Source organism: Acinetobacter sp. ABJ_C4_1, from assembly GCF_044538495.1.
Taxonomy (GTDB): domain Bacteria; phylum Pseudomonadota; class Gammaproteobacteria; order Pseudomonadales; family Moraxellaceae; genus Acinetobacter; species Acinetobacter nosocomialis_A.
Map to the genome: position 1 here is coordinate 57,672 of NZ_JBIUCQ010000007.1, position 115,343 is coordinate 173,014.

108 protein-coding genes, 2 tRNA genes, 4 pseudogenes and 1 riboswitch (2 of these 115 cut by a window edge) are annotated in these 115,343 nt (G+C 38.5%); of the genes and pseudogenes, 69 read left to right on the forward strand and 45 right to left on the reverse strand.

The annotated features are described in order from the left end of the window. Positions 1-44: the 3' end of an AraC family transcriptional regulator gene (locus tag ACIF8R_RS10525; protein ID WP_396480641.1), read on the forward strand. It extends 970 nt beyond the left edge of the window; 44 of the gene's 1,014 nt are visible here — the last part of the coding sequence; the start codon falls outside the window, past its left edge; the stop codon is at positions 42-44. A gap of 46 nt (positions 45-90) precedes the next feature. Here ACIF8R_RS10525 and ttdB read toward each other — a convergent pair whose 3' ends face one another. From ttdB to ACIF8R_RS10540, 3 genes are read right to left on the reverse strand one after another with little or no spacing between them, the layout of a single operon-like run. Continuing rightward, entirely contained in the window at positions 91-699 is a 609-nt protein-coding gene (ttdB, locus tag ACIF8R_RS10530) for a L(+)-tartrate dehydratase subunit beta (RefSeq protein ID WP_000722967.1), read from the reverse strand. Continuing rightward, positions 696-1,595: a L(+)-tartrate dehydratase subunit alpha gene (gene ttdA, locus ACIF8R_RS10535; protein ID WP_304397155.1), complete on the reverse strand. Its 900-nt coding sequence runs from the start codon at positions 1,593-1,595 to the stop codon at positions 696-698. The genes ttdB and ttdA overlap by 4 nt, the downstream gene beginning before the upstream one ends. A 49-nt stretch (positions 1,596-1,644) precedes the next feature. Then, positions 1,645-2,943, reverse strand: a complete 1,299-nt coding sequence (locus ACIF8R_RS10540) for an MFS transporter (RefSeq protein ID WP_101663793.1) — start codon at positions 2,941-2,943, stop codon at positions 1,645-1,647. A 238-nt stretch (positions 2,944-3,181) separates the two neighbouring features. On the opposite strand from ACIF8R_RS10540, the gene ACIF8R_RS10545 reads away from it, so the two are divergent. Next, positions 3,182-4,102, forward strand: a complete 921-nt coding sequence (locus ACIF8R_RS10545; protein ID WP_000990662.1) for a LysR family transcriptional regulator — start codon at positions 3,182-3,184, stop codon at positions 4,100-4,102. A gap of 57 nt (positions 4,103-4,159) precedes the next feature. Here the strand turns inward: ACIF8R_RS10545 and ACIF8R_RS10550 are convergent, their stop codons facing one another. The 4 genes from ACIF8R_RS10550 to ACIF8R_RS10565 all read right to left on the reverse strand — a co-directional run bounded on the left by ACIF8R_RS10550 (position 4,160) and on the right by ACIF8R_RS10565 (position 8,554). Continuing rightward, positions 4,160-5,038 carry a class I SAM-dependent methyltransferase gene (locus ACIF8R_RS10550; protein ID WP_396480644.1) on the reverse strand — a complete coding sequence of 293 codons (879 nt, stop codon included), beginning with the start codon at positions 5,036-5,038 and terminating at the stop codon, positions 4,160-4,162. Between the two features lie 113 nt (positions 5,039-5,151). Further along, positions 5,152-6,675 carry a flavin-containing monooxygenase gene (locus tag ACIF8R_RS10555; protein ID WP_396480646.1) on the reverse strand — a complete coding sequence of 508 codons (1,524 nt, stop codon included), beginning with the start codon at positions 6,673-6,675 and terminating at the stop codon, positions 5,152-5,154. Between the two features lie 23 nt (positions 6,676-6,698). Beyond that, a complete protein-coding gene (locus ACIF8R_RS10560; protein ID WP_396480648.1) occupies positions 6,699-7,532 on the reverse strand; it encodes an SDR family NAD(P)-dependent oxidoreductase in 834 nt (277 codons plus the stop codon). 62 nt (positions 7,533-7,594) lie between these two features. Beyond that, positions 7,595-8,554, reverse strand: coding sequence for a metal-dependent hydrolase (locus ACIF8R_RS10565; protein WP_396480650.1), 960 nt, complete (start codon positions 8,552-8,554; stop codon positions 7,595-7,597). Between the two features lie 525 nt (positions 8,555-9,079). Between ACIF8R_RS10565 and ACIF8R_RS10570 the strand changes: the two genes are divergently transcribed. Continuing rightward, entirely contained in the window at positions 9,080-9,703 is a 624-nt protein-coding gene (locus ACIF8R_RS10570; RefSeq protein WP_110982452.1) for a TetR/AcrR family transcriptional regulator, read from the forward strand. Between the two features lie 64 nt (positions 9,704-9,767). Here ACIF8R_RS10570 and ACIF8R_RS10575 read toward each other — a convergent pair whose 3' ends face one another. Continuing rightward, the gene (locus tag ACIF8R_RS10575; protein ID WP_396480652.1) at positions 9,768-10,490 is read right to left on the reverse strand and encodes a pirin family protein; all 723 of its coding nucleotides are present in this window, start codon (positions 10,488-10,490) and stop codon (positions 9,768-9,770) included. 510 nt (positions 10,491-11,000) lie between these two features. Here ACIF8R_RS10575 and ACIF8R_RS10580 point away from each other — a divergent pair. The 6 genes from ACIF8R_RS10580 (at position 11,001) to ACIF8R_RS10605 (ending at position 17,781) form a co-directional block, all read left to right on the forward strand. Beyond that, the gene (locus tag ACIF8R_RS10580; protein ID WP_002156843.1) at positions 11,001-11,963 is read left to right on the forward strand and encodes a metal-dependent hydrolase; all 963 of its coding nucleotides are present in this window, start codon (positions 11,001-11,003) and stop codon (positions 11,961-11,963) included. A gap of 65 nt (positions 11,964-12,028) precedes the next feature. Next, complete coding sequence (locus ACIF8R_RS10585) at positions 12,029-12,859, forward strand: SDR family NAD(P)-dependent oxidoreductase (protein ID WP_396480654.1); 831 nt, start codon at positions 12,029-12,031, stop codon at positions 12,857-12,859. Positions 12,860-12,882: 23 nt separating this feature from the next. Next, positions 12,883-14,433 carry a flavin-containing monooxygenase gene (locus ACIF8R_RS10590; protein ID WP_396480656.1) on the forward strand — a complete coding sequence of 517 codons (1,551 nt, stop codon included), beginning with the start codon at positions 12,883-12,885 and terminating at the stop codon, positions 14,431-14,433. 368 nt (positions 14,434-14,801) lie between these two features. Next, positions 14,802-15,029, forward strand: a complete 228-nt coding sequence (locus tag ACIF8R_RS10595; protein WP_000608974.1) for a hypothetical protein — start codon at positions 14,802-14,804, stop codon at positions 15,027-15,029. A 322-nt stretch (positions 15,030-15,351) separates the two neighbouring features. Continuing rightward, positions 15,352-16,671: an NCS2 family permease gene (locus ACIF8R_RS10600; protein ID WP_396480658.1), complete on the forward strand. Its 1,320-nt coding sequence runs from the start codon at positions 15,352-15,354 to the stop codon at positions 16,669-16,671. A gap of 111 nt (positions 16,672-16,782) precedes the next feature. Then, positions 16,783-17,781: an adenosine deaminase gene (locus tag ACIF8R_RS10605; protein ID WP_396480660.1), complete on the forward strand. Its 999-nt coding sequence runs from the start codon at positions 16,783-16,785 to the stop codon at positions 17,779-17,781. A gap of 43 nt (positions 17,782-17,824) precedes the next feature. Here ACIF8R_RS10605 and ACIF8R_RS10610 read toward each other — a convergent pair whose 3' ends face one another. Further along, positions 17,825-18,382, reverse strand: coding sequence for a cytochrome b (locus tag ACIF8R_RS10610; protein WP_396464058.1), 558 nt, complete (start codon positions 18,380-18,382; stop codon positions 17,825-17,827). 241 nt (positions 18,383-18,623) lie between these two features. Between ACIF8R_RS10610 and ACIF8R_RS10615 the strand changes: the two genes are divergently transcribed. After that, positions 18,624-19,001 carry a hypothetical protein gene (locus ACIF8R_RS10615; RefSeq protein WP_304390620.1) on the forward strand — a complete coding sequence of 126 codons (378 nt, stop codon included), beginning with the start codon at positions 18,624-18,626 and terminating at the stop codon, positions 18,999-19,001. A 67-nt stretch (positions 19,002-19,068) separates the two neighbouring features. After that, a complete protein-coding gene (gene rnhB, locus ACIF8R_RS10620; protein WP_087606204.1) occupies positions 19,069-19,635 on the forward strand; it encodes a ribonuclease HII in 567 nt (188 codons plus the stop codon). Positions 19,636-19,704: 69 nt separating this feature from the next. On the opposite strand, the gene csrA is transcribed toward rnhB, so the two are convergent. The 3 genes from csrA to alaS all read right to left on the reverse strand — a co-directional run bounded on the left by csrA (position 19,705) and on the right by alaS (position 24,188). Then, positions 19,705-19,959, reverse strand: a complete 255-nt coding sequence (gene csrA / locus ACIF8R_RS10625; RefSeq protein WP_000906487.1) for a carbon storage regulator CsrA — start codon at positions 19,957-19,959, stop codon at positions 19,705-19,707. A 246-nt stretch (positions 19,960-20,205) separates the two neighbouring features. Continuing rightward, a complete protein-coding gene (locus ACIF8R_RS10630) occupies positions 20,206-21,486 on the reverse strand; it encodes an aspartate kinase (protein WP_263613279.1) in 1,281 nt (426 codons plus the stop codon). A gap of 65 nt (positions 21,487-21,551) precedes the next feature. Next, complete coding sequence (alaS, locus tag ACIF8R_RS10635) at positions 21,552-24,188, reverse strand: alanine--tRNA ligase (protein ID WP_396480750.1); 2,637 nt, start codon at positions 24,186-24,188, stop codon at positions 21,552-21,554. Between the two features lie 269 nt (positions 24,189-24,457). On the opposite strand from alaS, the gene ACIF8R_RS10640 reads away from it, so the two are divergent. The 5 genes from ACIF8R_RS10640 (at position 24,458) to ACIF8R_RS10660 (ending at position 29,684) form a co-directional block, all read left to right on the forward strand. After that, entirely contained in the window at positions 24,458-25,477 is a 1,020-nt protein-coding gene (locus ACIF8R_RS10640) for a type I glyceraldehyde-3-phosphate dehydrogenase (RefSeq protein ID WP_396480662.1), read from the forward strand. Between the two features lie 311 nt (positions 25,478-25,788). Further along, on the forward strand, positions 25,789-26,955 hold the full coding sequence (locus ACIF8R_RS10645) for an ATP phosphoribosyltransferase regulatory subunit (protein ID WP_032011696.1): 1,167 nt from the start codon (positions 25,789-25,791) through the stop codon (positions 26,953-26,955). A gap of 64 nt (positions 26,956-27,019) precedes the next feature. Then, positions 27,020-28,339: an adenylosuccinate synthase gene (locus ACIF8R_RS10650; protein ID WP_100191889.1), complete on the forward strand. Its 1,320-nt coding sequence runs from the start codon at positions 27,020-27,022 to the stop codon at positions 28,337-28,339. A gap of 127 nt (positions 28,340-28,466) precedes the next feature. Beyond that, entirely contained in the window at positions 28,467-28,784 is a 318-nt protein-coding gene (locus ACIF8R_RS10655) for a hypothetical protein (protein WP_343570147.1), read from the forward strand. A gap of 117 nt (positions 28,785-28,901) precedes the next feature. After that, complete coding sequence (locus ACIF8R_RS10660) at positions 28,902-29,684, forward strand: M48 family metallopeptidase (RefSeq protein ID WP_263613282.1); 783 nt, start codon at positions 28,902-28,904, stop codon at positions 29,682-29,684. A 56-nt stretch (positions 29,685-29,740) separates the two neighbouring features. Here ACIF8R_RS10660 and ACIF8R_RS10665 read toward each other — a convergent pair whose 3' ends face one another. Both ACIF8R_RS10665 and crp read right to left on the reverse strand, forming a co-directional pair. Beyond that, positions 29,741-30,790, reverse strand: a complete 1,050-nt coding sequence (locus ACIF8R_RS10665) for an NADP(H)-dependent aldo-keto reductase (RefSeq protein WP_396480664.1) — start codon at positions 30,788-30,790, stop codon at positions 29,741-29,743. 160 nt (positions 30,791-30,950) lie between these two features. Further along, the gene (gene crp, locus ACIF8R_RS10670; RefSeq protein WP_000203217.1) at positions 30,951-31,658 is read right to left on the reverse strand and encodes a cAMP-activated global transcriptional regulator CRP; all 708 of its coding nucleotides are present in this window, start codon (positions 31,656-31,658) and stop codon (positions 30,951-30,953) included. Between the two features lie 264 nt (positions 31,659-31,922). Here crp and ACIF8R_RS10675 point away from each other — a divergent pair. The 3 genes and pseudogenes from ACIF8R_RS10675 to ACIF8R_RS10685 form a co-directional block, all read left to right on the forward strand. Next, positions 31,923-32,003 (forward strand): annotated as a pseudogene (locus ACIF8R_RS10675) (hypothetical protein); the annotation flags it as partial. A 94-nt stretch (positions 32,004-32,097) separates the two neighbouring features. After that, the gene (locus ACIF8R_RS10680) at positions 32,098-32,520 is read left to right on the forward strand and encodes an OsmC family protein (protein WP_396480666.1); all 423 of its coding nucleotides are present in this window, start codon (positions 32,098-32,100) and stop codon (positions 32,518-32,520) included. A 90-nt stretch (positions 32,521-32,610) separates the two neighbouring features. Next, positions 32,611-33,039 (forward strand): GNAT family N-acetyltransferase, encoded by a 429-nt coding sequence (locus ACIF8R_RS10685; RefSeq protein ID WP_396480668.1) that lies wholly within the window; start codon positions 32,611-32,613, stop codon positions 33,037-33,039. Here the strand turns inward: ACIF8R_RS10685 and ACIF8R_RS10690 are convergent. Next, the gene (locus ACIF8R_RS10690) at positions 33,033-33,839 is read right to left on the reverse strand and encodes a peptidoglycan DD-metalloendopeptidase family protein (RefSeq protein ID WP_396480670.1); all 807 of its coding nucleotides are present in this window, start codon (positions 33,837-33,839) and stop codon (positions 33,033-33,035) included. The two genes, ACIF8R_RS10685 and ACIF8R_RS10690, sit on opposite strands and share 7 nt — an antisense overlap. A gap of 300 nt (positions 33,840-34,139) precedes the next feature. Here ACIF8R_RS10690 and clpB point away from each other — a divergent pair, with 300 nt between their 5' ends. Continuing rightward, on the forward strand, positions 34,140-36,719 hold the full coding sequence (clpB, locus tag ACIF8R_RS10695; protein ID WP_396480672.1) for an ATP-dependent chaperone ClpB: 2,580 nt from the start codon (positions 34,140-34,142) through the stop codon (positions 36,717-36,719). A 56-nt stretch (positions 36,720-36,775) separates the two neighbouring features. On the opposite strand, the gene ACIF8R_RS10700 is transcribed toward clpB, so the two are convergent. After that, on the reverse strand, positions 36,776-37,264 hold the full coding sequence (locus ACIF8R_RS10700) for a CinA family protein (RefSeq protein WP_396480674.1): 489 nt from the start codon (positions 37,262-37,264) through the stop codon (positions 36,776-36,778). 269 nt (positions 37,265-37,533) lie between these two features. On the opposite strand from ACIF8R_RS10700, the gene ACIF8R_RS10705 reads away from it, so the two are divergent. After that, positions 37,534-37,950 (forward strand): hypothetical protein, encoded by a 417-nt coding sequence (locus tag ACIF8R_RS10705; protein ID WP_396480676.1) that lies wholly within the window; start codon positions 37,534-37,536, stop codon positions 37,948-37,950. Positions 37,951-37,974: 24 nt separating this feature from the next. On the opposite strand, the gene rlmKL is transcribed toward ACIF8R_RS10705, so the two are convergent. Next, a complete protein-coding gene (gene rlmKL, locus ACIF8R_RS10710; protein ID WP_263613290.1) occupies positions 37,975-40,179 on the reverse strand; it encodes a bifunctional 23S rRNA (guanine(2069)-N(7))-methyltransferase RlmK/23S rRNA (guanine(2445)-N(2))-methyltransferase RlmL in 2,205 nt (734 codons plus the stop codon). Between the two features lie 229 nt (positions 40,180-40,408). On the opposite strand from rlmKL, the gene ACIF8R_RS10715 reads away from it, so the two are divergent. The 5 genes from ACIF8R_RS10715 (at position 40,409) to ACIF8R_RS10735 (ending at position 45,655) form a co-directional block, all read left to right on the forward strand. Further along, entirely contained in the window at positions 40,409-40,753 is a 345-nt protein-coding gene (locus tag ACIF8R_RS10715) for a hypothetical protein (RefSeq protein ID WP_263613291.1), read from the forward strand. A 123-nt stretch (positions 40,754-40,876) separates the two neighbouring features. Further along, entirely contained in the window at positions 40,877-41,893 is a 1,017-nt protein-coding gene (locus ACIF8R_RS10720) for an aspartate carbamoyltransferase catalytic subunit (protein ID WP_000546639.1), read from the forward strand. A gap of 12 nt (positions 41,894-41,905) precedes the next feature. Beyond that, on the forward strand, positions 41,906-43,141 hold the full coding sequence (locus ACIF8R_RS10725; RefSeq protein ID WP_396480678.1) for a dihydroorotase: 1,236 nt from the start codon (positions 41,906-41,908) through the stop codon (positions 43,139-43,141). A 212-nt stretch (positions 43,142-43,353) separates the two neighbouring features. Next, positions 43,354-44,772, forward strand: coding sequence for an OmpA family protein (locus ACIF8R_RS10730; RefSeq protein ID WP_396480680.1), 1,419 nt, complete (start codon positions 43,354-43,356; stop codon positions 44,770-44,772). 103 nt (positions 44,773-44,875) lie between these two features. Beyond that, positions 44,876-45,655, forward strand: a complete 780-nt coding sequence (locus tag ACIF8R_RS10735; RefSeq protein WP_396480682.1) for a Rossmann-like and DUF2520 domain-containing protein — start codon at positions 44,876-44,878, stop codon at positions 45,653-45,655. A gap of 13 nt (positions 45,656-45,668) precedes the next feature. Here ACIF8R_RS10735 and ACIF8R_RS10740 read toward each other — a convergent pair whose 3' ends face one another. Beyond that, positions 45,669-46,295 (reverse strand): glutathione S-transferase, encoded by a 627-nt coding sequence (locus ACIF8R_RS10740; RefSeq protein WP_263613296.1) that lies wholly within the window; start codon positions 46,293-46,295, stop codon positions 45,669-45,671. Between the two features lie 170 nt (positions 46,296-46,465). Then, complete coding sequence (gene trmB / locus ACIF8R_RS10745) at positions 46,466-47,182, reverse strand: tRNA (guanosine(46)-N7)-methyltransferase TrmB (protein ID WP_396480684.1); 717 nt, start codon at positions 47,180-47,182, stop codon at positions 46,466-46,468. A 145-nt stretch (positions 47,183-47,327) separates the two neighbouring features. Here trmB and ACIF8R_RS10750 point away from each other — a divergent pair, with 145 nt between their 5' ends. Both ACIF8R_RS10750 and ACIF8R_RS10755 read left to right on the forward strand, forming a co-directional pair. Beyond that, positions 47,328-49,766 carry an ExeM/NucH family extracellular endonuclease gene (locus ACIF8R_RS10750; RefSeq protein WP_396480686.1) on the forward strand — a complete coding sequence of 813 codons (2,439 nt, stop codon included), beginning with the start codon at positions 47,328-47,330 and terminating at the stop codon, positions 49,764-49,766. A gap of 208 nt (positions 49,767-49,974) precedes the next feature. Beyond that, complete coding sequence (locus ACIF8R_RS10755) at positions 49,975-50,586, forward strand: glutathione binding-like protein (protein ID WP_000781338.1); 612 nt, start codon at positions 49,975-49,977, stop codon at positions 50,584-50,586. A 62-nt stretch (positions 50,587-50,648) separates the two neighbouring features. On the opposite strand, the gene ACIF8R_RS10760 is transcribed toward ACIF8R_RS10755, so the two are convergent. Both ACIF8R_RS10760 and ahpF read right to left on the reverse strand, forming a co-directional pair. Next, positions 50,649-50,993, reverse strand: coding sequence for a hypothetical protein (locus ACIF8R_RS10760; RefSeq protein WP_191108487.1), 345 nt, complete (start codon positions 50,991-50,993; stop codon positions 50,649-50,651). A 173-nt stretch (positions 50,994-51,166) separates the two neighbouring features. Continuing rightward, complete coding sequence (gene ahpF / locus ACIF8R_RS10765; RefSeq protein WP_396480687.1) at positions 51,167-52,732, reverse strand: alkyl hydroperoxide reductase subunit F; 1,566 nt, start codon at positions 52,730-52,732, stop codon at positions 51,167-51,169. Between the two features lie 254 nt (positions 52,733-52,986). Here ahpF and ACIF8R_RS10770 point away from each other — a divergent pair, with 254 nt between their 5' ends. Together ACIF8R_RS10770 and ACIF8R_RS10775 are read left to right on the forward strand one after the other, a co-directional pair. Continuing rightward, positions 52,987-53,205 carry a DUF1653 domain-containing protein gene (locus ACIF8R_RS10770; RefSeq protein WP_396480689.1) on the forward strand — a complete coding sequence of 73 codons (219 nt, stop codon included), beginning with the start codon at positions 52,987-52,989 and terminating at the stop codon, positions 53,203-53,205. 45 nt (positions 53,206-53,250) lie between these two features. Then, positions 53,251-53,838 (forward strand): O-methyltransferase, encoded by a 588-nt coding sequence (locus ACIF8R_RS10775; protein WP_263613302.1) that lies wholly within the window; start codon positions 53,251-53,253, stop codon positions 53,836-53,838. A 62-nt stretch (positions 53,839-53,900) separates the two neighbouring features. On the opposite strand, the gene ACIF8R_RS10780 is transcribed toward ACIF8R_RS10775, so the two are convergent. After that, entirely contained in the window at positions 53,901-54,116 is a 216-nt protein-coding gene (locus ACIF8R_RS10780) for a KTSC domain-containing protein (protein ID WP_396480692.1), read from the reverse strand. 192 nt (positions 54,117-54,308) lie between these two features. Continuing rightward, a complete protein-coding gene (ahpC, locus tag ACIF8R_RS10785) occupies positions 54,309-54,872 on the reverse strand; it encodes an alkyl hydroperoxide reductase subunit C (protein ID WP_003652649.1) in 564 nt (187 codons plus the stop codon). Between the two features lie 352 nt (positions 54,873-55,224). On the opposite strand from ahpC, the gene hrpA reads away from it, so the two are divergent. Next, positions 55,225-59,082 (forward strand): ATP-dependent RNA helicase HrpA, encoded by a 3,858-nt coding sequence (gene hrpA, locus ACIF8R_RS10790; RefSeq protein WP_396480694.1) that lies wholly within the window; start codon positions 55,225-55,227, stop codon positions 59,080-59,082. 95 nt (positions 59,083-59,177) lie between these two features. Beyond that, positions 59,178-60,284 (forward strand): beta-ketoacyl-ACP synthase III, encoded by a 1,107-nt coding sequence (locus ACIF8R_RS10795; protein WP_005802658.1) that lies wholly within the window; start codon positions 59,178-59,180, stop codon positions 60,282-60,284. 104 nt (positions 60,285-60,388) lie between these two features. Here the strand turns inward: ACIF8R_RS10795 and ACIF8R_RS10800 are convergent, their stop codons facing one another. The 7 genes and pseudogenes from ACIF8R_RS10800 to benA form a co-directional block, all read right to left on the reverse strand. Continuing rightward, the gene (locus ACIF8R_RS10800) at positions 60,389-61,651 is read right to left on the reverse strand and encodes an OprD family outer membrane porin (protein ID WP_396480697.1); all 1,263 of its coding nucleotides are present in this window, start codon (positions 61,649-61,651) and stop codon (positions 60,389-60,391) included. A 44-nt stretch (positions 61,652-61,695) separates the two neighbouring features. Beyond that, entirely contained in the window at positions 61,696-63,054 is a 1,359-nt protein-coding gene (locus ACIF8R_RS10805) for an aromatic acid/H+ symport family MFS transporter (protein WP_396480699.1), read from the reverse strand. 478 nt (positions 63,055-63,532) lie between these two features. After that, positions 63,533-64,726, reverse strand: a complete 1,194-nt coding sequence (gene benE / locus ACIF8R_RS10810; RefSeq protein WP_396480701.1) for a benzoate/H(+) symporter BenE — start codon at positions 64,724-64,726, stop codon at positions 63,533-63,535. Between the two features lie 57 nt (positions 64,727-64,783). Further along, a complete protein-coding gene (locus ACIF8R_RS10815; protein WP_396480703.1) occupies positions 64,784-65,569 on the reverse strand; it encodes a 1,6-dihydroxycyclohexa-2,4-diene-1-carboxylate dehydrogenase in 786 nt (261 codons plus the stop codon). 21 nt (positions 65,570-65,590) lie between these two features. Next, a complete protein-coding gene (gene benC / locus ACIF8R_RS10820; protein ID WP_396480705.1) occupies positions 65,591-66,607 on the reverse strand; it encodes a benzoate 1,2-dioxygenase electron transfer component BenC in 1,017 nt (338 codons plus the stop codon). Between the two features lie 52 nt (positions 66,608-66,659). Next, positions 66,660-67,179, reverse strand: a pseudogene (gene benB / locus ACIF8R_RS10825) (benzoate 1,2-dioxygenase small subunit). Then, positions 67,176-68,558: a benzoate 1,2-dioxygenase large subunit gene (benA, locus tag ACIF8R_RS10830; RefSeq protein ID WP_396480707.1), complete on the reverse strand. Its 1,383-nt coding sequence runs from the start codon at positions 68,556-68,558 to the stop codon at positions 67,176-67,178. Before benA ends, benB begins: the two are co-directional and overlap by 4 nt. Before the next feature lie 106 nt (positions 68,559-68,664). On the opposite strand from benA, the pseudogene ACIF8R_RS10835 reads away from it, so the two are divergent. Then, positions 68,665-68,794 (forward strand): annotated as a pseudogene (locus ACIF8R_RS10835) (hypothetical protein). A gap of 44 nt (positions 68,795-68,838) precedes the next feature. Continuing rightward, positions 68,839-69,798, forward strand: coding sequence for a LysR family transcriptional regulator (locus tag ACIF8R_RS10840; RefSeq protein ID WP_000423280.1), 960 nt, complete (start codon positions 68,839-68,841; stop codon positions 69,796-69,798). A 52-nt stretch (positions 69,799-69,850) separates the two neighbouring features. On the opposite strand, the gene ACIF8R_RS10845 is transcribed toward ACIF8R_RS10840, so the two are convergent. Further along, on the reverse strand, positions 69,851-70,051 hold the full coding sequence (locus ACIF8R_RS10845) for a heavy-metal-associated domain-containing protein (protein WP_077164555.1): 201 nt from the start codon (positions 70,049-70,051) through the stop codon (positions 69,851-69,853). A 166-nt stretch (positions 70,052-70,217) separates the two neighbouring features. Here ACIF8R_RS10845 and ACIF8R_RS10850 point away from each other — a divergent pair, with 166 nt between their 5' ends. From ACIF8R_RS10850 to ACIF8R_RS10860, 3 genes are all read left to right on the forward strand, one after another. Continuing rightward, on the forward strand, positions 70,218-72,689 hold the full coding sequence (locus tag ACIF8R_RS10850) for a heavy metal translocating P-type ATPase (protein ID WP_396480709.1): 2,472 nt from the start codon (positions 70,218-70,220) through the stop codon (positions 72,687-72,689). A gap of 75 nt (positions 72,690-72,764) precedes the next feature. Next, entirely contained in the window at positions 72,765-73,166 is a 402-nt protein-coding gene (gene cueR / locus ACIF8R_RS10855; RefSeq protein WP_004642046.1) for a Cu(I)-responsive transcriptional regulator, read from the forward strand. A 28-nt stretch (positions 73,167-73,194) separates the two neighbouring features. Further along, positions 73,195-73,602 carry a GFA family protein gene (locus ACIF8R_RS10860; protein WP_396480711.1) on the forward strand — a complete coding sequence of 136 codons (408 nt, stop codon included), beginning with the start codon at positions 73,195-73,197 and terminating at the stop codon, positions 73,600-73,602. A 601-nt stretch (positions 73,603-74,203) separates the two neighbouring features. On the opposite strand, the gene ACIF8R_RS10865 is transcribed toward ACIF8R_RS10860, so the two are convergent. Then, positions 74,204-74,560 carry a four-helix bundle copper-binding protein gene (locus ACIF8R_RS10865; RefSeq protein WP_263613310.1) on the reverse strand — a complete coding sequence of 119 codons (357 nt, stop codon included), beginning with the start codon at positions 74,558-74,560 and terminating at the stop codon, positions 74,204-74,206. Between the two features lie 478 nt (positions 74,561-75,038). Further along, a complete protein-coding gene (locus ACIF8R_RS10870; RefSeq protein WP_396480713.1) occupies positions 75,039-75,368 on the reverse strand; it encodes a hypothetical protein in 330 nt (109 codons plus the stop codon). 451 nt (positions 75,369-75,819) lie between these two features. Here ACIF8R_RS10870 and ACIF8R_RS10875 point away from each other — a divergent pair, with 451 nt between their 5' ends. Further along, positions 75,820-76,413 carry a LysE family translocator gene (locus ACIF8R_RS10875; RefSeq protein WP_016804773.1) on the forward strand — a complete coding sequence of 198 codons (594 nt, stop codon included), beginning with the start codon at positions 75,820-75,822 and terminating at the stop codon, positions 76,411-76,413. A gap of 48 nt (positions 76,414-76,461) precedes the next feature. Continuing rightward, positions 76,462-76,680 carry a hypothetical protein gene (locus tag ACIF8R_RS10880; protein WP_311071823.1) on the forward strand — a complete coding sequence of 73 codons (219 nt, stop codon included), beginning with the start codon at positions 76,462-76,464 and terminating at the stop codon, positions 76,678-76,680. Between the two features lie 240 nt (positions 76,681-76,920). Here ACIF8R_RS10880 and xseB read toward each other — a convergent pair whose 3' ends face one another. Both xseB and xseA read right to left on the reverse strand, forming a co-directional pair. Further along, a complete protein-coding gene (xseB, locus tag ACIF8R_RS10885) occupies positions 76,921-77,115 on the reverse strand; it encodes an exodeoxyribonuclease VII small subunit (RefSeq protein WP_263613313.1) in 195 nt (64 codons plus the stop codon). After that, the gene (gene xseA / locus ACIF8R_RS10890; RefSeq protein ID WP_396480715.1) at positions 77,108-78,370 is read right to left on the reverse strand and encodes an exodeoxyribonuclease VII large subunit; all 1,263 of its coding nucleotides are present in this window, start codon (positions 78,368-78,370) and stop codon (positions 77,108-77,110) included. The genes xseB and xseA overlap by 8 nt, the downstream gene beginning before the upstream one ends. 256 nt (positions 78,371-78,626) lie before the next feature. On the opposite strand from xseA, the gene ACIF8R_RS10895 reads away from it, so the two are divergent. Both ACIF8R_RS10895 and ACIF8R_RS10900 read left to right on the forward strand, forming a co-directional pair. After that, positions 78,627-78,703 (forward strand) — tRNA-Met (locus ACIF8R_RS10895). Positions 78,704-78,882: 179 nt separating this feature from the next. Continuing rightward, positions 78,883-79,113: a hypothetical protein gene (locus ACIF8R_RS10900; RefSeq protein WP_025465682.1), complete on the forward strand. Its 231-nt coding sequence runs from the start codon at positions 78,883-78,885 to the stop codon at positions 79,111-79,113. Positions 79,114-79,264: 151 nt separating this feature from the next. On the opposite strand, the gene ACIF8R_RS10905 is transcribed toward ACIF8R_RS10900, so the two are convergent. Continuing rightward, entirely contained in the window at positions 79,265-79,936 is a 672-nt protein-coding gene (locus ACIF8R_RS10905) for a LexA family transcriptional regulator (protein ID WP_002048763.1), read from the reverse strand. A 659-nt stretch (positions 79,937-80,595) separates the two neighbouring features. Here ACIF8R_RS10905 and ACIF8R_RS10910 point away from each other — a divergent pair. Together ACIF8R_RS10910 and ACIF8R_RS10915 are read left to right on the forward strand one after the other, a co-directional pair. Further along, positions 80,596-80,925 (forward strand): hypothetical protein, encoded by a 330-nt coding sequence (locus tag ACIF8R_RS10910; RefSeq protein ID WP_272480772.1) that lies wholly within the window; start codon positions 80,596-80,598, stop codon positions 80,923-80,925. A 35-nt stretch (positions 80,926-80,960) separates the two neighbouring features. Further along, a complete protein-coding gene (locus ACIF8R_RS10915) occupies positions 80,961-81,506 on the forward strand; it encodes a glycoside hydrolase family 108 protein (protein WP_396480717.1) in 546 nt (181 codons plus the stop codon). 93 nt (positions 81,507-81,599) lie between these two features. On the opposite strand, the gene ACIF8R_RS10920 is transcribed toward ACIF8R_RS10915, so the two are convergent. Then, on the reverse strand, positions 81,600-82,217 hold the full coding sequence (locus ACIF8R_RS10920) for a LysE family translocator (protein ID WP_263613319.1): 618 nt from the start codon (positions 82,215-82,217) through the stop codon (positions 81,600-81,602). Positions 82,218-82,737: 520 nt separating this feature from the next. Between ACIF8R_RS10920 and ACIF8R_RS10925 the strand changes: the two genes are divergently transcribed. The 3 genes from ACIF8R_RS10925 (at position 82,738) to ACIF8R_RS10935 (ending at position 84,485) form a co-directional block, all read left to right on the forward strand. After that, a complete protein-coding gene (locus ACIF8R_RS10925) occupies positions 82,738-82,953 on the forward strand; it encodes a cold-shock protein (protein ID WP_236753953.1) in 216 nt (71 codons plus the stop codon). A 202-nt stretch (positions 82,954-83,155) separates the two neighbouring features. Next, complete coding sequence (locus ACIF8R_RS10930; protein ID WP_343569276.1) at positions 83,156-83,389, forward strand: hypothetical protein; 234 nt, start codon at positions 83,156-83,158, stop codon at positions 83,387-83,389. A gap of 271 nt (positions 83,390-83,660) precedes the next feature. After that, the gene (locus ACIF8R_RS10935) at positions 83,661-84,485 is read left to right on the forward strand and encodes a pyrroline-5-carboxylate reductase dimerization domain-containing protein (protein ID WP_343569277.1); all 825 of its coding nucleotides are present in this window, start codon (positions 83,661-83,663) and stop codon (positions 84,483-84,485) included. Between the two features lie 149 nt (positions 84,486-84,634). Here the strand turns inward: ACIF8R_RS10935 and ACIF8R_RS10940 are convergent, their stop codons facing one another. After that, a complete protein-coding gene (locus ACIF8R_RS10940; RefSeq protein WP_263613322.1) occupies positions 84,635-84,754 on the reverse strand; it encodes a hypothetical protein in 120 nt (39 codons plus the stop codon). A gap of 485 nt (positions 84,755-85,239) precedes the next feature. On the opposite strand from ACIF8R_RS10940, the gene ACIF8R_RS10945 reads away from it, so the two are divergent. The 8 genes and pseudogenes from ACIF8R_RS10945 (at position 85,240) to ACIF8R_RS10980 (ending at position 91,723) form a co-directional block, all read left to right on the forward strand. Beyond that, a complete protein-coding gene (locus ACIF8R_RS10945; RefSeq protein WP_263613323.1) occupies positions 85,240-85,698 on the forward strand; it encodes a hypothetical protein in 459 nt (152 codons plus the stop codon). Positions 85,699-85,991: 293 nt separating this feature from the next. Further along, positions 85,992-86,336 carry a hypothetical protein gene (locus tag ACIF8R_RS10950; RefSeq protein ID WP_002048765.1) on the forward strand — a complete coding sequence of 115 codons (345 nt, stop codon included), beginning with the start codon at positions 85,992-85,994 and terminating at the stop codon, positions 86,334-86,336. Positions 86,337-86,432: 96 nt separating this feature from the next. Next, the gene (locus ACIF8R_RS10955) at positions 86,433-87,539 is read left to right on the forward strand and encodes a minor capsid protein (RefSeq protein WP_396480719.1); all 1,107 of its coding nucleotides are present in this window, start codon (positions 86,433-86,435) and stop codon (positions 87,537-87,539) included. Positions 87,540-87,624: 85 nt separating this feature from the next. Further along, on the forward strand, positions 87,625-87,948 hold the full coding sequence (locus ACIF8R_RS10960; RefSeq protein WP_396480721.1) for a hypothetical protein: 324 nt from the start codon (positions 87,625-87,627) through the stop codon (positions 87,946-87,948). A gap of 341 nt (positions 87,949-88,289) precedes the next feature. Further along, a complete protein-coding gene (locus ACIF8R_RS10965) occupies positions 88,290-89,054 on the forward strand; it encodes a hypothetical protein (protein ID WP_284087536.1) in 765 nt (254 codons plus the stop codon). 351 nt (positions 89,055-89,405) lie between these two features. Next, positions 89,406-89,555, forward strand: a pseudogene (locus ACIF8R_RS10970) (putative peptidoglycan-binding domain-containing protein); the annotation flags it as partial. A gap of 561 nt (positions 89,556-90,116) precedes the next feature. After that, on the forward strand, positions 90,117-90,710 hold the full coding sequence (locus ACIF8R_RS10975; RefSeq protein ID WP_396480723.1) for a DUF4142 domain-containing protein: 594 nt from the start codon (positions 90,117-90,119) through the stop codon (positions 90,708-90,710). Between the two features lie 383 nt (positions 90,711-91,093). Then, a complete protein-coding gene (locus ACIF8R_RS10980) occupies positions 91,094-91,723 on the forward strand; it encodes a hypothetical protein (protein WP_396480725.1) in 630 nt (209 codons plus the stop codon). A gap of 598 nt (positions 91,724-92,321) precedes the next feature. Here ACIF8R_RS10980 and ACIF8R_RS10985 read toward each other — a convergent pair. After that, positions 92,322-92,397: transfer RNA gene (locus tag ACIF8R_RS10985), tRNA-Gly, on the reverse strand. A gap of 63 nt (positions 92,398-92,460) precedes the next feature. Then, positions 92,461-93,882, reverse strand: coding sequence for a cysteine--tRNA ligase (cysS, locus tag ACIF8R_RS10990; RefSeq protein WP_396480727.1), 1,422 nt, complete (start codon positions 93,880-93,882; stop codon positions 92,461-92,463). A 214-nt stretch (positions 93,883-94,096) separates the two neighbouring features. On the opposite strand from cysS, the gene ACIF8R_RS10995 reads away from it, so the two are divergent. The 11 genes from ACIF8R_RS10995 to ACIF8R_RS11045 all read left to right on the forward strand — a co-directional run bounded on the left by ACIF8R_RS10995 (position 94,097) and on the right by ACIF8R_RS11045 (position 104,842). Then, positions 94,097-95,074: an SIS domain-containing protein gene (locus ACIF8R_RS10995; RefSeq protein ID WP_039248373.1), complete on the forward strand. Its 978-nt coding sequence runs from the start codon at positions 94,097-94,099 to the stop codon at positions 95,072-95,074. A 3-nt stretch (positions 95,075-95,077) separates the two neighbouring features. Next, positions 95,078-95,617, forward strand: a complete 540-nt coding sequence (locus tag ACIF8R_RS11000) for an HAD family hydrolase (protein ID WP_151763637.1) — start codon at positions 95,078-95,080, stop codon at positions 95,615-95,617. A 37-nt stretch (positions 95,618-95,654) separates the two neighbouring features. After that, on the forward strand, positions 95,655-96,203 hold the full coding sequence (gene lptC, locus ACIF8R_RS11005; RefSeq protein ID WP_263613331.1) for an LPS export ABC transporter periplasmic protein LptC: 549 nt from the start codon (positions 95,655-95,657) through the stop codon (positions 96,201-96,203). Next, the gene (gene lptA, locus ACIF8R_RS11010; RefSeq protein ID WP_343569285.1) at positions 96,187-96,735 is read left to right on the forward strand and encodes a lipopolysaccharide transport periplasmic protein LptA; all 549 of its coding nucleotides are present in this window, start codon (positions 96,187-96,189) and stop codon (positions 96,733-96,735) included. The genes lptC and lptA overlap by 17 nt, the downstream gene beginning before the upstream one ends. Beyond that, positions 96,735-97,481, forward strand: coding sequence for an LPS export ABC transporter ATP-binding protein (gene lptB, locus ACIF8R_RS11015; RefSeq protein ID WP_002051056.1), 747 nt, complete (start codon positions 96,735-96,737; stop codon positions 97,479-97,481). Before lptA ends, lptB begins: the two co-directional genes overlap by 1 nt. 273 nt (positions 97,482-97,754) lie before the next feature. Continuing rightward, complete coding sequence (locus ACIF8R_RS11020) at positions 97,755-99,221, forward strand: TolC family protein (RefSeq protein WP_396480752.1); 1,467 nt, start codon at positions 97,755-97,757, stop codon at positions 99,219-99,221. Then, positions 99,218-101,353, forward strand: coding sequence for a type I secretion system permease/ATPase (locus ACIF8R_RS11025; protein ID WP_263613334.1), 2,136 nt, complete (start codon positions 99,218-99,220; stop codon positions 101,351-101,353). Before ACIF8R_RS11020 ends, ACIF8R_RS11025 begins: the two co-directional genes overlap by 4 nt. Before the next feature lie 3 nt (positions 101,354-101,356). Next, entirely contained in the window at positions 101,357-102,547 is a 1,191-nt protein-coding gene (locus tag ACIF8R_RS11030) for an HlyD family efflux transporter periplasmic adaptor subunit (protein ID WP_263613335.1), read from the forward strand. 93 nt (positions 102,548-102,640) lie between these two features. Continuing rightward, a complete protein-coding gene (locus ACIF8R_RS11035; protein ID WP_396480730.1) occupies positions 102,641-103,240 on the forward strand; it encodes an IMPACT family protein in 600 nt (199 codons plus the stop codon). Next, positions 103,233-103,844: an acyltransferase gene (locus ACIF8R_RS11040; protein WP_311087953.1), complete on the forward strand. Its 612-nt coding sequence runs from the start codon at positions 103,233-103,235 to the stop codon at positions 103,842-103,844. Before ACIF8R_RS11035 ends, ACIF8R_RS11040 begins: the two co-directional genes overlap by 8 nt. Positions 103,845-103,999: 155 nt before the next feature. Further along, on the forward strand, positions 104,000-104,842 hold the full coding sequence (locus ACIF8R_RS11045; RefSeq protein ID WP_263613338.1) for a universal stress protein: 843 nt from the start codon (positions 104,000-104,002) through the stop codon (positions 104,840-104,842). 116 nt (positions 104,843-104,958) lie between these two features. Here the strand turns inward: ACIF8R_RS11045 and ACIF8R_RS11050 are convergent, their stop codons facing one another. From ACIF8R_RS11050 to mutS, 5 genes are all read right to left on the reverse strand, one after another. Continuing rightward, positions 104,959-105,627 carry an O-methyltransferase gene (locus tag ACIF8R_RS11050; RefSeq protein WP_002051063.1) on the reverse strand — a complete coding sequence of 223 codons (669 nt, stop codon included), beginning with the start codon at positions 105,625-105,627 and terminating at the stop codon, positions 104,959-104,961. A 198-nt stretch (positions 105,628-105,825) separates the two neighbouring features. Further along, entirely contained in the window at positions 105,826-106,548 is a 723-nt protein-coding gene (locus ACIF8R_RS11055; protein WP_263613339.1) for a D-Ala-D-Ala carboxypeptidase family metallohydrolase, read from the reverse strand. A 131-nt stretch (positions 106,549-106,679) separates the two neighbouring features. Continuing rightward, positions 106,680-107,003 carry a ferredoxin FdxA gene (gene fdxA, locus ACIF8R_RS11060; RefSeq protein WP_002051033.1) on the reverse strand — a complete coding sequence of 108 codons (324 nt, stop codon included), beginning with the start codon at positions 107,001-107,003 and terminating at the stop codon, positions 106,680-106,682. Positions 107,004-107,348: 345 nt separating this feature from the next. Next, positions 107,349-107,879 carry a GNAT family N-acetyltransferase gene (locus tag ACIF8R_RS11065; protein ID WP_396480754.1) on the reverse strand — a complete coding sequence of 177 codons (531 nt, stop codon included), beginning with the start codon at positions 107,877-107,879 and terminating at the stop codon, positions 107,349-107,351. Positions 107,880-107,943: 64 nt separating this feature from the next. Next, positions 107,944-110,589, reverse strand: a complete 2,646-nt coding sequence (gene mutS / locus ACIF8R_RS11070) for a DNA mismatch repair protein MutS (protein WP_396480732.1) — start codon at positions 110,587-110,589, stop codon at positions 107,944-107,946. Positions 110,590-111,016: 427 nt separating this feature from the next. Between mutS and ACIF8R_RS11075 the strand changes: the two genes are divergently transcribed. The 4 genes from ACIF8R_RS11075 to ACIF8R_RS11090 all read left to right on the forward strand — a co-directional run. After that, positions 111,017-111,619 carry a hypothetical protein gene (locus tag ACIF8R_RS11075; RefSeq protein WP_396480734.1) on the forward strand — a complete coding sequence of 201 codons (603 nt, stop codon included), beginning with the start codon at positions 111,017-111,019 and terminating at the stop codon, positions 111,617-111,619. A 199-nt stretch (positions 111,620-111,818) separates the two neighbouring features. After that, the gene (gene dmeF, locus ACIF8R_RS11080; protein ID WP_396480736.1) at positions 111,819-112,727 is read left to right on the forward strand and encodes a CDF family Co(II)/Ni(II) efflux transporter DmeF; all 909 of its coding nucleotides are present in this window, start codon (positions 111,819-111,821) and stop codon (positions 112,725-112,727) included. 38 nt (positions 112,728-112,765) lie between these two features. Next, positions 112,766-112,965: riboswitch (yybP-ykoY riboswitch) on the forward strand. Positions 112,966-112,975: 10 nt separating this feature from the next. Continuing rightward, positions 112,976-113,974: a sodium:calcium antiporter gene (locus ACIF8R_RS11085; RefSeq protein ID WP_396480738.1), complete on the forward strand. Its 999-nt coding sequence runs from the start codon at positions 112,976-112,978 to the stop codon at positions 113,972-113,974. A 363-nt stretch (positions 113,975-114,337) separates the two neighbouring features. Next, positions 114,338-115,343, forward strand: the 5' portion of a protein-coding gene (locus ACIF8R_RS11090) for a putative bifunctional diguanylate cyclase/phosphodiesterase (RefSeq protein ID WP_396480740.1). Its footprint extends 368 nt past the window's final position; 1,006 of the gene's 1,374 nt are visible here — the first part of the coding sequence; its start codon is at positions 114,338-114,340; the stop codon falls past the right edge of the window.

Consider the following 115,343-nt stretch of genomic DNA (forward strand, 5'->3'; position numbering starts at 1 on the left):
GGCATGGGAAAACACCTCATGCGATGCGTTTAATACAAAAATAAAAAAAAGATGAAGGGGCTTTTGCTTTCCCTTCATCTAAAGAGTGGTTTATTTAATAAAGCTCAGTTGCTTGCTGATTTTTTCTAAAATCGGGGCTTTCTTGGCTTGAAATTCAACTTTGTTTTGTTGAATCAGGTTATTGCCTTTAGTATCGATAGAAATAATGAGCGGGCCAAATTCTCTCACTCGATTTATCCAAAGGGTTTCTGGCATACCTAAATCCTGCCATTCAGCGCCTTCAATCTCTTCAACTAAGGTTGCTGCGAGCACCGCGCAACCACCTGGGAAAATCGCATGAACGGCAATATTTTCCTGACATCCAGCAGCTGTTTCTGGTCCCATGCCACCTTTACCTACAATAAGCTTAACGCCAGTTTGTTTGATAAATTCCCGTTCGAATTTCTCCATTCGCATACTGGTTGTTGGACCAATTGAAACCATTTCGAAGTCGTTTTCACCTTTTTTGCGCACAATAGGACCAGCATGAAAAATCGCTCCGCCTTCAAGGTTAACTGGTAGTTCTCGACCTTGTTCGATCAGTCGGCGATGGGCAACGTCACGACAAGTCACTAAACGGCCAGTCAAATAAACCACATCACCGACTTTAAGGTCTAAAAGATCTTCATCTTTGATTGGCGTTGTCAGAATTTTTTTCATAGGACAACTCCTTCATGAGACAAGATTTCATACGACATATCTGGGTTAATCTTAATTTTGCCACGGCGATGTGCCCAGCAACCTGTATTTACGGCAACCCCAATAGTTGATGGGTGGCGTGCAGAAGATTCAATATTGACTCCCATTACGCTGTTATTCCCTGTGAGCCCCTGAGGACCAATACCAATTTCATTAAGACCTTGTTCTAACAGTTGTTCCATTAAGGCAGCGCGTGGGTTCTCACTTGTTGAGTCAACCGGACGCATAATCGCGAGTTTAGAAAGACGAGCTGCGGTTTCAACCGAAGTTGATACGCCTACACCAACCAGTAACGGTGGGCAGGCATTTACACCGCGTTCGGTAATAACATCCATCACAAATTCAGCAACGCCTTCGTAGCCTTGACCTGGCATTAAAACTTTTGCCGCACCCGGTAGGGTACAACCGCCACCCGCCATATAGACATCAATGGTACAAGTGTCGAGTTCAGGCACAATACGCCAGTCTAACCATGGAATTTGAGTACCTGTATTTGTGCCCGTATTTTTTTCATCGAAGGTTTCCACAGCGTTGTGACGTAAAGGACCTATGCGAGTTGCCTTAGCAGTTGCTTCGCTCAAAATATCTTGAAGTTCACCAAGCAAAGGGAAGTTAGCACCTGCTTCAACAAAATATTGAATAACACCCGTGTCTTGGCAGCTTGGGCGGTTGAGTTTATCCGCAGCTTGCTGATTTTCTTCCATCGAGTCATAAACTGATTTAGCCAATGGATTGGTTTCTAAAGTACGCAGTTCAATTAACTTGCTTTTCACATCTTTAGGTAGGCGTTTTCCAATATAAGCCGTAAATTTGGCCATGGTGTCCGTAAGGGACTGGACTGCAATATCTTTGTCCATGTTGTGCTCCTTGAAGAAACTTGTTCAGATCTAATTGATGTAAATAGGGTTAGTGGGTTGCTTTGGCAGTGTTTACTTTCACTTTTTGGGAGAAGCTCAGCACTAGTGTCAGTAAGGTCGAGATAATGAGTAGTCCGGCAACAAAATAGAGTCCACCTGTGAAATCTCCAGTTTGATCTTTAACCCAGCCGATCATGGCAGGGCCTGCAAACCCACCTAAATTTCCGATTGAGTTAATCGTGGCAATGCCTGCTGCTGCGGCTGATCCTGACAAGAACATGGTTGGCATGCTCCATAGCGGTGGCTTGGCACAGCTAATACCGACATTCACAATGGTAAGTGCTGCAATTAATCCAATGACATTGTGTGTGCCTGCTGCAATTGCGAGACCAACCGCTGCGGTTAAACACGCGAGAGCAACATGCCATGTACGTTCATTGGTGCGGTCAGAGTGTCGAGACCATAAAACCATGGCAATGACAGAAATGATTGGAGGAATAGCATTTAAAAGCCCCACAGTCATAGACGTCACGCCAAGCTGTTTAATAATTTGTGGCGCCCAGATGCCGAGTGTATAAAGCCCAGCCGACGTTCCGAAATAAATCAATGCAAGAGCAAGTACTCGTGGGTTGGCAAGACCGCGAAGAATGCTGTGATGCTGAGGTGCATTTTTTCCTACATCTTCTTCCTTCATGGTTTTTACAAGCCATTCGCGTTCATCCTGTTTTAACCAAGTAGCTTGTTCAGGGCGGTCAGTCATATATTTAAAAACCACAACGCCTAAGATGAGTGCTGGTATAGCTTCAATAATGAACATCCACTGCCAGCCAGCGAGACCCCAAATTCCATGCATTTCAAGTAACGCGGCAGAGATTGGTGAACCAACTGCTGTGGCAATTGGGGCGGCTGCCATAAATAAAGCAATCACACCAGCGCGATGTCGTGCAGGAAACCAATAAGTTAAGTACAGAATAATGCCGGGAAAGAAGCCAGCCTCGGCAACACCGAGTAAAAATCGCATAACGTAAAAGCTAGTTGAGCTTTCTACAAACGCCATACCGGCTGCAATCAAACCCCATGTCACCATGACTCGAGCAATCCAGATACGGGCACCGACTTTATGCAAAATAATGTTGGATGGGACTTCAAATAAGAAATAGCCCAAAAAGAAAATTCCTGCACCAAAACCGAGAACCGAGGCGGTAAAGCCTAAGTCTTCTTTCATGGTGAGTGCGGCAAAACCAATATTGACGCGGTCGATATAGGCTATAAGGTATAACAACATAATAAACGGTACGATTCTCCAAGTAATTCGACGTAACGTTCGCTTTTCAATATCCATTTCCATGTCATGACTCCATATTCATGACTACCAATCCTGATTGGTAGTTTTCGCTTTCTTTACCGCTATTGATTCGGCTAGATGGCTTTTTCCCGTTGATCCACAGCATTCCTTCTGCGGACATTGTTATGCTCTTAAATAAGAGATGGCTTATGTCGGGAAACATTGAAATGGATGTTAAACCCTTTAAAAAACTGATGAATCGATATAAAGTTAAATCACTATTGCAAAAAACTTAACAATCATGAATGCAGATACGGAATTAGCTTTCTTTTGTTTATTGGTTAAACAAGGAAGTCTTGTCGCGACGGCACGAGAGTTAAACTTGACCCCACCTGCGGTTTCTAGACGTTTAACTCAGCTTGAAGAGCGTTTAGGTGTAAGGCTTTTAAATAGAACAACACGCCGAATTAGTTTAACCAGTGAAGGTGAGGTCTACTTTGAAAATGCGGTTCGTATTTTAAAAGAGATTGATGAAATGGAGCGTTTGGTTTCAAGTAGTCGGGCAGCACCCAAAGGGGTATTGCGTGTGAATGCTCCTTTAGGCTTTGGTCGTTCTTATATTGCGCCAGCGATTTCTACATTTGCCAAAATCTATCCTGATGTCGATGTCCAACTGCATTTAACAGACCGCCCGATTAATCTGCCAGATGAAGCCATTGATGTCTCAATCCGCTTTGGCGAAATACCTGATTCACGTCTAATTGCAAAAAAATTGGCAGCCAACCGCCGTTTATTATGTGCATCACCTAGCTATTTAAAAACGGCAGGGCAACCACTCACACCTCATGATTTAACACAGCATCAGTGTATTGTGATTCGGCAAAATGATTCTGCTTATGGTAATTGGCGGTTAAGTCATGGCAAACAAGTTGAAACCGTTAAAGTTCATGGGCAACTGAGTACGAATGATGGTGCAGTTGCATTAAATTGGGCCTTAGAAGGCTATGGTATTTTGATGCGGGCAGAGTGGGACGTAGCAAAATATTTAAGAAGTGGTAGATTAGTTCAAGTGCTAGCGGACTATGAAACACCACCAGCAGATGTCTATGCAGTGTATTTAGAGAGACTGAATCTGTCGCCTAAAGTCGCGCACTTTTTAGATCATTTACGCCAATTTTTAAATCAGCATGTCGATGGACCAGAGCCGCGTTCAAGCTGGTAATGATGGCATTAACCTCAATTAAAAAAGCCAACTTAAGGTCTAAGTTGGCTTTCAACATTATTTTCTATTTAAACGTAAATGCAATAATCGTGTTGCTGAGGTGTGGCGAATTTCATCGATTCGTGCATTAAAATATCGTTCAGTAATAGCTTTACCTGAAAGATCTTCGATCACTTCAAATCCCATCTGCTCCACGGCCTGATGTAAATCTCTTGGTTTAAATTGGCCCAATAAAGGCTCTTTCAGCAAATGGGTAAATTGTGCAACGCCCATACTTCCAAGTCGCTCAATACCGTTTAATTCCTGAAAATCGGTCGAATAGTCGAGTACTACTTCACTACCGTTTGCAGCAAAGTTGGCAATACTTTTTAAAGTTTCCAAGGTCGTTTGCGGGTTTAAATAGTGCGTTGTGCCTAACCATGAAAAAAATGCAGGAGCAGATGAATCATAGACACTTCTGGTCAGGGCTTCCGAAATAGACTCTTTTTCAAAGTTAATCGCGACAAACTCAACGGTAGCAGGAATATTTCCTAACTTTTTTAGCTTAGTCTGTTTAGCAGCTTGAGTATCAGGATGATCGACTTCAAAAATTTTCAAAGTAGGGTAATGGTGTGATTCACGTAGTACAAAAGAGTCTAGGCCAGCACCGACTAACACATATTGTTGAGTATTTTGTTGAACTGCCTGATCAAGTAAATCTTCGGCATAACGGGAGCGCCCGACTACTTGTCCAGTAAGTAAACCTAAAGTGCGGTTTAAAACCGAAGAATTCATGACTTTAACAATCAGTGGGTTAGAGAGCAGTTTTTTCCAGCCTTTACTGGTCAGCTCAAAAGCATAAGGGTCTGAAAATACAGGGTTCTTCGTGTTTTGAAAATGATTGGCCCGTAATGCAGCAGCAGCTTCGGCGGTACGACTTGATTGACCTTCTTTCATCTTTATCCTGTTCTTTTATTTCTTGAAGATATTCAACGAAGAAGGCAGTGTATTTCATGAAAATCAAAAATACACTGCCTCTTTCTTACACTTGATCTGATCGAAATTACAAATTAGTGAGTTTTTGTCGTTTGATACGTTACTTCATAATCTTTCAAATCTACTTTTTTCAAACGTTGTTTAAGTTTTTTCAATGACCAAGGCCATGCAGCAAAGTTACGCCCGTTGGCATCAAGGTAGTAACTCTTACAGCCACCACTATTGAATACAGTTGTTTGTAAGTGCTTTTGCACCAAGTCATTGTGCTTTTTAATCACATCAGCCTTAACATTTAACTTGCTAATTCCTTTGTTTTTAATTTTCAATAAGCCATCTACGATATAGTCGAGCTGTGCCTCTGCTAAACCAATGAAAGAATCATAAACCAGTACGTTAGGTCCTAAAATTAAAAATGCATTTGGTACATTTTCAATGTTGGTTCCTAAGTAAGCCTCTGGTGAACTATCTTTCCATATATCTTGTAAACATTGGCCTTTTTCATTGTGGACACGTTTACCAATGGGTGGGTGAGATACTTCAAAGCCTGTACCCCAAATAATCACATCAACTTCGTGGCGTTCACCATTCGCTGCAACCACCGTATTGCCTTCAACATTCACTAAACCATGAGGGATTAGGGTCGTGTTTGGTGCTTGTAGTGCAGGGTAGTAGTTGTTAGCGAATAAAATACGTTTACAACCAATGTCAAAGTTTGGCGTTACGTTTTTACGTAGCACAGGGTCATTAATTTGCAATTTAAGTAATTGCTTACCTAATACATTGACTGGTTTGAGCGCAAGTGGGTTACGTAAACCAAAATTAATCGCATTGAGGGTTAGCGCTACACTTTTACGCCAACTCGCCTGAATAGATGGATATTTCGCAATGACGGATTTACTCAACTCGCCCAAGTCGGTATCTGGTTTTGGCAACACCCAAGGAGCTGTACGTTGGAACACAAACAGCTCTTTTGCTTTAGGTTGAATTTGTGGCACAAATTGGATGGCAGATGCACCTGTACCAATTACAGCAATGCGTTTTCCAGTTAAGTCATAATTATGGTTCCATTTCGCTGAATGGAACATTTCACCTGTAAAGGTATCCAAACCTTCAAGACGTGGAATCTGGGCTTCGGTAATTGGGCCTGTTGCAAAAATAACAGTTCGAGATAGATATTGACCAGTAGTTGTATCAAGTACCCACAAATGGCGTGATTCATCCCAAGCAGCATTGAGTAGTTCGTTGTTAAACTCAATTTTAGACGTGATATTAAACTCGTTACTTACATCTTCTAAGTAACTTAAGATTTCCGGCTGACGTGCAAATAAGTGACTCCATTTTGCACTAGGTGCAAACGAATAAGAATACAAAGCTGACGGTACATCGCAGCCACAGCCCGGATAGGTGTTTTCACGCCAAGTGCCACCCACACGACCTGCTTTTTCAATAATTTTATAGTTGGTATAGCCAACTTGGTCGAGACGAATCGCTGCGGCGATACCGGAAATTCCGGCACCGACAATAAAGGTATCGTAAATATGGTGAGGTGAATTGACAGCTTTTTTTGCTGATGCATTTGTTTTCATTTGAGCAGTCATATGGGTACTACCTATAAAATTTCTTATTTAAATAATTTGTAAGAGGTACCAAGGAACTTGGTATACAAACTTGGAGATGCACGTTTCATCAGCCAGAACAACTTCGCATCGATTTGAGGGATGGTATAAAGTTCATCCTGATCAAGACGGTTAAGTGTGAGTTTGGCGACATCATCACTTGTGGTGAGTGCGTAGTTCATGAGCGCATGGTCTGCAAGTTTTGAATAACGACCCGGAATACGACCATTTTTAATGATATTGGTTGGCACCAAAGTCGGGCAGAGCACATTCACTTTAATGTTAAACTTACGCAGTTCAGCCGAAAGTGTTTCAGACAACGCACGAACACCCGCTTTCGTTACGTTATAAGCAGTCATTTCTGGTGCTGCGGTATAAGATGCCGCAGAAGCTACATTAATAATTGCGCCGTAACCTAGTTTTTTGAACTTTGGCACAAATGCATGACAACCATGAATAACACCCCAAAGGTTAATATTCATGACCCAGTTCCAGTCTTCTAGGGTGAGTTCATCGAACTTGCCACCCAAACCCACACCAGCGTTATTAATGATAAGAGTCACAGGATGCCCAAGTAAGATTTCAGCAGTTTCAGCCAGATGATTAACTTGTTCGGCATTACCCACATCACAACGCATAGCAAAAGCTTTTGCACCTTCTTGTTCAAGAAGTTTTACAGTTTCTTCAGCAGCTTCCAAATTAATATCTGCACAGACTACGCTGCCACCACGTTTTGCCAGTTCAATTGCAAAACTTCGACCAATCCCACTGCCTGCACCCGTCACGACGGCATAAGCTTTTTGGCTTGGTTTAACTTTCTTTTTGCCAAATAAAATCATGATTCATCCCGAAATAGATTTAAGGAACACCAGCCATTAAGTAATGACTGGTTGCAAGCCAGTTAAGACAAGCGTACAGGTGGGGTAAATTCCTTCACAAAGTAAGGTGCAATCGCGCCGCCTTCTTTCAGTAATTTGTCTTTGTAGTACTCTAGATATTCGGTCGTATCATGATCATTTGGATGAAAGTCAGGACGTAAGTAATCAAAAATCTGGCCAATGGTGCTACCGAATACACCATCTTTTGGACCAAAAATAAGTCCTACACCACGGCGAGCATCTTTCCAGAATTTTCTAGTCAACATTTCCTGTGGTTTTCTTAAAACAGGAATAAACAAGGTAGTCGCAGGGATTAGACCTAAAATAGTGAACAAAGCTAAGAAGAAACCAGAAGCTCGTAATGGATAGCTACCATTAAGTAGTTGATAAACATCATAGGCAATATCTTTATGCTCAGATTCTTCAAGCATATGCCACATCCATAACGCACGGCTTTTTGCATCATCTGAATAATAGAAATTCTTTTCGTGTTTCATCATGTATTCAGCAAGTACCGCTGTAAAATGCTCAATACCAGCCATCATCGATAATTTAAGCGGTTGTGGGAATTTTAAGAACACATATTTAAAGAAGTTCTCGCCCAAGAAACGGTATAAATCGACAGGATATTCAACATCTTTAAGCGCATCGTTATATTCATTGTGCAGTTTAGAGTGAATTGCTTCTTGTCCAATCAATGAAGTGACGCGTTGCTTTAGCACTGGGTCTTGAATAAATTCACGGTGATGACGAGCAGTTTCAATTACCAAATCTTCCCCATAGGTTAGAAATACTGAAAGCGTAGCAAAAAACATCGTGGCAAATTGATTGTTCATATAGAATTCGACATCAATCTCTTTACCTTCAAATCCGATATTTAAATGGCGGATTGGAATAGACTTTTTGCTGGCAAAATCCGGTAACTCGATTTCACGGTAAAATTTAATTTTGTTTAGGGATTTTTTAACTGTGGTCGAGATCATGGCGACACCTTCAGATCAATCAGTGATAGTGCGAGGTTGTCGAAAACCAAAAAGCTTTGACTTTCAACAGGGCACTGTAAATTCCATTTTCAAAAAGCAGTTTTCTCTGCTTACTGCGTACGGTGATGTTGCTCCGTTATTTGTTTGATTATTTGACTGAATAACGGAAAAAGAGGCGAACTTGGTAAAATGAATCAACCTCTTTTTAGATTTTTTCATGTTAATCTGAGTTTATGTTCGGATTCAATTCGGGTAACTTTGCAAGTTATTTAAGCTCAACGCCAATGTACGAATAAAATAAAAAACTAGTTTTATAATTTATTAATATATTGATTTTTATTTATATATTTTATTTGGTTTAAAAATAAGTGCCTACTAATAAAAGAACTCATAACTATGTTTAGCCATACCTCTAAAGAAATTGCGTCATGAAATTTGACAAGTATTCGGATTTTGTTTTTTTATTAGAGTAGGGCTAAATTACATGCTAATCTGAGCTTATGTTCGGATTATTTATAAGAAAATATGTCTACGCGAAAACCCCGTCAGGCACGAGCCAAAGTTACTGTCGATACCATTATTGAAGCAGGTTTTATTGCCGTAGCATTGCATGGACCAAGTGGTACCACTACACGTCATATTGCAGAAATTGCAGGGGTGAGTGTTGGGTCACTTTATGAGTATTTTAAAAACAAAGAAGAAATTTATGATGCGATGAATCACTACTTTGTGAGTGAAATTCTCGACATGATTAAAGAACTCACTCCCACAATTTTAGAGTTGGAGTTAGAGCCTGTCATTGAAATGATTTTTTATACGTTCAGTGATTTATTAAAGAAAAATAATGACCGTTACTTAACCGTTTTACGTTATGCAGGTGAGTTGCAATACGACAAATATATTCCAAAAATTGAACAGGCATTAATGGAAGTCATCATGAAATATATGATGCATAATCCTAAATATTTAAAAATTAATAATTTACCTGTTATTACCTATATTTGTATTAATAGCGGTATTTTTAACGTAGCAAGGCATCTGATTTTACCCAACCCATTTATTAGTTTTGATGAAATGGTGCAAGGGCTAACTACTATGATCATGAGCTATATCAATACTGAAATGGCAAAATCCGAAGACCAGTCGTAAGTTTTTGATGATTAATGTACATAAAAAAACACCTGTGTATATCTCTACGCAGGTGTTTTGTTGATTATGGCATGGTTGGAACTTCTTCCGGACGCATATCAAAAATCAGAATCTCAGCGTTGTCACCATTCGTAAATGATAACTTGCCTCCATCACGAATACGCGCAGCATCACCTGTGTTAAAGATTTTACCGTTTATATCAATACGGCCTTTTGCCACATGAAGGTAAACATAGCGTCCTTCTGGAATTGCAAACTCTGCTGTTTCTTCGCCGTCAAATAGACCTGAATAAATATTAATGTCTTGTTTGATTGATAAAGTTTTTTCGCTACCTTTTGGTGAAATCATCAAGTGCAATTTACCGCGTTTATCTTCCTCGGAAATATGCAATTGTTGATAACCTGGTGTGGTGTTCACTTCATTTGGAACTACCCAAATTTGCAAGAAGTGCACGTTTTCTTGTGCAGAGTGGTTAAATTCACTATGAGCAACACCACGACCTGCGCTCATTAATTGAATATCACCAGGCACAATCACCGAACCAGTACCCATTGAATCTTTATGTTCTAATGCACCTTCAAGCACATAAGAAATGATTTCCATGTTGCGGTGAGGGTGAGTACCAAAGCCTTTCGATGGTGCAACGGTATCGTCATTAATCACAAGCAAATCTGAAAAGCCTACTTGTTTCGGGTCCCAATAATTTGCAAATGAAAACGTGTGTTTTGACTGTAACCAGCCATGATGTGCTGCACCACGCTCATGAGATAAACGCATATCAAACATGATTTATTATCCTCATTCAATTTTTTTCTCTGAATGCAGTTTATCGTTTTCATTTGTGCAATAAAGCTCTGAAAATAGAAAGCTTGGTGTGATTTTTGGAACGCTGAAATATTGAAATAAGATTTCTATCGAAGTAGGCATAATGTTTCATTTGTTATCTTTTAAAGCCATATTTTTATCCTTTTAGGACAAATGTCTTTTATTTGAATAATTATGAATAATAGTGGGTTATATAAGTTATTTGAAATTATCAAAAATATTTAAGTTGGCAAAAAGTTTCAATGTGGGTTGGCTTTTTTTGTCCTTGTTCGAGAGTTATATCAAGCGCACTATTTAATCTGATTTGGTGAACTTAACAATGCTTAAGTTCATAAAACATGGCAAGGCAGATGTATTCGAGCAAATTCTTGTTCTAGAGCAGTTAAAGATTGCAAGAAATAATCTAAAGACAACTTTATCTGCTTGATTCGACGCTGCCTTGTATTTAACAAATTTTATAGGGTGTCGAAAATGGTCGCTCAAGCTATCCGAAATGTTATTTCTCCTAAATCAGTTATAGCGCAGTATCAAAAGATAGACTTTTCAAATAAAGGATCTATCCCAATACGTCATCTAAATATCGGGTTTGATGGCAAAGAAATTGATATCGAGTTTTACGTCAATAACCAGTTTGCAACTTTGTTCTTTGCCACGCTTTCGGTTTTCTTGACCTATGGTGAAGATCTGGTGATTGAAACAGCTCGTCACCACCGTGAATTTATTCAAGATCCGATTTTAAAACAGCGTGTTACTTCCCTCATCGGTCAAGAAGCCATTCATTCAAAATTGCATAATGAGTTCAATGATGCAATTAAAGAGCTGGAATATCCGGTCGATTTGTATCGTTTCTTGGGCGAAAACTTCTTTAAATATGTGTTTTTAAAATTCCCGCAGCCATTAAAGCTTTCACTCATGGCGGGTATTGAGCACTTTACGGCAGTACTTGCCGAATACATGATGAAGCATGAAAAGAATTTTTATTATACCGATGATGCGAAAAGCCGTGCGTTATGGATGTGGCATATGCTTGAAGAGTCTGAGCATAAAGACATTGCCTATGATGTCTATCAGATTTTGAACGGTAACTATCCATTGCGTGCAACCGGCTTTTTAATGGCTTTCATCACCATTTTAGGGCTTATTCCAACCGCAACTTTATTGGTACCCGTACTGCGTAAGCCAAAAGAACTGTTAACCAGAAAATTCTGGAAAGACGCACGTCGTGGCGTCAACTTAATTTTTAGTCCAAAAGATGGCGTATTTGGCAGCACCATTGGGCAGATTTTTGATTATTTACGTCCTAACTTCCATCCAAATGACCATGATACGACTCAATACCTTGAGTACTACAAAAACAAATTACTGAACGAGGGCGGTGCGATTGCACCTTACTTTGTGAAGGAATTTACTCCACCAGTTCGTGCAGTTTCATAAAGCTATTGGTCACGGCAGTAATACCCAAATTACTGCCGTCTCCCTAAAATTTTTTAGGATTTACTATGATTCTATTTGGTAAGAAAGGCCAGCCGAGTCGAAATGCATATGCTGTTGTGACTGGGGCAGGCAGTGGAATTGGTCGTAGCTTTGCACTTGAACTGGCAAAACGCGGTGGCAACGTGGTATGTGCGGATATTAATTTAGAAGCTGCTGAAGAAACTGTAAAGTTAATTGAACAGCTTGGACAAAAAGCATTTGCTGTCCAGTGCGATGTTGGACAAGCAGAACAAGTACAGGCTTTGGCTGATCAAGCAGAACAGTTATTAGAGCATCCGGTAACACTCATCATTAATAATGCGGGCGTAGGTTTAGGCGGTAAATTTGATGAAATGAGTTTGGAGGACTGGAAGTGGTGTATGCATGTAAACCTATGGGGTGTTATTCATGGTTGTCATGCATTTGTGCCAAAGCTTAAAAAACTAGGTTACGGTGCAATTATTAATGTCGCTTCTGCGGCGTCTTATACCGCAGCACCTGAAATGAGTGTCTATAACGTAACGAAAGCCGGTGTATTGGCATTATCAGAAACGCTTTCAGCTGAGCTTCGCAAATTCAATATTAAAGTGAATGTGCTGTGCCCAACTTTGGTACCTACCAATATCATTAAAAATGGTCGGATTCCGGGCCGTTATTCCAAGCTTGCAGACCATGCACTCATGAACTACGCCATGACCACCAGTGACGCAGTTGCGACTTTAACATTGAATCGATTAGATCGAGGGCAGCTCTATACCACGCCACAGATCGACGCCAAATTATTCTGGCTTATGAAAAGAACATCACCGACTTTATATGCAAAGTTCCTTGGGCTTTCGTATCAGTTATTTAAATAAAATTTTGTATAGGCAGAAAAATTATGGTCACTAAATCTAGGACAAATACACGTACACGTAAAGCCCAAGAAGTTGCACATATTTATGACACTTTTATTGTCGGTGCAGGTATTTCTGGCTTAGCTGCTGCAATCAAGCTCAATGAAGCAGGTTTAACCAATTTTAAAATTATTGAAAAAGCGAGCCGCGTCGGTGGTACTTGGCGTGAAAACACCTATCCGGGCTGTGGGTGTGATGTACCTTCAGCTCTGTATTCTTACTCCTTTGCCCCAAGTGCAAAATGGAGTCACTTATTTGCACGCCAACCGGAAATTTTAAGTTACTTAGAAGATGTAAGCCGTGAGTTTGATATTGAGTCCTTAATTGAGTTCAATACCGAATTATTAAAAGCAGAATGGGACAATCTCAAAAATGTATGGAAACTAGAGACGAGCTCTGGTTTATATATTGCTAAAACAGTTCTATTTGCTACTGGCCCAATTACTGAAGCGCAGATACCACGCCTTGAGGGCTTAGATACCTTTACAGGTGAAATGTTCCATTCAGCGAAGTGGAACCATGATTATGACTTAACTGGAAAACGTATTGCTGTGATTGGTACTGGTGCATCTGCCATCCAGTTTGTGCCCCAAATTCAACCTAAAGCCAAAGAACTGTTTGTATTCCAACGTACAGCCCCTTGGGTGCTGCCAAAACCAGATACCGACTTAGGTGAGTTGAGTAAATCAATCATTGCAAAATATCCAAAAATTCAAGCCACTTGGCGCCAGACTGTAGCAGGCACCTTAAATGTCATCAATTTTGGTTTACGCAACCCAAAAGCTTTAAAGCCTGTCAATTTTGCTGCGAAACAACTATTAAAGTTACAAATTAAAGATCCAGTTTTACGTAAAAACGTAACACCTAACTTTGATATTGGCTGTAAACGTATTTTATTTGCCAATAACTATTATCCAGCATTACAAGCACCGAATACCACGCTTATTCCACATGGTCTAGTTAAAGTGGAAGGCAACACCGTGGTTGCTGCTAACGGTGAACGCCACGAAGTAGATGTGATTATTTGGGGTACTGGATTTGAAGTATCTCACCCACCAATCGGTAAACGGGTACATAACGAAAAAGGGGAATGCCTAGCTGAGCTTTGGAAAGACTCATCACCAGAAGCCTACTTAGGAACCAACATTGAAAATGTACCGAATGCATTTCTTATGCTAGGGCCAAATGTTTTGGTTTATGACTCATTTATTGGCCTTGCTGAAGCACAACTGCAATATATTGTAGATGGTTTGCTACAAATGAAGGCAAAAGGTATTGCTAAGCTTTCAGTGAAATCAGCAGTAATTAAAAAGCATAATGAGCTTGTACAAAAACATCTGCAAACCACTGTATTCAATAGTGGGGGATGTAAAAGTTACTACCTTGATGCCAATGGACGTAACTTTGCTGCATGGCCGTGGTCTTTGAAAAAACTTAGAGAGCGGTTACATCATTTAAAGTTAGAAGAATATGATGTGATTTATGAAGCTGATTTGGTAAAAGCAAAACCAAAAGTGGAAGAAGTTGCGGGTTAATGATTTCGTAAAAGCCCATTTTGATTTATTGAAATGGGCTTTTTATTATCTAATGATTTAACAAATAAATTAATATTCAATGAATAATATAATGAAGTTAAAGTGAAAAGTAGATTTAAATATACTTTAAAATAAAAGTGGGGAAATAGCCTATATAACTTTCTGTTAAAAAAATATAGTTATTTTTAAAAATGAATTTTTAAGTGAAAAGTATTATTTTTAATCTTTTTTTAAATTGTAAATTGGAAAACATTTTTTATATCAATAGCTTGAGTAATTAATAATTATTGTAAATAAATGTGAAAATATTCACAAACTGGTTGTTTTTTGTTAAGATCATTAACATTAAAAACATAGAGATAATAATAATGATCAATAAAGTATTAATAGTGTTGTGTGTGAGTATCGTGTTTGTATTAGGGTATTGGGCATATTTAGATACCCAAAATAAAAGACATCAGGAGCTCATGAGGATTATTCAGGAAGCTGAAAAAAATTTGCAGACGATTGAGCGAAATCCAAATCGTGTGAGTCATAGCAATTTAGCTTCATACAATTTGCAAAAATATATTAGTGATAAAAAAGTTTTTTTCTAAGCAGAATGGTTATTGTAATTTGCTTTAAAAAGTGTGCCATTGGTCATATCTTTTCATAAATTTTGATCATGTTGCTGTTGAATCTGTTAAACTTATTGAACGTATAGTAAAAAAGCTGCATAGGGGTTATGCAGCTTTTTTGTGTTTCAAGAGGGGCTGTGGCTATTTTCTGTGTATGAAAACAGACATCAAATGAGTGGCATATTTGTTGCTTCGTCTATTTAAGATTTTTGTCTAGAGATCTGAACAGAAAAACAAGATTGCTCAGATACCTACATAGAAGTACATATTCCACAGCTCAGATTTTGCATAGAGGCTACTTATGGCGGCGCCCAATTCTTCGGCAGGCTGGTTAGAGCGTTTATTTAAGTTAAGCGACAATAAAACCACGTTTCGAACAGAAGTTCTTGCTGGTGTAACTACATTTTTAACGATGTGTTACATCATCATTGTCAATCCACTCATTTTATCTGAAACCGGCATGGATCATGGCGCCGTATTCGTTGCGACCTGTTTGGCAGCAGCAATCGGTTGTTTAGTGATGGGTATTATTGCCAATTACCCAATCGCCTTGGCACCGGGTATGGGGCTTAATGCTTATTTTACCTATTCGGTATGTATGGGTATGGGAGTGCCATGGCAGACAGCTTTAGCAGCTGTTTTTGTTTCAGGTGTTGTATTTCTTGCTATTAGCTTCTTTAAAGTTCGTGAAGCGATTGTCAATGCCATTCCAATGTCGCTTAAATTTGCGATAGGTGGTGGTATTGGTTTATTCCTTGCACTTATTGCGCTAAAAAATGCTGGAATCATTGTTGCAAACAAAGCGACATTAGTGGGTTTGGGCGATATTAAACAACCTACTGTACTACTGGCTTTATTTGGCTTTTTACTTATTGTTGTTTTACATCAGCTCAAAGTTCGTGGTGCCATCATTATTAGTATTTTAGTGGTGACAGCAATTGCGACTGCTTTAGACTTAAATGAATTTAAAGGCGTAGTGGGCCAGATTCCTTCTATTGCCCCAACATTCATGCAAATGGACTTTAAAGGCCTATTCACTGCAAGTATGGTGGGTGTCATCTTCGTATTCTTCATTGTTGACTTGTTTGACAGTACGGGTACTTTAGTTGGCGTTTCACACCGTGCAGGACTTTTACAAGATGGTAAATTACCACGTTTGAAAAAAGCACTATTTGCTGACTCTACTGCGATTGTTGCTGGTGCAGCATTAGGTACTTCATCAACTACACCATATATTGAATCAGCTTCAGGTGTAGCAGCAGGTGGACGTACAGGTTTAACCGCTGTCGTTGTCGCTTTCTTATTTATTTGCTGTTTATTTTTGGCACCTCTTGCTCAATCTGTACCAGGTTTTGCAACAGCCCCAGCTTTATTGTTTATTGGTGTGTTGATGATTCAAGGTATCACTCATATCGATTGGGATGATATTACAGAAGCTGTTCCAGCCTTTTTAACGATTGTATTTATGCCATTTGCCTACTCAATTGCAGATGGTATTGCAATGGGCTTTATCAGCTATGCATTAGTTAAATTATTTACAGGTAAGGCAAAAACTGTTCCATACATGGTATGGATTATTGCTGCTCTTTGGGTATTTAAATTTATCGCTTTTGGCGGTTAATACGATTTTTTATAATTTCCTTCTAGAACTATTTTAGTGATAGAGATATAAGAAGGAAATTATAGAAGGGTGTGTTTACCACACCCTTTTTTCTTTAGATGTGGAGTTAATATGAATCAAGTCGAGCTGATTCAGGCCTTACCAAAAGCTGAGTTGCATGTACATATTGAAGGTACTTTTGAACCTGAATTAATGTTTGCGATTGCACAGCGTAATCAGATTCAGATTCCTTACAAATCTGTTGAAGAAGTAAAGCAAGCTTATAACTTTCATAATCTTCAATCATTTTTAGATATTTACTATGCTGGTGCAAATGTTCTTGTTCATGAGCAAGATTTTTATGATTTAGCATGGGCATATTTTGAGAAATGTGCAGAAGATCGTGTCGTTCATACAGAAATGTTCTTTGACCCGCAAACTCATACCGACCGTGGTATTGCGTTTGCAACGGTGATCAATGGGCTTAAACGTGCCTGTGCTGACGCAAAAAACAAATTTGGTATTAGCTCTCAGCTTATTATGTGTTTCCTGCGTCATTTAAGCGAAGAAGCTGCATTTGAAACGCTTGAGCAAGCTTTACCGTTTAAACAAGACATCATTGCTGTTGGACTTGATTCAAGTGAAGTAGGACACCCACCAGCTAAGTTTGAACGTGTTTTTGCTAAGGCACGTGAAGAAGGTTTCTTAATCGTGGCTCACGCAGGCGAAGAAGGCCCACCTGAATATGTATGGGAAGCTTTAGACTTGCTCAAAGTAAACCGTATTGACCACGGCGTGCGTTCTGAAGAAGACGAACAATTAATGGCTCGTTTAATTAATGAAAAAATGCCATTAACGGTTTGTCCTTTAAGTAACTTAAAGCTATGTGTCGTTAAGGATATGAAAGAGCACAACATCCGCCGTCTTTTACAAAAAGGCGTACACGTGACTGTTAACTCGGACGATCCTTCATATTTCGGTGGATATATGAATGATAACTTCGTTGCTATTCAGCAAGCCTTAGATTTAAGTAATGATGAGTTGAAGCAACTCGCAATTAACTCTTTTGAAGCCTCTTTCATTTCAGATGAAGAGAAACAAAAGTGGATTTCTGAAATCCAAAAAATCTAAATAAAAAAAACCGCCTGATAGGCGGTTTTTTTTAACATTGAATTTATTTAGGCTGTTTGGTCATACTGTTTAAAACATTGTCTTTATCCACAAAGTGATGTTTTAAAGCTGCCAGAACATGTCCAACAATAAGCAAACCTGCAAACCACGAAATATAAATATGTAATGGTTTAACGATAGCTAAAAGCTCTGGATTGTCTTGTACTAAACGTGGAATTTCAAATAAATATAAAACAGGGGCAGGGTGACCAGCACTCCAGCTAAATAAACAGCCAGTCACAGGTAAAGCCACCAAAATCACATAAAGCAATAGATGACCAACATGTGCCAAAGTTTTCATCGTCGGTGACATCGTGTCAGGCAGTTGTGGGGCTGGGTGGGTGTAACGCCAGAATAGGCGAATAACCACTAAAAAGATAATGGTTGTGGCAATGTTTTTATGCAGTGTAATAACATCACCTTTAAAGCTGCCATCGGCATCGTAACTTAAAAAATTTCCACTATAGAAACCAATCACCCAAGCGGTAATGAAAATGATTGCCATGACCCAATGCAGAATCTGTGCAGTACGGGTGTAGTATTGAGAGGATGAGGCAGGCATAAAAGACCCTATTTTTTTGTCATTTTAGCGCTAGATTTTATGGGAAAGCACTGAATTTGAGAAATGTTGTTCTCGTAACGGAGCGTGCTATAAACAGAACGCTTTAATTGGGAAAAACACAGTCAATTTGAGCGAGAAAATAAGAGAGCTAGTTTGCATAAATGCATCAATTTATTTGTTTCTTCTAAGCACAAGTTTAGGCAAAATACGCGCTGCTTACGTTCGATCAAAGGAAAAAATGATGAAAAAATTGATGCTCGCTGTAGCACCAGTAGTTTTGGCTTTAACAGCATGTGCGACCACACCTGGTGCAGGTTCTGCAGAAACTGCAACTCAACAGTTAGGCATGACTGCATTAAAAGTTGCTGTAAATGCGAAATGTATTACAGAAATTAATAATGTCGCTGCATGGAAAACAGCAACAAAGCTTATGACTGCTGAACAACGTGATAGTATTCAAACTAATGTTTGTGGTTGCGTAAGTGAAAAGGCACCAAACAGTGTGACTGCAGTTGATTTGGCTACTGCTGCACTTGACCCAGCTGCACGTGCAACAGTTGTAAATCAAGTCGTTTCTAATACTGTAAATGCTTGCGTAGCAGAAGCTTTACAAAAGTAATTAATAATTTGAGTTTCAAAGAAGGCTGACTCATATTGATCGGCCTCTTTTTTTTATTGGAGTATACATGTTTGTTGCAGGCGTAGATGAGGCGGGGCGAGGCCCACTAGTGGGTTCAGTTGTTGCTGCAGCTGTTATTTTAGATCCGAACAATCCAATTTTAGGATTAAACGATTCTAAAAAATTAACTGAAAAGAAACGTGAAAAGTTGTTTATTGAAATTCAGGAAAAAGCTTTAGCATGGTCAATAGCGGAAGCGACACATGCGGAAATTGATGAGCTGAATATCTTGCAGGCAACATTTTTAGCAATGAAAAGAGCAGTGGAAGGCCTAAAAACACAGCCTCAAAAAGTCATTGTAGATGGCAACCAAATTCCGAAAGGAATCATTATTCCTTGTGAAGCGATTGTTGGTGGTGATGCTAGTCATGCCGAGATTAGTGCAGCGAGTATTTTGGCAAAAGTCACACGTGATCGCCAAATGGCAGAATTAGATCAGCAATATCCATTATTTGGTTTTGGAAAACATAAAGGTTATCCAACAAAAGCACATTTTGAAGCGATTGCAGCTCATGGCGTGATCGATCAGCATCGTCGTAGTTATGCACCAGTAAAACGTGCATTAGGTCTATAAATTTACATACTCCCAAAAAATTTAAAGCGACTATAAAGTCGCTTTAATTAGGGAGAGAATAACTTCATACTAACGATTGAAGTTTTTCTGTGCATAATTATCATCTTCATATGAAACTTGATAATCTTGATCAAGATGTTGAAGGTGTTCATGCATTGCACGTTCATGTTGAATACGTTGATAAATTTCTTCGCGATGAACAGAAACCTCTTTTGGCGCATTCACACCAATTCGAACCTGGTTTCCTTTGACGCCAAGCACAGTAACACTGACTTGATCCCCAATCATTAATGTTTCCCCGACACGGCGGGTCAGAATCAGCATGTTTATCTCCTTGCTAAACGCTTAAAACTGCAATATTGGTACCCAAATAAAAAGCTCAACCTCAGTTTTCAGTCAGATTCTAACAGAAATATGAGAACAAAGTCATATTTTGATAATCTCTGCCAAAAAACTTTCCGTTTAATATAACAGAGCCGCTATAAAAAAAACTATAGCGGCTCTGTGTTTTCTTTGATTATTGTCGGACAAGTAAACAGTTTTGAATGAATTCTTGACCGTTTGGTAAAATTAAGCGCGGGCGCTGCTTTCACCGTGTTCGCGATCTAAACCAAAAGCGGTATGTAGGCAACGAACTGCAAGTTCTAGATATTTCTCATCAATAATGACAGAAACCTTAATTTCAGAAGTTGAAATCATAAGGATGTTGATGCCTTCGTCTGCAAGGGCAGTGAACATCTTACTTGCTACACCAGCATGTGAGCGCATACCCACACCAACAATTGAAACTTTTACGATATCGTCACGTGTTGAAACTTCACGTGCACCAATGTTTTTGGCAGTTTCATTTAAGATTTTTTCAGCTTTCGCTAAATCAACACGGTTTACTGTGAAAGTAAAATCAGTTGTGCCATCTTCTTCAACATTTTGAACTATCATGTCCACTTCAATGTTGGCATCACTTACTGGTGATAAAATTTTAGAAGCAATACCTGGTTCATCAGGTACACCTAAAATCGTTAATTTTGCTTCGTCACGGTTAAAAGCAATACCTGCAATGATTGGCTGTTCCATATTGTCTTCTGCCTCAGTAGTAATGAGTGTACCTACATTTTCTTTAAATTCGTCGTCAAATGCGCCGTCTTCATCATTATCAAAGCTTGATAATACACGTAAAGGAACTTGATATTTTCCGGCAAATTCTACTGAGCGAATTTGTAAAACTTTTGAACCTAATGATGCCATTTCTAGCATTTCTTCAAAAGAAATACGATCAATTTTCTTCGCTTTAGGAGCAACACGAGGGTCTGTAGTGTAAACACCATCAACGTCAGTATAGATTTGGCATTCATCTGCTTTAAGTGCAGCTGCAATGGCAACACCAGAAGTATCTGAACCACCACGTCCTAGAGTTGTTGTGTTTCCATTGGCATCAAAGCCTTGGAAGCCTGCAACCACAATAACACGGCCTGCATCTAGGTCATTGGTCATGACATCTGTGTCAATCGACTCAATACGCGCCTTGGTAAATGCACTGTCAGTTTTAATACCGACTTGACGTCCGGTATAGGATTTAGCTTCCACACCAATCGAATTAAGTGCCATAGCTAACATGGAAATCGTCACCTGTTCACCGGTTGAAACCATTTGGTCTAACTCGCGTGGGTCAGGTGTTTCGGTAATGGCTTTAGCGAGGGCAAGTAAGCGGTTTGTTTCACCACTCATTGCAGATACGACCACAACAACCTTGTGACCGTGATCATGCCAACGCTTCACACGACGAGCAACATTTAAAATGCGCTCGGGGGTACCCATAGAAGTACCGCCATATTTTTGAACGATTAATGCCATAGTTGTTCCATATAAGCCATGACCCTGAGAGGCTTTTCAGGGTCAGTTACACAAAAAGTGAAGTCTTATTTTTGTTCAAGCCAAGCAGGCAATGCTGCAATAACTTGTCCAAACTTCTCGTTAAGTGGCGCGCCACCTTGTGCTAAGTCAGGTTTACCACCACCTTTACCACCTAACTCAGTTGCTAGATGTTTGATGATGTCACCTGCTTTTAGATTTGCAGTGTATTGCGACGCGACTGATGCAAGCAGGCTGACTTTGTCACCCTCTACACCTGCTAACACAATCACTGCGTTCTCTAATTTTGATTTCACACTGTCATGTAAGTTGCGAAGCGCTTTGGCATCAACACCTTGAACAGTGGTAATAAGCGTTTGACGACCAGCAATGGTTTGTACTTGGTCAATCAAGTCAGCCGCTTGGAAGTTTGCCAATTTTTGGTTGAGCTGTTCAATCTGCTTTTGTAGTGCAGAAACCAATTCTACATTGGCTTGTACACGCTCAACTGTTTGGTCTTTCTGTGCTTTTAGTAAGCTATTAATGTGCTGAATATCATTATCAGCTTTTTGTACCACTTCTAACGCTTTAGTACCAGTTACTGCTTCAATACGACGTACACCAGCAGCTACGCCACCTTCAGAAGTGATTTTGAATAAACCAATATCACCTGTGCGTTTTACGTGAATACCACCACAAAGTTCAATTGAGAAGTTTTTCTCATCAATGATTGAACCCATAGAGAGTACACGAACTTCATCGCCATATTTTTCACCGAACAACATCATTGCGCCTTTTGCTTTCGCAGCTTCAATGTCGAGAAGTTCAGTCGTCACTGGAGTATTGGCAATAACTTCAGCATTTACGAGACGTTCAACTTGTTGTAATTGTTCAAATGAAACAGGTTGGTCATTTGCAAAGTCAAAACGTAAGATGTCGCTTGCAACTAAAGAACCTTTTTGTTGTACATGTGAACCTAAGATTTGACGAAGGGCAGCATGTAACAAGTGAGTTGCTGAGTGGTTGCGCGCAGTAGCTTCACGAATGTCTGCTTTAACAATCGCTTCTACATTTTGATTTGCCTTGAGGTTACCAACGGTCACAATACCTTGATGAACAAAGGCACCGCCAGACTTTTTGGTGTCTTGAACTTCAAAAATACCAGTTTCGTTTTTGAAGATACCCGTATCACCAATCTGACCACCACTTTCAGCATAGAAAGGAGTTTGGTTTAGAACGATAAGCGCTTCGTCACCTTCAGAAACTTCATCAACTTGTACGCCATCTTTATAGATCGCTACAATTTCGCCTTGACCAGTTGTATTGATATAACCGTCGAACTGAGTTTCACCTTCGACTTTTACAATGTTGTTATAGTCAACTGCAAACTTACCAGCGTCACGCGCACGTTGACGTTGTGCAGCCATTTCAACTTCAAAGCCAGCTTCATCAATAATAAAGCCACGTTCACGTGCAATATCAGCAGTTAAGTCTGTTGGGAAGCCATAAGTGTCGTAAAGTTTAAATACAGTCGCACCAGGAATAGTTTTATCTTTTAACTGAGCAAGTTCACCTTCAAGTAGTTTTAAACCTTGCTCAAGTGTTTTAGCAAACTGTTCTTCTTCACGAATTAAAGTTGCTTCAATCACATCTTTGCGCGCTGCAAGTTCTGGGTATGCATCACCCATAACTTCGATTAAAGGTTGCAACATTTTGTAGAAGAATGTGCCTGTTGCACCAAGCTTATTACCATGACGCACAGCACGGCGGATAATACGGCGAAGTACATAGCCACGACCTTCATTGCTTGGGTTCACACCATCAGCAATTAAGAAACAGCAAGAACGCGCATGATCTGCAACAACACGTAAAGAAGGCTGACCTTCGTCTTCAATACCAATAATGTTTGCAGCAGCTTTTAATAAGTGTTGGAACAGGTCAATGTCATAGTTTGAATTAACATGTTGCAATACAGCAGAAATACGCTCTAAGCCCATACCTGTATCTACAGATGGAGCTGGAAGAGGGTGAAGTACGCCATCAGCAGTACGGTTAAACTGCATGAAAACGTTGTTCCAGATTTCAATGAAACGGTCGCCATCTTCTTCAGGAGAACCAGGTAAACCACCCCAAATGTGGTCGCCGTGGTCAAAGAAAATTTCAGAACATGGGCCACATGGACCTGTATCACCCATTGCCCAGAAGTTATCTGAAGCGTATTTTTCGCCTTTGTTATCACCAATACGGATAATACGTTCTGGTGCTAAACCAATTTCTTTATTCCAGATGTCATACGCTTCATCATCGGTATGATAAACCGTTACATATAAACGATCTTTCGGCAAAGCAAGCCATTGTTCGCTGGTTAAAAATTCCCAAGCAAACTTAAGCGCATCACGTTTGAAATAGTCACCAAATGAGAAGTTACCTAACATTTCAAAGAATGTATGGTGACGAGCTGTATAGCCGACGTTATCTAAATCGTTATGTTTACCGCCTGCACGTACACATTTTTGTGATGTTGTGGCACGTACATAGTCACGTTTCTCAAGACCTAAAAAACAGTCTTTAAACTGGTTCATCCCAGCATTTGTAAATAATAAAGTTGGGTCGTTGGCAGGAACAAGAGAACTCGACGCGACACGTGTATGCCCTTGCGTTTCAAAGTAGCGCAAAAATGCTTCACGAATTTCAGCAGATGTCATTAAACGAGTACTCACAACCAAGTCACTCCATATTTTCGAATTTGGCTAAAAGCATCACTACAAGTTTGTTTGTTCACAAATCTCGCATGTGACACGGGGCTTATTTTTAAAAAACGCTAAATTGTAACGGAAAAACCCCACCGAACCAACGATTTTAGAGGGAATATCTTACAAAACTGTGATTTGGCTAAAAATCTATATTCAATTAGCCTTGACGTGTTTTACTATATGCCTTCTTTCGTTTCTGGTTTTGTAGATAAGGATAGGTCATGCAACGTATCGCCATTAATGGGTTTGGCCGGATTGGACGTAATGTTTTACGCGCCTGGTTTGAGAGCCCGAAACAATTTCATTTTGAAATCGTGGCGATTAACGATATAGCAGATGTACAGACATTGGTGCATTTATTTAAATATGATTCAACCCATGGTCGTTTTAATGGCAAAGTTGACATAGCTATTGAAAATGAAAAGATTTATTTAAATATTCGATCTAACCAAAGAAATTTGAAAGTTGAAGTTCTTCAGCAAAAACAACCAGAACTTTTACCGTGGGCAAGCTTGCAAATTGATGTTGTACTAGAATGTACAGGCTTGTTCCGTTCTCATGCTGATGCAACACGCCATCTACAGGCAGGGGCGAAGCGAGTCATTATTGGGGCTGCACCTTTTGACCATGTCGATGCTGCAATTGTCTATGGTGTTAACCATGCCGATGTAAAAGCAACTGATCAAATCATATCTAGTGTGTCATGTACTACGCAGGCTTTGGTGCCATTGGTAAAAATTATTGATGATGCATTTGGTATTGAAACTGCGCTCATGACTGAAATTCATGCAGTAACAGCCGATCAGTCAGTGCTTGATCATGCGCATCGTGATTTACGTCGTGCTAGAGCTTCTGGGCAAAATATTATTCCGACTACGTCTAGTGCACTTGGCGCATTAAAACGTGTGATGCCGAAAATGGAAGACCGTATTGATGGCTACTCAATTCGAGTTCCTACCATTAATGTGGCTGCAATTGATTTAACGTTTATCACACAATCTCCAATTACTGTGCATCATATTAATGAATTGTTAATCAAAGCTTCTCAAACAGATTATGCGGAAATTATGGCAGTGACTGATGAACCACTAGTTTCAAGTGATTTTAATCATTCACCTTATTCACTTATTGTTGATTTAACCCAAACTATGGTTGTTGGTCATCAAGCTAAAGTATTTGCTTGGTACGATAACGAATGGGGCTATGCAAATCGATTATTAGATTTGTGTGATTCTTTCTAAATTTAAAATAACTTAAGAAAGCTATTCAACAGTTAAGGTTGGTTAGTTGGAAACAAGGCGATAGCTCAGATATTAGCCCTTTCTTTAGTCGAAGAACTTTAGTAAGTAACTAAATTGAATAAGAGTAAGGCATTGAATATTATTGTTTATTCTTATTATCTTCTTTTTGACTTTAGAGTTTATTAAGAAAGATTTATGCAAATTGTCAGGTGCATGGCACAAAGTATCATGCTACACTAAGAGAAATCGGGTGTGTTCCCGATTTTTTTATGTGGGGTCGTTCCACGTTGATCAGATTTTAGGCTTGAAATATGACCATTTCAGAGACATGGTTGCTGCCTGACGGGGTAGCAGATGTATTGCCGGAACAGGCGCAAGTCATTGAAAAACTTCGCCGTGAAGCTATAGATTTCCTCTCAGTAAGAGGTTATCAACTGGTATATACACCATTTATCGAATACATCGAATCGTTGTCTTCATTATCAGAATCAAATCAAGACCTGGATTTAGTAACTTTTAAGGTGATTGACCAGCTTTCAGGCCGTTTACTCGGTATCCGTGCTGATATGACACCTCAAGTTGCACGTATTGATGCACATGTAAGACCTGTTGAAGGGGTTGCACGTTACTGTTATGCAGGGACTGTATTACATACAAAACCACAAAATTTCAATGCGACTCGCGCACCTTTACAATTAGGTGCAGAGCTATATGGCCACGATAGTATTGAAGCTGATGTTGAAATGGTCGATGTAATGCTTGGGCTCATTGAAAATGCTTATACATTGCAAGGCGCACATTTAGACTTAGGACATGTAGGGCTATTTCGCAGCTTAGTCAAATATGCTGGCCTTTCTAAAAATGAAGAGCATGAGTTATCTGATCTTTATCAAAGAAAAGCATTACCTGAGTTGGCTGAATTTACTCAAAATTTAAATATGGGTTCAGACTTCTATGCACTTGGTCGCTATGCAAGTGATTTAGAAGCATTACAAACTCATTTAAGTACAGATATTTTAAAAGATGTTGAATTTGATGCTGCATTAAATGCACTCAAAACTACACTTGAACAAATTAAAAACCGTTGGCCAGCACTTAATGTTGGAATTGACGTTGTCGAGCTTCGCAGTTACCACTATCACACTGGTTTGATGTATGCAGTTTATGCGCCGAACCGTGCTGCACCTTTAGCGCAAGGTGGCCGTTATGATGGTATTGGTGAACACTTTGGTCGCGCACGTCCTGCTACTGGTTTCAGTTGTGATTTATATGCCTTAGGGGCAAATCAGTTTGCTGAAATTGAAACTGTGGTGGCACCAAAAGGTACTGATGCAGATTTGCTTAAAGCAATTGCAAATGCACGTTCACAAGGTTTACGTGTAGTTCAATTGTTAGGTAATGATAATTTAGGTTCTATTCCTTATGCGACACATCAGCTTGTATCGCAAAACGGTCAATGGAATATTGAAAAGATTTAAACGCCAGCGGTAAGTTTTTTACTGATGGTTTCCAATTTTAACAGCATGATGTAATGAGGCTATTATGGGCAAAAATGTTGTGGTACTTGGTACCCAATGGGGCGACGAAGGTAAAGGTAAAATCGTCGACCTGCTCACAGATCAAGCGGCTGCGGTAGTACGTTATCAAGGCGGACATAACGCAGGTCATACTCTTGTCGTAGGTGGTAAAAAGACTGTATTGCACCTCATTCCATCAGGCATTTTACGTGAAAACGTATTGTGCTTAATTGGTAATGGCGTGGTGCTTTCACCAGCAGCATTAATTGAAGAAATGGGAATTTTGGAAGCTGAAGGTGTTCCAGTTAAAGAACGTCTACGCATTTCTCCAAACTGTCCACTTATTTTGCCTAACCACATTGCTCTTGATCAGGCTCGTGAGAAGAAACGTGGTAACGCTAAGATCGGTACTACAGGTCGTGGTATTGGCCCTGCGTACGAAGACAAAGTAGCTCGCCGTGCAGTGCGTGTTGCTGACCTTGTTCGTGGTGGTGCAGCGTTAGAAGAAAAACTCCAAGAAATGCTTGAGTTACATAACTTCCAATTAACTCAGTTCTACGGCGTAGAAGCAGTTAAATTTGAAGATGTATTGGCTCTTTGCAACGAATGGCGCGAAGTGCTTGCTCCATTAGTGATTGACGTGACTAAAGTGTTACATGACTACCGCAAAGAAGGTAAGCCTGTAATGTTTGAAGGCGCTCAAGGCTCACTTTTAGACATCGACCACGGTACTTATCCGTATGTGACTAGCTCAAATACAACTGCTGGTGGCGTAAGCTCTGGTTCTGGTATGGGTCCTTTACATCTTGACTATGTATTAGGTATTACTAAAGCTTATACAACACGTGTAGGTGCTGGTCCGTTCCCAACTGAATTAGTTTACGATGCAGCAAGTGATTCTGGTGACCCAATTGGTAAACACTTAGGTACTGTAGGTCACGAATTTGGTGCTTCTACTGGTCGTCAACGTCGTTGTGGTTGGTTTGATGCCGAAATCTTACGTCGTTCTGTAGACGTTAACTCACTTTCAGGTATTTGCTTGACTAAACTTGACGTTCTAGACGGTTTAGAAGAAGTAAAAATCTGTGTAGGTTATGAAAATACTGATTCAGGTTGTGTAGGTTCTTCTGATGCGGTTTCTTTTGAATGCTTGAAACCAATTTATGAAACTATGCCAGGTTGGAGCGAGTCAACTGTTGGTTTGACTAGCATTGACCAATTACCTGCAAATGCGTTGGCTTATGTGAAACGTATTGAACAATTAATCGAATGTCCGATTGATATCGTTTCAACTGGTCCAGACCGTGCAGAAACAATTGTTTTACGTCATCCATTCTCTGCTTAATTTGCAAAGATAATAAAAGCCTCCTGAATAGGGGGCTTTTTTTATATCCGACTAAAGTGCAGTTTCGGTTTTGTCTAATTCAGATTAAAACAGAAATAAAAGTTATGTCATGGATGATGAACTAAAAATGAAATTACAACCAACAATTTCAAAAACCATTTTTTATTCTTTTTTATTTGCGATCGGTGGTTCGCCAACGTTGGCTATGTTAGTTATTTATGGTCAAAATTATAATCCTGACTTCTTTATGACAGCATTCATGAGCCTTTCTGTTCTGATAGCTTGTATCTTGATTCCGGTTGTTCTTATACAAAACAGTTATCTATTATGGAAAAGAACAAGCCCCTCTCTTGAAGCGAAAGTTAAGCCTTTAAGCCATGTCTATCTTGTCTTAAATATAATATGTTTACTGTTCTGGATTTATTTGATGACTTTATCTGCTTGATCGTTACATAAATACTATGATCGTGAAGAAATGAGAGATTCAAAGCTTGTGTGCTATTTCTTATAATAAGTGCAAAAGAATAAACAGTTTTTTTAACGATTTAGGTGAACCATGTTAATGAATAAAAAACTTTTTTTAAGCTTATGTGCTGCTGGTGTCGTAACAATTTCGGGTTGCGCAACAATGGCGGACATGGCAGGTGCAGATACAGCAACCTTAAATGCTCAATCTGCACAAGGTTTTACTAAAATGGTGCAGGAAGCACGTGCTAAAGGGACTTTAGATACAAGTTCAAGTACCTATAGCCGTATTAATTCTGTTTTCAACCGTTTAAAACCTTATGCTGACCAAGTAAATCAAACAGGGCAGCCATTTAGCTGGCAGTTAGCTGTACTGAAATCAGATACTGTTAATGCGTACGTTGCCCCAGGTGGTAAGGTCGTGTTCTACACAGGTATTGTGAATAAGCTAAACCTAACGGATGCTGAAATTGCAGCTGTTATGGGCCACGAGATGACACATGCTTTAGAAGAGCATGCGAAAAGTAAAATTGGTGCTCAGGCTTTAACTGATTTGGCATTAAATATTGGCTTAAGCTATGCAGGTGGCGGTAACGTTAACCAATTAGGAGCGGCTGCTGCACAACTAGGTTCGCAAGTAGGGGTGGGCTTACCATATTCGCGTAGTTTAGAGAGCCGTGCTGACCAAGGCGGCTTAATGTTAATGGCACGTGCGGGTTATAACCCAAATGCTGCTATTACCCTCTGGGAAAAAATGAACAAACTTGAAGGTGCTGGTGGTTCATCTTTCTTGTCTACTCACCCATCTAACGCTCAACGTATTAATGACATGCGTAAAAACTTACCTGCAGCATTAGCTATTTATAATGGCCGTAGATAAGTTTTAAAACTTTAACGTGAATGTAAAACGGATGCTCAAGCATCCGTTTTTTGTTTTTAAGGGGCAGGGTTTGGCTGTTGTATATGAATGGCTTCAATACCTTGTAAAATTTCTGGTGAAAGCTCGATTTCAAAAGCCTGAATATTTTCTTTGAGCTGCTCTAAATTGGTCGCACCAATAATTGTGCTTGTTACAAAGAACTGCTGCTTAATAAAAGCCAGAGCCAATTGAGTCAGACTTAAACCATGCTTTTCAGCGAGCTGTGCATATTGTTCAGTTGCCCATTCACTTTGTGGATTACTGTAGCGACTAAAGCGTGGAAATAGAGTAACGCGAGCATTTGCAGGTCGTGCTCCATTTCTGAACTTGCCAGTTAAATAACCAAAAGCAAGAGGAGAGTACGCAAGTAAACCTACTCCTTCATATTTGGCAATCTCAGACATGCCTATTTCATAGGTACGATTAAGCAGACTATATGGGTTTTGCACACTTACAAACTTACTCACACCTAAATTTTCAGCAAGTTGTAGAAACTTCATGGTGCCCCACGGGGTCTCGTTAGATAAACCGATATAACGAATACGACCTCGATTAATTTCTTTTTGAAGGGCAAGTAAAGTTTCTTCTAGAGGCGTAGTGTCATAATCATTGTATGCTTGCTGGTTGCCATAAGCGAGTGTTCCAAAGAAGTTGGTGTGACGTTCTGGCCAGTGTAATTGGTAGAGATCGATATAGTCTGTTTGGAGACGTTTAAGTGAACCATCAATCGCTTGTGAGATATGGTCACTATTGAACTTGGTATGGCCTTCTCGAATATGGGTTCCACCAAAGCCAGGACCTGCAATTTTTGAAGCAAGGAATACTTTGTCGCGCTGACCATGCTGTGCAAACCAATTGCCTAAAATGGTTTCAGTCGCGCCGTATGTTTCTGGTTTAGGAGGTACGGAATACATCTCTGCCGTATCCCAAAAATATAAACCGTGTTCTAAAGCGTAATTGAGCTGTTCGAATGCTTCTTGTTGAGTATTTTGCTCACCAAATGTCATGGTACCTAAGCAAATTTCTGGAAGGTTAATGCCTGTGTGACCAAGTGGTTTAAATTGCATACTGCGAAATCCTTGAGAAATTTTAAGTTAGCCTAACGGAAAATATGTATTCAACTTAAATCATAAAAACAGAATAGTTTGTAAGCTTTGTGTATTAACTCATTGTTGCATATAAAAAAAGCAAACCGAAGTTTGCTTTTTATTAAATAATTACGAGTAATTATTCTTCGTCATCATAGTCTTCGTCAGTGACTGGAGTTTCTTCTAGTGAAGTATCAAAAATAAGAATAGCCTTACCATCTGTTTGGATCATACCTTGATCTTCTAAGGTCTTTAATACACGGCCAACCATTTCTCGTGAACACCCGACAATACGTCCGATTTCTTGACGGGTAATACGAATTTGACGACCATTCGGCAAGATCATTGCTTCTGGTTGCGAAGATAAGTCGATTAAGCAACGTGCAATACGACCAGACACATCAATGAATGCAAGGTCAGTCATTTTACGAGTTGTATTTTTTAAACGACGAACAAGTTGCGCGAAAACGGCATAGCTGAGATCTGGATACTGTTTGCTTAGTTCATGGAAGTTGTCATATGAAATTTCTGCAATTTCACAGACATCACGGGTACGAACTTCAGCTGTACGTTGAGGGTTCGGTTCGAAAAGCCCCATTTCCCCAAAGAAGTCACCAGGATTCAAATATGCCACAACAATTTCACGCTCATCATCTTCACGTAAAATAATTGAAACTGAGCCTTTTAAAATTAAGTATAAAGATTTTGACTCTGTTCCGGCATCAACAATTGTGGTTCGTTTTGGATATCTGTTGATGTGAGCACGCTTTAACAATGCTTTAACGGATTCAGGTAGTTGCCCCGGAGATAAAGCATCTGTGCTGAGTTGTGAAAAATTTGAAGTCATGCTTGATATGTTCCGAATAGGGTAAACAATTCACACAAGCTCGAGATGAGCTATTACACAGAAGAGATGAAATTCCTTATCAACTCATTTTATGTTAGTGTACAAAACAAGGGCCTGTTGACATTTCACAGATGGTTGCGACATAAGACGATTTTTCTAGACGTTACGAAGCAAGAACTATGGAATTTAGTCATACTAAATAAATAGAGCTAAACAACGAAACGCACAAAAAATCTGGTCTTGCGCTGCACCTAAGATGCTTGAATCGCACCTCAGATTTTGGCTGAAATTTAACAAACTTTATTACAAAACTGGACAAAGGATTGCCCTTGTCTGTGTTTTGCGTTTTTATTTGGATTAATTTTTAGCTATTACGCAATCCATAGATGAAATGTCAACAGACCCTGCTTAAATTTATAATTTTTTTTGGGTAGTTGCAATGCAAACAAGTGTACATTGGCTAGAGAATGTTGCTTTTGAAGCGAAATCAGAGAGCGGTCATAGTGTAGTGATGGATGGCTCACCTGAGTATGGTGGTGAAAACCGTGGACCACGTCCTATGGAATTGATATTAATGGGACTTGGTGGGTGTGCTTCGTTTGATATTGTGACTATTTTAAAGAAATCTCGTCAAGATGTGACGAATGTCGTATGTCAGCTTAAAGCTGAGCGAGCAGATGCGATTCCAGCCGTTTTCACCAAAATTCATTTGCACTTTGTGGTAACAGGTACAGCTGTAAAAGAAAAACAGGTTGCAAAAGCAGTAGAGCTATCTGCTGAAAAATATTGTTCTGCAAGTAAAATGTTATCTGATGGTGGCGTAGAAATTACTCACGATTTTGAGATTATTGAAGCTGCATAATTTCATGTGAATACCTGAAAAAGAAAAGCTAACAGTCATGTTGGCTTTTTTTATGATAAGAATAATTCAAAAAATATAAGGAGAATTTGGGTGAATATCCGTTTAGCTCAATGGGAAGATACTGAGACTATATGCCACTTACTGAAACAAATGGGATATTCGCAGCCTTTAAAAGTAGTTCAGGAACAATTTCAAAGATTAAGTAAAGACTCGAATGCAATTACATTGGTAGCAACTGACAATCTAAATGTGTATGGTGTTTTATCGCTTTATTTTATTCCACAAATTGCTTTAAAAGGAGACTTTGCCAAAATCTGTTATCTGTGTGTGGATGAGAATATGCGCAGTAAAGGACTGGGGCATTTGCTTGTGCAAGAAGCAGAGCGGTTAGCAAGGCAACGTGGCTGTGACCGGATGGAACTGCATTCTGGAATGCAAAGGCCTTTGGCGCATCAGTTTTACCTAAGAGAAGGCTATGTAGAGGCACCAAAGTACTTTCGTAAACCGTTAAATTATTGAGCTCGGTTTAAAAAGAGCTGCGGATCTACCCGAGCATTGTTAAGGCTCATACCCCAATGTAAATGAGGGCCCGTCACACGGCCTGTTTTGCCCACTAAACCTAAAGTTTCTCCTTGGCGGATATGTTGTCCCTTTTCTACTTTTATCGCGCTTAAATGGCAAAACATGCTAATTAAGCCTTGGCCGTGATCAATTAATACAGTTTGTCCATTAAAGAAATAATTTCCTGTTTGAATGACTACACCATCTGCTGGAGCAATTACTTTTTGACCTACAGGTGCTGGGATATCGAGACCTGAGTGAGGCGCACGTTCTTCTCCATTAAAGAAACGTTTTCTTCCAAACGAGTTGGTAAATTTTCCTGTAGTTGGGCGTATAAATTTGGGTAAGCTTTGCCATGAACTTGATGTAAAAGAACTATAAATATCATTTTGTTCTTTCGCTTCTTGTGCATAACGGTCTAACTGACTTTGGTTGGGGTTTACGTAGTCTTGGTTAGTGACTTTAATTCGTTGCTCAGCATAAGGGTAAGACTTAACTTCTATTGGAATAGGAGCTTTATTGGTATTGAGCTGAACACTGCCAAGTGGGGTAGATAACGGAATACCAACTACAGCATAACGTTGATGGCCTTCCTGACTAATTAAAACCGGTTTCTGTTGAAAAGTGACCTGAGTAATATCGGCAGTTAATGGAATGACTGCAATTCCACCGGGTCTTCTTGAGTCTTGGGGTAACTCCGCCATTGCGAGAGTCGAGCTAAAAAGACAAGTTGTTAATATAATATGTTTTAAATGCATTTTAAATTTCAAAAACAGGATGGAATTAGCCGGATAAATTAATTCTTATTTTTAGAATTCTCAATGAAGACTTTGTGAAAAGAGTAGAGCAAACGAAACTAAATATAAATATTTAAGTGATTTAATAAAATGTAGCTGAAGTGTACTTGAAATATATACAAAACAAACCCATATTATAATGGAGTTTTACTTATTGTTATTTTTATAACATTATGAAAAATATATAAAAATTTATTTGAAATCCGAAAAAGTGTTCCCATCTATTAGACAAGTACAAATTTGTTGTGAGGAATAACAAGAATGCGTTTTGAAAAATTTACAAACCGCTTGCAGCAAGCCCTTTCAGATGCTCAATCTTTAGCGATGGGTAAAGACCATACCGCTATAGCAGGTATTCATATTTTGAGTACCTTATTAGAAGAGCCTTCAAATATTAGCTTGTTGCAACAAGCAGGTGCGCGATTACCTGAACTTAAACAAAAGCTTGAGCAAGCTATAAAAGATGCTCCGACCATTGCGAATCCGACAGGCGATGTCAATTTAAACCCAGAAGCAGTTAAAGCGCTTAACTTGGCAGATCGATATGCGCAAAAAGCAGGTGATGAATTTTTGTCAACTGACTGGGTTTTATTAGGCTTGGCAGAAACTGGCGAAACAAAAAATATTTTAAGTGCCGTAGGTGTAACTCCCGACAGCTTACGCAAAGTAATTGAACATATTCGAGGTAGTGACAAAGTCATGAGTAATAATCACGAAGACCAACGTGACTCACTTAATAAATATACGATTGATTTAACTGAGCGGGCTTTATCTGGAAAACTTGATCCGGTGATTGGGCGTGATGATGAGATTCGCCGTACCATTCAAGTCTTGTCACGTCGTACAAAAAACAACCCTGTACTCATTGGTGAGCCAGGTGTTGGTAAAACCGCTATTGTTGAAGGTTTAGCACAGCGTATTGTGAATGGCGAAGTGCCAGAGGGTTTAAAGAATAAACGTGTTTTATCCCTCGACTTAGGTTCATTACTTGCTGGTGCGAAGTATCGTGGTGAGTTTGAAGAACGCTTAAAAGCAGTTTTAAAAGATTTGGCAAAACACGAAGGCGAAATCATCCTGTTTATTGATGAGCTACATACGCTTGTAGGCGCAGGTAAAGGCGATGGCGCGATGGATGCAGGGAACATGTTGAAACCTGCATTGGCTCGTGGTGAATTGCGCTGTGTGGGTGCAACAACCCTAGATGAATACCGCCAATATATTGAAAAAGATGCAGCTTTAGAGCGTCGTTTCCAAAAAGTATTGGTTGATGAACCAAGTGTAGAAGATACCATTGCGATTTTACGTGGTCTAAAAGAGAAATATGCTACTCACCATGGTGTGCAAATTTTAGACTCAGCGATTATTGCTGCGGCGAAAATGTCTCATCGCTATATTACAGACCGTCAATTACCAGACAAGGCAATTGATTTGATCGATGAAGCAGCTTCTCGTATTAAAATGGAGATTGACTCTAAACCCGAAGCACTTGATAAGCTTGATCGCCGTTTAATCCAGCTAAAAATGCAATTGGAAGCGGTGAAAAAAGATGAAGATGCAGGCAGTAAAGCCGAAGTTACTCATCTTGAAAAACAGATCGCTGAAGTTCAGAAAGAATATAACGATCTGGAAGAAGTGTGGAAATCTGAAAAAACTTTGGTAGAAGGTACCAAACAGGCTCAGGTTGAACTTGATAAAGCGCGTATTGCTTTTGAAAAAGCTCAGCGTGAAGGTGATTTGGCTGAAGCGGCACGTTTACAGTATGGCGTAATTCCAGAGCTTCAAAAACAACTTGAGCAAGACGAAGTTGCTGAAGAGAACGAAGAACCAAAACTCATTCGTACTAAAGTGACTGAAAATGAAATTGCTGAAGTCGTTAGTGCTGCAACAGGTATTCCAGTTGCTAAAATGATGCAAGGCGAGCGTGAAAAACTCCTTCATATGGAAGAGTTTCTACATGATCGTGTTGTTGGACAAGATGAAGCAGTTGTAGCGGTATCGAATGCAGTTCGTCGTTCACGCGCTGGTTTGTCTGACCCGAATCGTCCTAGCGGATCATTCTTATTCTTAGGTCCAACGGGTGTAGGTAAAACTGAGTTAACTAAAGCTTTAGCGAACTTCTTGTTTGACAGCGATGATGCCATGATTCGTATCGACATGAGTGAATTCATGGAAAAACACTCTGTTAGCCGTTTAGTTGGTGCGCCTCCGGGTTATGTAGGTTATGAAGAAGGCGGTGTTTTAACTGAAGCTGTTCGTCGTAAACCATATAGTGTGGTGTTGTTTGATGAGGTCGAAAAAGCGCATCCAGATGTATTCAATATCTTGCTACAAGTGTTGGATGACGGACGCTTAACAGACTCACAAGGTCGAGTAGTGGACTTTAAAAACACGGTTATTGTGATGACATCGAACTTGGGTTCACAAGATGTACGTGAGCTTGGCGAAGGTGCAACTGATGATGAAGTGCGTACAGTCGTGATGAATGCGGTAAGTCAGCATTTCCGTCCGGAATTTATTAACCGGATTGATGAGCTTGTGATTTTCCATTCACTCAAAAAAGCACAGATTCGTGGTATTGCGGATATTCAGTTAGATCGTTTACGTTCACGTCTTGTTGATCGTGATATGAGCTTAACTGTAGATGACAGCGCATTTGACTTATTGATTGATGCTGGTTTCGATCCTGTATACGGAGCACGTCCATTAAAACGTGCAATTCAACAACAGGTTGAAAACACATTGGCTCAAAAAATCTTGTCAGGTGAGTTTGTTGCAGGCGATACCATTTTAGTTAAAGGCGATCATGGTCACTTGGTCTTTGATAAAATGAAACTCAGCTAAGTTTTTTCTGCTAAAACCGAAAAGAGAATATGGAAACATATTCTCTTTTTTTATATTTAAATTTTAGGCTGATTTGAAGATACAAGCGTAATAATTGAGTTGGCTACTTTTTGTGTGAGTGTTTTAAGTTTTTGTTCTGCATGACCTGATAAAAAATAAGGATAATGATAAATATGCCCTTGGTAAGAAATGCAGATAAAAAAGGTACCTACAGGTTTTTCAGTAGTTTCACTACCGCCATGTTTGAGTAAACCTGTACAACTTACAATAATATCGGCTTGTTGAAATAGGGTTTGATCCTGCTTACACATTTCTTCTGTAACCTGTGGCGATTCTGCCGTGTACATATCGATTAACTTTGGGTCCACTTTTAAAATACTAATTTTAATGCTGGGGTCATAACTGACCAAACCACCCAGTAAAATATCAGCACCACTATTTTTATGAATCGAAAACTGGCTGGTTAAGTAGCCCGAGCTAGCACTTTCAATAAATGCGACTTTAAGTTGGAGATCTTCTAGTAATTGGCAGCACTGCTGAAGCATTATTTCACCTCACATGGTGTGTATTTATAAATAAAATCAAATACAAATAAATTATAAAATCACAATAAGTGATTTAGGAGAATGGTTCAAGTCTGAGATAACAATCTATAAAAACAACTTGAATATTCACAAAAAGCCTGTGAAGAGTTTCAGGTTTTAAAATGATCAATGCTAATTATCGGGAAGTTTCTTTATAACATTGCGACAAGATTAAAAAGTTGCTAGTTTTATTCGATATAACAAACAATAACAATTTTAGGAAGTAGCTAATGAATAATAAGCAAGGGTGTGCGCTAGTAATTTTAAGCAGTATGTCTGTATTATTATCAAATACTTGGGCTGCTCAGCCCATGAGTGAAAGTGCGCTTTCGACTCAGACAGGAGCGATAACTGCATCTTTGCCCGTTATTATTGCTAAAGCTCAAGATGATTCCAAGAAACCTGAAACAGAACAGCATCAAGCTCGTAAAGAATTAGGAGATAACTATTTACAAGAAGTTCGCTGGAACTCATTAAGATCGAGTGTGTTATCACCTTATCAAGAACAAAAACAAAATCAGGTGATAGATATTAAAGAAAAGAAAAAATTAGAAATGGTTGCGCTACCAGATCGAGCGGACCGTTTTACACGTTATGAGTTTGAACCGAAAAATGTACATGGCGAAGTTATCATTACCGTAAAGTAATAATAACTTCCCGCCAAATTTATATTAGTTCAATCCTAAATGTTGAATTTTCCATGCACGATGGATTTTTTGATTACGTTTAAAATCAAGTCCGATCGTTTCAGACGTAATTTCTTCAACGTCGTATAGCGCTTCAATCTCTTCATCCATCTCAAAGCCACGGTAGTTATTTGAGAAGTAAAGCGTACCTTCACTTGTTAAACGGTTCATTGCACGTTTAATAAGAGAAACATGGTCACGTTGTACGTCAAAAGTACCGTAGAACTTTTTAGAGTTAGAGAAGGTAGGTGGGTCAATAAAGATAAGATCATATTGTTCGTGACCTTCTTTTAACCACTCAAAACAGTCACTTGCAAAGAACATGTGTTGTTCATCTGCATGATCTACAGTTAAACCATTTAAAACGAAGTTCTCTTTTGACCAGCTCAAGTACGTGTTCGATAAGTCAACACTTGTAGTACTTGCAGCACCACCTAAAGCCGCATGTAAGCTGGCTGTAGAGGTATAGCTATACAAGTTCAGGAAGTGTTTACCACGAGCTTCTTGAGCAATACGTAAACGCATTTGACGGTGGTCAAGGAATAAACCTGTATCAAGATAGTCAGTCAGGTTTACTAAAATTTTAGCTTTACCTTCTTGAACGATAAAACGTTTTGAAGCTGTACTTTGTTTCGTATATTGATTGGTACCTGTTTGACGAGCACGTGTCTTAATAAAGATTGCATCGCGGTTTAAACCGGTAACAGCACGAATTACAGCAAGTGCTAAATTAAAACGTTTTTTTGCTTTCTCAGGGTCGATTGTTTTTGGTGGTGCATATTCCTGAACATGTAAGCGATCGCCATATAAATCTACAGCGACGTTAAAGTCAGGTAAGTCGGCATCATATAAACGTAAGCAATAGATATTTTCTTTGGTAGCCCATTTTTTCAAGGCAGTCATATTTTTTTGCAAACGGTTCGCAAAGTCTTGAGCTTCTTCCATTTCAACTGGTTGAGCTTGCCAAGTTGCTAAGAATGGCTGTGTTACTTTTTCTGGTTTGATTGCACCGAAACGAATATAAATTGGTAACTTACCATTCATTAAACGTAAAGTTTCAGGCGCTTCAAAAGCTAAAACGTCTGCTTGTTCAATTTGAGCTGCAATAATGGCTGCATATTGATTTGGGAAATGTTTTTGTAAAAGTGCAGATAGACCTAAATATAGAGAGCGGTTTGATGCTTTATCACCTAAACGTTCACCATATGGAGGGTTAGTTACAATAAAAGCTGTTTTCTTTTCAGCTGCAAAATCTGGCCAGTCAGCTAAAGTACGTTCTTCAATTTGGATTTGACCTAGTAATTTTTCAAAGCCCGCCGCAATAATATTTTCGCGTGTTGCTTTTACCGCTTCCCAGTCTGCATCAAACGCATAAAACTTAGGTAGTGGCTGCTCAAGAGCTTTTTCATGACGCTCTGCTGCTTCAGCTTTGAGTGAAAGCCAAAGTTCACGGTCATGACCATGCCAACCATTAAAGCCAAAACGGCGAACAAGACCAGGTGCGCGGTCAGTTAAAATCATTAATGCTTCAATGATAAAAGTACCTGAACCACACATTGGGTCGAAGACAAGCTCTGGATTACGTTCTTTGAGCTTGGCTTTTTGTAAAATTGCTGCAGCAAGGTTTTCTTTAATCGGTGCATCCGTCATATAACGACGGTAGCCGCGTTTATGTAATGAGTCACCAGATAAATCTAGGCAGTAAGTATGTTCAGTTTTACCTGCAAGCACATATAACGTAATTTCTGGCTGTTTAGTATCAATACTTGGGCGACGGCCTACAGCTTCCATAAAGGAGTCAACCACACCATCTTTTGCTCTAAGCGTTGCAAATTGGGTATTAACTTTAATTTCACGCTCTGCATGTAAGCGAATAGCGAAGGTACTTTGTGGTGCAAAAATAAGTGACCAGTCAAAGCTCATTGCACCTTCGTAAAGCTCTTCTGCTACATCACGTGCATCATGAGTGTGTTCAAGTTCATAAGTATGAATTGGAAGTAAAACACGAGAAGCGAGACGTGACCACATACAAATGCGATAAGCATGCTCAAGCGTCCCTTCAATGATTAAACGTCCAGCTTTACGTTCTGTCACTTTGGTGCCAAGCTGTTCTATTTCTTCTTGTAAGAGGGTTTCTAAACCATCAGCACAAGTAATCCAATAGTGGTTTAAACGTAAAGAGGTATTCATAAACTCGATTGACCAAAACATATAAATATTAACGATGCAAAGTTTAACTTATTTTGATGTGTAAAGGTTTTTAAATTATTGCAACCTATCACTTGGCAACCAATAAACTGATATTTAAAGCTTAAAAAACAAAAATTGGTATGTATTTTGCTAAATCTCTATGAGTAAAACTTATTTAATAAATGGTTTTTAACCAATTTTATGATTTAAAAAGCATAGGGGAATATAAATGAAAGATATGATGGGGAATGGTTTTGTAACCAATGCAGAAGCTTTTTCAGTGTCCACACAAATATATGTACGTATGCGTAGGGTCACGGGGCGGGTCATAGATGCATTGTATGTGGTCCAAAATAAAGATTATGCAAAGTATGTAATGGCGCTAGCCTTGGAAACAGATGATGATGAACTAAAACGCTATGTTGAGCGATTAAATTCATTGACTGACTCAATACCAGAGCTTCCTCAAAAACAAATCACCGCCAATATTCAAGTGAGCGAAGAAACAGAAATCACGGCTGAAGACATTTATCGGGCACAAGTTCCACATCATTATATTGGTGCTTTAAGGTAATCTTGGCATGGCCCTAAATTTTCTGGTCAATTTAGGGTCTTATTCTGTAAAGTTCTTCTGCGAAAAAGCTGGAATTCAGCTACACTATGCACGTTTTCGCGATTCGACCCATAGGAATCCATTATGCATATTGCAGCGTTGCATCAACCGAGCCAGGTTCAGCTCAATCAAGACGGAAATTTAAAACATTTTTTAACGATTGAGGGCCTTTCAAAAGAAAACCTCACTAAGATTTTAGATACCGCGCAAAGCTTTTTAGACGATAATAATAATTTAATCAACCGCCCGCTTTTAGAAGGACGGACGGTGATGAATCTCTTCTTTGAAAATTCGACTCGTACCCGTACTACTTTTGAAGCAGCAGCAAAGCGTTTGTCTGCCAATGTATTGAACATTGATATTGCACGTTCAAGCACATCTAAAGGTGAAACTTTACGAGATACGCTTTGGAACCTTGAGGCAATGGCTGCAGATATATTTGTAGTCCGCCATTCATCTTCGGGTGCTGCACATTTCATTGCTAAAGATGTATGTCCAAAAGTCGCAATTATTAATGCCGGAGATGGGCGTCATGCTCATCCAACGCAAGCGATGCTTGATATGCTCACAATTCGCCGTGAAACCAAAAAACCATTTGAAGACTTAAGTGTTGCCATTATCGGTGATATTAAACACTCTCGTGTAGCACGTTCAGATGTGGCTGCACTTCAAACACTCGGATGTAAAGATATTCGTGTGATTGCTCCGAATACGTTATTGCCAGTTGGTTTTTCAGAATATGGTGACCATGTTCGTTTGTTCAATAACATGGACGAAGGCATTACTGGTTGTGATGTGATTATTGCTTTACGCATTCAAAATGAACGTATTGATTCACCAGCGTTATCTTCGCAATCTGAATTTTACAGAATGTATGGCTTAAACAAAGAGCGCCTTAGTTTAGCTAAACCGGACTGTATTGTTATGCATCCTGGTCCAATGAACCGTGGTGTAGAAATTGATTCGAGTATTGCCGATGGTGAACAGTCTGTGATTTTAAAACAGGTCACTAACGGTATTGCAGTTCGTATGGCTGTATTGGCGTTGTCTATGCAAGGGCAACTTCAAGAACAAGGTTTAATTGAAGCAATTGCGTTGTAAGGAATGGATCACATGAGTATTGTAAAAATTGAAAATGTACGTGTGTTAGACCCAATCCAAAAAACAGACAGCGTACAAACTGTATATATTCAAGACGGTAAGTTGATTGCTCCAGTTGAGCAGGTTGAACAAACCATTGATGGTCAAGGCAAATGGTTAATGCCAACCATGGTTGATTTGTGTGCACGTCTGCGTGAACCGGGTCAGCAACAGCATGGTACGCTTAAATCTGAAGGGAAGGCTGCACGTGCTAATGGTATCTTGCACGTCATTACCCCACCAGACTCAAAGCCGATTGTTCAAGACAATGGCGCCCTCATTCATGGCTTAGTTGAAAAAGCTTGGCTTGATGGCGGCATTCATATGCATATTATTGGTGCTCAAACTCAAGGCTTAAATGGTAAGCAACCAGCAAATATGGCAGGCCTTAAAAAGGGTGGTTGTACTGCTGTTTCAAATGCGAATGCTGCCTTTGAAAATGACGATGTTGTTGTTCGTACATTAGAGTATGCCGCTGGTCTTGGTTTAACAGTCGTGTTCTATGCTGAAGAACCGCAACTTGCTAAAGATGGCTGCGCTCATGAAGGTTTTATCGCATCGCGTCAAGGTTTACCAATGATTCCGGCAATTGCTGAAACTGTAGCGATTGCTAAATACCTGCTTATGATTGAAGCGACAGGTGTTAAAGCTCACTTTGGTTTGTTGTCTTGCGGTGCGTCGGTTGAATTAATTCGTGCAGCAAAAGCAAAAGGCTTGCCTGTGACTGCCGATGTAGCAATGCATCAGTTACATTTAACAGAACAATTAACTGATGGCTTTAACTCGCTAGCACATGTTCGTCCACCATTACGCTCTGAGCAAGATAAAGAACTTTTACGCCAAGGTTTAAAACAAGGTGTGATTGATGCAATTTGTACGCATCATGAACCTTTAAGCAGTTCAGCGAAAATGGCACCGTTTGCTGAAACTCAACCAGGTATTAGTGCATTTGATACTTATGTAGCTTTAGGTATTCAGCTGATTAATGAAGGTTTGTTTGAGCCGCTTGAATGGGTTACTAAAGTAACAAGTGCTCCTGCGCAGGTAGCAAACATGACTGCGCGTTGGCAAGCTGAAGCAGGGTGGGTGTTAGTCGATCCTGAAGTAAGCTGGACCTTAAGCAAAGACACTATTTTATCTCAAGGGAAAAATACACCATTACTAGGCCAAAACCTTACTGGTAAAGTATTACAGACTTTTGCTATATAGTTTCTAATAGCTAAAAGCTTATTCAAAATATAAACAGGCAGATCATAACGATCTGCCTGTTTTGTAAATACTCGATGGAAAATTGTATATAAATTATTTAAAAGACAACAAAAGATTTCAAGCGCATTAGAATAAAAAACTATCAGCAAATAGAAGTATTTGAATAATCAAAAGTTGCTGGTTACGACTTATAAGATTCGGGAGAATAACCAATGTCGATAAACCCTATAGAACTGCTTAAAGAAAAAGTATCATCAACAATATTAAACAACCAAGATGGATTCTTGGGCGACAAAACAAATGCTTTATCTAAATTTTATCCAATCTTACTTTCATTATTAGCGGCTAAACCTGATCTTATTGGACAATTGAAAAACAGTGTGACTCCATCATTATCAGATCTTTTTTCTCATAATGACCAAATTAAAAATACCGTACTGACTCATTTAAGTGGTACTGCGCCATCTGCTGAGATTGAAAGTACACTTAATAGTGCAATCAAACCTAGTCTTAATACGATTTCTGATATCGCTGGAAGTGATCAACAAAGCATTGTGAACTATTTACGTCAGCATGCTGAAACAATCCGTTCATACTTGCCGGGGTGGGCAGTTGGACTTTTGGCACCATTAGGTATTGGTGCGGGTTTATCATCAGTAACTTCATCAACAGCACCTCCGCTTGCAGCAGCAACGGAAACGACTGGTAAATCTCGTGGTTTCTTACCTATTATTGCGCTTATTATCCTTGGGCTATTAATTGCGTGGTTATGGCGCTCTTGCCACCATAAAGAGGCGACACCTGTACCTGAAACTGCTCCTGCAAGTGGTGTAGCGGCCGCTGCTGCTGCGCCTGCTACCTTAACTTTAAGTACAGATGATAAAGGTGCTGTGAGTCAATGTCAGGCAGGCATTGGTGATCAGGGCTTCTTGGCAACTTTGCAAACCCAAGTTAAAAAAGTTCTTTCAGCCACTAAAGACTGTAACGTCGATACTAGCCAAACTTATGCTGCTGCATTTACCGATAAAGATGCATTAGAGGGTGTACTCGGCGCATTAAAAGGTGTTCCAAATGCGTCTTTAGAGTGGGTAGGTGACAAAATCACATTGAAAGCAGGTGATGCCGCAGCTTTAGAAGCTTTAACAGCAAAAGTAAAAGCACTCGTTCCTCATACTGAGGTTGTTTCAGCTGCACCACAAACAGCTGAGCAATCTGTAAGTAATAGCTTAACTGCTTCACAAACTGCTTTAGGCTCAATTGACCCGAACAATGTAGATGTAAATGCTTTAGTTAAAGCGCTTAACTTACAAATTATTAACTTCGCGAGTGGTTCAAGTGAAATTCCTGCAGATAACAAAGCCATTCTTGACCAAGCTGCAACACTGTTAAATAAAGTGACTAGTGTGAAATTAAACGTAGGTGGCCACACTGACTCAACAGGTAATGCTGCTGCCAATAAAGCCCTTTCTCAACGCCGTGCACAAGCGGTCGTAGATTACTTGGTTTCTAAAGGAGTAGATGCATCTAAACTTGTTGCTGAAGGTCATGGTTCAGAAAACCCTGTTGCAGAAAACACAACTGAAGAAGGACGCTTTAAAAACCGTCGTATTGAGTTTTCAGTAGCGCAATAATCAATAGATTCATAAAAAAATCTGATTTTATTGAATTCTGATTTGAAAAAAGCTTCTCATTTTGAGAAGCTTTTTTTATAGAGATCAATATTGTTGGGTTGACATGAAAATCAGTTTGTTAGGAAGTGGCCGTGTTGCTTTTCATTTGGCAAAGGCACTTTTGGCTAAGGGACATAACATCGCACAAGTTTATGGGCGTGATTTTGAGAAAACCCAGAAGTTTGCAGAGCAAATTCAAGCGAAAGCATGTCAGTCTCTTCAAGAGTTTCAACCAAGTGATTTAATTATTTTAGCTGTTTCAGACAGTTCTATTGCTGACCTTGCAACGCAGGTACACGAGTTATTTCCCGAAACGCTTATGGTTCATACTTCGGGGAGTACAGACATTCAAGTTATCAGTCAGGTACATGAAAAAGCAGGGGTGTTTTATCCATTACAAACATTTAGCTTAGAAAGAGATGTTGATTGGCAAGCCACGCCATTATTTGTAGAGGCGACCAATAAAAATGATTTAGCAATACTCTCTGATTTAGCAAATAGCCTAAGTAATCGAGTATATCAATACACTTCAAAACAACGTTTAACTTTACATTTAGCGGCTGTGTTTGCCTGTAATTTTAGTAACTACTGTTTTGATATGGCTAAACAGATTGTGGATGCAGAACAAGTCGACTTTAGCTTGCTTTATCCATTAATTGTGGAAACAGCAAAAAAAGCCACTGAAAATGATCCGAAACAAATGCAAACTGGACCTGCGGTAAGGGGAGACCAGAATATCTTGGCAATGCATCAGGGGTTATTAGCCCAAGCAGAACGGGATGATTTAAAACAGGTCTATCAACTTTTAAGTGATGGCATCGTGAAGCGCCATCACTCAGTTTAAAGCTTATTTAAAATTAAGGTTCGCCGTTATTTCCCCATTTCAAGAAACCCGCACGTTGATTTAAACGTTCAAAATATTGGTCGACATGTTTAAGTGTTGGATGGTCAAAAGGAGTGGCCTTCCAGCGCTGTACAGATAGACCAATTGGAATATCCGCTAGAGTGAACTCAGTACCTGCAACATAGGCTTGAGTTTTTGCAAGTTGTTGATCGAGAATCTGCATATGACGATTCCAATTATCAATACCTTGTTGTAATAAGTTTGGATCTTGATGATCTGGAGAATGTCTAAGTAGAGACATAATCGTATAGGTCCAGCTGTTATTTAGCTCGATCGCTTGCCAATCAATCCACTGGTCAACAAAGAACCTTTCTTTTGCTTGAGTAGGGTAAAGCTTATGCTCTTTATCGTAAGCATTGGCGAGATAACGGATAATACTGTTGGACTGCCAAAGGACTAAATCGCCATCTAAAACAACAGGAATTTGACCATTTGGGTTTAATTGCAAATATTCTGGTGACTGTGCAGAACGAAAGCCTCGACCCCAGTCTTCTCTTTCATATTCAAGATTTAATTCTTCACATAGCCATAAGACTTTGCGAACGTTAATTGAGTTATCGCGCCCTAAAATTTTTAACATGTAGTGTCCTTAGTATTTTTAGTATGGCAAGTACCAGTCTCTATAAATAGCTAGATTCGTTTAGATTGGCAATCATTAATTAATAAGTGGAAATAGAATAGATAAGATATATGTTTATTTTTGATATTAAAAAGAAAAGGCCTAGTTTATTACTAAGCCTTTTTTATTATTTACTTAACCTTCTTAAAGATAAAGTCATTAATCTTATGACCTGACTCAATACCACGGCGCTCAAACTTAGTCACAGGACGCCATTCTGGTCGAGGGTAACTGTTGCCTTTACCAGCCAAATTTTCAAGATCTGGACGATTGTCGAGTACATCAAGCATCCATTCTGCATATGGTTCCCAATCTGTTGCTGCATGGAAAGTACCACCAAGCTCAAGTTTTTGTTCAACCAATTGCATACGCTCATGAATAACAAAACGGCGTTTGAAATGACGTTTCTTTTGCCAAGGGTCTGGGAAGTAAAGTTGTACACAGTTAATACTGTTGTCTGGCATTTCACGTAAAACTTGAATCGCATCTGCATCGAGTACACGTAAGTTTTTAAGTTCCGCTATACCTGCTTCATATAAACATTGAGCAATACCAGGTACGTGTACTTCAATACCTACATAGTTGCGTTCAGGGTTGGCTTTTGCCATAAGCACTAATGAACGACCCATACCAAAACCGATTTCAACAGTTAAAGGACGTTCTGGATGTTCGAAGTGCTGACGTAAGTCACCAACGGGGTATTCCAAAATTAAATCGCGATGTTGTTCTAATGCCGTGCGTTGAGACGTATTAAGTGGTGCTGAACGACGCATAAACGTCACAATTTCACGGTGTTCAGGCAAATTGTCTAAGTCTGCAATTTGCGTTTCTAACTGATCGATCGACATAACCTTGGCAATATTGAAATTCAAATGCGGTATTTTAAGTCTTCAGGTGGTCAAGTCAAATATTTCGGTGTTTTTCTTCATGTAGATGTCATGATCAATATTTAATCTAAGAAGCTAATTAAAACTCACATGAACATTTTTAATCATGAAAACTTTTCAATTAAGAACACTTTCAGTTTTTTTAAGTGCATTTGGTGCATTTTCATATAGCTCAGTTGCTCAAGCACAGCTTATGTTTAGCCAGTATGTTGATGGCAGCAGTAATAAAAAAGGGTTAGAGATTTATAACCCAGATGGAACTACTGTTAACTTAGCAGACTATGAAATTCAACAGTTTAATAATGGTGGTACTGCCAAAACGGTGACTTTCCGTTTACAGGGTACACTTGCGAGTAAGCAGAAGTTTTTAGTGGGTCGCTCAGAGCTGCAAACTGAACTTGGCAATAAAGTAAATCAAGTAGCTGCCTTGTCTTTTAATGGTGATGATGCAGTTGTACTCGTTTATAAAGGCACACCTGTCGATCGTTTTGGACGTATTGGTGAGCGACCTGAGGCAGGTTGGGGAACGGCTGTTTCAAGTTTGGGAAATAGTTTTAAACGTATTGGAACTGAAAATCCAGCTTTAAGTATTGACCCAACCGCAGCATTTGATTTGGACCACTCATGGACAGCATGGGCAAACCGAAATGATTTTTCAAATCTATCGGGTTCTACTACCCAGCCACCGGTGCAAACGGTGAGTTGTTCGAGCTCAGATACACCCATTGCCGATTTAGCAACGTCAACACAAAACCAGACTTATACAGTGCGTGGTGTGATTACTGCTGACTACCGTTATGCCAATGGTTTCTCAGGCTTTTATATTCAAACACCTGACACCAAAGCACGTGCAAATGTGAGCAATGCCATTTTTGTTTATATTCCAAATAGTAGCACGGTAAAAGGTGGCCAAGTTGGTGATGAGGTTATTTTAAGAGGCCGTTTAACAAGCTATCAAAACCAGCTACAAATTGATCAATTACAGCAGGATATTCAAAGCTGTAATAGCAATATGGCAAATCAGGTTCAGCCGATTAGCCTTGAACTCCCGTTTGCCAGCTTAACAGGCGGTTCAACCAATGCTCCGCAGCGCTATCAAGGTATGTTGGTTAAGTTACCTCAAGCTTTAACGGTAAGTGAAAACTATAACTATGGCCGTTATGGTGAACTCTCATTAAGCTTAGGTCGCTTATATATTCCAACCAATTTATATCCAGCCTTATCACCCGAAGCAAAAGCTTTAGCTCAGAAAAATTTATTATCAAAAATCATTTTTGATGATGGGTATAACAACCAAAACCGTACTCCGTGGTTACCGATAAATTTTAGTGCTGCCAATACATTACGTTCAGGTTATCAGCTTAAAAATGTTGAAGGGATTTTAGAGTATCGTTTTAATGGTTGGCGAGTACAGCCAGTGCTTGGACGTACGCAACCAGAAGTTGTTACTCAAACAAATCCACGTCAGGGTGTCATCACAAAAAATGCCAATCATATTCGTGTAGCTTCATTTAACGTTTTGAACTATGACAATGGTGCAACAGGCTTCCCAACAGAGCGTGGTGCAAATACACAAGCAGAGTTTGATAAACAGCACCGTAAAATTGTCAGTGCATTAAAAGCGATTGATGCTGATGTGTACGGTTTAATGGAAATAGCCAACAATGGTTATGGTTCAAATAGCGCAATCGCTCATTTAACCAGTGCATTAGGTCCAGACTGGAAATATGTAGTTCCTGAAAACTTGGACCGTTTAGGTGGCGATGTTATTGCTGTTGCGATTATTTATAACAGTAAGCGTGTGAAGCCTTTAAACAAACCTGTTGTGCTTGATTTGGGCGATAAAAATCGAACGACTTTAGCACAGACTTTCCAAGCTGTTCGTGGCAATAAAACGTTTACCGTTATTCCAAACCATTTGAAGTCAAAAGGCTGTACTGGAGTTGATGTTAACTCTACGGATGCGGACCAAAAAGATGGACAAGGTTGTTGGAACCCGACTCGTGTAAAAGCAGTTGATCAAATTGTGCAGTGGCTCGCGAAAAACCCGACACAAGTTCCTAAGCAAAACGCTTTGCTGGTAGGGGATATGAATAGCTATGCAAAAGAAGAACCTATTTTAGCCTTTGAAAAAGCCAATTATAAAGTCTTACTCAATGATGCTAAGGTTGGGCAAGGCGCTCAGGCATATAGCTATGTGTTTGGTGTGGCAAGTGATGCAAATGGTAATGGCGGCGCGGGTAACTTAGATCATGCAATTGCCGATGCAGATTTATATCCTAAAGTAATTCGTACGTTTGCTTGGCATATCAATGCAGATGAACCAACTGTTCTAGATTACAACGAAGAATATAAAACTGATGAGCAAAAGGCTCTGTTTTATGGTGAAGATGCTTATCGTTCTTCGGACCATGATCCTGTAATTGTTGATCTAGATTTAAATGGTAAAGATTCAAGTCATCCTGATAATGGCAACAAAAATCCTATTTTGGATTTCTTAAACCAATTAGTGGAATGGTTTAGCCAACTTTTTAAACGTAATTAACGGTAAAAAATGCGTGATGGGAATGTGTTTTATCATATTTTAAACAATCGTCACGCAAGACAACTTGCAAGGTCCAACTTTTTCAAGAATATTAGATAGTGTAAGTAATTTATAAATTTACGCTTTTTTACAATTAAGGAATTGTACAAACCTTGCAGGTTTTTTAGAAGCAATTTAAAACGTTAATGTAAGATAAGAAGGATCAGATATGAAATTATATTATTCGCCAGGCGCATGTTCTTTAGCTGCACATATTATTTTAAATGAAATTAATGTTGATTTTGATTTAGAACGAGTAAATTTAAAAACACATAAAACAGAAAAAGGTGCAGATTATTACGAAATTAACCCGAAGGGCTATGTACCAGCTTTAGAAATTAACCCAGGTTTGATTTTGACTGAAAACGTGGCGATTTTACCGTTCCTTGCTCAGCATGATCCTAAACAAGATTTGATTCCTCCTTCAGGCTTAGGCCGTGCGAAAGTGTTGGAATGGTTGGGTTATTTGAACTCTGAACTACATGATGCTTATGCGGTATTTTTTGGGGCACCGTTAACAAACGATGAAAAGACCAAAGCTTATGCTGAAATCGATCGTCTTTTAAAATATATCGATAATTATCTGGCTGAGTCGGATTATGACTATTTAGTAAATGATAATTTTGGTCCAGCTGATGCATATTTATTTGTTTTAACAAATTGGTCAAATTCAATTGAGCATGATTTAACGCCGTATAAACATATTATCGCATTGCGTAATAAAGTTGCTGAGCGTCAATCTGTACAAATTGCGATGCGTGATGAAGGTTTAATTTCATAAACAATTTTAAATCTATTAAAAAAGCCCCTAATCAATAGGGGCTTTTTTATGTTGAATATAACTTAGTGTTGAGCTTTTTCTTTTACATCAGCAGCTGCATGTTCAACAGCTTGAGCTGTGTCAGCAGTTGCTTTACGCGCAGTTGCTTCAGTTTGTGCAGCAGCATTTGCAGTTTTATCGGCAGCGTGGTCAGCAGCAGCATCAATTTTAGCTGTAGCATTGTCTGTAGCAGTTGCAATATCGCTCGCAGCTTTGTCACCCGCAGATTTAATATCAGCGGTTGCTTGTTTAGCAGCATTTTCTAAATGTTCACCTGTAGTCGCGCCAGTTTCTGGAGCTTTATCTTTATTACAACCAACAAGGGCAACAGTCGCAGCAAGACCTAAAGCAACAAGTAATTTATTCATTGTGTTTTTCCTTCTAATTCATGGCATCCAAAATTATGGATGTCTAAAATATAAACATAAAGTAAATGATTAATAAAGATCGAAAATTGTTAAAAAGTTGTAACTCTAGTATTAAAAAAGCCTAGCATTTTGCAATGCTAGGCTTTCGTTCAAGAAGAAGGAGCTAAGCAGTTTTACTGCCCAGAACGAATGATGTAATCAAACGCAGAGAGCGATGCTTTAGCACCTTCACCTGTAGCAATAATGATTTGCTTGTAAGGCACAGTGGTACAGTCACCTGCAGCAAATACACCTTGCACATTGGTTTCGTTGCGGTCATTCACAATGATCTCACCACGGTTGGTTAACTCAACTTCACTGTCTTTCAAGAAGTCAGTGTTTGGTAGTAAACCAATCTGTACAAAGATTCCTGCAAGCTCTACCACATGCTCTTCATCAGTCGCACGGTCTTTATATTTAAGACCGGTTACTTGTGAGCCGTCACCTAACACTTCTGTGCTTAAGGCATTCATAATTACAGTTGTGTTTGGCAAGCTGTTTAACTTGTTTTGCAACACTTGGTCTGCACGTAGTTTTGTATCGAACTCAACCAAAGTTACATGCTCAACAATCCCTGCAAGGTCAATTGCAGCTTCAACACCTGAGTTACCACCACCAATCACGGCAACACGTTTGCCTTTGAACAATGGACCATCACAGTGTGGGCAGTACGCAACACCACGGGTACGGTATTCTTGCTCACCTGGTACGTTCATTTCTCTCCAACGTGCTCCTGTTGAAAGGATCACAGTTTTCGATTCAAGTTTCGCACCGTTTTCAAGTTCAACTGCAACTAGGCCATTTTCAGTTTGGTTGGCACCTGTGATTTTGCTGACACGTTGCAAGTTTATGATATCGACATCGTATTCACGAACATGTGCTTCCATCTCAGCAGCAAACTTAGGACCTTGAGTCTTTTGCACAGAAGTGAAGTTTTCAATGTCCATGGTATCCATCACCTGACCACCAAAGCGTTCAGCTACGATACCTGTGTTAATACCTTTACGTGCTGCATAGATTGCAGCTGTTGCACCCGCAGGTCCACCACCAATCACCAATACATCAAAAGCATCTTTGGCATTGAGTGCTGCTGCATCTTTTTCAGCTGAGTTGGTATCAAGTTTCGCCACAATCTCTTCAAGGGTCATACGACCTTGACCAATGTGTTCGTTGTCTTGGAATACCATCGGTACAGCCATGATTTTGCGTTGTTCCACTTCGTCTTGGAAGAATGAACCGTCAATCATGGTTGCTGTGGTGTTCGGGTTATAAATCGCGATCAGGTTCAGCGCCTGTACTACATCTGGACAGTTATGACAGCTTAGCGATACAAACACATCAAAGTTGGCTTTGAGGTTTAAACCTTTAATCTGGTTAAGCACTTCATCAGAAACCTTAGGTGCATAACCAGACACTTGTAACAGAGCCAAGATCAAAGACGTAAACTCATGACCCATTGGTAAGCCTGCAAAGAACACACGAGGTTGTTCACCTGCTTTAGCCACACCAAAGCTTGGACGACGTGTATTGTTGCCATCAAAACGGGCAGTCACTTTGTCAGAAAGCTCAGCGATTTCTGTCACTAACTCTTTAATTTGAGCAGCTTTATCTGATTCATCTAAAGCAGCAACTAATTCGATTGGACTTTCTAAACGTTCTAAGTAAGCTTTTAATTGAGTTTTAATGTTTTGATCTAACATCTGTTTTTACTCCAATGCATCCAAATTCTTTCAATAGATGCATAGTACGTTAAAACAATGAATAGGTGAAACAGTATGTTTTTATAGATTTGATCGGTTTTTTGAATTATTAAATCTATTCATAAATAAGATCAATAATTTATCTCTAAACGCTCTTTATTACTCTTTTTATCTTTTAAAGTGAAAGTATTTAAAAATTTATATATGTTATATGGCTGTAAAGATTTTATGTCATAACATTAAAAGGTACTTTCATGTCATTGCAACGCGGCATTTATCAGCATTATAAAGGTAATCTCTATCAAGTTTTTTCTGTGGTAAAACACAGTGAAACTGAAGAAGAGTTAGTCGTTTATCAGTGTCTTTATGGTGACTATTCAACTTGGGTACGTCCGCTAGATATGTTTACTGAAACGGTGCAAATGGCTGACGGAAGTATCGTGCCGCGTTTCAAGTTAATTCAAAGCACTTAACTCAAACGACCTTCATATAAAATAACGATTTAAAAGGGTGAATATATGCCAAATACTTTTTTCTTACAAAGAGTTGCCGATTTATATGACACCTTTAAACAGCATGATTCACAGCAATCTGATCGTTTACAACGATACCGCAACATAGAAGTAGAATCTGCAAAATTAATTTCGCAATTTATTCGCATGCAGCAAGCCAAGGCTCTATTAGAAATTGGTACTTCGACAGGGTATTCAACTTTATGGCTAGCTGAAGCCGCTCAGGCCACTGGTGGACAGGTGACTACAGTTGAAATTGATGCAAAGCGAAGTGCTGAGGCGAAACGCCATGTTGCTGAATTAGAACTCAGTGAAATTGTTCAATTTTGGGTGGGAGATGCAGCCGATTATTTAAAAGAAGCAAATGAAGTTTATGATTTTATTTTGCTAGATGCTGAACGTGATGTATATGAAAGTTATTGGCCAGATTTAAAACGTTTAATTAAGCCTAAAGGTGGAGTTTTAGTCGTTGATAATGTGATTTCTCATGCAGCAGAAGTAAATTCTTTTTTATCTTTAATTAAAAAGGATGCAGATTTCATGAGCAGTATTGTGCCTGTGGGCGCAGGTTTATGTTTAGTAGTCACAAAATAATTTTACTGAAATCGTTTTATATTCCAGTCGGGCCTGTTTTGAACAGGCCTTTTTTATATTTGTTATGAGGCAATCACCAAAGAGAGTCGTGTAAAGTGCAAATTAAATTCTAAATATTTATGTACAAAAGCGGCTTTATCCGTTGAACGTAATAAATTGTCATAAACAAATTCCGGAACAGGATGATATAGATCTCCCGAACCATCGCTATAAAATATTTTTAAATGACGCGATGTCGCATTGTATTTCCATGAAGTGATGACCGCTGTATTCACCATAAATGCACCCCTTTATTTCATATCAAACTTACTCAAAAATTAACCAGTTGTTTATTTGACATTACTCAATGTTGAGGTCGCGGGGAAGGGCATAATTGTAAAAGTATCAGTAGAAAATGTGATGTGCTTATTCAAAACAAAAGAACCACCCGATAAAGGGTGGTTCTTTGAGTTTTTAAAATCTAAGAGAGATTAGATTTTACCAACTAGGTCGATAGATGGAGCAAGAGTAGCTTCGCCTTCTTTCCATTTAGCTGGGCAAACTTCACCTGGGTGAGCGTGTACGTATTGAGCAGCTTTTACTTTACGAAGAAGTTCAGATGCGTCACGGCCGATACCACCAGCGTTGAGTTCAACGATTTGGATTTTACCTTCTGGATCGATAACGAAAGTACCACGGTCAGCTAAACCTTCAGATTCGATAAGAACGTCGAAGTTTTTAGAAAGAGTCCAAGTTGGGTCACCAACTAATGGGTATTGGATTTTTTTGATTTCTTCAGAAGTGTCGTGCCAAGCTTTGTGAGTGAAGTGTGTATCAGTAGATACAGCGTAAATTTCAACACCAAGTTTTTGGAATTCAGCGTAGTTGTCAGCTAAGTCACCAAGTTCAGTTGGACAAACGAAAGTGAAGTCAGCTGGATAGAAGAATACAACAGACCATTTACCTTTAAGGTTAGTTTCGTTAACTTCAACAAATTGGCCGTTGTGGTAAGCAGTTGCTTGGAAAGGTTTAACTTCAGTATTAATCAAGCTCATCATTGTCTCCATGATTGAGGTTTATATTTAAACTTGTTTACGAGATGTAGAATAAATAAAAATTCTTTATTGGGGAAATAGTATTTTTACATGACTAAAATCGGAAAATTGAATAAGTGATAAATTTACGATTTTTAAGTCCCCAAACACTGTATTCGATTTGACTGCAAAAACATGTAAATCAAATGACAGTTATCGTAAAAGAAACTTGCATAACAACATGAAGTCTAGCGAGTCAAAATTCAAGGGCAAAATTTTAAAAAATTAAAAATATATAAAAAACCAACTGTTTTACCTGAAGAGCATTAAAGCGTAAAATAGCGGATTGTTGAATTTTCAGGAAAATTTATCTGTGCTGAATGGTTTAAATATAGATCAATGGGTGATGGCGAGAGATCGTTACCGTTTAAATCGTTTGCGTAAAGATAAAAAAGCCGATACTTCAGAGATTGAAAAATTATTTGAACAGTCTAATGCAAAAGTTAGACAGCGTTTTGAACGTCTACCTAAAATTAAACTGAATCAGGATTTACCTGTTTCGCAATATGCTGACCGTTTAATTGAAGCGATTCAAAAGCATCAAGTTATTATTGTGGCAGGTGAGACAGGCTCAGGTAAAACTACTCAGCTTCCTCAAATTGCCATGTTAGCGGGTCGTGGCTTAACAGGTATGATTGGTCATACTCAGCCACGTCGTTTAGCTGCACGTAGCGTGTCGCAACGTATTGCAGAAGAAGTCGGCGAAAAGCTCGGCGAATCGATTGGTTTTAAAATCCGTTTTAATGAACAAGGCTCGCAGGACTCTATCGTACGGTTAATGACCGACGGTATTTTGCTTGCCGAGTTGGGCAATGACCGCTTTTTGTCTAAATATGACACGATCATTATTGATGAAGCGCATGAACGCTCACTCAATATCGATTTTATTATGGGTTATTTAAAGCAGTTACTGCCAAAACGCCCAGACCTGAAAGTGATTGTGACTTCGGCAACTTTAGATGTAAATCGTTTTAGTAACTACTTTAATAATGCACCAGTTTTTGAAGTAGAAGGTCGTAGTTATCCGGTTGAAGTACGTTATCGTCCAATTTCAGAGATGAATATTGGTGGTAGTGATGATGACGAGTTTGATGATTTTGAAGAAAACCTACCTCGAGCAGTCGTACAAGCTGTAGAAGAATGTTTTGCCGATGCCGAAGAAAAAGGCCATCCTGAACATGCCGATATTCTGATTTTCTCAAGTACAGAACAAGAAATTCGTGAGTTACAGGAAACTTTGCAAAAGTACGGGCCAAGACACACCGAAATTTTACCTTTGTATGCGCGCTTAGCTGTTTCTGAACAACAAAAGATTTTTAGTCCAGGTGGAAAAGGCCGTCGTATTATTATTGCGACTAACGTGGCCGAAACTGCACTGACGGTTCCAAATATTCGTTATGTAATTGACAGTGGTTTTGCCCGTATATCGCGTTATAACTACCGTTCACGCGTACAACGCTTACCGATTGAAGCTATTTCTCAAGCAGCAGCCAATCAACGTAAAGGTCGTTGTGGTCGTATTGCTCCGGGTGTGTGTATTCGTTTATATAGCGAAGAAGACTTTTTAAGCCGTCCTGAATTTACTGAGCCAGAAATTAAGCGAACCAACTTGGCTTCGGTTATTTTGCAAATGCAAAGTTTAGGTTTAGGTGAGCTAGAAAACTTCGATTTTATTGAGCCACCAGATTTCCGCCTAGTCAATGATGGTCGAAAACTACTCATTGAGTTGGGTGCACTTAACGAGAAGAAAAATGAGCTGACTAAAGTCGGGCAAATGATGGCACGTATGCCAATTGACCCACGACTCGCGCGCATGATTGTGGGCGGTGCTCATTTCGGGGTGCTTAAAGAAATTTTAGTGGTTGTCAGTGCGCTTGCAGTGCAAGACCCACGTGAGCGCCCTGCTGACAAACAAATGCAGGCTGACCAAAAGCATGCCTTATTCCGCGAGGCTGATTCAGATTTTCTGTTTTATTTAAAACTTTGGGAGACTTTAAATCCTAAAGGTGAAGCAGGCATGTCTGAAAACAAACGTCGCCAGTTTGCCAAGCAGCACTTCTTAAGCTGGTTACGCTTACGCGAATGGAAACAGACGCATAAACAATTGGTCGAGTTAGCTGAAGGTTTAAAACTGAGTTTTAATGAAAAACCTGCGAACTATGAAAACCTGCACCGTGCGTTGCTGACAGGTTTATTGTCTTTTATTGCCAATAAAACTGATGAACGTAATATCTTTATGGCAGTGCGTCAACAAAAGGCGAAAGTCTTTCCTGCCAGTACTTTGCACAAAACCAATACTGCTTGGGTGATGGCTTTTGAGATGGTGGAAACCTCTCAGGTTTATTTACGTACTTTAGCCAAAATTGATCCTGAATGGATTTTGCTTGCTGCACGCGACTTGTTGAAATATCACTATTTTGAGCCGCATTGGTCTAAGAAAGCTGGGATTGTAAATGCGTATGCTCAAATTTCGCTGTTTGGTTTAATTATTGAGCCAAAACGGTTAATTAATTTTGAGAAAGTTGACCAGCCTGCTGCTCATGAAATTTTCTTACGTGATGCATTAACCACAGGTAACTTAGGTACAGTTCCGCCATTTTTAAAACACAATTTACTTAAACTTGAAGAAGTTGAACGAGTTGAAGATAAATTGCGTCGCCGTGATTTGGTGGTGGATGAAGAAACGATTTATCAGTTCTATGCCTCTAAAATTCCTGAAGAAATTGCAAGTCGAAGTAGTTTTGAAGACTGGCGTGCAACGGTTGAAGCAAAAAATCCACGTTATTTATTTGTAGAAGATGATGCACTTTGGCTCAATGACCGTCCAACAACACAGCAATTCCCAGATCATTTGCATAATGGGCAGCTACGTTTAGCAACGACTTATCATTTTGACCCAAGCCATGATGAAGATGGTGCAACGGTTCAAATTCCGGTACAAGCTCTTCCTCAGGTCGATGAAAATATCTGGTCTTGGGGGATTCCAGGTTGGCGCCAAGATTTAATCGAGGCATTACTTAAAGCTTTACCAAAAGACAAACGTCGTAATGTGGTACCAATTCCTGATACAGCTCGTAAGCTCATGCAGGGTATTGATGCTGTACATTTGCGTCAGCATATTTTTAGTTATTTAGCTTTTGCTTTACGTGGTGAGCAAATTACTGAAAAAGATTTTTCGTTTGAACGTATTGATCCATATTTGGTGCCTTTTATTAAGGTGATTGATGAAAAAGGTAAGTTGATTGCGAAAGGTCGTGATTTACCTGAGTTAAAAGCACGTTGCCGAGTGGAAACACATCGTCCAGTGAAACAGCAAAAAGGCGAATTTAAAACTTTCCCTGAAAACTTTACCTTTGAAGCTTCGCAAAAGGTGACAGGTGTTGTTGTTAAACAATATCAAGCTTTGGTACCGACCAAAACTTTTGCTGAAATTGAAGCTAAAGATGAGTCTGGCGTAGTTATACAAACCTTTAATGATCAGGCTGAAGCCATTAAACAGCATCGTGAAGGGATTATTCGTCTGGTCCATATGCAACTGGGTGATTTAGTTCGTCAGTTGAAAAAGCAGATTTCAAAACCGCTCGCGCTGGCTTATTCACCTTTAGGCGATAAAGCTAAGCTTGAGCAGATGTTGGTCTATGCAACGTTACAAATGGCAATTACAACTTTGCCAATTAATGCAGATGAATTTAACAAACTGCTCGAGCAGGTCAAAAAGCAATTTTTGAGTCATGGTCAACAAGCACTTGAGCAGTTAAGTGATATTTACATTCAGTGGCAGCAAATTCGCCGTCAGCTTTTAGTGCTTGATGCAGGAGTGTTTGGACGTAGTATTGATGATATTGAAGATCAGTTAGATCTCATGTCACTTGGCAATTTTGTTTACTGCCAACCAGTCGATCTTTGGCAAGAATATCCGCGTTATTTAAAAGCGCTGCTATTGCGTTTAGATCGATTGCCAAATAATCTACAGCGAGATCATGCCGCTATTGATGATGTCGATCCATGGATGGACAAGGTATTTAAATTCAAAAACGATCCAAGAATCAAAGAATTGTATTTGATGTTGGAAGAATTTCGCATTTCTTTATTTTCTCAACCGATGAAAACCAAGATGCCTATTTCGCCAACTCGACTGCAAAAGTTATGGGATCGTTTGGGAATCAGTTAAGATAGATCGGGGTTTGTTTATGCGTTTGTTTAGCCTACAACGCAATTTATAAATGAAAGATTAACAGACCCTATTCATTTTTTTAGGAGTTTTACATGGGCATTCGTATCACAGGTACTGGGTTATTTCACCCAACAGAAATCATTTCTAATGAAGAACTGGCCGACAGTTTAAATGCTTATGTGGAACAATATAATCAAGAGAATGCAGAGAAAATTGCAGCAGGTGAACTCGAAGAATTACGTGGTTCTAGTGCTGAATTTATTGAAAAAGCGTCTGGTATTAAGCGCCGTTACGTGATTGAGAAATCAGGTATTCTCGATCCAACACGTTTACGTCCTCGTTTGTCTGAACGTTCAAATGATGAACTTTCACTTCAAGCAGAGTGGGGTGTGATTGCTGCAAAGCAGGCAATGGAAAATGCAGGCGTAACTGCTGAAGATATCGATGTTGTAATTTTGGCATGTTCAAACATGCAGCGTGCTTATCCAGCTGTAGCGATTGAAATTCAGTCAGCACTTGGAATTCAAGGTTATGCCTACGACATGAACGTTGCATGTTCAGCTGCAACTTTTGGTTTGAAACAAGCGGCAGATGCAATTCGTTCAGGTGCTCGCCGTGTTTTATTGGTAAATGTCGAGATTACCTCTGGTCATCTAGACTACCGTAACCGTGATTGTCACTTCATTTTTGGTGATGTTGCAACGGCTTCTATTATTGAAGAAACGACTACTAAGACTGGTTTTGAAATCTTAGATATTCATTTATTTACTCAATTTTCAAACAACATTCGCAATAACTTCGGTTTCTTAAACCGTAGCGAAGACGCAGTGGTTGACGACAAGTTATTCCGTCAAGATGGCCGCAAAGTATTTAAAGATGTTTGTCCGTTAGTGGCAAAAATCATTAATGCGCAGTTGGAAAAAATGCAGTTAACTGCAAACGATATTAAGCGTTTTTGGTTACACCAAGCGAATGCCAACATGAATGAACTAATCTTGAAATATGTTGCTGGTAAAGAAGCTGATTTAAGCCGTGCACCAATTATTTTAGATGAGTTTGCAAATACCTCTTCAGCAGGCGTTATTATTGCTTTACACCGTACAGGCCACGAAGTAGATAATGGCGAGTATGGCGTGATTTCATCTTTCGGCGCTGGTTATTCAGTAGGTTCGATTGTTGTACAAAAGCATGTTGCTTAAGCTACAAGATTAATTAAAAAACGCTCGTAAGAGCGTTTTTTTATGAGCGAAATAATATAAAAAAGCGGGCTAAAATTAGCCCGCTTAGATTGAATCAAAAGTTATTAAAACTTTTTAGTGTAGTTTACAAACAAGCGGTCTTCACCAAAATCATTGCCATGTTTAACGTTGTAATCAATACGAATATATTGCAGGGCAACCCCTTTTAAGAACGGTTGTTGAAACGCATAGTTTAAAATCACATTCGACTCAGTTTCATGGTTTTTTTCACCATTTGCTGCTTTAAAGTCATGGCCGTAAACATATTTCACCATCGCATTTAGGCCAGGTACATAGTCTTTAAAGTCATAGCCGTACATCACATGGTAAGACTTTTCATCTTCTTTAAAGAAGCCAGTGGCGTTCCAGTTAATGAAATAGGTCTCTGGTAAGAAACCATCCGGTAATGGATAAGCCGACTCACCCATAATCTGTTGGTAGCCTAAACCAAAGGTATGATTTTTTACTTTAAGTGTTTCTAACACCCCAATGTTTTGCGCATCAATATCAAAAGTATTGCCGTCATCTTTTGCATTGAAATATTTAAACTTAGAGGTGAGGGCAAAATTAGGTTGTTTCCAATTATGCTCAAGCCCTACATAGTGTTTGTTGTAGAGATCTTCTAAATTACCAAAGTAGTATTCGCCCTTGAGTGACGGCGTAAATTGATAGCGCAGGTCAATGTAATTTAAACCATCAGATTCTTTGGTAATGCCATTTGAAGTGAACGAAAACTTTTTAAAGTCTTCTTCATTTCGTGGAGAGACTTTTTCAACCCGACCAATTTCTGCATAAAGCTGATCTGAAAGTTGCGACTTAAGGTTAGTTCCCCAATAAGAGGCAAGTAATTGTCGACTTGCATCCACAGCCGTTACAGGCAGGTCTAACCAGAGTTCACCGACACTTAAAAGGGTTTTGTCATAGCCCAGTTTTAAAGTGGCGCCGTATTTTAAGAAGTCCGATGCTTGTGACTGAGTTTCTTTATTAAAAGGCAAAACTGTGTCCGCAACATGTTTATCTGAACTCAAGCGAACGGCATATTGAACAGAAGCATCGGCACCAATGGTAATGGGCTTATCTGCAATTTGCAGCGGAGTGTCATGCATTTTCGACTTATAAAATAATGATGCTGCCTGAGACCAGCTACCCGTATCTTTGAGAGCATCATTATCAAAATTACGGTTGATATAGGCATTTTTTAGCGTGAATTTCCATTCATCTTCGCTTTGTTGAGCCGTATCTGCTGCCCATAAACTTGAGCTAATCAATAACCCGAGTAATGTGGCTATTGCTAAATTACATGGTTTAAAGTGGTGTAGTAATTCCATAATCCATTTCCAAAAAGATGCGCCAGTCCTCGGCGCATTTATATTTACTGCTGGGTAAGCGTGTTTTGAGGGTTAAAAGTTGATGGCGTTTGTGCGGCAACAGAGGCTTTTAGATTGACCATAAATATTGCAAGTGCAGCAATTACACCCGGAATTGCAATCGCTAAGAAATTCATTTGGTGAGGAAGCTCAAGTGTGAGTAGGGCTCCGGTTAAAACTGGTCCGATAATCGCACCGATACGGCCAATTCCAGATGCCCAGCCCATGCCAGTTGAACGAAGTGTGGTCGGATAGAACTGCGCAACAAAAGTGTAGAGTAAGATTTGCGAACCAATTGTGGCAGCGCCGGCAATTGCAATCAGGCTATATAAAATAAATTGCGGACTATTAATGCCAAGCAGAATTAAAGCTGCTGATCCCACAATAAACATGATCGTAATAACCGGTTTTAAATGGAATCTGTCTGCTAAAGCACCGCCACCAATTGCACCGACCATGCCGCCAATATTAAGTGCAAACAGGAATAACATGCTTGCACCTAATGAATAGCCAGCTTGAAGCATGAGTTTAGGTAACCAGCTTCCTAAGGCATACACCATGAGTAAGCACATAAAGAAAGCAATCCAGAACATAAATGTGCTGAAGGTACGGCCTTGTTGGAAAAGCGCACGGACAGGTGCATCTGTTGTGGTGCTTTCGTTTAACACCAGTTGTGTACTGGCGTTTACCTGAGTTTGAGGCGCAATTTTACAAACAATACTTTTTGCCTGTTCGCTATGGTTCGATTTCACTAAAAAGGTGAGAGACTCTGGCAAAAATTTCCAAATGAATGGGAGTAGTAAAAGAGGAATACCCGCAATTAAAAACATGATTTGCCAGCCCATATCTTTCACAAGCCATGCGCCGAGTAGTGCAGAGGTCATGCCACCAATTGCATAGCCACTAAACATGATTGCGACTAATGTACTGCGGATTTTTTTTGGTGCGTATTCAGTCATAAGCGCAACGACGTTTGGCATAACGCCACCAATCCCAAGACCTGCGATAAAGCGCAAAATAGCAAACTCTGTTGGTCCTTTGGCAAAGGCACCCATAAAGGTAAATCCGCTAAATAAGGTGACACAAATCAGGATGGTTTTTTTTCGTCCCAGTTTGTCTGAAAGGGTGCCGAAAATCATGGCACCAAACATCATGCCGAATAAAGCAGCACTGGCGAGTAAACCAGCTTCTACCGCAGTTAATGACCATTGTTGCATTAACAGAGGAAGAGCAACCCCATAAATAACTAAATCATATCCATCAAAAATAATAATAAGTAAACACCAGATTAAAACTTTCCAATGGAAAGATGTAAAACTAGCTTTATCAATTAACTCATTAATATTTACCTTGCTTGTATCCATTTTCTTCACCTCCAATTTGTGAAGCATCGAGTTATTTTTTAATAAACTATTTTGTTATTGGATTAGAGTCAAAAACCTAATTGATATATCTTTATGTCTTTAGGGTATTGTGCTTTTGTTGATTTAAATATTTGAAAAGTATGTATTTATTTTTATTTCTTTAGTTGGTTTTGTTGTGTCTTTAAAATGGGGTTAAATATTGTATGATGAGAATTTTAAGGATTTTAGAGATGTTTTTTTATAGATTTTATTGATGATAATCATAGCTAAAAATATAGCTAAATTTATATTATGAATTGAAGTAAAAATATAAAAACAAAATACTAAAGTCTATTATTTAATTATTTTGGAGATTCATCTTAAAAATGAAATTTAATCTATATTTAATAAAAATCACCAAGTCAGAATTAGCAAATTATTTGCATCCTGATTTGGCGATTGAGGTTTTATTTTAGTGGCGGGCGCTTAGATAAAAAACTTAATTTGTGGCTGAAGTTGAACGTGGGGTGAGAATGAAATGGGCGATTACACCAATACAAATACCCCAAAAGACTGAGCTTAATCCAAGGAAATGCATGCCTGATGCTGTTGCTAAAAAGGTAATAAGTGCGGCATCACGTTGATTGTCATTTTTCATGGCAACAGAAATATTGGTGGCAATCGCTCCAAGCAAGGCTAAACCTGCCAGTGCTGCAACTAATTCTTTAGGAAGTAAGCTAAATAGCATGACAATACTGCCAGCAAATAAGCCTCCTAAAATATAAAAAATTCCGTTGACGATTCCTGCGATATAGCGTTTTTCTTTAAGTTCATGCGCATCTTTACCCATGCATAAAGCTGCGGTAATTGAGGCAAGTACAATCGTAATACCGCCGACACAGGCAACGGCTAAAGAGGCAATACTGGTGACAGTAATAATGGGTTTGGCTGGCGTGTCGTAACCGCTAAGTTTCATAATCGCCATGCCCGGTAAAAATTGGCCGGTTAGGCTGACTAAAATGAGAGGAACAGCGAGGTTTAGTGTTGAGTTCCATGTCCATTCTGGGCTAATCCACTGTGGAATAGCTAAACTAAAACTCACATCAACCGGATTCATTTTGCCTAAAATGAGGCTTAATAAAACTCCGGCAGCTAACACCCAAATCATGGTGTAGCGCGGCATTAAACGTTTGGCAATTAAAAAGACAATGAGCATGCTAAAGACAATAAAAGGCATGCTATCAGACGCGGTAAATAGACCAATACCAAATTGAAAAAGAATACCCGCCATCATGCCCGCCGCGACATCTTGCGGAATCCACTTTAGTAATTTGTCGAAGTAACCTGTAACACCAATTAAAAAAATAACAATGGCAGAAGTAATATAGGCGGCTACTGCTTCATTCAACGAGACGTTTGGAAATAGAGTAACTAACAGGGCTGTACCGGGTGCTGACCATGCGGTTATGACAGGCGTTTTATATTTAATCGAAAGATAAATACCTGAAACGGCGGCACCAATTGAGATTCCCCAAATCCATGACACCATCATGTCGGTGGACACATGAGCACGCTGAGCAGCTTGGAAAAAAATAATCAGTGGGCCTGAGTAAGAAATTAAAACCGCAAGAAAGCCCGCAACTGTTGCTGATATGGACCAGTCATTTTTTAATGTCTTGAACAGGGTTGCCATGTCTGATTGCCTCCATGCAAATCATATTATTTACCCAATCATATAAAAAGATCAGGGTTAACCCTGATCTCCACCTCCGACTGAAATAACCGAGCCAGTCATATATGATGCTTCGTCTGATGCAAGAAATAAAATTGCATTTACTTGTTCTTGAATTGTGCCATAACGGCCCATAAATGTTCGATCTATGGTTTGATCAACCACTTGCTGCATCCAGTCTTTTTCATTTTGACTTAACGGATTAGCATTACGTGGTACTTTGCGAGGTGGGGCTTCGGTTCCACCCGTCGCAACAGCATTGACTCGAATTCCGTCTTTAGCATGTTCAAAAGCAAGCGATGCTGTTAGAGCATTTACACCGCCCTTAGATGCAGAGTAGGGAATACGATTAATACCACGGGTTGCAATTGAAGATACATTTACAATAACCCCCGATTGTTGCTTAATCATGGCGGGTAACACAGCGCGGCAGCACCATAAAGTTGGAAACAATGAGCGATTTACTTCCTTAATGATCTCTTCTTCGGAAAACTCTTCAAAAGGTTTCATCCAGATCGCGCCACCTACATTATTAATCAGGATATCTACCCGACCATAGTGTTCAATGGCTTTTGCAACTACCGCTTGCGCACCTGCATAGGTTTCAAGGTCAGCATTAATCGTGACGGCATTGCCATTTGCGCTCTGAATTTCTTTGAGAACTTCTTCAACATATTCAGAGCGGTCAGCCATGATGACTTGTCCACCTTCAGCTGCAACTTGCAGTGCCACGCCACGACCAATACCTTGGGCACTACCCGTAACAATCACAACCTTATCGGCAAATCTTTGACGGTTTGACATAGATAACTTCTCCACCTTGAGTTAGTTTGCAGAGAATTTTTCAAACAAGAAATTAGCAGGTTTGATATTTTCAGTTTCTAACCAACCACGTACCGCTTCTACCATTGGAACAGGTCCACATAGATAAACATCGACGTCGCCACCGTTTAACCAGTCACTTTCAATATGACCAGTGACATAGCCTTTACGTTCATGATTGCTCTCAGGACTTGCAACTACAGTTCGATACTCAAACCAAGAGAATTTCGCTTGCAACTCATTGAGTTTTTCTAGAGCAACCAAATCAAAGTCATTGGTGACACCAAAGACTAAGCGAACAGGTTGTTCTGAACCTTTTTCTTCAAGCACTTGTAACATCGACATAAATGGGGCAATACCAGTACCGCCTGCCAGCATCAGCACTGGACGCGCTACATTGCGTAAATAAAAGCTACCGAATGGACCAGTAAATGTCATTTTGTCGCCAGCTTGGGCATTTTTGCTCAGGAATTCACTCATTTTGCCGTTCGGTACGTTACGGACCACAAAGCCCGTTAAGCGATTGCCTGGTTTTGAGCTAAATGAATATGAACGTGTTTCGCCAGTTTCAGGAATAGCAACGTTGACGTACTGGCCTGCAAGGAAATGAATATCTGGTTGACCTTCATCAAGTTGAATATCAAATGTGATAGTTGAGTCTGATAAGTTTTCAACGCGGGCTAATGTACCTTGGAAACTATGAATTGCTGTTTTGCAAACATCTGACGAGGCTTGAATTTGAAATACGGCGTCTGAAGTTGGACGACATTGGCAAGCAAGAATATAGCCTTGCTCAGCTTCTTCAGGGGTTAATGCATCTTCAATATAGGTTTCTTCTGGCATGTCATAACTGCCGGACTCGCAAAATGCGCGGCAAGTTCCACATGCACCATCACGGCAATCCAAAGGAATATTAATTTTTTGGCGATAGGCTGCGTCAGATAGGGTTTCGCCTTGAGCTACGTTAATGAAACGTGTAACACCATCTTCAAATTGAAGTGCAACATTGTGGTTTGACATGGCATGTATCCTACAAAATATTTGAAACTTTTACCTTCAGCCAACAGTCCGTTTAACTGAGGGGGTATGTCTTAAAGGTGGTAGATATCAATCACTTGATTGATGTAGTCATTTTTCAAAACGACATACTTGCTCAAGATTTTTGGTTGATCACCTGAAAAATCGATCACATAACGTGACATACCGAAATAGCTGTAATTTGTCTTGTAACGGAAACTCAAGGTATTCCAGTTAAAGCGCACAGTAACTTTGTCGCCATCGCGCTCTACAACTTCAACGTTGGCAATATTGTGGCTTGTACGTGTGTCCGGCATGGTTGCAGATGAGCGCTCAGTTTTGATACGGAACACACGATCTTCTAAACCTTGACGGTCTGGATAATAAATAAGTGAAATTTCAGATTGCGGATCTTCAGTTAATCTATCGTCGTCGTCCCAAGCTGGCATCCAGAAAGAAGCTTCGGGTGCATAGCATTCAATCCAATCTTCCCATTGTTCATCATCTAAAAAGCGAGCTTCACGATAGAGAAACTGAGCAATATTTTCTAAAGTTGCTTTGTCTTGAGCACTCATGCTGTTTCTCCCTGATCAGCAATTTCTTTCTCTGATGCAATCGCGTGTTTCATGGTGTGTAACCAATATTGATGTTGGGCAAGATAAAGACCTTCATCTTCAGTTTTGATACCACTTAACATGGGTTTTAAACCGATTTCGTTCGCTGCATCGTCTGGTCCATAAATCCAGTGTTTTGAACCACGGCACATGTCATTCCATTCAAGTGCAATCCCTGCGTAGCCTGCCTGACAAGCACGGAATTCTTCTAAATCGTCTGGTGTTGCCATGCCTGAGGCATTAAAGAAATCTTCATATTGACGGATACGACGTGTACGAGCTTCAGGTGCTTCACCTTTAGGCGCGATACAGTAAATGGTGACTTCAGTTCGATTAACCGAAAGTGGGCGAAGTACACGAATTTGCGAACCAAACTGATCCATCAAATAAACATTTGGATAGAGACAAAGATTACGTGAACGCTCAATCATCCATTTCGACATCGCTTCACCGTATTTTTCGGTGTATTCGTCTGCTTTCGGGAAGTTTGGACGGTCTTCTGGGTTTGCCCATTGTGTCCAAAGCAACATGTGGCCATTTTCAAAGCCATACGAGCCACCGCCTTGTTTACCCCAAGAACCTGCACTCATGGCACGAATGTTATCGGCAGCTTGAGTTTCTTTACGGTGTTGAGTTGTTGCTGCATAGTTCCAGTGAACAGCAGAAACATGATAACCATCGGCACCATTTTCAGCGGTGAGTTTCCAGTTGCCTTCGTAGGTATAGGTAGATGAACCACGTAAAACTTCAAGGCCATGTTCAGACTGGTCAACAATCATGTCGATGATTTTGGTAGTTTCACCCAAGAATTCTTCAAGTGAAGGAACATCGGGATTTAAGCTACCAAATAAGAAACCTTTGTAGCTCTCAAAACGAGCCACTTTTTTAAGGTCATGTGAGCCTTCTTGGTTAAAGCAGTCCGAGTAACCAGCTTCGCTTGGATCTTTAACCTTGAGTAATTTACCTGAGTTGTTAAACGTCCAACCGTGGAAAGGGCAGGTATATGTTGCTTTGTTACCACGCTTGTGACGGCAAAGTTGTGCTCCGCGGTGTGAACACGCATTGATCATGGCATTGAGTTCGCCGTTACGGTTGCGGGCAATAATGACCGGCTGACGACCAATATAAGTCGTGTAGTAGTCATTATTATTTGGAATTTGGCTTTCATGTGCCAAGTAAACCCAGTTACCTTCGAAGATGTATTTCATTTCGAGGTCAAATAAGGCTTTGTCAGTAAAGACTGAGCGATGAAGTTTAAATTCACCTGTATCGATGTTATCGACAAGTAATTCATCAATACGGTCAAGATGGCTAGTATTGATTACAGGAATACGTGGCATGTCCGTTCTCCGACTTTCCAAAAGTGTGGAAGTCACCAAGGCCTTAGCTACGATCTACAAGGTCTTGATATCCTAATATTGTCAATGAAGCGCATGAGTGCGCTGGGTGTTTAACCGTGAATTGATGAAGATGAATCACTGGAAGATTGGCAAGAGGGCTTTTTCACAAAGCAATTCATCACTTCATCGGTTTGTTTCTTGTATATACCTTAAAAGAATGGTTAAACTGTGTCTAAGACTGAATTTGCATTTTTTTATATCTTAAAGGTATGGATGCCTTATGGAACTAAGACATTTACGGTATTTTGTGGCTGTTGTTGAAGAGCAGAGCTTTACAAAAGCTGCGGAAAAACTATTTATTGCTCAACCGCCTTTGAGTCGGCAAATCCAAAATTTGGAAAGTGAGCTTGGAATTCAACTCTTTGAGCGAGGAAGCCGCCCTTTACAGACCACACCAGCAGGGCATTTCTTTTATCAGCACGCTGTTAAACTTTTGTCGAACGCTGAAGAAATAAAAAGTATGACCAAGCGTATTGGTCTCATCGAAAGAAGCATGACCATTGGTTTTGTCGGGTCTTTACTTTATGGGTTGCTGCCTCGAATCATTTATTTATTTCGTCAGCAGCAGCCTCATCTGAATATTCAGCTCATGGAATTAAGTACAACCGAACAGTTACAGGCCTTAAAAGAAGGACGTATTGATGTCGGTTTCGGACGTTTAAGAATTAGTGATCCTGCTGTGAGACGTATTTTGCTACGTAAAGAACGCTTGGTGGTTGCTGCGCATACGAGTCATCCTATTGCACAGCGTACGGAAGGGGTATATCTGGCCGATCTCATTGATGAAAAGATGTTTATGTATCCCACCTCGCCGAAACCTAATTTTTCGACTCAGCTTTTGAATATTTTTGCCGAACATAGTTTAGTTCCGAAAAATATGCATGAGATACGAGAAATTCAACTGGCTTTGGGCTTAGTCGCAGCGGGAGAAGGGATTTGCATTATTCCAGCAAGTGCCGATACCATTCGATTTCCACACTTAAACTATATTCCGATTTTAGATAATGGCGCGGTCAGCCCAATCTTTATTACAGCACGGGCAATGGACCGAAGTGAAGATTTACAGTCATTGTTTGATTGTATTTATCAGGTTTATGACTTAGAAGGGATACCTTATCAACGGACTGTCTTTACACTTGATCAGAATCCGATAGATGATTCAAATGGTATCGACTTTTAAATAAAGGAGGTGCATAGCCTCAAAAGCTGAAGCTATGCGGAGTATTTATATTTTATTGCACTTTCGCTGGGAAACCATCTTCTTCAAGTGCTTCGGTAATTTTATCGACGCTTTCACTGCTTTCAACAGTCACGATTTTGGTCGCTAAATCTACATCTACTTTTGCATTTGGGTCGATATCTTGAATCGTCGCAGTCACACCACGTGCGCAGCCACCACAAGTCATATTTTCAATAAGTAGTTTCATATTCATACTCCATCAAGAATGAGATGTTTGTTTGTATAACACTGAGTCTAAACCTTGTCATGATTGTAAGGTCAAGACCAAATTTTTAAAAAAATATGCTTGACCTTCCCATGATGGGAATCTGTATGCTCAATACAGAATATTAAATTTTGCAGATTTGCAGAGGTGTTTGATGGACTCAAAAACCACAAAATTGCCAGCATATAGTGAAACACTCTCAATTGAGGGCATGACTTGTGCCTCCTGTGTAGGACGTGTCGAAAAAGCACTTAAGAAAGTTGAAAATGTAGAGATTGCCAATGTTAATTTGGCAACAGAGAAAGCTGTTGTTTATTCAAATCAACCGATTCAGCGCGAAGCACTGGTTAAAGCAGTTGAACGAGCAGGTTATGATGTTCCAAAAGCTGCACCAATAGAGTTGTCTATTGAGGGTATGACCTGTGCATCTTGTGTTGTACGCGTTGAAAAAGCCCTTAAAAAAGTAGACGGCGTTCAAGAAGCCACAGTTAACTTAGCAACAGAGCAGGCTTGGGTACAAGCAGATTCCTCAGTCAATGTTGAAGACTTAATTCGCGCTGTGAAAAAAGCAGGATATGACGCGAAAGCATCTGAAAAAAATCAAGATGAACAACTCGATAAAAAAGCTTCAGAGTTAGACCAGCTTAAAAAAGATTTGATCATTTCGATTGTGTTAGCCTTACCTGTGTTTATTTTGGAAATGGGTTCACATCTCATTCCAGCTTTTCACATGTGGGTCATGCACACCATTGGTCAATACAATAGCTGGCTTTTACAGTTTGTTTTGACCACATTAGTACTCGTTTTTCCTGGTCGCCGTTTTTACCAAAAAGGGATTCCAGCCTTATGGCGTTTGGCACCAGATATGAACTCGCTAGTCGCTGTTGGAACTTTAGCTGCCTACAGTTTCTCAGTCGTGGCAACCTTTATGCCGCAGGTATTACCACAAGGCACGGTCAATGTTTACTTTGAAGCGGCTGCTGTAATTGTCAGTTTGATTTTACTCGGACGTTATTTTGAAGCAAAAGCTAAAGGACGTACTTCGCAAGCGATTCAACATTTAGTGGGAATGCAGCCAAAAACAGCCCGTATCCAGCGTGACGGTCAAGTGGTGGAAGTTGCAGTTGCCGAAGTGGCTAGTGGAACTATTGTAGAAATTCGCCCGGGTGAACGTGTGCCTGTCGATGGTGAAGTGGTTGACGGACACAGCTACATTGATGAATCTATGATTACGGGTGAGCCTGTTCCTGTTGAAAAAATAGTAGGGCATCAGGTGGTCGGTGGTACAGTCAACCAGAACGGTACTCTAAACATTCGGGCAACCGCAGTGGGTAGCTCATCTGTACTTTCACAAATTATTCGCATGGTTGAACAAGCCCAAGGTTCTAAACTTCCGATTCAGGGCTTAGTCGATAAAGTCACCATGTGGTTTGTACCTGTAGTGATGTTAATTGCTGCAATTACTTTCTTGGTTTGGTTTATTTTTGGGCCAGAACCTGCGCTCACTTTTGGATTGGTGAATGCCGTTGCAGTACTGATTATTGCATGTCCTTGTGCGATGGGACTTGCAACACCAACTTCTATTATGGTTGGTACTGGACGTGGTGCCGAGTTAGGTGTCTTGTTCCGTAAAGGTGAAGCTTTGCAACTTTTACAAGAAGCTCAAGTAGTTGCAGTTGATAAAACGGGCACACTCACCGAAGGTAAACCGACACTCACTGACTTTAATGTGCAATCAGGTTTTGAGCGTGAACAAGTGCTGACTTTGGTTGCTTCGGTCGAAGCCAAGTCTGAACATCCCATTGCTCTTGCGATTGTTCAAGCAGCAGAGAGTGAAGGCTTAAACTTATTACCAGTAACAGCATTTAACTCGATTACAGGTTCAGGTATTGAAGCAGAAGTTTCAGGCCAGAAAGTACAAATTGGCGCAGACCGTTATATGCACCAACTTGGTTTAAACACCAGCTCATTCCAAACGATTGCTGCTCAGTTAGGTGAAGAAGGTAAAACACCGCTTTATGTTGCTATCGATCAGCAACTTGCAGCAATTATTGCCGTGGCAGACCCAATTAAAGAAACAACCTATGCTGCGATTGAGACCTTGCATCAATTAGGTCTCAAGGTTGCCATGATTACAGGAGACAACCGTCATACGGCGCAAGCGATTGCTAAAAAGCTGAACATTGATGAAGTTGTGGCAGAGGTTTTACCTGAAGGCAAAGTAGACACAGTTCGCCAACTGCAAAAACAATATGGTCGTTTGGCCTTTGTAGGTGATGGCATTAACGATGCTCCAGCCCTGGCACAAGCAGATGTTGGCTTAGCCATTGGTACAGGAACAGATGTTGCCATTGAAGCAGCCGATGTTGTGTTGATGTCAGGTAGTTTAAAAGGTGTACCGAACGCAATTGCGTTAAGTAAAGCCACCATGCGAAACATACGTCAAAACCTGTTCTGGGCATTTGTATATAACGTTGCACTTATTCCAATTGCAGCAGGTGCACTATATCCAGCATTTGGTGTGTTACTTTCACCTATGTTTGCAGCAGGCGCGATGGCACTTTCTTCGGTTTTTGTTTTAGGCAATGCATTACGCTTAAAACGTTTTCATGCGCCAGTACAGTAAGGGTGCTGAAAATCAACTTTTGGTTTAAGATCATGACAGCAGGTCTTAAACCAAATTTGATATTTGAGGTGTGAGATGAATATCGGTCAGGCATCCAAACATTCGGGCATTTCAGCGAAAATGATTCGCTACTATGAAGAAATCGGTTTACTTGAAGCAGCTCAGCGTTCTGCTTCTGGCTATCGCATTTATTCAGAAACAGATCTTAAAACTTTAAACTTTTTAAAACATGCCCGAGAGTTAGGTTTTTCATCTGAACAGATGAAAGAGCTTATTTCGCTTTGGAAAAATACCGATCGGCAGAGTGCAGAGGTGAAAGCCTTAACCGTAAAACACATTGCCGAATTAAAACAGAAAATTGCCCATCTTCAAGAAATGGTCAATATTTTGCAGGCTTCAGCCGATGATTGCTGCGGCAACCAGCAAGCTTCTTGTGCCATTTTAGATCACATTGAAAAAGGTGTGGGTGTAAGCTAAGTTTTATTAAAATAAAAAAGGAAAAATCATGGCTTATACAGCTTCTTGTCTTTGTAATGGGATTCAACTGCAAATTAATGCCGAATTAGAACCCATTATGGTTTGTCATTGTACGCAGTGCCAAAAAGCCCAAGGTGCTGCTTTCGCTGCTATTACTCAAGTACAAAAAAGAGACTTAAATGTTGTGCAGGGTGAAAACCTGTTACAGGCTTATTTTGCATCGCCTAATAAAAAGAGAGTGTTCTGTAAAACCTGTGGTTCACCGATTTGGAGTGAACGTTTAGATAAACCTGAAGTGGTGCGTTTAAGGGTAGGACTCATTAATGAAGAAATATCGACGCGAGTTGTCTCTCATGCTTTTGTCAATTCACAAGTGAAGTGGTATCCAATTTGTGATGACGCTCGCCAATATCCAAATAGAGTAGAAAACCCTTAAATATTAAGGTTGGATCGTATTTTATTCATTTGTAAAAAAACGTGAACAAGACTAGCCATGAATAAATAATGTGCTATAACTGTACCTAAGGTAATCGTAATATCTCCTCGATCCACAGGGAAACTTGGGACAGGGCAAAAGATACGATAAGACCTTACATATAGCTAGCAAAGAGCATGTAAGAGATGGATAGACACAAATTTTAGATTGCTCACCGTTGCAGAAAAGCCCGTGAAACGGGCTTTTTTAATGCCTGTAAAAGCTATTCCTTATTTGTGAAGATCATAGATTTTTAAACTATTTATGAAAAAGTAATGTAAAAATAACAAAATATTTTAAATATACAGACTATTCTGTATTGCAATTTATTTTTATTAAAGGTACATTGAGTCAACGGTTTAAAGTTCAAGCTTAATAATGAACTCATGGTCGTTGTGGGAGATCTAAGAGCCTGCATTTTCCCCAAGATGCGGGTTTTTTTTATGCCTAAAGAAAAGTAGTTATTCATCTCATCTAAAATTTTAATTTTCTAATTCTTTGTTTTTTAAATTTTTAAAACCTACGAGCCAAATAGGTCGTAGGTTTTTACGCTAACTAGAAGTTAAGCACGATATGCCTGACAAGCTTGGGCGCATGCTAAACATGCTTTTGCACAAATCTGGCAATGCTCATGTTCGTGTTTACTACATTCAGCTGCGCAAAGTTGACATGCACTGGCACATAATTGCATAGCTTGTTCAGCAAGCTCCGAATGTCTTAACTCTAAAGATGTGCATAGCTGACAGGTTTCTACACACGTTAAACAGTGTTTAATACATTCACGCATCATATGCACATGTTCTTCTTGTAAACATGCTGAGGCACAATGTTTACAAGCAAACATACATTCAATGCATGCTTGAATAGAAGTAGATGCTTGACTAAACAGAGAAGGGGTTGGTTCTTGTGAGCTATTCATTTTAATATTCTCCTTTTGAAAGGCTATTATTAAAAAACCGAATATTTTTATCTTTTTTCATTTTATAAAATCATTTTTCCTATAGGGCACTTTGAAATGAAAGGTCTACAAATGCTCAATAAGTGATTAACCTCGTATAAGAATGTTACATGTACTTTTCTAATTAAAGTTTTGAAAATGATGAAGCACGAAGAAGAAATTCTTCAAAACCACACATAAAATTTATTTCGATATAATACTTTTGGCTAATTTTTTAATGAATGAAAATTAGGCAAATTATCAGTGTGAACTTTAAGGGCACACGTAATGGAAAACATTGAACAGTACGCTCACGGAGCTGAGCATGAAGTCCACGTACACTGCAAACGATCATTAAGTACATTAATACTGAGCCTGTTTATTTTAATTGCGACTGGTCGTTAAACGAAAAAGCACCCAAGGGTGCTTTTTCCGTATCTACTGACTTTGCTAGATAATTTTAAGAGCCTGTAAAGCCGCGCCGTTTTTTATAAGCTTTCCGATCATAAGAGGGAATATTGGACTTTTGAAGGTCAATAGCCAATTGTTTCTTACGTTGAAATTGCACTTCATTTAAAAGCGCATCATAGATTTTGGGGCGGTCAGTTTTAAACTTTTCTACATCCAATGGAATTTTACTTTGCTCTTTAACAATATACAAAACAGAACCATTGGCATTCGTTTCATATATTGTCCAACCAACCCGTACTGTATAAAGACCGGTTTTCTGATCCTTTCCTAAATAAGATTTAAAACCATCCGGATGTGGGCGAACATAAGCATTCATCATGCATCCTCCATCAACTATTTAATTCGATGAAAGCGGCGATTAATGAATTGATGGGGAACAATACATCTATTCAGTAAAATCACGATTTTCACTTGTATATATATTGATCAATTTAGCAATTTCAAGGCGTATGATATTTCTTTTCGATGGAGGAAAAATAAGAGAAGTTGATTGAAAAGCACTCAAAAATAACGACTTAATTTTAAAAGATAAATCATTAAGTAGTTTGAAGTCATTTTAAAATTAGAGTAGTATTTTTAAAAAATGTGTGACGAATTTTGCAAATTTAAAATTGAACAAATTATAATGAACCAAGATTCACTTTTTAATAAGCTACTAATTTTAAAAAATAAAAAGTATTTGTAATATTTCTTGTTACAACGATTTTGTCGACAATATAGGACTGTTTTTGACATATTTCGCCTAGCGTAATCAATCGAGTTTTTAGCCTATGGTGTCATTTTTGTTTATTGGACTTGTGGTCACTATTTTGCTGACTCCAGGACCAACAAATACATTATTAGCCTCGGCTGGCATACAGGCAGGGGTAAAGCATTCACTTAAGTTAATTCCGGCAGAGGTAATAGGTTACCTAATCGCAATTACCTCTTGGGGTGTTTTACTTGAGTCAGTATCTCATTTCATTCCATGGCTTCCAGCCATATTAAAGCTGATCAGTGCGGGTTTCATCCTTTATCTTGCTTTTAAACTCTGGATGACATCGACTGAAGATATTAAATTAGACCGACCACTCATTACGCCAAAAGCTTTATTTCTTGCAACACTTTTAAACCCAAAAGCTTTACTCTTTGCTTCGGCGATTTTTCCACATGCAGCGTGGGAAAATCCGCATTTGTATTTTATTCACATTGTTGTGTTTTTATCTTTAATTACTCCAATTGCTTTTTTATGGATTATGTTTGGAACAGTCCTTATTTCAAATAAAGTAACTTGGTTAAATCAACGCAATTTACAACGTACAGCTGCATTTATTTTAACTTTCTTTGCCATGCCAATCGGCTATTCTGCGATTAGCTCATTTTAAACTTAACTCATTATTTATATTAAAAAATTTATTTTTCAGGAGATTTTTATGAAAAGATTAAAAGTAATTATCAAGGACCAATTTGATAAAGAATTAATTGCTTTGGCAAAAGTTAGACCCATGAATGACCATGTGCTTGAGCTTCATAAAAGTGTAGAACATATTGAAATTGATGATGAGATTATTCTACCCAACATGGATTTACTTTATGAAAATCCAAAAGATGGGAAAATTTATAAACTAGTTGGTCCATTCAGTGAGGAATAACTATTAAATTAAATTTAACAATAACCATGAGCAGAGTTTGTGTTTTATAGTCTTATATGGTGAAAATTAAGCCAAACTAACGTATAGACACAATTAAAATATTGAACATCTAAGGTCGTTATGGGACTATGTTTTTGCAAAAATGTGACCTAATCCTCATTTTTGCATTTCAGGACTAAGTGGTGTTCACTAAGCCCATTTCTTCAATGAGAAGTAGAAATGGGCTTTTTTTATTGCAAATTATTCTTTAAATGTTTCATCTAAAGCTTGTTGAACAGCTTCAATTCGAGATTTACACGCTTTATAAGCACTAATAGATTCTTCAACAATTTTCATTAAATTATCAATATCTGGGCTTTCCTGAGACTCAAGTAATTCAGCATTTCGTTTTAAGATGGCATGACCTTCTTTGAAAGACAGTTCTTTTTCATTCATTAGGAATTACCTCTGTAATATTGGCCTCAATAACACCATCTTGCATTTCAATAGTAACGGCAGAGCTTGAGATTTGATGAACAGAACGTATTGCTTTGCCTTCAGATCTTACAATTGCATAGCCTTTCGCTTGAATCTGTTTGGGATTTTGCAGAAGAATTTCTCGCATAAGCGCTTCGGTTTGCGTTAAAGAAAACTTAACCTGTTGCTGTGAAACAAATTGAATGCGTTCTTTCATTTGTTCGAGGAACTGGTGAGCAGAATTAAGTTGGCCTTGGGCTGAAGATTTAATATGTTGTAAATATTGATCACTCTTACTTTGATAAGTCGTAATTTGATGTTGAGACAAAAGTTTAATTGTTTGTAGGTTATCTACAGCTTCTTGTACACGTTCAACAATATGGTTGCGAATACCCGCAATCACTTTACTTGGAGTATCAAACGAACGGTGTGCGATCTCATCAAGGATAGTACGGTCTTTTTCATGTCCGATACCAACCCAAATCGGTACGCTACGTTTACAGAGTAGGGCCGCAAGCTCATAATCATTTAAATAAGCTAAGTCATTTACAGCACCACCACCACGAATAATTACAATCAGATCGGGGGGAAAGTTATAACTATTTGCCCATTGCTTTAACCCTGTTACCAATGACTCCATAAGGCTAACGGCAGCCGTATTTCCCTGAAAGGTCGCACTTTGATAAACAAAATGACAAACCCCATTTCGCTCAAGAGCATCTGCATCTTTTTTAAAGTCCCCCAATCCTGCAGCATTTTGAGGAGCAATCACTAAAACATTTTGAATATCAAAAGGAGTAGGGAGAAGTTTATTCTTATGAATTAAACCTTCTTGAGTTAAACGCTCCACAATTTGTTGATAACGTTTTGCAATTTCCCCAAGTGTAAAACTTGAGTCAATCTCTTCTATATTGACTGAAAATCCATATTGAGGATCAAAACGCGCTCTAATTTTAATTAAAACGTTTAAGTCGCTTGCTAACTCAATTCCTGTTTCTCGTTCAAACTTAAGAACAATTTTACTCGCTGAAAATTTCCAAATGGTTGCTTTACAACTGGCGATGACTTTATCCGTATCTGCATCTTTTTCTGCAAGCTCTAAATAGTAATGTCCACCTTTAATATTTAAATTACGAATCTCTGCTCTAACCCATACCGGTTCGTCAAATGTCAGGCGTATTACTTCCTGCACAGTGCCGAGATATTCGCTGAGTGAGAACTGGGGATCAGACATATAAACTATAAATAATTGGATGAAACTAGATAGTATAAAAGCTATCCAAGCAAGGCAATTGATGTCTATGAATATCGGGTTCTATTTAAAATAAATACAACAATTTAAAGAACTAAAAGTTAGAAATTGATATGCCAATTTAAACTAAATGGTTAAAATGAAAAATTAATAAAAAGATAATTGTTAATAATTACAACCGATTAAAAAATAAAGTTTGCTTTATAAAATATATAGGCGTATAAAGCTTACTTCCAATTGCGGGGTGGAGCAGTCTGGTAGCTCGTCGGGCTCATAACCCGAAGGTCGTTGGTTCAAATCCGACTCCCGCATCCAAAAATATTATGCTCTGTGATGTACTACTTTTCGTGATACGAACTCATGAAAAGCAATTAGCTTATAAATAACCCTATATCAAGCTAAATATTAAATTCTAGACGAATTGTCCATACCTTAAATCTAGCGTTCTAATTAAATACCGTCAAATCACATGAGCTCAGTAATGAGTGAATACGATTGTGAATATAGTAAATGAATGGCAAATTGCCACAGCCGTAAATGGCAATGAAATTAATGTGAGGATCATTCCTCATGTGCGTAAGCAAAACTCACTTGATGGCTATCGTTGGGTAGAAGTTGGAAAGAAAATTCAGCTTCAAACTGGTGAAGAAATCGAGTTAAACCAAGATGGTAAAAGCTTCTATGCCGGATTTAATCAACTTTATCGTTTAAATACATATTGTTGATAAAACCATGGTAATAAAGCGAGAAAACCTATCCCTTTTAAAGGAGATAGGTTTTTTTATATCTAATGGAAAAATAAATAATTAAAGTTATAAGCAAGTAAACTACATGAAAACGATAAAATTATTATTTTAACTATATTTAATAACTAAATTAACCGGCCCGCCAGAACTGACGGCCCATCACTTTAAAGTTTTTTCCGTTCTCTTCAGTGACACGGCGATCTCTAAATTTTTCATTTAAGCTATGCAAAATTAAAGAGCCATCTGCTTCTTTAAAAATTTGTTTAATCATTCCCTCGCCAGCGAAATAAACTGCATAGATTTCTCCATCAATCACTTCTGTCTGAGAAATATCAATACCGACCAAATCTCCATCTTTGATGTAATCGGTCATGCTATCGCCCTTAGCTTTAATAATGCGCATGCATTCCTGAGGAACACGCTTTTCTTTAAAGAAAGAAGCAGGGAAAGGAATTTTTCCATTAATTGCATCAAAGTGAAATTCGATTGATTCGCCTGTACCACAAGAAAAACTTGCTTCAACGACTTCAATCCACACATATTGATCTACTACATCACTACTGACAACGGTAGGACTAAATACATCACTTTCTCTAAAAGAATCTTCAGTGTTACCAGTAGTAAGCCAATAAGCGTCTACACCTAAAAACTGTGCAATGAGTGGAAGAAAAGCAGATTTTAAGTTCTTTCCCGATTCTAAAGCTTGATAAGCAGGCTGAGACATTTTTACTGCTTCAGCAACTTCTGCCTGAGTTTTCTTAGCTTTAATCCTTGAATCTTTTAAACGGTCTTTAAGAGCCATAATGATCGCACCAGCTAACTTATAACAAATATATAACTTAAGTTATATCTAGTAAAACAACTATAGTTATTGACTAATAATAACTATAGTTATAATATCAGTTATAAGAACTCATTGATAGAACGAATCAAATATTTTACTTAAGTATATTTTTAATTTTTATCAATGGCTTAGTAAGTAGTGATATTTATTCTGCCTCACTGGACGACAGAATATAAAAAATGGCGATAGTGAATCAGCGGTAGAGATCGGCTATCAAAAACAAAAAATGAAATAAAAAAAGCCCGATTCCGTGGATCAGGCTTAATGTTCGTCGATAAAGGGTATCAAGAACATGAAGAATCTAACAAAGAATTTAATGGCTCACAAAAGTTTCCGATATACGGCAGCGTGTTATCTCAACTTTTTGGTCAAAAAAGATAAGTCATTGATGTATGCCAGCTTTAAAGGACGTTTAAGCCATTAAACGCAGTTTTAATAGAAAAAAGAGCGGCTAGGCTAAACGTGGTTATGTAGCAGATTTTTATAAAAATATGAGAAATAACAATGGAGTAATCAAGGTTATTTTTCAAATTTTAAGTATGAGACAGGATTAAATTATGGAAAATTTTTTAACATTAAACGGACTAGCTTCTGCTTTTAAGCTCTATGGTACGGTCATGATGATTGCTTTAGCTGTGAGCTTAGTCGTAGCAGTGGTTCTAATCATGCGTTTCCCTCGTTCACCTCAAGAATGGGTAGTCGGTTTGATTTGCACTATTGTCTCAAGCTTGACTGGTGGCTCATTCATTATCATGAAATGGGACTTGCATGAATGGGTAACAGATATATGGGGCATGATCACTTTAGGTGGATTCTTCTTTATTTGTGGCTTACCTGGCTGGGCAATTGTGAGATGGATATTTAACTTCATTAATAAACAAGAAGGGAAAACCATTGTTGAAGTAATGAAAGACTTAAAAAAAGCAAAAGATGATATTCAAAGTTAATACTAACAGTGAGTTTTATAAATGAGGACAGTCCCATGAATATTGAACAATATTTAGATGCACTTATAAAACGTGAAGGTGGTTATGTAAATGACCTCCTTGACTCTGGCCATGCTACTAAATATGGCATTACACAAGCAGTTGCACGTAGTTATGGATATCAAGGTGAAATGAAAGATTTACCTTTAGAAATCGCAAGAGATATTTATAAGAGCCAATATTGGCTTGAGCCGCGATTTGATCAAGTTAATTTGATTAGTCCGATCATTGCTGAAGAGCTACTCGACACAGGAGTAAATTGCGGTATTGGTTTTACAAAACCACTTCTACAGCGTGCTTTGAACTTGTTAAACCGGCAAGGGAAAGAAGGTTGGGCGGATCTTAAATTGGATGGGGAATATGGACCCTCTACATTACAGGCTTTATCAATCTATATAAAGAAGCGCGGTAATGAAGGTGAACGGGTATTAGTACGTCTTCTGAATATTATGCAAGGCCAACGCTATATTGCAATTACCGAGAAAAATCCAAAGTATGAGCAGTTCTTTTATGGATGGCTTGCTAACCGTGTGAACTTATAAAAAGACCAACTTGTTAGAGCTGTTTTTAAGCATATAGGCTACAAAACATTTAACAAGCTGGTCCATTCTGCTTTTTATAGGAGTACAAACTTTTTATTGAGTAATAAGTAAAATAGCGAGAAGAAAGAAAATACAACCACTGACTTTATTCAGTTTTGCAAAATTATTTCCGGCAAGCATTTTCTCTTTAAAAATAGAAGAAAAGTTGGCATAAACTAAATGAATCAAAAATCCAATAAAACAAAAGGTTAAAGATAAAACCAGAAACTGATTTAATATTTCTTTTTTAATATCAATAAACTGTGGAAAAAGGGCAATGAAAAAGACAATTGTTTTGGGATTAAGTAGTGAAGCAAACAATCCTTGATAGAAAAGTTTTGATTTCTTTATACCTTTCTCATCATGTTCAGTTTCGAGTAAATCTTGTGTTGGGGATTTTTTTATGAAATTTTTATAGCCTAAATACATAAGGTAAAAGGCCCCAATAAACTTTAAGACCGTGAAGATCGTAGGATTACTGGTAATGATAAGCCCGACTCCACTTGCAGAAATCACAGCGATAATGAACATACCAATGATTAAACCGCTAATACCGAATAAAGCGGTACGAACACCATAGTTAATTGAATTTGTTACTGTAAATAAAACGCCTGGTCCTGGGCTTGATAATGTAAGAAAAGCAATGGTTATAAAAACTAAGAGACCATTCACGGAGTTACTTCCTGTTTATCATCAACATGTTAAGCTGCACACGTACTTTAAAGTAGAATAGGTAAAGTGTATATAGACAAGTCTGTATATTTTATAAAAAAGTAAAATATTTTAATTATTCCTAAAAGTAAGTATTTGAGTTTATAGCAAAGTTTAAAAATCTATAGAAGACAAAATTTTATCGTGTAAAAAAAATAAGATATATATAATTAATATATTGATGTTAAATTAATAAAATAATTTCTAAATAGTATTTAAAATCAATGAATAAGATGAGGGTGGGAAGGCTTGAATTAAGTAAAAAATCAATTAATCAAGATAGAGATTGCAATTCGTTAAGAAGCGTGTATAGTCGACTTTAACTACAAAAATATTCATGTAACCCTAAATCTCTCTTTTCGCAGTTTTATTTATAATCCTCCGTATATTATTAGATATTTAAGTAGAGTGTATATTTTTTAGTTTAATTGGTTCACCCAATAACAAATGATAATGTTTTTTAAAAAATTAGGATTAATTTATGTCTAATACTACTGGTACAGTAAAATGGTTTAATGAAACTAAAGGTTTTGGTTTTATTCAATCTGATGAAGGTAAAGATGTTTTTGCACATTTTTCTGAGATTCAAACACAAGGCTTTAAAGTTCTTTTAGAAGGTCAGCGTGTTCAGTTTACTGTGACACAGGGTAAAAAAGGCCCACAAGCTTCGAACATCACAATTGTGACGAATGCTTAAATAACGTAATTTAATGATTTTATTTGGTTTATTTTTTGCGATTTGCTCACTTAAATAACATGAAATCATCTACGTAGTTAAAAAACCCACTTCTTCCTTTGTGGGTTTTTTATATAAAATATTAAATAAGTTGATTATTTGTTTTATATAATATAAAAATTAAATTTATGTTTTATAAGTTAACATTATAACTGGTATAAAAATGGATATTTGTATTGGCGGTATTTTAAACGGTAAAGTAAGAAAAAATAATGAAAATTGTTTCTGTGTTGGAAACCCTCATTCAGATGATGTCACTGAGTATCACAAGCAATACTTTCATTTAGATGGAAAGCTTTTGTCATTTTGGGTGTGCAGTGAAATCAATTTTCAAGAAGCATCACGAATAGCCGAGAGTTTCTTAAAAAAAGAGCAAAGATCGTTAAGTGAATGTTAAATAAAAACACTTTAAGCTTGGTAACTATAATGCTTAAATCAGATAAGCTAAAAATAATTTTTAATTACATATTTTTAACAATTTAGATTAATTTGTTATTCATAACGTCATAAGTAATAGGGTAATCTTAGCTCAAAATATGATTTTGTTGTAAAATTAAACTTAACATTCATAAAAATTTATTAAATTTTTATTGTATTAACGGTCCATGACTTAAGTCATAAATAATATTTCTTTTTGTAGTATATCTAAAGGAAGGAAATAATTCTAAATGTTGAATATAGTACAACCTAATATTTGCTTTATTGGCAGCAGTAATTTGTCTTTAGCTTTAATTGGAGGTTTAGTTTTAAAAGGATTCCAAAAAGAAAAAATTAATCTTATAGAGGAAGTAAAGTTTGATAATGAAATTATTCTAAAGCAAAAACAGCATGAGGTAAAAAAGGCTGATATCGTTGTTCTATTACTAGACCCAAAAAACCTAAAAGCTATACTGGCGCCATTAAAAAAATGGCTAGCTGATAAAACGATAGTATCAATGATGGCTGGGGTTAATATTAAACAACTAGTAAGCATTACAGGTTCAAAAAAGATTATAAGAGTCATTTCTAACCCACCTGTATTAACTTATACGGGTACCCATGTGCTGATTGGTTCAGAATATCTAGAGCCTTTAGATAAAGAAGTAGTTGAGACAATTTACTCAGCAACAGGGAAGACCTATTGGGCAAACTCAGAATCGGAAAGTGATGCCATTATTGCTTTATCAGGTTCAGGCCCAGCGTACTTCTTTTATATTCTCGACAGTATGGTCAAAACAGGTGTTTCTATGGGGCTAGATAAGCAGTTCGCTTTAGATCTCGCACTACAAGCAGCCTCAGGTGCCGTAGACATGGTCCGTAAAAGTAACGTTCAGCCAAGTGAACTATGCGGGAAGGTGACACTGGCTAATGGAATTACCGAATCTGCTTTACGAATGTTTGAACTAGGAAACCTTTCCGACGATATCCGACTGGCTTTGAGAGCAGCTTATCATCGTAGTAAAGAAATAAGTCTAGAGATTAATGCTGACATTACTAGGCATAGCTTTAACTGATCACCCAGTACCTTTCAATTTTGAGATAACTTATATTTTGAAAGGTACTTTTATACTTTATAAGTCATTTAATGCCATAAAAATGAAGCATACAATTACTTATATTGGTTCATAATCAAAGCTGCTTTTATATGAGTATCTAGTTTAAATTATGGAATTTGCAAGAAATATTCCCAAATAATATAGCCCAAACCAAACCCTAGCATTGAATAGAGTGTGATAATAAATAATACAAAACTAGCTTTATTTTTCTTTCTTAAAAAATTCATGTTAGCTACCTCGTGTCTAGATGTTTACTATCATGAAGAAATACAATGTGTAATCATAGATACAGAATTTTTTCAAAAAAATATAACAGATGAAGAAGTGTTATAAATTTCTCTTTAATTAAGTTTTTCTTTATATTTGAAGTTGGAAAGACAATAAGGGTGTTAAGTTTAATTTTCAGTAAAAATAATATAAAAATAAGTTTCCTATTGATTTATAAGAATATTATATTGAGCGAATTGTTGAAAAATAATCATTTACAATTGAAAGAAAACATTTCTAATTGGTTAAAATTATTAAATAAAATTGCGGATCAGTTAACGGAATTTTAATTTTTTTGTGGTTCATTTTGGTGCCATTTTACATAATAAAGATAGTTTTTACATTGAAATCAAATTTGTTTTCACTCCATTACAATTAATTCTTCATAATCAAACTATGAATTTTTTTATTTTCAATTGTTTATAAGAATATTGAGGAGGAAGAAATGCCAAAGTATTTAGCTATAGCAGATAAAGTATACAAGGAAATTAAAAAAGACAATCTATTTACAGAAGACACCATTCAGAATTTAAACTGTTTAATTAGCTTAATTCGTAAAGCAATTAAAGGTACTGAGTTCAAACTGAAGTACAATTTTATAAATTTTGAAGAATGCTTAAATCAATTTAATAAAGAAAAGTCTGTTCATATTGATTTAAGTCTGATGCCAAAGTTTCAAAATGAAGGGGAGTTTATTTTATGGCTTGCTGGTTTCATTGAGCGAATGACAATTGGAGGTAAAGAAAAGTTGCCTCCAATTTCAAACTATATTCCGAAAGGCTTTAGAATTGATAAAGCCGAGATTCCTGTTGCTGCTGAACCAGCTAAAGAAGAAAATGCAGAGATGATCATTAATTACTTTAAATCTGAGGACTATATTAAAAACAATAAAATATCCTCATAAAATATAGAAGTATTCATCCACCATACTTCTATATCTCGCTGATAAAATTCAGCTACCGCCTTCTGGGGCGGTTTTTTTATTTAACAAGCTTAAATGATCAGCATATAAAAATTATCAAAAATGTCAGTAAATATGGAAATGTTTTATAAAGAATTAATAATGATTTAAAAAATAGTAAGTTAAAGATTATATTGTTATTTTTATTAAAATATTTTTCACATAAAAATACGTTTAAATTACGTATAGAAACATTTACTCGTACATAATTTTCAAAAAAATAGGAAGATGACGAGATGAATGAGAATGCTGAACTCATTAAATATTTAGATATTGCTGAAAATGTTTACGCAAATATTTATGAAAAGTACCAGATTACGGATAACCCTGTGACAAATCTCAATAGGGTTATGGCGGAAATTAGAAAAGAAGCTGAGCAAATCAATTTAAAGTTAAAATATAGCAAAATTGATTTTGAAGAATGTTTAAGTAAGCCTCTTTCTGAAAGAGAGATAAAAGTTGACTTAAGTCTACTGCCACGCTTTGAGTATCGAGATGAATTTATTTTATGGCTGGCTAATTTTATTGGAAATATTAGCGTGCAGAAGAAATTCATAAAACAAAACTATCAGTTTAATTAGCGCTATAAATTTTTAGTTCCCTAAAGCCTTAAATAAGTTTCTATAGATTAGCGATATAAAAAGAACAAAAAAGTGCACCTTTTAGAGGTAACTTTCATGAAGAATATTACGGAAAAATCGCTTTTTGATGTCTTTACACAACATCAAGCCTATCTTTATCGAGCCTCCTCAAGATCGGTAAATGAGCTTTTTAGATTTTTTAACGATGAAACACTCGTTATGCTTGATCGTTTGGCTGATTTAATAAAAGAGCTTAACCAGACTGAAAGGGCAGCTCTTGCAGGTGGCGAGTACACAACTCGTCAACTTAAAAATATCCAACTTGTTATTTCTGATTGGTTTAATTTAATGAGCAATGTGCTACTAGAAATGTTTGCTCATTCGGCAACGAGTTTGGCTGTTTATGAGTCAAATTATATGGCTAAGCTATTTGGTAAAGTCATTAAAGATTTAGAGGGAGAGCACCTCTATAAATTGATAAAACGAATTCCATTAGCTGGTGGTGCCTTAGTTGATGAGTTTTTGGCTCAAATTAGTGAGAATGCCCGTCAAAGAATTGAATATGTTATTCGAGATGGAATGAATACAGGCATGACACCTCAGCAAATTATTAGACGTATTACTGGTACGAAACGCCTTAAATATGAGGATGGATTGCTCAACAGTACCAAAATTGATATTGAACGAATTGTCAGAACCCTACGGAGCCATATTTCAAATCAGGTTTATTTATATAACTTTAAAAACTTTAATTTTGAATATGTCAGATTTGTGAGTGTACTAGACGGAAGGACATCTAAAATTTGTGCCGCAATTGATGGTTCAATTTGGAAATTGAATGACCCAGCGAAAAGGGTTCCACCTTTGCATCCCAATTGCCGGAGTATTCTGGTACCGGTAAGTAAGGACGGCAGGCTTATTGGGAATCGATCTTTTATTATGGATGAAAGGAGAGTGCGAGACATTCCTAAAGATGAGCGGGTTCAATTAATGGGCCAAATAGATGCAAATATTTCCTTCAAAGAGTTTTTCAAATTGACCGATAATTTTTTTCAAAAAGAATGGTTAGGTCCTAAACGCTATAAATTATATAAAGAAGGACAATTTGATTTTGATAAATTCTTTGATCCAAAGGGGCGGCTTTACACTCTGGATGAGTTGAGGGAACTCGATGAGCGAACGTTCAAAGTACTTGGACTGTAGCTTGGTAGAGACCAAAATTAACCTTTTGCAACTTAATTTTTAAAGGAGAGCTTGTTATCCTTGCGCGTGAAATTAAGGTGAGACTATGAAATTTATATTCCTCTTTATGAGCGCTATTACTCTTCCATGCTATGCAGCATCTGAAACTATGCAAATGCATTATTGTCAACTTGTGGAAAATGCGGCAAAAGGAGTTATGGATGCAAGACAACATGATGTGCCAGTGACTGAACTACAAGAGATTGCTAGCCATCTTGAAGAAGCAGAGGCAAAGCAGCTTTATCAACAACTCATTGATACAGCATATTCCTCAAAATTATTTGAAGATCCTTTAACCAAGACAAAAGCTGTTGAAGACTTTCAAACTACATGGCATGAAAAATGTTTAACGAAAAGTTCTATAGGCTGAGCTATACATGTAAATCGAACCTACTCATGGAGTAGGTTTTTTTGTTTAGTTAATACAATAAAAAGAAAAGTACTGCAGGTGAAAACATAGATGGGGCTAGATGTTATAAAAATAAGTTCCAAGCTTTCGCATTGCAAAACGGATTTAACGTTTATGACATCATGATGAAAAGATTCTACATAACAAAATATCTATAACAAATTAAAGACTAACCCTGTCATTTAACAATTAAAGCTATGCATTATAGAGAAACTTTGTAGCTTATTTTTACTCTTAATTTAAGCTTAAGGCTGGGGCTTTTAGATATCGGCTAATCGTTAAGTATGTTTGGAGAACATACAATGATAAATCATGAAAGTTTATCTAAAAGTTTAAGTAAAGTTCCAGAAGTCACATTACTGTTCTGGATCATTAAAATTGCTGCTACAACCTTAGGGGAGACTGCTGGTGATGCGCTATCTATGTCCCTTAATTTGGGATATGTAATTAGTACAGCAATTTTCGCAGTGATATTTGCAGTTTTTGTTGGCCTGCAAATTAAAGCCAAACAATATAATTCATTTTTTTATTGGGCGACCATTATTGCCACAACTACATTGGGAACCACAATTGCCGATTTTGTGGATCGGACTTTAGGTGTGGGTTATGCAGGGGGAAGTTTAATATTACTTATTTTATTAGGCCTGTCTCTATTTGTCTGGTATTTAAGCTGCGGCACAATTTCGGTAAAAAGTATTCAATCTGCTAAAAGTGAAGTCTTCTATTGGTTAACTATTATGTTCTCTCAAACATTAGGGACAGCATTGGGTGACTGGACGGCTGATACTCAAGGGTTAGGATATACGAGCGCTGCTTTAATTTTTGGTACTTTATTGCTAGTATTAGCGATCTGCTATTTTTATACTAAAATCTCAAGAACATTATTATTCTGGTTGGCCTTTGTTCTTACTCGACCACTTGGGGCGGTTTTAGGTGATTTCCTCGATAAACCTATTGCACATGGTGGATTAGAGCTAAGTAGATTTACAGCATCTTTTGTTTTATTTGCTTTTATTGTGGTTTGTTTAATGGTCTTTAAACCTAAAGCAGCAGAGACAGCGCATTAACTTAACTGTTAAAAATGACCACATTATTCTGTTGGGTGATGTGGTTTTTTAATGTGAATGCAAAAGGTTAAATGAAATCTTGTTAACACTTTATTTTGGGCGTAAAAAAGCCCTTGCTCGAAAGCTAAGGGCTTAGTCATTCATTGATCTAGCAATGAACTATATAAGGCTCATCTCATACTCAGGTCAGTATATATGAAATTGAGTCAATAAAGAAGGTGATCCATAGCAGATTATCTTGAAGAGTTACAAGCCAAATAACCTTATCAAGAGCTTATCGAATCTGCATATTCTTCAAAGTTATTTGAAGATCCTCTCATTAAGTCAAAAGCTGTTGAGAATTTTCAAACCACAACACTGGCTAAGCGCGGTAAAGAAGGAGAGAAGGTATTAGTTCGGGTTCTTAATATCATGCAAGGCCAACGTTACATCGAAATTTGTGAGCGAAGTCCCACGCAGGAACAATTTTTTTATGGCTGGATTGCTAACTGGATCGGCTAACATGAAAGTCTTCAATTGCAAGCGAACTAGATTGGCTTCATTGCTTACAGTTCTGTGTATCCTGTTTTCAGGTTGCACACTCATACGATATCTACAAAAGTGCATGTCACTGTTTGTGTGCAGTATGTGAATTAAAGTCTTTAGGAAAACGTTTTTTTATAGATGTGCGAATAAGTTAAATTGGTTTAAATTTTCTTTAAATATATTTAATTTTAGCTTTAGTATCTATAAGTTAATATAACGAGCTTTATTGTTATTTTCGTAAAAATAAAAAATAAAATTGTTTTTAAGTTAATGTTTTTTAAAATTATATATATTTTATATTTACATTAATAAGATTGGATACAGAGGCATGATTCATTATTAAATTTATATCATCTACTTTAAATAAGATATTTACTCTTTGCGAAGAATATTCAACGAGCGGTATAAATATGGTTGATTGAAATAATGAATAAATAACCCCCCAACCTTGAATTTACAAGTAGGGATATAGATTGGAAATGTGAAAAAGCTACCCATAGGTAGAAATACTCATGAATTAAGTTAAAGGATATTGGTATGAAAGCTATTTTAACGAAGAAAATTATTAGCTGTATCGCAATTAGTGGTGTTTTAAGCTTCAGTGCATTTGAGATTATGGCAGCGAATCAACAAACTATAAATGATGGGAAGAATCACTCTAAAATATTAAATAAAAACCATGAAAATTTGACTGATAGTCAAATTTTCCAGATATTAAGTACAGCTAATAATGGTGAAATTAAGCAGGCAAAAACTGCATTACCAAAACTAAAAATAGATGAAGCTAAGAAATATGCTGAAATGATGATTAAAGAACATTCAGCCAATGAAAAAAATGCACAAGCTTTGGCAAGTCGGTTACAGTTGATTTCACAAACCAGTAATCTTAGTAAAACGTTGCAAAATGATAGTGATAAAATTGTTAGTAAGCTTAATCAAATAACATCAGATACTGATAAAAATTATATGATGAATCAAGTTAAAGTTCACCGTAAAGTTTTGACGATAATTGATAAGCAGTTAATACCAAACACGAAAAGTTCTGAATTAAAAAATATGCTCGTACAAACACGTGATGCTGTTGCGAAACACCTAAATGCAGCTGAAGATATATTTAAAAATATGAAATAATATATAATTATTATCTTTTAAAAATACATTTAAAAAGCCTAGTATTAATTAACTAGGCTTTTTAAATTGCATATAAATAAAATAATAATTTCTTGTAGGGTAGTGTGAAACTAGAATGTTATGGGTAATGTTTAATCTAGCGAAATATAATGATTATGGGATAAAGAATGATATAATTGTGAAGATTATTTGAATAAGAATTTTTATTAATGAGAAATAATTTCTTTAATTAATAACATCTCCTTACTTAATATGGGTATTTATGAAACATAACTATCCTAAAGGTGAATTATAATAATAATTGTCAAGCATACTTCAAAAGTTCTTTTAATATTCTAGCTCTTTTGAAAGACACTAGATTTTAAAATATAGGGAGTAAGAAAATGGTAAATACAAAACAATCAAATTCAGTTGGTAATCATACGACTCAAAAAGAGCCATCTTCTAATGGTAATGTATCAAATAGCAAACCATTACAAGACATTTCATCCACAATTGATAATGCTCGTCCAGATTTAAACTCTCCACCGACTAATAACAATCATGTACCCGATATGAATGAAGGGGGAGAGAATTTGGTTGCTACAGGTGCAGGAACCTTGGGAGGAGCGGCGGTAGGTGCTGCATTTGGTGTTGTTGGCGGCCCTCCAGGTGCTGTTGTTGGAGGGATTATTGGTGGTGTAGTAGGAGGAATAGCAGGTAATGATATAGCTCAAACAAATAATCAAAAAGATGATAGTAATTCTTGGCAAGAAGAAGATAATTATTGGCGAGAAAACTATAAAAAAATGCCATATTATACTGAAGACAAGAATCTAGAATATGATCGTGATTATCGGGCGGCTTATCGTTTAGGTTATGAAAATCGTGTAGATAATAATGCAGAAATTAATTTTTCCGAGGTTGAATCTAAATTGAAAACTAAATGGGAACAAGTTAAAGGCAGTTCACGTTTACAGTGGGATGAAGCTAAATTTGCTGTAGAAGATGGATTGAAAAAAATTCATCCTTAAGTCATTTAATACTTAGAAAGTCTCCTCAATGGGGGGAGACTTTGCGATAATATACTTTTAAACCAATTTTTAATTTCAATATCAATAAAAACTTAATGATGTGTTTAATCATAAAATATTAATTATATTTTAATTATTCTTTTTTCTTTAGATATTTAAGCATTTGAACAATTAAGCGGGCACTCTTCATTTTTCTGCCTTCTTCTTGATAGTACTGTTCAAAAGGGCATAGAAGGAGATATGGATTTATTCAGGCTCATGATTAGCTTGTTCAGATTATAATTCTAATAATTTTTTTGAGGGTCATTATTCACAATCAGTCGCAGTATCACGAGTAACTATATAACAATTAACTAAATAACACGAACATTGATGCCACGAGTTCCTGTGCTTAACCAGCTTTTGCATCATAATAACAATCTAAATTTTATAGTATCGCTACGGCACTAAAATTCGCGAATCTCTAAATGATATCCACTTTTTGGCATAGTAACAGAAGTATAAAGCGTTTTTTAATATGATTTTTAACTATTCAATCAAGACAGATAATCCATAAAAAAACCACCTAATTCTTTCGAATTAAGTGGTTTTTGAATTTTGGAGCGGGAAACGAGACTCGAACTCGCGACCCCAACCTTGGCAAGGTTATGCTCTACCAACTGAGCTATTCCCGCAATGTGAGCACATTATAGAGTGTTTCATTAAAGTGTCAACACTCTTGTGATCTAATTGAACGTTTAATCAGCACGACGCCAAACTGTACCTTGACGAGTGTCTTCAAGAACTACACCTTGGTCGAGCAAAGACTGACGAATAGCATCTGCTTTCGCAAAGTCTTTAGCTTTTTTCGCATCAACACGTTGTTGAATGAAATCTTCAATTTCAGCATCAGACAAAGCAAGCGCTTCTTGTCCAATATCTGATTTTAAGAAATCATCTACATTGTGTTGTACCAAACCTAAAATGTTGGTGAGGTGACGTAAAGTCGAATAAAGCACAGTTGCTTGGTCAGCTTGCTCTTCTTTTACAGCACGGTTTAACTCTTTGTTGAGTTCAAACAATACTGCCATTGCTTCAGCCGTATTGAAATCGTCACACATTGCGTTGTTAAAGCGTTCAATAAAACTTTGATCAAGCGTTTCAGTTGTCTTTTGACCATACACTTGTTGGTAAGCTTTAAATGAATGATAGAAACGAGTTAAAGAAGTTTTTGCTTCTTTTAGCGCTACATCAGAGAAGTTCACAGGGCTACGGTAGTGTGAAGACACAATAAAGTAGCGAATCACTTCAGGGTGGAACTTTTCCATCACGTCACGAATCGTGAAGAAGTTGCCTAAAGACTTAGACATCTTTTCACCATCAACGTTAATAAAGCCAACATGCATCCAGTAGTTTACATATTGCTCACCAGTTGAAGCTTCACTTTGAGCAATTTCATTTTCATGGTGGGGGAACATTAAATCTGAACCGCCACCATGAATGTCAAAGTGATTGCCTAAGCAGCAAGTCGACATTGCAGAACATTCAATGTGCCAACCCGGACGGCCATTGCCCCAAGGAGATGCCCAAGATGGTTCATTTTCTTTGGCATGTTTCCAAAGCACAAAGTCAAACGGATGTTTCTTCTCAACTTCTACATCAACACGCTCGCTTGCACCAGCTTGCATATCATCAAGCTTACGGCCAGAAAGGCGACCATATTTTTCAAATTTGGTGACTTCAAAATAAACATCGCCGTTTGAAGCAGGGTAAGCAGAACCTTTATTGACCAGATTGCCAATCATATTTTGCATCTGCTCAATATATTCAGTCGCTTTCGGTGCTTCATCTGGAGCTAAACAGCCTAAGTTCGCTGCATCTTCATTCATAGCGTCGATGAAACGAGTGGTGAGTTGTTGGATTGTTTCACCATTTTCATTCGCACGTTTGATGATTTTGTCATCAATGTCGGTAATGTTGCGAATGTAGCGAACTTTCCAGCCTTGACTACGCAAGAAACGGATAATGTAGTCAAATGCAACCATAACTCGAGCATGCCCGATATGACAGTAGTCGTAAACGGTCATACCGCAGACGTACATATCGATGTGACCTTCTTTGCGAGGTACAAATTCAACTTTTTTTCGTTGCTCAGAGTTATATAAAACAAACGGTTGCATAAGGGTTTTCAAACACTCAACAAAAATAGTGTTACATCATAACTGATGCATCATTTTTAAAAAAGTTTTATGCATTAATTTTATAAGCTTGTGAAATCTTATACATTTAAAAACGTGTAACTGATTGAGTTATGCTAGAATGCCCCCAAATCTTTTGATTAAAATCACCGATCTCAATTGAGAGATCAGATCAATTATTTTGAGTCAAACTCGTATGCCTAATCCTACAGATTTCCAAAGCAGTGCATTAGCTACATTGCGTATTGAGCAACAAGCCATAGATGTATTAGCAACACAAATTGATGACCGTTTTAACCGTGCTTGCGAAGTACTGTTGCAGTGTAAAGGTCGTGTTGTGATTACAGGTATGGGTAAATCTGGGCATATTGGTCGAAAAATGGCGGCAACATTTGCCTCTACAGGTACGCCGTCTTTCTTTATGCATCCTGGTGAAGCAGGCCATGGCGATTTAGGCATGCTAGTTCGCGGTGATGTACTTATTGCAATTTCCAACTCAGGAAAAAGCGATGAAATCATGATGCTGATGCCGCTGATTAAACATCTTGGCGTACCGATGATTACCATTAGCCGTGATGATAAAGGCCCAATGCCGCAAAATGCTGATATCGCTTTAACCTTAGGTGAGTCCGACGAAGCTTGTCCTTTAGGTTTGGCACCAACTTCAAGTACGACAGCCACTTTGGTTTTAGGCGATGCTTTAGCGGTAGCTTTACTTGAAGCACGTGGTTTTACTGCTGATGACTTTGCGCGTTCGCATCCCGCAGGTGCATTAGGTAAGCGTTTGCTGTTACATGTAAAACATTTAATGCATACAGGTGAAGAGTTACCAAAAGTTTCACCTGAGACTCCAATGAATCAAGTGCTTTATGAGATTTCAAATAAGCGTTTAGGTTTAACGACAATTGTTGATGAACAAGACCACTTGCTTGGTATTTTTACAGATGGGGACTTACGTCGTCTCATCGATAAACAGCAAGGGTTTGATGTGAATTTACCTGTATCTGAAGTAATGACAAAAAAACCGTCAACTATTTCTCAAGAAGCACGTGCTGTAGAAGCGTTACAACAACTTAACCAGAAAAAAATCAGTCAGTTTGTGGTGGTCGACGACCAAAATAAAGTGATTGGTGTAATTAGTATGCATGATCTTATTCAGGCAGGGGTGAATTAATCCATGGCATCGTATGCATTGTTAGAACAAGCACGTCATTTGCAGGCATTGGTTCTGGATGTCGATGGTATTTTAAGTGATGGCTTTGTGACGTTAACCAACACGGGCGATGAAATTAAATCATTCGATATTCGTGATGGTTTGGGTATGAAACTTGCGCAACAAGCGGGTATGAAAGTCATCATCATTACAGGCCGAAAAAGTAATATCGTTGAGAAACGCATGTCTGACTTAGGTGTTGATTTAGTTTTTCAAGGCCGTGAAGATAAAGGCTCGGCACTTCGCGAAGCTTGTGCACAGTTTAATATTTTGCCTTCAGATTGTTTATATATGGGCGATGATTGGCCAGATCTTTCAGCATTTGCGATTGCTGGAATGAGTGTTACGGTTCCAAATGGACATGAAGAAGTACGTCGCCGTGCGCACTTGGTGACCCAAGCCATGGGTGGTCGTGGAGCTGTTCGTGAAGTCTGTGATATGTTGCTGATCGCAAAAGGCATTTACCAAGAACTTCTTGAAAAATATCTTGCAGTACCGCATTAATAACAAGATTACTTAAAAAGGTAGGCTATTCCTGCTCATGGATACCAGAGTTTTATATATTGTTGCTGTAGTCGTTGCTGCTGTGAGTGGTGGTTACTACTACTATAGTGGCAAGGCAAAAAAACTGGACATTGGTTCGGCGAAGAATATGACTTATTCGGCGCAGGGCGTCCATTTGACTCAAACTGATGACAAAGGCAATTTGTATATTCGTGCTGAAGTTCGTCAGCTTGAGCAGGATATGCAACAAAAAACGTCAAAGTTGGATCAACTTAATGCCTCTATGTATAAATTAGGTAAAGTTGATGCAACATTCTTTGCTAAACAAGCTTATGGCTATGATGATAATCAAAAGGTTGTTTTATCGGGTGATGTGGTCGCAACCAAGATTGCACCTCAAGGAACAATTGAGTTCCAAACCGATGAATTAACTGGTTATCCAAAGACTCGAGATATTGAAACAAATCATCAAGTGATTGTTCAATCTCCACAAGGCGAGTTTGTGAGTAAAGGATTAAAAGGCAATTTGAATAACGGTCAGTACGAATTTTTTAATATTCGAGGAAAGTATGCACCAAAGTCTTAATTTAAAACGTTCTTCAGCTTTCCTAAAACAAGCTGCGGTAATTACATTCGTTGCTTTATCATCTGCTTCGACTTTTGCTTTGCCGTCTGACCGTAATCAACAAATTTCATTGGTTGCAGACCGTGCAACCTATAATGACAAAACTGGTTTGACGACTTACACGGGTAATGTTGTGATTGAGCAAGGTACGATGAAGCTTCAGGCTGACTCAATTGTTGCGAATCTAAACTCGAAACGTGAAATTCAAGTGATTACCGCAAAAGGTCGTCCAGCTAAGTTCCAGCAGCAAATCAATGCCAATAAAGGCGTTGCACGTGGTGAAGGGCAAACGATTGTCTATAATGCAGACACAGGCATTATTACTTTGTCTGGTGGCGCATATTTATATCAAGATGGTTCAAGTATTCGTGGTAACTCTCTGAAATATAGTATGAATAAAGGCGATGTTGAAGCTCAAGGTTCTACTTCAAACCGCGTACAAATTATTATTCCACCTTCAAGTTCTAAAAGTTTCCCAGGAGCGCGTGACTAATGCAGCAAGCTCTTCAACAACCGCAAACTTTGTGTATTAAACACTTAGCCAAAAACTATAGTAAGCGTTGGGTTGTCAAAGACGTCTCTTTTAGTATGCAAAGTGGACAGATTGTTGGTTTGCTTGGTCCTAACGGTGCCGGAAAAACGACCAGTTTCTATATGGTCGTTGGACTCGTGCGTATGGATAAGGGTGAGATTCATCTGGATGACTTGGATATGTCAGACCTAGCGATGCATGAACGCGCGCGTAAAGGTATTGGTTATTTACCTCAAGAAGCTTCTATCTTTAGAAAATTGACGATTGCTGAAAATATTATGTCGATCTTAGAGACGCGTAAAGATTTGAATAAGCAGCAACGTCAACAACGTCTTCATGAGTTGCTCAATGACTTTAAAATTAGCCATATTAAAGACTCATTAGGAATGAGTGTGTCGGGTGGTGAACGCCGCCGTGCGGAAATTGCGCGTGCTTTGGCAGCAGACCCTAAATTTATGCTCTTGGATGAACCGTTTGCTGGTGTCGACCCAATTTCAGTGGGTGATATTAAAGATATTATCCAGACTTTAAAAGACCGTGGCATTGGTGTACTCATTACCGATCACAATGTACGTGAAACTTTAGCGATCTGTGAGCGTGCTTATATCGTAAGTGAAGGCTCAGTGATTGCTGAAGGCACACCACAAGAAATTTTAGACAACGAACAAGTACGTAAAGTCTATTTAGGTGATGATTTTACAGTTTAATTAAAGTCATTAATCTAATTGGTTAAAAAGAGGTCAAGGCCTCTTTTTTGTTTTTTGATGTTTTATAAATAAAAACAACTACATATACCACTCATTTAATAAAAAAATAATGTGTGATTTATTCGACCAATTATGCTGTTTTCGTTGAAAAACTATGTAGAATGGAGATGCTTTTAAACGATAACAAACAAGATCAACAAGATAAGCATGATTGGATATAACCAAAGAAAAGTAGAAGGGAAATGTAGAAAGCAGGCTTTCCTGAAAGGGCTGATGCTTCTAAGTACACTACATGTACCTGTTGTGATATATGCTGCTAAACCAAGTGAGCAATACCACACCCTGAAAGAAAACTTGTCACAACTTTTTGTCCCTAAAAGTAGTGATGATTTCAAAGTTGCCAAGATGCACGAGCTTAGTAATTTCAAGCTAGATCGTTCTATTGTGCAGGAATTTCCAACTGTTCAACTTAATGATAAGTCGGCTTCATCTTTTTCCAACTTGCCATCTCGAACGATGACATTGCAAGATGCGGTAAAAATTGCCATTCAACGTAGTCCAGATATTTCACAATCTATTGCAACTTTAGCGGGTCAAAATTCAGGAGTTGACGTTGCTAAAGCCGGTTACTATCCCCAGCTAGCAGGCGGGATTTCAACTGGTGATTTAAGCAGTGGAGAGCGTGGTAGGCAGCTACTTACTTTAAGTGCCACTCAAATGCTTTATGACTTTGGTAAAGTCAAATCAGGTGTTGATGTTGAGCAAGCTAAGGTTCAAGTTGAACAAGCCAATGTTTTGGTCAGTGTTGATACTCTAGCTTTGGATGTTGCACAAACTATTGTGAATATTCAGCGTTATCTTCAGCTTAATAAAATTGCTGAGCAGCAAATTGCCGGTATTCAACGTATTCAAGATATTGCTAACCTACGTGCAAATGCTGGTGTCGCGAGTCAGGCAGACCCAATTCAGGCGCAGTCATACTTACAAGCAGCGCAGTCTACCTTGATTGCCCAGCAATCCTTATTACGTCAATATCAACAGCATTTAAGAACGCTACTTGGTGCAGATGTTACTCGTACTGGATGGATTATTTCCGAAGATCTAGTCAAGCAATCTGATCTTTATGGTGAGCCTGAGTTCAATACTATTCCTAAAATGATTGCCGCACAGGCAAGTGTTGAGGTCGCTAAAGCACAAAAAGAACAAACCCGTTTAACACGCTATCCGACCTTAGCAGTGAAAGGCTCAGTCAGTCAGGCGCTTAACGGTAAAAACCCAAATAATGACAAGGATGATGGTTTATATAGTTCAGTTATGCTTGAAGCAACAAGTCAGTTTTACCAAGGTGGTGCAACCGCTTCACAAGTAAAAATGGCAAGTTATGCAGAAGAAGCGGCTAAATCTAAAGTCAATTCTGTCTATCTGGATGTACTGGATAAGATTAGAACAAGTCGTGAACAAATTGAAAATAAACAACGTCAAATGCAGGTTTTAGTGAGCCGCCAAGCAACGACAGTTCGTACACGTGAACTTTACCAAGAACAATATAAGCTCGGTACTCGCTCACTGGTCGATTTATTAAATGCTGAACAAGCCATTCATAGTGCAAACTCAGAACTCGAATCAGCACGTTATGACATTTATAACAGTATTGTTCAGTACATAGAAGCAACAGGACGTTCCCGCCAAGCCTATGGCTTAAATAATATTTCAATTCAGGGGTTCGAAGTACAACCATGATGACAAAAATAAATTACCAGCCTTGGTTACAGGCGGTCTTAACTATTGCCAAACACTATCGAATAGAACCGTCAGAAGAAAGAATTCGTTTACAACTTGATTGGAACCAAAACCAGAATCTAGATGATGTCTTACAGTTAATGACACGTCAGGTCGGTTTAAATCTTCGTAAAGCTCCATTTTCTTTAGACTTGTTAAATCCATGGCGTTTGCCGGTTATGGTAGAGTTTAATGATGGGCAAGTTGGTGTAATCGATAAAGCAGATACGCAAGGCAACGTCAGTATCCAGTTCAGTGGAGATCAGGGCCTTTCTCAAAATTTATCATTAGACGTTTTAAAAACGACGCTGAAAAACGTCTATATTTTGCGTCCAGAAACGTCTATTCCAGATGCGCGTATTGATGAATATATCAAGCCATACGAAGCAAACTGGTTCTGGTCCATCGTTTTAAGAGACTGGAAGCGTTATATCGATATTATGTTTGCCTCTTTAATTGCCAATATTTTGGCACTGGCAACCATTATTTTTTCAATGCAAGTCTATGACCGTGTTGTGCCATCTCAGTCGATTCCGACTTTATGGGTGCTGGCAGGTGGTGTACTGATCGCGGCTCTTTTTGAGTTTACCTTGCGTGTTTCGAGGGTATATTTATCTGATATTATTGGTAAACGAGCCGACTTACGTGTCTCAGACCGTGTATTTGGCCATGCTTTACGCATTAAAAATAAAGATCGCTCGAAATCTACAGGTAGTTTTATTTCCCAGATTCGTGAACTCGAAGGTGTTCGTGAACTGGTGACTTCGACCACCATTAGTGCAATTGCCGATTTCCCATTCTTTTTCTTGTTCCTGATTATCTTTGCGATTATTGGTGGGAAAATATTCTGGGTCATGCTGCTTGTTGTGCCTCTTATGATCTTGCCGGGTATTCTGGTGCAAAAGAAATTGGCTCAGCTTGCTCAAGAAGGTATGAGAGAATCTTCAATCCGGAACGCAATTCTTGTAGAAGCGGTGCAGGGTATTGAAGACATCAAGCTATTACGCGCTGAATCACGTTTCCAAAATCAGTGGAACCACATGAATGAAGTTTCAGCCGACATTGGTATGAAACAGCGTAAAATTGTGGGTACCTTAATGGCTTGGACCCAAATGGTTCAGGGGTTAACTTACGCTATTGTGGTGTTAGTTGGCTGTTTTGCGGTAATGGAAGGGGAAATGACCACGGGTGCGCTCGTTGCGTGTTCAATTCTTTCGTCACGCATGTTAGCACCAATTGCCCAAATTACAGGGGTTTTAGGTCGTTTACAGCAAGCAAAAGTTGCGAAACAAAGTCTCGATGAGCTCATGCAACGTCCAATTGATCAGGCTGATCGTGCTCATTTAGTTCATAAAGCTGTTTTAAACGGTAATTACGAATTAAAAAATGTAATGTTCCAATATGGTGATGACGACCCAAAACCAAGTCTTGCAATTCGTCATTTGCAAATTCGTGCGGGTGAAAAAATTGCAGTTTTAGGCCGTAATGGTGCTGGTAAGTCAACCTTGCTTCAGCTTTTATCTGGCATGCAATCTCCAACTCAAGGTGCTGTGCATTTAGATGGTTTAGATCTTTCTTTAATTGACCCATCAGATGTACGCCGTGATATGGGACTACTAAACCAAAATGCCCATTTATTCTACGGAACAATCCGTGAAAACCTGACCTTAGGTGCACCGCTTGCAACCGATGAAGATATTCTTCGTGCTTTGGTCGTGACAGGTGCATTACCTTTCATTCAAGAGAAGAAAGAAGGGTTAGATCACTTAATTTTAGAAGGTGGTGTCGGTTTCTCTGGTGGTCAAAAACAAGCTTTATTACTTGCACGTTTATTAATTCGTCAACCGAATATTCTATTGCTCGATGAACCAACAGCAGCCATTGATGATGTTGCCGAGAAGCAACTGATTGACCATCTTAAAGGATGGTTGGCGCATCGTACATTGATTGTGGCAACGCACCGCCGCGCTGTTTTAGAATTGGTTGATCGTATTATTGTCGTGAATGAGGGCAAGATCGTAATGGATGGGCCAAGGGATCAAGTACTTAATCAATCAACAGCCCAACAAAAACAAGTAAGTCAAGGGGGATAATTCATGAGCGAACAACAACAAGAACTCACCCGTTCAATGAATGTATCTTATAGTGAACCACCATTACCGCGTGCCAGTTTAGTGATTTGGATTGTAGGTATTGGGCTCGTTAGTTTGTTTATTTGGGCATGGTTTTTCCAGTTAGAAGAAGTATCTACAGGTACAGGTAAAGTTATTCCATCGTCTAAAGAACAGGTCATCCAGTCTTTAGAAGGCGGTATTTTAACTAAGCTGAATGTACAAGAGGGTGACATTGTTCAAAAGGGAGAAATCCTTGCTCAATTGGACCCAACCCGTTTTGCGTCAAATGTAGGTGAGTCGAGATCTTTATTGATTGCAGCTCAGGCAACAGCAGCGCGTTTACGTGCAGAAGTAAACGGTACACCGTTAGTTTTTCCTGAAATTGTCGCGAAAGATCCAAAGCTCGTGCATGAAGAAACAGCATTGTATGAGTCTCGTAGAGCTGATTTACAGCAAACGCTTTCAGGTTTAAAGCAAGCATTAGAGCTGGTTCAACAAGAACTCGCTATGACTGAACCTTTGGTTGCTAAAGGAGCTGCCAGTGAAGTTGAGGTCTTACGCTTACGCCGTGAAGCGAATGATTTACGCAATAAAATGAACGATGCACGTAACCAATACTACGTTAAAGCTCGTGAAGAGTTATCTAAAGCAAATACTGATAGCCAAACTCAACAACAAGTCGTGATGGGGCGTAATGATAGTTTAGAGCGTGCTGTATTTAGAGCACCTGTGCGTGGCGTTGTAAAAGAAATTACAGTGACAACGCATGGTGGTGTCGTTCCGCAAAATGGTAAGTTAATGACGATTGTTCCAATTGATGAACAGTTGCTCATTGAAGCACGTATTTTGCCACGTGACATTGCGTTCATTCGTCCTGGTCAAGAAGCTTTAGTGAAGATTACAGCTTATGACTATTCAATTTATGGTGGCTTAAAAGGTAAAGTTACCGTTATTTCTCCAGACACGATTCGTGATGAAGTTAAACAAGATCAATTCTACTATCGCGTTTATATCCGAACTGATACAGACAAGCTCTACAATAAACAAGGTAAAGCTTTTGGTATTACACCGGGTATGGTGGCAACGGTAGATATTCGTACTGGTGAGAAAACTGTACTCGATTACTTGCTTAAACCGTTTAATAAAGCGAAAGAAGCATTACGAGAAAGATAACAGAAGAGGCCCCGAAATTCGGGGCTTTTTTTATAGGTTTGCTTCTACTAAATTCACGCTATAATTTGATTTTTATTATGCTTTATTTAATTTATGGCTTTTACGATTGCAGCACAGGTTACATTTGAAGAAGAAATTAAAAAAAGTAGATTTCAGGCGATTGCTGCGCCAGTAGAAAATGAACAGCAAGTGAAAGAATTTTTAGAACTAAATAAAGATATATCGACCACCCATCAATGTTGGGCGTGGAAAATTGGACATAACGTTCGCTTTAATGATGATGGTGAGCCATCTGGTACAGCAGGACGTCCAATCTTGGCTACGATTGAAGGTAATGACTTAACGAATATCATCGTTATGGTGAACCGCTGGTATGGCGGTATAAAACTGGGAACAGGTGGTTTAGTACGGGCTTATGGCGGTTGTGCTGGGCAATCATTATTATTAGCTGAGCGAATTGAACTCATTGCAAAGAAAACCATTCACTTTTCTTGTCATTTTAATGAATGGGCGATTTTTCAATATGAGCTTACGCAGCAGCAAATAGAATATCAGGAAACTTATACCGCAACAGGTGTAGATATTGAAGCGAGACTGCAAGTCCACCAAATTGAACCCCTTGCTTTGAAACTCCGCGATGTCACTCGTGGCCGTGAAGAATTAAAAGTTGAGGAGGAATTAACTGATGACTGACTCCTTACTCAAATACCGTGAGCAACATAAGCACCGTTTAAATTATATGCCATGGCTATATTGGACGCTAAAGCCTAAACATCGTGCTTGGGCAGAAGAATGGCAAAAAGAATATCAGGCTTATTTAATGGATATGGAAACAGTTGAGATAGGAGAGAACTGTTTTATTTCACCGTTAGCCCATATTTTTGCCGAGCCGGGTCGCAAAATTACGATTGGTGATAATTGCTTTATTGCTGCTGACTGTAGTTTGCATGGACCGCTTGAGATTGGTAACGAAGTCGCAATTAACCATCATTGTATTTTAGATGGTGGTCGAGCTGGCATCAAACTACATGATCAAGTGCGTATAGCTGCTTATTGTCATCTCTATGCATTTGATCATGGTATGCAACTAGACCGTCCACTTTACCAACAACCTGTTCGGTCTCAGGGAATCGAAATTGAAAAAGATGTTTGGCTGGGGGCGCATGTTGGAATTAAAGACGGTATTAAAATTGGTAAACATGCTGTTATTGGTATGAATAGTATGGTCACCAAGGATGTTGAACCCTACCATATTGTGGGGGGAAACCCAGCAAAATTTATCCGTTTAAGAGAATAATACAGTCTTAAGAGTGTAATAAAATGTTTGATCTATAAACAAAAAAGCGGATTTTAATACATAAACCTTAACATACGGATTTTTATCTATGTTAAGTTAAAGCTAAGTTATAGAAAAATCTCCAAGGCAAATAGACCTGAAGAAGAGAGGCAAAAATGAACCGTGTGATTGCGTGTATTGACTCATCACCTTGTATTAATGCTATTGCAGATGCAGCGGCTTGGGTTGCGAAAGCGACTGGACGAGAGCTTGTGTTATTACAAATTCTAGATTATTACCCAGCAAGTTATCACTTAGGTGAAATTAGCGGTGTAATCGGCTTTGAAAGCAATGCAATGTTGCTTAAAGAGTTGGCTGAATTAGAGCAAAAACAAAGTGAACTCGCTTTAGATTACAGCAATAATTTACTCAGACATATCTCTGACTTAATTAAAGAAAAACACGGTATCACCTGCTCAAAAATTCAGGAAAAAGGGGATTTTTTAGAGCAAAGTTTTAATCTCTTACATGAAAACGATATTGTTATTTTGGGTAGGGTGGGTGAACGAGCTGCCGAAAAACATAAACCTATTGGTAGTAATGTCGAGAACTTTATTCGAGGCGCAAATTGCACAGTTTTGACCATTGGCGAAAACTTCAAAGTACCGACTCGTTTCATATTCGCTTATGAATATTCTCCTACGTGTCAAAAAATGATGCGCCGCATTGCACAAAGTGATCTCTTACGGACTTTACAGTGCCATTTAGTGTATGTGGGCGACCATCCTGAAATATTGAATGAGCCAGAGCATTACCTGAAAGAAGCAGGCCTAGATGTAGTGACCGTTTACCGATATGGTGATGTAGCCCAAAATATTCTTGAATACCAACAAGAGCACGGCATTCAAATTATTGTGCTCGGTGCATTTAGCCATAGCAAAATTCATCAGTTCTTCTTGGGAAGTATTGCAACGACCATCTTCCGGAACGCGACTGTGCCTTTACTTGTTGCTAAATGATGAGATCAGCATATAGTTATCCGCAAATCTTGTGGATAACTATATGGAAAAGCAAGGGTAATAAAAGTAATTGATTGATTATAAATAATAAAATAAAAAAGATGATTTTTTGATCATTATTTCACAATTGCAATCGCGAAGCCGTCATGACCTTTTGAGCCAACCGTTTGCAAAGCTGTGCAAGACAGAATTTGCGGGTGGTTTTCTAGAGCTTTAAAGGTTTCACGGATACCTTCAATACTTGGTTTTTTGTTTTCAGGATTCAAAATATCACCAGCACGAATGACATTGTCTAGCACAATAATCGTGCCTGATTTTGAGAACTTAAGGCTGAGTTCTAGATATTCCGGATAGCCCTGTTTATCAGCATCAATGAAAATAAAATCAAAAGGTTCAATTGACTGTGGGTCAATTGCAGAAAGTATATCTGCAGCGCGACCTGCTTTTAGCTCAACTTTTACAGGAAGATTAGCATGGTCGATATTTTTTTGAGCCATTTCTGCGTGAGTATCACGGCCTTCAATGGTAAGTAAATAGCCATCTTCAGGGAGTGCACGTCCTAACCAAATCGTACTGTAAGCAGCAAAGGTTCCAATTTCTAAGACACGCTTGCACTTATTCATCTGAATGAGCATTTGCAAGAACATCCCTTGGTTTGGAGCAACTGCAAGATGATTTGAAAAGCCGTGTTCGTCGGTATTTTTTAATGCAAAGTCGAGTCGAGGATCTTCGGGAATTAAATGTGAGTCGATATATTCGTCAATGTCTGTCCACAACTGCTGCATAGTCAAATTTACCTGTATGTTGATAGGCGTATTTTAAACGTTTATGACTAGAGTGCAAAAATCTTCGGATTAAGAAATTTTGGTTGATTAGGGAATGAACAAATTAGCAGTTAATTTAATAGTGTTTCTTTATGAGAGCATTTAAAAGAGAGGAATAAAAAATCCCCTTATGCTTGAGTGCATAAGAGGATTTTAATTTTAGAAATTACACATTGAAGTATTGCGGGTTAAGTCAGGTCCCCAAGTACGATAGCCTTGAGTATCTATATGTATTTGTCCTGAACTATATAAACCAATACCTAAGTTTAAACTTTGACCATGTTGGGCCCAGAACTGACACAATTTAAACTTGGTGTTTTCAATAAACGCATAGTCTTGTGGCTGTGGAACTTCTGGTCCAATACGGAAATCGATGGCAGAGTTAAACAAATGTTTAGAAGAACTTGCACCACCGGCACATTGGTTTAAAGGTAAGTCACGATAAACCGAAGTCACTTCAAAGTCGGTTAAAACTTTGGCAGCAATTAAATATTTAAAGACACGTAAGGTTGATAAAGAATTATTCCAAAGTTCGCGGTTTGGTACAGCATATTCTGAACTGCCACATTTTTGCCAATCACGAGCTGATCTTAATAATTCAAAACTTGGTACGATGCCTGCTACGTCATGACGTGCTAGAAATTTTTCATATTCGCGGACGCGTTCATAATGATCGCCAGCATTTAACCAAGAGCGATAGGAAGCAGGCTCAACTTTAGGTGGAATAGGACGTTCGATAATAACGCGTTCTTGAGGAATAAAGATGCGTTTACCACTTGGAGAGGTTTTGCCTGTTGTTGTGTGTTGGGGAGAGCTGGCACACCCCACCATAATCGCAGGGATTATGCATAGGGGTAGCAGACTCTGCAAAAACTTCCGCATAAGAAAAATCAAAAGCTTAATAAATATTGCGCCTATTTTAATGCAAAACAGTGCACAAATTACGAGGAATTTGCAATGAAATGTTTGAATAGGGTATAAAAAAGATCAGCGGTTGCTGATCTTTTTTGAAATTATTTTTCTAGATACTGTAACTTATCTGGTTTGCCGTTCCATTCTTCACGGTCAGCAGGTTGGTCACCAATTTGAGTAATGTTAGGCCATTTTTGAGAAAGTTCAGCATTTAATTCAATAAATACTTCTTGACCTTCCGGTAACTCATCTTCAGAGAAAATTGCATTTGCAGGGCATTCTGGTTCACACAATGCGCAGTCAATACATTCATCCGGATTAATCACTAGGAAATTCGGACCTTCGTAAAAACAGTCTACAGGACAAACTTCTACGCAATCTTGGTATTTACATTTAATACAATTTTCAGTGACAACAAAGGTCATGGCGACAGCTACCTAAAAAATATGGTTTCATTTCGAATAGCTTATTTTAGGCAAAAAAGGGGTAAACAAACAATTGCTTTTATTGATATTGTTTATTTATACATATGAAGATAAGTTAAAACTTTGATATTTAAAACAATGTTGTAGGCTTAAGATCAGCCAAATTGTAAATTTAAGATAATAATATGTTTTTAAAAACAATAACTTGAATAAATTTTTTCTGATGACTTTAAATGTCATTTGGGTCAAGGTATCTATTTGATTAGATACCTTAAATACAACTTTCACCTTTGAATTTTGTTTTTACGGCACATTGATAGCTAAAAAATTGTTAAATAATGAACTTTAAAGCATACAAAGCAAATGAATGTCCTCTGGTTCAAGCTCCCATAATTGCCGATCTGGGTGTTTTAATACTGCTGCACCATGCTTCATATAAAAGTCGACTGTGCGTTTACTCGGCGTAGCTGAAATATAAAGTTGAAGGGCACCTAGTTGCTTGGCCGATTCTTTTGCCGCTTGCATGAGCTTTGAACCAATGCCTTGGCCTTGTTGGTCGGCATCGACATAAAAGTATTGCAATAATTTTGCATCGGGATAATCAGCAATGTGTTGATTCGATACGACACTAATACCCACGAGCTGTTCAGCCGTATTAAAAGCACCTACAAATGAAGCACCTTGTTCATAGAGTTCTTTTAATTTTGGTGGATCATTTTCTAAATGATATACATCCCAATGCTTAACATCATAAAAACAATCTGTTAATTCGAGTTGATCTTGTTTTTGTATGTAGAGTTGGGTAATCAGTTCACGTCGACTAATTTGTTGCCAAATTAAATCGATTCCTGTGTATTGTAGTGGTCTTAAGAAAATAGAAATTTTATTCTCCTTCAATTAAGAGCAAACATGCTCATAGACATGTTTGCTCAATCAATAATTATGATTTAAGCGCAGCTTTTAGCTCATACAGTTGTTCAAGTGCTTGGCGAGGCGTCAAGTTATCGACTTCAATTTGCTTAAGTAAGTCTAGGGCAGGTGACGGTACTTCGATTTCAATCACTTTCTCTATGACTTGAGTATTTGATTTCGCGTCCGAATCTAAAGTTGCAAACAAGTCATCTTGAACACTAGTTTGTAAGTGTTGCTGTTGTTGCTTCTCTAAAATGCGTAAACGTTTTTGAGCTTCTTTAATGACATTAGCAGGAATACCAGCTAATTTCGCAACTTGTAAACCATGACTTTGACTTGCAGGGCCTTGTTGAACTTTATGCAATAAAATCAGGTTGCCATTTAACTCTTGTGCCGTCACATGATAGTTATCAATTCCTGCTTCACTACCTAACTCGGTCAGTTCGAAATAGTGCGTGGCAAATAGACATAAGCATTTTACGCGCTTAGTTAAATCAACCACGCAAGCCCAGGCTAAAGAAAGTCCATCGTAAGTACTAGTACCACGACCAACTTCATCCATTAACACGAGTGACTGATTCGTTGCATGGTGTAAGATTTGTGAAGTTTCAGTCATCTCGACCATAAAGGTCGATTTACCCGTCGATAAATCATCGGCAGAACCAATACGCGTAAAAATACGGTCAATAGGGCCAAGTTTGGCAGCTCGTGCAGGAACATAACTACCGCAGTAAGCAAGTAAACTGATTAATGCAGTTTGACGCATAAAGGTAGATTTACCGCCCATGTTTGGACCGGTAATAATCGCCATACGGTGCTGCACATCAAGGAACGTATCATTTGGTGTAAATGGTGCTTTACTTAACGCTTCAACCACTGGGTGACGACCACCTTGAATTTTAATACCAGTTTCTGGGGTAAATTCAGGACGAGCCCAATTGTTTAAACGTGCTTGATGAGCAAAGTTTGCAATTAGATCAATGTGTGCAATTGCTGAACTCATCATTTGTAGGTGAGCAATATTTTCACGAAGGTTTTCAAGTAAAGCTTCAAATAATGCTTTTTCACGCGCTAATGCACGAGATTCACTTGATAAAACTTTATCTTCAAAGCTTTTTAGCTCAGGCGTAATGTAACGCTCAGCATTTTTTAATGTTTGACGGCGAATATAGTCGGCAGGGGCTTGCTCAGCTTGAGCACGTGTAAGCTCAATGTAGTAGCCACTTACACGGTTATAGCCGATTTTTAAGGTATTAATGCCCGTGCGTTCACGCTCTTTTATTTCTAAATCAATCAAGAATTGACCTGCATGATCACGAATTTGGCGTAATTCATCGAGTTCAGCATCATAACCCTCTGCAATTACATTGCCATCACGAAGTAATACAGGCGGATTTTCAACAATAGCCGCCATTAAATGTTGATGCAACGATTTAAAGTCACCTAATTCTTGATCGAGTTGAATTAATAACTTGGATTTTTTTGATTGAATAACAGGCGCTAAAGCATTTCTTAAAAAGGGAATTTGCGCGCAAGCATGACGAAGCTGAACCAAATCACGTGGTCGCGCACTACCCAGCGCAACACGGCTAAGCACACGTTCGATATCACCAATTTCTTTAAGCACTAAACGAACAGGAGTTTCATGGTAGCCTTGAATGAGTTGTTCAATCGCATCTAAACGGGCATCGAGCAACGCTGTATCACGAACAGGTTGCATGAGTGTTCGGCTGAGTAAACGGCCACCCATCGCAGTTTGGCAGTCATTCACCAGTTGGAATAATGATGTGCCGTGTTCAAACAACGGTTCAATAATTTCTAAATTACGGCGAGTGATTGGGTCGAGCGCAATAAAGTCTGTGCTTTGTTCCAAAAGAATAGAACGAATATGCGGTAACGCTGTTTTCTGGGTTTCTTTGGCATAGTGAATAAGTGCCGCAGCAGCAGCTTTAGCTAAAGGTAATGGATCGAGTCCGAAACCAGAAAGCGTTGATACAGAGAACTGGTCACATAAGGTTTTTTGTGCGTTATTTAAATTGAAGTCTACATTTGGGCGCTTAGTTACAGGGCAATCTAAATGCTTTTTAATTTGCTCGATAATGTTCGGGTCAACCAAATCTTCATCAATCAAAATTTCACTTGGCATGAGGCGTGCAAGTTCAATTGGAAGTTGTTCAGGTTTGTAGTCTTGTTGTTGAACTTTAAAAATACCCGCGCTTAAGTCGAGTAAAGCAAAACCAATTTGATTTTGATGGATGCATAGCGCAACAAGGTTGGATGACTGATAGCTTGTGAGCAGAGCATCGTCGGTTAATGTACCAGGTGTAAGAATACGAACAACTTTACGCTCAACAGGGCCTTTACCAGTAACTTCACCAACTTGTTCGCAAATGGCTACAGTGCGGCCTGCTTTTACCAAACGTGCTAAATAACCTTCGGCTGAATGGTAAGGAACACCCGCCATTGGAATTGGGTTACCGTTTGCTTTACCGCGATGGGTTAGGGTAATTCCTAAAAGTTTGGCTGCTAAATGAGCGTCTTCAAAGAAAAGTTCATAAAAGTCGCCCATACGATAAAACAGCAACGCATGTTGATAATCTTTTTTGACCTTGAGATATTGCTGCATCATTGGAGTGTGGTTAGAGAGATCAGCCATGATTTCAGCGCTATTCATGCGTAATAAACCCTTAAAAAATCAATAATATTTTACGTTTGGTTATCTAGCCAATTCTACCAACTTCTGTGTGAATTGGACTTAATCTAAGAAAAAAGTATACCTTTTCGTGTACTTTTTTTATGTCAAAATTGAGTCAACAGTGTGTGAGCTTAACTTAATTTCTCACGGTTGCCATCTTAACAAATTGCGACTGATTGGCAAAAAGGATTCCTAAAATGAGCGAGGAAATAAACAGCAAAAGAAAGTAACCTTTGGGAGAACATACTGTTTTACGATTGTGTGTGAATAGACAGGTTTAAAATGATCTGGCATTTCTTGTCACACTTATTTTAAATAAGTTTTTTGATATTTGGAGGAACTAAAGAATTAAATAAAACTTTGTTTGAATGATATTGGTATTCTAAAAATCTAAAAGAGATCACTTATGAAAATTAAATCCATACTAGTAGCTTTATTAACTTTACCTTTAGCTAGTTGTTTCATGGCACAGAAATCTGCCTTGATCAAAACTAACATTGTATATGATGAAAAGTCACAGTCGCGAATTCGCTTATATGGGCCTTATGGAGATAAATTAATCAAACACTATAATAATAGAACATGCCAAGAATGGAGAAGTACTGCAGGTGCAGCAATCCATCATCGTGTTAATAATGGTTTACCTCGAAAAATTAAGAATATAAGTGTGGGAATACCAGCAACAGAACGAAGTCTAGCTGCTTTAAATGATACAGGGGTAATGTTTCGAGACTCATTTAAAGAGTATGTGATTGAAGCGAATAAACCTCTAGTATTAGATGCTTCTAGCAGTATTGTGATGGATTCATATAGTAAGTCATGTCGAATAGCAGTCTCTTTTATACCAAAGGCAGGTAAAAATTATGAAGCTGCATATGTGGAACAAGGGAATACTTGTACTGTTCGTGTTTATGAAATAACAAATCAAATAACTGAGAAAAAGTTATCTTCTATTCAGGAAGTTAGTCAGGTAGAGAATTGCTCTATGCCTGGTGACAGATCTATTTAAAGTATCAACTACATTTTAAATTGCTTATCTCATAATACTAATAGGACTCCTACCTCATTAGGCAGGAGTCTGAAATTCTGGTACATGAGTCTTGAAGGTCAAATACTTATTAAAATTTTCCTTGGCTCAATAGAGAGACAATATATTTCCTTCCAAAAAAATATATACTATGGGGGAGTATTGTCAAAAGACCATAAATATGGAAATTAACAGTAATTTAGAACGCTACCACTCTCATCAGTTCGATGAAGGAAACCCGCTGGCTCAAAAGAAAATTTTGATTGCAACCATCCTAACTGCCGTGATGATGGTCTTTGAAATTGTGGGTGGCTGGGTCTTTAACTCCATGGCTCTTTTAGCTGATGGCTGGCACATGAGTTCACACATGGTTGCTCTAGGGTTGGCTTATGTGGCTTATAAAATGGCTCGTCGTTATGCCTACGACAAACGCTTTAGTTTCGGAACTTGGAAAATCGAAATTTTGGGTGGGTATAGCAGTGCAATATTATTAATGGTCGTTGCACTTTTGATGGGGTTTCAATCTATCGAACGGTTACTCCATCCTGTTGATATTCATTATAATGAAGCGATTTCTATTGCTGTTGTAGGTTTAGCAGTCAACTTAATCTGTGCGTGGTTATTACATGATAATCATGAACACCACCACCATCATCATGATCACCATCACGATTTAAACCATAAAGCTGCGTTTATACATGTGGTTGCCGATGCCGTAACGTCTGTACTAGCCATAGCCGCACTTATAGCGGGTAAATATTTTGGATGGAATTTTTTAGATGCTTTATTAGGTATTGTAGGGGCGATACTTGTTGCACAGTGGTCATGGGGGCTTTTGCGTGACACAGGAAAAACTTTATTAGATGCTGAAATGTCACATCCAGTTGTAGCTGAAATACAAGAAGTAATTGAGCAATTATCCCAAGTAAAAATTACAGATTTACATGTATGGAAAGTCGGTAAAGGAAAATTTTCATGCATTTTGGCTTTAGAAACAAACAGAACAGATTTAACGCCTGATTCAGTTAAAAAAGCCTTGTCTATCCATGAAGAAATTGTACATGCCAGTGTAGAAATACATTTTGTCTGACCATCTCTGTAGAGTTAGGATGAAATCACTGGTAAAATCCTCAGCATTGTCATTGGGGAGTAGCCATTCCTAGTACCCGCTAGGAAGACCACGTCAACAAACTTGAGATGAGTATCTCATGGCGTGTTCAGCCACTGTATATACAGTAAGAGCTAGGCGAGACCTTTGGCCGCAACGTACTTTGCTAGTCGGGCGAGGAGCGTTGTCGTGCCAATGGTTTCTTATTTCGCCCGGCTGGAACTATTCCTATGCTCCTCACGTTCATCTTATTCTTTTTGTCCGCCGCGGCAATTTACCTAGCCTGTGAATATTTCGTCAATGGTATTGAATGGTTTGGTAAACGTCTTAATCTTGGTGCAACCGCAGTAGGTTCAGTACTTGCAGCTTTTGGTACAGCGTTACCTGAAAGTGCGGTTACCTTTATGGCCGTTGTGTTTGGTAATACCCCAGAACAAAAAGACCTTGGTGTTGGAGCTGCAATGGGTGGTCCATTGGTGCTAACAACCTTGGGTTACGCCGTTGTAGGTCTGGTATTAATTCTTCATCGTAAAAAGTTAGCTCGAACTTCGCATAAAGTACAAGTTGATTACGGTCGCTTAAGCCGAGATCAAGTCTCTTTCCTTGCCATCTTTGTTTTAAAATTAGCACTTGGTTTAGTCGCGTTTGCCATTAAGCCTTGGTTAGGTATTCTATTTTTAGCGGCCTATGCAGCTTATGTTTGGCGTGAGATTAAGGAGGCAGATACTTCTGCCGATGAAGAAGAACTCGAACCTCTCAAATTCCGTCCCAACGCAGCTGAACCGTCACTGGGATGGGCTGGCCTACAAGTACTGTTGGCTTTAGTTGTCATTAGTATTGCATCGCATACTTTTGTGACTCAGCTTGAAGCAATTGGTACAGCGCTAAGTTGGCCACCACATTTGGTTGCTTTATTACTGAGTCCGGTTGCGACCGAATTACCTGAAATTATGAATGCGCTGATTTGGGTACGCCAAGGTAAAGAGCGTTTGGCTTTAGCGAACATTTCTGGTGCCATGATGATTCAGGCCACCATACCAAGTGCTTTGGGTATATTTTTCACACCGTGGCGCTTTGATACATTGCTACTAGCATCTGGCATTATTACTGCACTGGCGATTGTGTTTTTATGGAATTTATTCCGCCGTGGTGCGGTCGATGATCGATCATTAGTTGCAGTAAGTGCTTTATATGGCGTTTTCGCAGTTTTGGTTGTGTTTTATCTCTAATACACATTCATGCGTTGCAAGGTGACCGGCGCGTTTCAGCTATTTTCATGACTAGTGAACGGCTAATCTTATACACTCACGGGTGTATAAGATTACGATACAGAAAATTTTTTAGAATTCGCCTAATTTTTCACTAGTTAGGGGCTGTACCTTAGTCGCAGACGCATGTATCGTTAAGTCATGATACTTTAAAATTAAAAAGTGTTCGAAACGCAGTATCGTTCAGTTAAACCACTGAACTGTAGCAACGCTGTTGAAGAACACCAAATCTCAAAATGAATAGTACAAATAAGAAAGGAATAAAATATTACGTTTTATTGGTAAATATTGAGATGGAGTATCAATGACCAAGCTGGGGGTCTATTGAAGAAATATTTTACGGTTGATTTATTTATGATAGCTTCGTCTTACTTTAAAAAACGCAAGAAAAATTACCGTAATGTAAAAGACCAGCAGCTTACAATTGCAGCCAAAGCAAATATCTTTATTTGTATTATTTTTTGTTTGTTTTGGACTATTTATTTCGCATTTGCACACATGTGGCTGATTGTTTGTATGGATATTGGTTTCACACTAGTTTCCATGTTTAGCCTTTTTCTCATTTATAAAAACCGCATTTCGGCGGGCATACTTTTATCACAAGCGGTTCTACTGATTTTCCCAGTCGTTTTTTGCCTGTTTTTCGATATTGCTACACCTCATCGGCCTCAAGTGGCGCATTTATTTTTGCCTGCCGGCGCAATACTGGGATATTTAAATTACCGCCGTGATCCAAGTTTTCTACAAATCATTTTAATTTTATTGTCGATTGGGTGTTTTATATTTTTTAGTGGTACCTCTTTTACGCTTAATAGCGCAGTACCTTTGTCGGATGATATCCGTAATCATGGTGGGTGGATTGCAACTTGTGTGGCTACTCTCATGATTTGTATATCAATTTATACCATGCAATTAGAGATACAAATAGAAAATAGCATGGTGCATGACCTACGTTTAGCACTCACCAAAGAACAATTTGAGCTTTTTTATCAACCGCAAATCAACTCCTCTGAACAGTTAATTGGCGCAGAAGCCTTGTTAAGATGGCATCACCCAACTTTAGGATATATTCCTACGCAAGATTTTATTCCTGCAGCAGAAAGTTTTGGATTAATGCCAGAGATAGGCGAGTGGGTGTTGGTTCAAGCCTGCAAAGTTTTACAAGACTGGAGCAAAAAAGAAGAAACTAAAGATCTTACGCTTTCAGTCAATATTAGTGCTGACCATTTCATGCAACCACTTTTTGAGCAAACTATAATTGCTATGGTTGAAAAATATGGCATTACTCCATCTCGACTCATCTTAGAAATTACTGAAAATATTGCCTTAA

Bases quoted from the DNA above. Each gene is read 5' to 3' on its own strand.
- ttdB (WP_000722967.1), bottom strand. From the start codon at position 699: ATGAAAAAAATTCTGACAACGCCAATCAAAGATGAAGATCTTTTAGAC.
- ttdA (WP_304397155.1), bottom strand. From the start codon at position 1,595: ATGGACAAAGATATTGCAGTCCAGTCCCTTACGGACACCATGGCCAAA.
- ACIF8R_RS10540 (WP_101663793.1), bottom strand. From the start codon at position 2,943: ATGGAAATGGATATTGAAAAGCGAACGTTACGTCGAATTACTTGGAGA.
- ACIF8R_RS10545 (WP_000990662.1), top strand. From the start codon at position 3,182: ATGAATGCAGATACGGAATTAGCTTTCTTTTGTTTATTGGTTAAACAA.
- ACIF8R_RS10550 (WP_396480644.1), bottom strand. From the start codon at position 5,038: ATGAAAGAAGGTCAATCAAGTCGTACCGCCGAAGCTGCTGCTGCATTA.
- ACIF8R_RS10555 (WP_396480646.1), bottom strand. From the start codon at position 6,675: ATGACTGCTCAAATGAAAACAAATGCATCAGCAAAAAAAGCTGTCAAT.
- ACIF8R_RS10560 (WP_396480648.1), bottom strand. From the start codon at position 7,532: ATGATTTTATTTGGCAAAAAGAAAGTTAAACCAAGCCAAAAAGCTTAT.
- ACIF8R_RS10565 (WP_396480650.1), bottom strand. From the start codon at position 8,554: ATGATCTCGACCACAGTTAAAAAATCCCTAAACAAAATTAAATTTTAC.
- ACIF8R_RS10570 (WP_110982452.1), top strand. From the start codon at position 9,080: ATGTCTACGCGAAAACCCCGTCAGGCACGAGCCAAAGTTACTGTCGAT.
- ACIF8R_RS10575 (WP_396480652.1), bottom strand. From the start codon at position 10,490: ATGTTTGATATGCGTTTATCTCATGAGCGTGGTGCAGCACATCATGGC.
- ACIF8R_RS10580 (WP_002156843.1), top strand. From the start codon at position 11,001: ATGGTCGCTCAAGCTATCCGAAATGTTATTTCTCCTAAATCAGTTATA.
- ACIF8R_RS10585 (WP_396480654.1), top strand. From the start codon at position 12,029: ATGATTCTATTTGGTAAGAAAGGCCAGCCGAGTCGAAATGCATATGCT.
- ACIF8R_RS10590 (WP_396480656.1), top strand. From the start codon at position 12,883: ATGGTCACTAAATCTAGGACAAATACACGTACACGTAAAGCCCAAGAA.
- ACIF8R_RS10595 (WP_000608974.1), top strand. From the start codon at position 14,802: ATGATCAATAAAGTATTAATAGTGTTGTGTGTGAGTATCGTGTTTGTA.
- ACIF8R_RS10600 (WP_396480658.1), top strand. From the start codon at position 15,352: ATGGCGGCGCCCAATTCTTCGGCAGGCTGGTTAGAGCGTTTATTTAAG.
- ACIF8R_RS10605 (WP_396480660.1), top strand. From the start codon at position 16,783: ATGAATCAAGTCGAGCTGATTCAGGCCTTACCAAAAGCTGAGTTGCAT.
- ACIF8R_RS10610 (WP_396464058.1), bottom strand. From the start codon at position 18,382: ATGCCTGCCTCATCCTCTCAATACTACACCCGTACTGCACAGATTCTG.
- ACIF8R_RS10615 (WP_304390620.1), top strand. From the start codon at position 18,624: ATGAAAAAATTGATGCTCGCTGTAGCACCAGTAGTTTTGGCTTTAACA.
- rnhB (WP_087606204.1), top strand. From the start codon at position 19,069: ATGTTTGTTGCAGGCGTAGATGAGGCGGGGCGAGGCCCACTAGTGGGT.
- csrA (WP_000906487.1), bottom strand. From the start codon at position 19,959: ATGCTGATTCTGACCCGCCGTGTCGGGGAAACATTAATGATTGGGGAT.
- ACIF8R_RS10630 (WP_263613279.1), bottom strand. From the start codon at position 21,486: ATGGCATTAATCGTTCAAAAATATGGCGGTACTTCTATGGGTACCCCC.
- alaS (WP_396480750.1), bottom strand. From the start codon at position 24,188: ATGACATCTGCTGAAATTCGTGAAGCATTTTTGCGCTACTTTGAAACG.
- ACIF8R_RS10640 (WP_396480662.1), top strand. From the start codon at position 24,458: ATGCAACGTATCGCCATTAATGGGTTTGGCCGGATTGGACGTAATGTT.
- ACIF8R_RS10645 (WP_032011696.1), top strand. From the start codon at position 25,789: ATGACCATTTCAGAGACATGGTTGCTGCCTGACGGGGTAGCAGATGTA.
- ACIF8R_RS10650 (WP_100191889.1), top strand. From the start codon at position 27,020: ATGGGCAAAAATGTTGTGGTACTTGGTACCCAATGGGGCGACGAAGGT.
- ACIF8R_RS10655 (WP_343570147.1), top strand. From the start codon at position 28,467: ATGAAATTACAACCAACAATTTCAAAAACCATTTTTTATTCTTTTTTA.
- ACIF8R_RS10660 (WP_263613282.1), top strand. From the start codon at position 28,902: ATGAATAAAAAACTTTTTTTAAGCTTATGTGCTGCTGGTGTCGTAACA.
- ACIF8R_RS10665 (WP_396480664.1), bottom strand. From the start codon at position 30,790: ATGCAATTTAAACCACTTGGTCACACAGGCATTAACCTTCCAGAAATT.
- crp (WP_000203217.1), bottom strand. From the start codon at position 31,658: ATGACTTCAAATTTTTCACAACTCAGCACAGATGCTTTATCTCCGGGG.
- ACIF8R_RS10680 (WP_396480666.1), top strand. From the start codon at position 32,098: ATGCAAACAAGTGTACATTGGCTAGAGAATGTTGCTTTTGAAGCGAAA.
- ACIF8R_RS10690 (WP_396480670.1), bottom strand. From the start codon at position 33,839: ATGCATTTAAAACATATTATATTAACAACTTGTCTTTTTAGCTCGACT.
- clpB (WP_396480672.1), top strand. From the start codon at position 34,140: ATGCGTTTTGAAAAATTTACAAACCGCTTGCAGCAAGCCCTTTCAGAT.
- ACIF8R_RS10700 (WP_396480674.1), bottom strand. From the start codon at position 37,264: ATGCTTCAGCAGTGCTGCCAATTACTAGAAGATCTCCAACTTAAAGTC.
- ACIF8R_RS10705 (WP_396480676.1), top strand. From the start codon at position 37,534: ATGAATAATAAGCAAGGGTGTGCGCTAGTAATTTTAAGCAGTATGTCT.
- rlmKL (WP_263613290.1), bottom strand. From the start codon at position 40,179: ATGAATACCTCTTTACGTTTAAACCACTATTGGATTACTTGTGCTGAT.
- ACIF8R_RS10715 (WP_263613291.1), top strand. From the start codon at position 40,409: ATGAAAGATATGATGGGGAATGGTTTTGTAACCAATGCAGAAGCTTTT.
- ACIF8R_RS10720 (WP_000546639.1), top strand. From the start codon at position 40,877: ATGCATATTGCAGCGTTGCATCAACCGAGCCAGGTTCAGCTCAATCAA.
- ACIF8R_RS10725 (WP_396480678.1), top strand. From the start codon at position 41,906: ATGAGTATTGTAAAAATTGAAAATGTACGTGTGTTAGACCCAATCCAA.
- ACIF8R_RS10730 (WP_396480680.1), top strand. From the start codon at position 43,354: ATGTCGATAAACCCTATAGAACTGCTTAAAGAAAAAGTATCATCAACA.
- ACIF8R_RS10735 (WP_396480682.1), top strand. From the start codon at position 44,876: ATGAAAATCAGTTTGTTAGGAAGTGGCCGTGTTGCTTTTCATTTGGCA.
- ACIF8R_RS10740 (WP_263613296.1), bottom strand. From the start codon at position 46,295: ATGTTAAAAATTTTAGGGCGCGATAACTCAATTAACGTTCGCAAAGTC.
- trmB (WP_396480684.1), bottom strand. From the start codon at position 47,182: ATGTCGATCGATCAGTTAGAAACGCAAATTGCAGACTTAGACAATTTG.
- ACIF8R_RS10750 (WP_396480686.1), top strand. From the start codon at position 47,328: ATGAAAACTTTTCAATTAAGAACACTTTCAGTTTTTTTAAGTGCATTT.
- ACIF8R_RS10755 (WP_000781338.1), top strand. From the start codon at position 49,975: ATGAAATTATATTATTCGCCAGGCGCATGTTCTTTAGCTGCACATATT.
- ACIF8R_RS10760 (WP_191108487.1), bottom strand. From the start codon at position 50,993: ATGAATAAATTACTTGTTGCTTTAGGTCTTGCTGCGACTGTTGCCCTT.
- ahpF (WP_396480687.1), bottom strand. From the start codon at position 52,732: ATGTTAGATCAAAACATTAAAACTCAATTAAAAGCTTACTTAGAACGT.
- ACIF8R_RS10770 (WP_396480689.1), top strand. From the start codon at position 52,987: ATGTCATTGCAACGCGGCATTTATCAGCATTATAAAGGTAATCTCTAT.
- ACIF8R_RS10775 (WP_263613302.1), top strand. From the start codon at position 53,251: ATGCCAAATACTTTTTTCTTACAAAGAGTTGCCGATTTATATGACACC.
- ACIF8R_RS10780 (WP_396480692.1), bottom strand. From the start codon at position 54,116: ATGGTGAATACAGCGGTCATCACTTCATGGAAATACAATGCGACATCG.
- ahpC (WP_003652649.1), bottom strand. From the start codon at position 54,872: ATGAGCTTGATTAATACTGAAGTTAAACCTTTCCAAGCAACTGCTTAC.
- ACIF8R_RS10795 (WP_005802658.1), top strand. From the start codon at position 59,178: ATGGGCATTCGTATCACAGGTACTGGGTTATTTCACCCAACAGAAATC.
- ACIF8R_RS10800 (WP_396480697.1), bottom strand. From the start codon at position 61,651: ATGGAATTACTACACCACTTTAAACCATGTAATTTAGCAATAGCCACA.
- ACIF8R_RS10805 (WP_396480699.1), bottom strand. From the start codon at position 63,054: ATGGATACAAGCAAGGTAAATATTAATGAGTTAATTGATAAAGCTAGT.
- benE (WP_396480701.1), bottom strand. From the start codon at position 64,726: ATGGCAACCCTGTTCAAGACATTAAAAAATGACTGGTCCATATCAGCA.
- ACIF8R_RS10815 (WP_396480703.1), bottom strand. From the start codon at position 65,569: ATGTCAAACCGTCAAAGATTTGCCGATAAGGTTGTGATTGTTACGGGT.
- benC (WP_396480705.1), bottom strand. From the start codon at position 66,607: ATGTCAAACCACAATGTTGCACTTCAATTTGAAGATGGTGTTACACGT.
- benA (WP_396480707.1), bottom strand. From the start codon at position 68,558: ATGCCACGTATTCCTGTAATCAATACTAGCCATCTTGACCGTATTGAT.
- ACIF8R_RS10840 (WP_000423280.1), top strand. From the start codon at position 68,839: ATGGAACTAAGACATTTACGGTATTTTGTGGCTGTTGTTGAAGAGCAG.
- ACIF8R_RS10845 (WP_077164555.1), bottom strand. From the start codon at position 70,051: ATGAATATGAAACTACTTATTGAAAATATGACTTGTGGTGGCTGCGCA.
- ACIF8R_RS10850 (WP_396480709.1), top strand. From the start codon at position 70,218: ATGGACTCAAAAACCACAAAATTGCCAGCATATAGTGAAACACTCTCA.
- cueR (WP_004642046.1), top strand. From the start codon at position 72,765: ATGAATATCGGTCAGGCATCCAAACATTCGGGCATTTCAGCGAAAATG.
- ACIF8R_RS10860 (WP_396480711.1), top strand. From the start codon at position 73,195: ATGGCTTATACAGCTTCTTGTCTTTGTAATGGGATTCAACTGCAAATT.
- ACIF8R_RS10865 (WP_263613310.1), bottom strand. From the start codon at position 74,560: ATGAATAGCTCACAAGAACCAACCCCTTCTCTGTTTAGTCAAGCATCT.
- ACIF8R_RS10870 (WP_396480713.1), bottom strand. From the start codon at position 75,368: ATGATGAATGCTTATGTTCGCCCACATCCGGATGGTTTTAAATCTTAT.
- ACIF8R_RS10875 (WP_016804773.1), top strand. From the start codon at position 75,820: ATGGTGTCATTTTTGTTTATTGGACTTGTGGTCACTATTTTGCTGACT.
- ACIF8R_RS10880 (WP_311071823.1), top strand. From the start codon at position 76,462: ATGAAAAGATTAAAAGTAATTATCAAGGACCAATTTGATAAAGAATTA.
- xseB (WP_263613313.1), bottom strand. From the start codon at position 77,115: ATGAATGAAAAAGAACTGTCTTTCAAAGAAGGTCATGCCATCTTAAAA.
- xseA (WP_396480715.1), bottom strand. From the start codon at position 78,370: ATGTCTGATCCCCAGTTCTCACTCAGCGAATATCTCGGCACTGTGCAG.
- ACIF8R_RS10905 (WP_002048763.1), bottom strand. From the start codon at position 79,936: ATGGCTCTTAAAGACCGTTTAAAAGATTCAAGGATTAAAGCTAAGAAA.
- ACIF8R_RS10910 (WP_272480772.1), top strand. From the start codon at position 80,596: ATGATGATTGCTTTAGCTGTGAGCTTAGTCGTAGCAGTGGTTCTAATC.
- ACIF8R_RS10915 (WP_396480717.1), top strand. From the start codon at position 80,961: ATGAATATTGAACAATATTTAGATGCACTTATAAAACGTGAAGGTGGT.
- ACIF8R_RS10925 (WP_236753953.1), top strand. From the start codon at position 82,738: ATGTCTAATACTACTGGTACAGTAAAATGGTTTAATGAAACTAAAGGT.
- ACIF8R_RS10930 (WP_343569276.1), top strand. From the start codon at position 83,156: ATGGATATTTGTATTGGCGGTATTTTAAACGGTAAAGTAAGAAAAAAT.
- ACIF8R_RS10935 (WP_343569277.1), top strand. From the start codon at position 83,661: ATGTTGAATATAGTACAACCTAATATTTGCTTTATTGGCAGCAGTAAT.
- ACIF8R_RS10940 (WP_263613322.1), bottom strand. From the start codon at position 84,754: ATGAATTTTTTAAGAAAGAAAAATAAAGCTAGTTTTGTATTATTTATT.
- ACIF8R_RS10945 (WP_263613323.1), top strand. From the start codon at position 85,240: ATGCCAAAGTATTTAGCTATAGCAGATAAAGTATACAAGGAAATTAAA.
- ACIF8R_RS10950 (WP_002048765.1), top strand. From the start codon at position 85,992: ATGAATGAGAATGCTGAACTCATTAAATATTTAGATATTGCTGAAAAT.
- ACIF8R_RS10955 (WP_396480719.1), top strand. From the start codon at position 86,433: ATGAAGAATATTACGGAAAAATCGCTTTTTGATGTCTTTACACAACAT.
- ACIF8R_RS10960 (WP_396480721.1), top strand. From the start codon at position 87,625: ATGAAATTTATATTCCTCTTTATGAGCGCTATTACTCTTCCATGCTAT.
- ACIF8R_RS10965 (WP_284087536.1), top strand. From the start codon at position 88,290: ATGATAAATCATGAAAGTTTATCTAAAAGTTTAAGTAAAGTTCCAGAA.
- ACIF8R_RS10975 (WP_396480723.1), top strand. From the start codon at position 90,117: ATGAAAGCTATTTTAACGAAGAAAATTATTAGCTGTATCGCAATTAGT.
- ACIF8R_RS10980 (WP_396480725.1), top strand. From the start codon at position 91,094: ATGGTAAATACAAAACAATCAAATTCAGTTGGTAATCATACGACTCAA.
- cysS (WP_396480727.1), bottom strand. From the start codon at position 93,882: ATGCAACCGTTTGTTTTATATAACTCTGAGCAACGAAAAAAAGTTGAA.
- ACIF8R_RS10995 (WP_039248373.1), top strand. From the start codon at position 94,097: ATGCCTAATCCTACAGATTTCCAAAGCAGTGCATTAGCTACATTGCGT.
- ACIF8R_RS11000 (WP_151763637.1), top strand. From the start codon at position 95,078: ATGGCATCGTATGCATTGTTAGAACAAGCACGTCATTTGCAGGCATTG.
- lptC (WP_263613331.1), top strand. From the start codon at position 95,655: ATGGATACCAGAGTTTTATATATTGTTGCTGTAGTCGTTGCTGCTGTG.
- lptA (WP_343569285.1), top strand. From the start codon at position 96,187: ATGCACCAAAGTCTTAATTTAAAACGTTCTTCAGCTTTCCTAAAACAA.
- lptB (WP_002051056.1), top strand. From the start codon at position 96,735: ATGCAGCAAGCTCTTCAACAACCGCAAACTTTGTGTATTAAACACTTA.
- ACIF8R_RS11020 (WP_396480752.1), top strand. From the start codon at position 97,755: ATGCTTCTAAGTACACTACATGTACCTGTTGTGATATATGCTGCTAAA.
- ACIF8R_RS11025 (WP_263613334.1), top strand. From the start codon at position 99,218: ATGATGACAAAAATAAATTACCAGCCTTGGTTACAGGCGGTCTTAACT.
- ACIF8R_RS11030 (WP_263613335.1), top strand. From the start codon at position 101,357: ATGAGCGAACAACAACAAGAACTCACCCGTTCAATGAATGTATCTTAT.
- ACIF8R_RS11035 (WP_396480730.1), top strand. From the start codon at position 102,641: ATGGCTTTTACGATTGCAGCACAGGTTACATTTGAAGAAGAAATTAAA.
- ACIF8R_RS11040 (WP_311087953.1), top strand. From the start codon at position 103,233: ATGACTGACTCCTTACTCAAATACCGTGAGCAACATAAGCACCGTTTA.
- ACIF8R_RS11045 (WP_263613338.1), top strand. From the start codon at position 104,000: ATGAACCGTGTGATTGCGTGTATTGACTCATCACCTTGTATTAATGCT.
- ACIF8R_RS11050 (WP_002051063.1), bottom strand. From the start codon at position 105,627: ATGCAGCAGTTGTGGACAGACATTGACGAATATATCGACTCACATTTA.
- ACIF8R_RS11055 (WP_263613339.1), bottom strand. From the start codon at position 106,548: ATGCGGAAGTTTTTGCAGAGTCTGCTACCCCTATGCATAATCCCTGCG.
- fdxA (WP_002051033.1), bottom strand. From the start codon at position 107,003: ATGACCTTTGTTGTCACTGAAAATTGTATTAAATGTAAATACCAAGAT.
- mutS (WP_396480732.1), bottom strand. From the start codon at position 110,589: ATGAATAGCGCTGAAATCATGGCTGATCTCTCTAACCACACTCCAATG.
- ACIF8R_RS11075 (WP_396480734.1), top strand. From the start codon at position 111,017: ATGAAAATTAAATCCATACTAGTAGCTTTATTAACTTTACCTTTAGCT.
- dmeF (WP_396480736.1), top strand. From the start codon at position 111,819: ATGGAAATTAACAGTAATTTAGAACGCTACCACTCTCATCAGTTCGAT.
- ACIF8R_RS11085 (WP_396480738.1), top strand. From the start codon at position 112,976: ATGCTCCTCACGTTCATCTTATTCTTTTTGTCCGCCGCGGCAATTTAC.